At 67.3% G+C, this 115,343-nt stretch carries 94 protein-coding genes and 4 pseudogenes (1 of these 98 cut by a window edge); 46 read left to right on the forward strand and 52 right to left on the reverse strand.

Going from position 1 to position 115,343, the window contains the following annotated elements:
* Positions 1-432: 432 nt before the first annotated feature.
* Positions 433-2,202 carry a M14 family metallopeptidase gene (locus tag D9R12_RS06500; protein ID WP_425479063.1) on the reverse strand — a complete coding sequence of 590 codons (1,770 nt, stop codon included), beginning with the start codon at positions 2,200-2,202 and terminating at the stop codon, positions 433-435.
* A 449-nt stretch (positions 2,203-2,651) separates the two neighbouring features.
* On the opposite strand from D9R12_RS06500, the gene D9R12_RS06505 reads away from it, so the two are divergent.
* Entirely contained in the window at positions 2,652-3,257 is a 606-nt protein-coding gene (locus D9R12_RS06505; protein WP_014160310.1) for a rhomboid family intramembrane serine protease, read from the forward strand.
* A gap of 274 nt (positions 3,258-3,531) precedes the next feature.
* Here the strand turns inward: D9R12_RS06505 and D9R12_RS06510 are convergent, their stop codons facing one another.
* Positions 3,532-3,732: a hypothetical protein gene (locus tag D9R12_RS06510; protein WP_014160311.1), complete on the reverse strand. Its 201-nt coding sequence runs from the start codon at positions 3,730-3,732 to the stop codon at positions 3,532-3,534.
* 197 nt (positions 3,733-3,929) lie between these two features.
* Here D9R12_RS06510 and D9R12_RS06515 point away from each other — a divergent pair, with 197 nt between their 5' ends.
* Genes D9R12_RS06515 through cfa form a run of 3 tightly spaced genes read left to right on the forward strand, consistent with a single transcriptional unit; the run spans position 3,930 to position 6,248 of the window.
* Positions 3,930-4,205: a GNAT family N-acetyltransferase gene (locus D9R12_RS06515; protein WP_122229173.1), complete on the forward strand. Its 276-nt coding sequence runs from the start codon at positions 3,930-3,932 to the stop codon at positions 4,203-4,205.
* 50 nt (positions 4,206-4,255) lie between these two features.
* Positions 4,256-5,092 (forward strand): DUF3298 and DUF4163 domain-containing protein, encoded by an 837-nt coding sequence (locus D9R12_RS06520; RefSeq protein WP_122229175.1) that lies wholly within the window; start codon positions 4,256-4,258, stop codon positions 5,090-5,092.
* A gap of 1 nt (position 5,093) precedes the next feature.
* Positions 5,094-6,248 (forward strand): cyclopropane fatty acyl phospholipid synthase, encoded by a 1,155-nt coding sequence (gene cfa / locus D9R12_RS06525; RefSeq protein WP_122229177.1) that lies wholly within the window; start codon positions 5,094-5,096, stop codon positions 6,246-6,248.
* Between the two features lie 21 nt (positions 6,249-6,269).
* On the opposite strand, the gene D9R12_RS06530 is transcribed toward cfa, so the two are convergent.
* Positions 6,270-6,593, reverse strand: a complete 324-nt coding sequence (locus tag D9R12_RS06530) for a DUF3175 domain-containing protein (RefSeq protein WP_122229179.1) — start codon at positions 6,591-6,593, stop codon at positions 6,270-6,272.
* Between the two features lie 241 nt (positions 6,594-6,834).
* Between D9R12_RS06530 and D9R12_RS16240 the strand changes: the two are divergent.
* Together D9R12_RS16240 and D9R12_RS16245 are read left to right on the forward strand one after the other, a co-directional pair.
* A pseudogene (locus D9R12_RS16240) lies at positions 6,835-8,605 on the forward strand (DEAD/DEAH box helicase); the annotation flags it as partial.
* A 65-nt stretch (positions 8,606-8,670) separates the two neighbouring features.
* Positions 8,671-11,307 (forward strand): annotated as a pseudogene (locus tag D9R12_RS16245) (Lhr family helicase); the annotation flags it as partial.
* Between the two features lie 2,266 nt (positions 11,308-13,573).
* Here the strand turns inward: D9R12_RS16245 and mfd are convergent.
* From mfd to D9R12_RS06570, 3 genes are all read right to left on the reverse strand, one after another.
* On the reverse strand, positions 13,574-17,152 hold the full coding sequence (mfd, locus tag D9R12_RS16250) for a transcription-repair coupling factor (protein ID WP_122229183.1): 3,579 nt from the start codon (positions 17,150-17,152) through the stop codon (positions 13,574-13,576).
* 185 nt (positions 17,153-17,337) lie between these two features.
* Positions 17,338-17,922 (reverse strand): GNAT family N-acetyltransferase, encoded by a 585-nt coding sequence (locus D9R12_RS06565; RefSeq protein WP_170159172.1) that lies wholly within the window; start codon positions 17,920-17,922, stop codon positions 17,338-17,340.
* Positions 17,923-18,011: 89 nt separating this feature from the next.
* On the reverse strand, positions 18,012-18,869 hold the full coding sequence (locus D9R12_RS06570) for a 23S rRNA (adenine(2030)-N(6))-methyltransferase RlmJ (RefSeq protein WP_014160319.1): 858 nt from the start codon (positions 18,867-18,869) through the stop codon (positions 18,012-18,014).
* Positions 18,870-18,905: 36 nt separating this feature from the next.
* On the opposite strand from D9R12_RS06570, the gene creB reads away from it, so the two are divergent.
* Positions 18,906-19,589, forward strand: coding sequence for a two-component system response regulator CreB (gene creB, locus D9R12_RS06575; RefSeq protein WP_014160320.1), 684 nt, complete (start codon positions 18,906-18,908; stop codon positions 19,587-19,589).
* Between the two features lie 3 nt (positions 19,590-19,592).
* Positions 19,593-21,029, forward strand: a complete 1,437-nt coding sequence (gene creC, locus D9R12_RS06580; RefSeq protein WP_122229185.1) for a two-component system sensor histidine kinase CreC — start codon at positions 19,593-19,595, stop codon at positions 21,027-21,029.
* 576 nt (positions 21,030-21,605) lie between these two features.
* On the opposite strand, the gene aptA is transcribed toward creC, so the two are convergent.
* Complete coding sequence (gene aptA, locus D9R12_RS06585) at positions 21,606-22,982, reverse strand: omega-aminotransferase AptA (RefSeq protein WP_425479058.1); 1,377 nt, start codon at positions 22,980-22,982, stop codon at positions 21,606-21,608.
* A gap of 128 nt (positions 22,983-23,110) precedes the next feature.
* On the opposite strand from aptA, the gene D9R12_RS06590 reads away from it, so the two are divergent.
* Both D9R12_RS06590 and D9R12_RS06595 read left to right on the forward strand, forming a co-directional pair.
* Positions 23,111-23,659, forward strand: coding sequence for a cupin domain-containing protein (locus D9R12_RS06590; RefSeq protein ID WP_014160323.1), 549 nt, complete (start codon positions 23,111-23,113; stop codon positions 23,657-23,659).
* Positions 23,660-23,891: 232 nt separating this feature from the next.
* Positions 23,892-25,388, forward strand: coding sequence for an aldehyde dehydrogenase (locus D9R12_RS06595; RefSeq protein WP_122229187.1), 1,497 nt, complete (start codon positions 23,892-23,894; stop codon positions 25,386-25,388).
* 121 nt (positions 25,389-25,509) lie between these two features.
* Here the strand turns inward: D9R12_RS06595 and D9R12_RS06600 are convergent, their stop codons facing one another.
* Positions 25,510-25,923, reverse strand: coding sequence for a putative toxin-antitoxin system toxin component, PIN family (locus tag D9R12_RS06600; RefSeq protein ID WP_122229190.1), 414 nt, complete (start codon positions 25,921-25,923; stop codon positions 25,510-25,512).
* A complete protein-coding gene (locus D9R12_RS06605; RefSeq protein ID WP_014160326.1) occupies positions 25,923-26,141 on the reverse strand; it encodes an AbrB/MazE/SpoVT family DNA-binding domain-containing protein in 219 nt (72 codons plus the stop codon). Before D9R12_RS06605 ends, D9R12_RS06600 begins: the two co-directional genes overlap by 1 nt.
* A gap of 207 nt (positions 26,142-26,348) precedes the next feature.
* Here D9R12_RS06605 and dapA point away from each other — a divergent pair, with 207 nt between their 5' ends.
* On the forward strand, positions 26,349-27,248 hold the full coding sequence (dapA, locus tag D9R12_RS06610) for a 4-hydroxy-tetrahydrodipicolinate synthase (protein ID WP_122229192.1): 900 nt from the start codon (positions 26,349-26,351) through the stop codon (positions 27,246-27,248).
* A gap of 148 nt (positions 27,249-27,396) precedes the next feature.
* On the forward strand, positions 27,397-28,698 hold the full coding sequence (locus D9R12_RS06615) for an MFS transporter (RefSeq protein ID WP_244671786.1): 1,302 nt from the start codon (positions 27,397-27,399) through the stop codon (positions 28,696-28,698).
* Positions 28,699-28,848: 150 nt separating this feature from the next.
* On the opposite strand, the gene D9R12_RS06620 is transcribed toward D9R12_RS06615, so the two are convergent.
* Positions 28,849-29,214: a HepT-like ribonuclease domain-containing protein gene (locus tag D9R12_RS06620; protein WP_014160329.1), complete on the reverse strand. Its 366-nt coding sequence runs from the start codon at positions 29,212-29,214 to the stop codon at positions 28,849-28,851.
* Positions 29,211-29,501: a nucleotidyltransferase family protein gene (locus D9R12_RS06625; protein WP_014160330.1), complete on the reverse strand. Its 291-nt coding sequence runs from the start codon at positions 29,499-29,501 to the stop codon at positions 29,211-29,213. Before D9R12_RS06625 ends, D9R12_RS06620 begins: the two co-directional genes overlap by 4 nt.
* Before the next feature lie 44 nt (positions 29,502-29,545).
* On the opposite strand from D9R12_RS06625, the gene D9R12_RS16215 reads away from it, so the two are divergent.
* Positions 29,546-29,959 carry a DUF4158 domain-containing protein gene (locus D9R12_RS16215; RefSeq protein ID WP_343202885.1) on the forward strand — a complete coding sequence of 138 codons (414 nt, stop codon included), beginning with the start codon at positions 29,546-29,548 and terminating at the stop codon, positions 29,957-29,959.
* On the opposite strand, the gene galE is transcribed toward D9R12_RS16215, so the two are convergent.
* Positions 29,953-30,924: a UDP-glucose 4-epimerase GalE gene (gene galE, locus D9R12_RS06635; RefSeq protein WP_122229194.1), complete on the reverse strand. Its 972-nt coding sequence runs from the start codon at positions 30,922-30,924 to the stop codon at positions 29,953-29,955. The two genes, D9R12_RS16215 and galE, sit on opposite strands and share 7 nt — an antisense overlap.
* Before the next feature lie 265 nt (positions 30,925-31,189).
* On the opposite strand from galE, the gene fcl reads away from it, so the two are divergent.
* Together fcl and D9R12_RS06645 are read left to right on the forward strand one after the other, a co-directional pair.
* Entirely contained in the window at positions 31,190-32,134 is a 945-nt protein-coding gene (fcl, locus tag D9R12_RS06640; RefSeq protein ID WP_014160335.1) for a GDP-L-fucose synthase, read from the forward strand.
* 103 nt (positions 32,135-32,237) lie between these two features.
* The gene (locus tag D9R12_RS06645; protein WP_122229196.1) at positions 32,238-32,930 is read left to right on the forward strand and encodes a phosphatase PAP2 family protein; all 693 of its coding nucleotides are present in this window, start codon (positions 32,238-32,240) and stop codon (positions 32,928-32,930) included.
* Between the two features lie 52 nt (positions 32,931-32,982).
* Here D9R12_RS06645 and D9R12_RS06650 read toward each other — a convergent pair whose 3' ends face one another.
* The 22 genes from D9R12_RS06650 to D9R12_RS06750 all read right to left on the reverse strand — a co-directional run bounded on the left by D9R12_RS06650 (position 32,983) and on the right by D9R12_RS06750 (position 54,406).
* On the reverse strand, positions 32,983-33,279 hold the full coding sequence (locus D9R12_RS06650; protein WP_122229198.1) for a type II toxin-antitoxin system RelE/ParE family toxin: 297 nt from the start codon (positions 33,277-33,279) through the stop codon (positions 32,983-32,985).
* Between the two features lie 2 nt (positions 33,280-33,281).
* On the reverse strand, positions 33,282-33,566 hold the full coding sequence (locus tag D9R12_RS06655; RefSeq protein ID WP_014160338.1) for a type II toxin -antitoxin system TacA 1-like antitoxin: 285 nt from the start codon (positions 33,564-33,566) through the stop codon (positions 33,282-33,284).
* A 245-nt stretch (positions 33,567-33,811) separates the two neighbouring features.
* Positions 33,812-34,111 carry an FkbM family methyltransferase gene (locus D9R12_RS06660; protein WP_211327654.1) on the reverse strand — a complete coding sequence of 100 codons (300 nt, stop codon included), beginning with the start codon at positions 34,109-34,111 and terminating at the stop codon, positions 33,812-33,814.
* Positions 34,112-34,200: 89 nt separating this feature from the next.
* Positions 34,201-34,623: a type II toxin-antitoxin system VapC family toxin gene (locus D9R12_RS06665; protein WP_014160340.1), complete on the reverse strand. Its 423-nt coding sequence runs from the start codon at positions 34,621-34,623 to the stop codon at positions 34,201-34,203.
* Positions 34,623-34,871, reverse strand: coding sequence for a type II toxin-antitoxin system Phd/YefM family antitoxin (locus tag D9R12_RS06670; RefSeq protein WP_014160341.1), 249 nt, complete (start codon positions 34,869-34,871; stop codon positions 34,623-34,625). The genes D9R12_RS06665 and D9R12_RS06670 overlap by 1 nt, the downstream gene beginning before the upstream one ends.
* A gap of 468 nt (positions 34,872-35,339) precedes the next feature.
* On the reverse strand, positions 35,340-36,263 hold the full coding sequence (locus tag D9R12_RS06675) for a glycosyltransferase family 2 protein (RefSeq protein WP_122229200.1): 924 nt from the start codon (positions 36,261-36,263) through the stop codon (positions 35,340-35,342).
* Complete coding sequence (locus D9R12_RS06680; RefSeq protein WP_122229202.1) at positions 36,260-37,237, reverse strand: nitroreductase family protein; 978 nt, start codon at positions 37,235-37,237, stop codon at positions 36,260-36,262. Before D9R12_RS06680 ends, D9R12_RS06675 begins: the two co-directional genes overlap by 4 nt.
* Positions 37,234-37,578 carry a putative colanic acid biosynthesis acetyltransferase gene (locus D9R12_RS16255; protein WP_425479064.1) on the reverse strand — a complete coding sequence of 115 codons (345 nt, stop codon included), beginning with the start codon at positions 37,576-37,578 and terminating at the stop codon, positions 37,234-37,236. Before D9R12_RS16255 ends, D9R12_RS06680 begins: the two co-directional genes overlap by 4 nt.
* Positions 37,579-37,796: 218 nt before the next feature.
* Positions 37,797-38,942, reverse strand: a complete 1,146-nt coding sequence (locus tag D9R12_RS06690) for a polysaccharide pyruvyl transferase family protein (RefSeq protein WP_122229207.1) — start codon at positions 38,940-38,942, stop codon at positions 37,797-37,799.
* Entirely contained in the window at positions 38,939-40,117 is a 1,179-nt protein-coding gene (locus tag D9R12_RS06695) for a glycosyltransferase (RefSeq protein WP_122229209.1), read from the reverse strand. Before D9R12_RS06695 ends, D9R12_RS06690 begins: the two co-directional genes overlap by 4 nt.
* A complete protein-coding gene (locus D9R12_RS06700; protein WP_170159174.1) occupies positions 40,114-41,268 on the reverse strand; it encodes a glycosyltransferase in 1,155 nt (384 codons plus the stop codon). Before D9R12_RS06700 ends, D9R12_RS06695 begins: the two co-directional genes overlap by 4 nt.
* Positions 41,268-42,539, reverse strand: a complete 1,272-nt coding sequence (locus tag D9R12_RS06705) for an O-antigen ligase family protein (protein ID WP_147475055.1) — start codon at positions 42,537-42,539, stop codon at positions 41,268-41,270. The genes D9R12_RS06700 and D9R12_RS06705 overlap by 1 nt, the downstream gene beginning before the upstream one ends.
* 58 nt (positions 42,540-42,597) lie before the next feature.
* Positions 42,598-43,494 (reverse strand): polysaccharide pyruvyl transferase family protein, encoded by an 897-nt coding sequence (locus D9R12_RS06710; protein WP_170159175.1) that lies wholly within the window; start codon positions 43,492-43,494, stop codon positions 42,598-42,600.
* Complete coding sequence (locus tag D9R12_RS15745) at positions 43,494-44,846, reverse strand: lipopolysaccharide biosynthesis protein (RefSeq protein ID WP_170159176.1); 1,353 nt, start codon at positions 44,844-44,846, stop codon at positions 43,494-43,496. The genes D9R12_RS06710 and D9R12_RS15745 overlap by 1 nt, the downstream gene beginning before the upstream one ends.
* Complete coding sequence (gene gmd / locus D9R12_RS06715) at positions 44,847-45,971, reverse strand: GDP-mannose 4,6-dehydratase (protein ID WP_122229216.1); 1,125 nt, start codon at positions 45,969-45,971, stop codon at positions 44,847-44,849.
* The gene (locus tag D9R12_RS06720) at positions 45,968-47,233 is read right to left on the reverse strand and encodes a glycosyltransferase WbuB (protein WP_014160351.1); all 1,266 of its coding nucleotides are present in this window, start codon (positions 47,231-47,233) and stop codon (positions 45,968-45,970) included. Before D9R12_RS06720 ends, gmd begins: the two co-directional genes overlap by 4 nt.
* A gap of 119 nt (positions 47,234-47,352) precedes the next feature.
* Positions 47,353-48,705, reverse strand: coding sequence for an undecaprenyl-phosphate glucose phosphotransferase (locus tag D9R12_RS06725; protein WP_244671788.1), 1,353 nt, complete (start codon positions 48,703-48,705; stop codon positions 47,353-47,355).
* Between the two features lie 351 nt (positions 48,706-49,056).
* Positions 49,057-51,264 (reverse strand): YjbH domain-containing protein, encoded by a 2,208-nt coding sequence (locus tag D9R12_RS06730; RefSeq protein ID WP_014160353.1) that lies wholly within the window; start codon positions 51,262-51,264, stop codon positions 49,057-49,059.
* Positions 51,261-52,028 (reverse strand): capsule biosynthesis GfcC family protein, encoded by a 768-nt coding sequence (locus tag D9R12_RS06735; RefSeq protein ID WP_122229442.1) that lies wholly within the window; start codon positions 52,026-52,028, stop codon positions 51,261-51,263. The genes D9R12_RS06730 and D9R12_RS06735 overlap by 4 nt, the downstream gene beginning before the upstream one ends.
* A gap of 20 nt (positions 52,029-52,048) precedes the next feature.
* Complete coding sequence (locus tag D9R12_RS06740) at positions 52,049-52,735, reverse strand: YjbF family lipoprotein (RefSeq protein WP_122229222.1); 687 nt, start codon at positions 52,733-52,735, stop codon at positions 52,049-52,051.
* Positions 52,736-52,766: 31 nt separating this feature from the next.
* Complete coding sequence (locus tag D9R12_RS06745) at positions 52,767-53,864, reverse strand: polysaccharide biosynthesis/export family protein (protein ID WP_014160356.1); 1,098 nt, start codon at positions 53,862-53,864, stop codon at positions 52,767-52,769.
* Between the two features lie 107 nt (positions 53,865-53,971).
* Positions 53,972-54,406 carry a hypothetical protein gene (locus tag D9R12_RS06750; RefSeq protein ID WP_122229224.1) on the reverse strand — a complete coding sequence of 145 codons (435 nt, stop codon included), beginning with the start codon at positions 54,404-54,406 and terminating at the stop codon, positions 53,972-53,974.
* Between the two features lie 198 nt (positions 54,407-54,604).
* On the opposite strand from D9R12_RS06750, the gene D9R12_RS06755 reads away from it, so the two are divergent.
* On the forward strand, positions 54,605-55,042 hold the full coding sequence (locus D9R12_RS06755) for a low molecular weight protein-tyrosine-phosphatase (RefSeq protein ID WP_122229226.1): 438 nt from the start codon (positions 54,605-54,607) through the stop codon (positions 55,040-55,042).
* Positions 55,043-55,072: 30 nt separating this feature from the next.
* Entirely contained in the window at positions 55,073-57,316 is a 2,244-nt protein-coding gene (locus D9R12_RS06760; protein ID WP_122229228.1) for a polysaccharide biosynthesis tyrosine autokinase, read from the forward strand.
* A gap of 151 nt (positions 57,317-57,467) precedes the next feature.
* Here D9R12_RS06760 and D9R12_RS06765 read toward each other — a convergent pair whose 3' ends face one another.
* Together D9R12_RS06765 and D9R12_RS06775 are read right to left on the reverse strand one after the other, a co-directional pair.
* A complete protein-coding gene (locus D9R12_RS06765; RefSeq protein ID WP_122229230.1) occupies positions 57,468-58,745 on the reverse strand; it encodes an NAD(P)/FAD-dependent oxidoreductase in 1,278 nt (425 codons plus the stop codon).
* A 378-nt stretch (positions 58,746-59,123) separates the two neighbouring features.
* Positions 59,124-60,509: a glutamine synthetase family protein gene (locus tag D9R12_RS06775; RefSeq protein ID WP_122229232.1), complete on the reverse strand. Its 1,386-nt coding sequence runs from the start codon at positions 60,507-60,509 to the stop codon at positions 59,124-59,126.
* A gap of 192 nt (positions 60,510-60,701) precedes the next feature.
* Between D9R12_RS06775 and D9R12_RS06780 the strand changes: the two genes are divergently transcribed.
* From D9R12_RS06780 to D9R12_RS06830, 11 genes are all read left to right on the forward strand, one after another.
* Positions 60,702-61,466 carry a gamma-glutamyl-gamma-aminobutyrate hydrolase family protein gene (locus D9R12_RS06780; protein ID WP_122229234.1) on the forward strand — a complete coding sequence of 255 codons (765 nt, stop codon included), beginning with the start codon at positions 60,702-60,704 and terminating at the stop codon, positions 61,464-61,466.
* A complete protein-coding gene (locus D9R12_RS06785) occupies positions 61,463-62,848 on the forward strand; it encodes a glutamine synthetase family protein (protein WP_122229236.1) in 1,386 nt (461 codons plus the stop codon). Before D9R12_RS06780 ends, D9R12_RS06785 begins: the two co-directional genes overlap by 4 nt.
* 166 nt (positions 62,849-63,014) lie before the next feature.
* Positions 63,015-64,379: an aspartate aminotransferase family protein gene (locus D9R12_RS06790; protein WP_122229238.1), complete on the forward strand. Its 1,365-nt coding sequence runs from the start codon at positions 63,015-63,017 to the stop codon at positions 64,377-64,379.
* 96 nt (positions 64,380-64,475) lie between these two features.
* Positions 64,476-65,621 (forward strand): polyamine ABC transporter substrate-binding protein, encoded by a 1,146-nt coding sequence (locus D9R12_RS06795; RefSeq protein WP_122229240.1) that lies wholly within the window; start codon positions 64,476-64,478, stop codon positions 65,619-65,621.
* A gap of 137 nt (positions 65,622-65,758) precedes the next feature.
* On the forward strand, positions 65,759-66,904 hold the full coding sequence (locus D9R12_RS06800; RefSeq protein WP_244671789.1) for an ABC transporter ATP-binding protein: 1,146 nt from the start codon (positions 65,759-65,761) through the stop codon (positions 66,902-66,904).
* Complete coding sequence (locus tag D9R12_RS06805; protein ID WP_014160367.1) at positions 66,901-67,851, forward strand: ABC transporter permease subunit; 951 nt, start codon at positions 66,901-66,903, stop codon at positions 67,849-67,851. Before D9R12_RS06800 ends, D9R12_RS06805 begins: the two co-directional genes overlap by 4 nt.
* 2 nt (positions 67,852-67,853) lie before the next feature.
* Entirely contained in the window at positions 67,854-68,693 is an 840-nt protein-coding gene (locus tag D9R12_RS06810) for an ABC transporter permease subunit (RefSeq protein WP_122229244.1), read from the forward strand.
* A gap of 160 nt (positions 68,694-68,853) precedes the next feature.
* Positions 68,854-70,110 carry an HlyD family secretion protein gene (locus tag D9R12_RS06815; RefSeq protein ID WP_122229246.1) on the forward strand — a complete coding sequence of 419 codons (1,257 nt, stop codon included), beginning with the start codon at positions 68,854-68,856 and terminating at the stop codon, positions 70,108-70,110.
* Positions 70,107-71,690: an MDR family MFS transporter gene (locus D9R12_RS06820; RefSeq protein ID WP_122229248.1), complete on the forward strand. Its 1,584-nt coding sequence runs from the start codon at positions 70,107-70,109 to the stop codon at positions 71,688-71,690. Before D9R12_RS06815 ends, D9R12_RS06820 begins: the two co-directional genes overlap by 4 nt.
* Before the next feature lie 10 nt (positions 71,691-71,700).
* Positions 71,701-73,218, forward strand: a complete 1,518-nt coding sequence (locus tag D9R12_RS06825) for an efflux transporter outer membrane subunit (protein ID WP_122229250.1) — start codon at positions 71,701-71,703, stop codon at positions 73,216-73,218.
* A gap of 289 nt (positions 73,219-73,507) precedes the next feature.
* Positions 73,508-74,869 (forward strand): NAD-dependent succinate-semialdehyde dehydrogenase, encoded by a 1,362-nt coding sequence (locus tag D9R12_RS06830; RefSeq protein WP_122229252.1) that lies wholly within the window; start codon positions 73,508-73,510, stop codon positions 74,867-74,869.
* On the opposite strand, the gene D9R12_RS15565 is transcribed toward D9R12_RS06830, so the two are convergent.
* Both D9R12_RS15565 and D9R12_RS15570 read right to left on the reverse strand, forming a co-directional pair.
* The gene (locus D9R12_RS15565; protein WP_147475056.1) at positions 74,857-75,045 is read right to left on the reverse strand and encodes a hypothetical protein; all 189 of its coding nucleotides are present in this window, start codon (positions 75,043-75,045) and stop codon (positions 74,857-74,859) included. The two genes, D9R12_RS06830 and D9R12_RS15565, sit on opposite strands and share 13 nt — an antisense overlap.
* A gap of 219 nt (positions 75,046-75,264) precedes the next feature.
* Positions 75,265-75,444, reverse strand: a complete 180-nt coding sequence (locus D9R12_RS15570) for a hypothetical protein (protein ID WP_147475057.1) — start codon at positions 75,442-75,444, stop codon at positions 75,265-75,267.
* On the opposite strand from D9R12_RS15570, the gene D9R12_RS06835 reads away from it, so the two are divergent.
* Both D9R12_RS06835 and D9R12_RS06840 read left to right on the forward strand, forming a co-directional pair.
* Positions 75,443-77,086 (forward strand): acyl-CoA dehydrogenase family protein, encoded by a 1,644-nt coding sequence (locus D9R12_RS06835; protein ID WP_122229254.1) that lies wholly within the window; start codon positions 75,443-75,445, stop codon positions 77,084-77,086. The genes D9R12_RS15570 and D9R12_RS06835 overlap by 2 nt on opposite strands.
* 236 nt (positions 77,087-77,322) lie before the next feature.
* Complete coding sequence (locus D9R12_RS06840) at positions 77,323-78,066, forward strand: hypothetical protein (RefSeq protein ID WP_122229256.1); 744 nt, start codon at positions 77,323-77,325, stop codon at positions 78,064-78,066.
* 21 nt (positions 78,067-78,087) lie between these two features.
* Here D9R12_RS06840 and D9R12_RS06845 read toward each other — a convergent pair.
* The 3 genes and pseudogenes from D9R12_RS06845 to fabR form a co-directional block, all read right to left on the reverse strand.
* A pseudogene (locus D9R12_RS06845) lies at positions 78,088-78,393 on the reverse strand (TetR family transcriptional regulator); the annotation flags it as partial.
* 69 nt (positions 78,394-78,462) lie between these two features.
* Positions 78,463-79,527 carry a TraB/GumN family protein gene (locus tag D9R12_RS06850; RefSeq protein ID WP_122229258.1) on the reverse strand — a complete coding sequence of 355 codons (1,065 nt, stop codon included), beginning with the start codon at positions 79,525-79,527 and terminating at the stop codon, positions 78,463-78,465.
* Positions 79,528-79,652: 125 nt separating this feature from the next.
* Entirely contained in the window at positions 79,653-80,309 is a 657-nt protein-coding gene (fabR, locus tag D9R12_RS06855) for an HTH-type transcriptional repressor FabR (RefSeq protein ID WP_244671790.1), read from the reverse strand.
* Positions 80,310-80,413: 104 nt separating this feature from the next.
* Between fabR and D9R12_RS06860 the strand changes: the two genes are divergently transcribed.
* The 4 genes from D9R12_RS06860 to D9R12_RS06875 all read left to right on the forward strand — a co-directional run bounded on the left by D9R12_RS06860 (position 80,414) and on the right by D9R12_RS06875 (position 83,754).
* Positions 80,414-81,511: a ferredoxin reductase gene (locus D9R12_RS06860; protein ID WP_122229446.1), complete on the forward strand. Its 1,098-nt coding sequence runs from the start codon at positions 80,414-80,416 to the stop codon at positions 81,509-81,511.
* Entirely contained in the window at positions 81,511-82,668 is a 1,158-nt protein-coding gene (locus D9R12_RS06865; RefSeq protein ID WP_122229260.1) for a fatty acid desaturase family protein, read from the forward strand. The genes D9R12_RS06860 and D9R12_RS06865 overlap by 1 nt, the downstream gene beginning before the upstream one ends.
* Positions 82,669-82,877: 209 nt before the next feature.
* Positions 82,878-83,297 (forward strand): hypothetical protein, encoded by a 420-nt coding sequence (locus D9R12_RS06870; RefSeq protein ID WP_147475058.1) that lies wholly within the window; start codon positions 82,878-82,880, stop codon positions 83,295-83,297.
* 79 nt (positions 83,298-83,376) lie between these two features.
* Positions 83,377-83,754, forward strand: a complete 378-nt coding sequence (locus D9R12_RS06875) for a hypothetical protein (RefSeq protein ID WP_147475059.1) — start codon at positions 83,377-83,379, stop codon at positions 83,752-83,754.
* Between the two features lie 57 nt (positions 83,755-83,811).
* Here D9R12_RS06875 and D9R12_RS06880 read toward each other — a convergent pair whose 3' ends face one another.
* Positions 83,812-85,968 carry a M3 family metallopeptidase gene (locus D9R12_RS06880; protein ID WP_170159177.1) on the reverse strand — a complete coding sequence of 719 codons (2,157 nt, stop codon included), beginning with the start codon at positions 85,966-85,968 and terminating at the stop codon, positions 83,812-83,814.
* A gap of 210 nt (positions 85,969-86,178) precedes the next feature.
* Here D9R12_RS06880 and D9R12_RS06885 point away from each other — a divergent pair, with 210 nt between their 5' ends.
* Positions 86,179-86,661, forward strand: a complete 483-nt coding sequence (locus D9R12_RS06885; protein ID WP_122229264.1) for a glutathione peroxidase — start codon at positions 86,179-86,181, stop codon at positions 86,659-86,661.
* Between the two features lie 66 nt (positions 86,662-86,727).
* On the opposite strand, the gene D9R12_RS06890 is transcribed toward D9R12_RS06885, so the two are convergent.
* The 4 genes and pseudogenes from D9R12_RS06890 to D9R12_RS06905 all read right to left on the reverse strand — a co-directional run bounded on the left by D9R12_RS06890 (position 86,728) and on the right by D9R12_RS06905 (position 91,194).
* On the reverse strand, positions 86,728-87,507 hold the full coding sequence (locus D9R12_RS06890) for a ferredoxin--NADP reductase (protein WP_122229266.1): 780 nt from the start codon (positions 87,505-87,507) through the stop codon (positions 86,728-86,730).
* Positions 87,508-87,690: 183 nt separating this feature from the next.
* Positions 87,691-89,271 (reverse strand): pseudouridine synthase, encoded by a 1,581-nt coding sequence (locus tag D9R12_RS06895; RefSeq protein ID WP_122229268.1) that lies wholly within the window; start codon positions 89,269-89,271, stop codon positions 87,691-87,693.
* A pseudogene (gene scpB, locus D9R12_RS06900) lies at positions 89,271-90,170 on the reverse strand (SMC-Scp complex subunit ScpB); the annotation flags it as partial. The pseudogene scpB and the gene D9R12_RS06895, both read right to left, overlap by 1 nt.
* Positions 90,171-90,288: 118 nt before the next feature.
* Positions 90,289-91,194, reverse strand: coding sequence for a segregation and condensation protein A (locus tag D9R12_RS06905; RefSeq protein WP_122229272.1), 906 nt, complete (start codon positions 91,192-91,194; stop codon positions 90,289-90,291).
* Positions 91,195-91,593: 399 nt separating this feature from the next.
* Between D9R12_RS06905 and D9R12_RS06910 the strand changes: the two genes are divergently transcribed.
* The 9 genes from D9R12_RS06910 to D9R12_RS06950 all read left to right on the forward strand — a co-directional run bounded on the left by D9R12_RS06910 (position 91,594) and on the right by D9R12_RS06950 (position 104,847).
* Positions 91,594-91,893 carry a YciI family protein gene (locus tag D9R12_RS06910; protein WP_122229274.1) on the forward strand — a complete coding sequence of 100 codons (300 nt, stop codon included), beginning with the start codon at positions 91,594-91,596 and terminating at the stop codon, positions 91,891-91,893.
* Positions 91,890-92,174 carry a BolA family protein gene (locus tag D9R12_RS06915; protein ID WP_014160388.1) on the forward strand — a complete coding sequence of 95 codons (285 nt, stop codon included), beginning with the start codon at positions 91,890-91,892 and terminating at the stop codon, positions 92,172-92,174. Before D9R12_RS06910 ends, D9R12_RS06915 begins: the two co-directional genes overlap by 4 nt.
* Before the next feature lie 169 nt (positions 92,175-92,343).
* Positions 92,344-93,363 (forward strand): LacI family DNA-binding transcriptional regulator, encoded by a 1,020-nt coding sequence (locus tag D9R12_RS06920; RefSeq protein ID WP_122229275.1) that lies wholly within the window; start codon positions 92,344-92,346, stop codon positions 93,361-93,363.
* Between the two features lie 103 nt (positions 93,364-93,466).
* Entirely contained in the window at positions 93,467-96,478 is a 3,012-nt protein-coding gene (locus D9R12_RS06925) for a TonB-dependent receptor (protein ID WP_122229277.1), read from the forward strand.
* A gap of 162 nt (positions 96,479-96,640) precedes the next feature.
* Entirely contained in the window at positions 96,641-98,233 is a 1,593-nt protein-coding gene (locus D9R12_RS06930) for a glucoamylase family protein (RefSeq protein ID WP_043291054.1), read from the forward strand.
* 7 nt (positions 98,234-98,240) lie between these two features.
* The gene (locus D9R12_RS06935) at positions 98,241-99,599 is read left to right on the forward strand and encodes a sugar ABC transporter substrate-binding protein (protein ID WP_122229279.1); all 1,359 of its coding nucleotides are present in this window, start codon (positions 98,241-98,243) and stop codon (positions 99,597-99,599) included.
* A complete protein-coding gene (locus D9R12_RS06940; protein WP_122229281.1) occupies positions 99,596-100,477 on the forward strand; it encodes a carbohydrate ABC transporter permease in 882 nt (293 codons plus the stop codon). Before D9R12_RS06935 ends, D9R12_RS06940 begins: the two co-directional genes overlap by 4 nt.
* 46 nt (positions 100,478-100,523) lie before the next feature.
* On the forward strand, positions 100,524-101,360 hold the full coding sequence (locus D9R12_RS06945; protein WP_122229283.1) for a carbohydrate ABC transporter permease: 837 nt from the start codon (positions 100,524-100,526) through the stop codon (positions 101,358-101,360).
* Between the two features lie 307 nt (positions 101,361-101,667).
* On the forward strand, positions 101,668-104,847 hold the full coding sequence (locus D9R12_RS06950; protein WP_244671791.1) for a discoidin domain-containing protein: 3,180 nt from the start codon (positions 101,668-101,670) through the stop codon (positions 104,845-104,847).
* A gap of 125 nt (positions 104,848-104,972) precedes the next feature.
* Here D9R12_RS06950 and D9R12_RS06955 read toward each other — a convergent pair whose 3' ends face one another.
* The 6 genes from D9R12_RS06955 to glk all read right to left on the reverse strand — a co-directional run bounded on the left by D9R12_RS06955 (position 104,973) and on the right by glk (position 110,916).
* On the reverse strand, positions 104,973-106,283 hold the full coding sequence (locus D9R12_RS06955; RefSeq protein ID WP_122229285.1) for a PQQ-dependent sugar dehydrogenase: 1,311 nt from the start codon (positions 106,281-106,283) through the stop codon (positions 104,973-104,975).
* Entirely contained in the window at positions 106,276-106,713 is a 438-nt protein-coding gene (locus tag D9R12_RS06960; protein WP_210538806.1) for a DUF2231 domain-containing protein, read from the reverse strand. Before D9R12_RS06960 ends, D9R12_RS06955 begins: the two co-directional genes overlap by 8 nt.
* Before the next feature lie 222 nt (positions 106,714-106,935).
* Entirely contained in the window at positions 106,936-107,595 is a 660-nt protein-coding gene (gene eda / locus D9R12_RS06965; protein WP_122229287.1) for a bifunctional 4-hydroxy-2-oxoglutarate aldolase/2-dehydro-3-deoxy-phosphogluconate aldolase, read from the reverse strand.
* Between the two features lie 48 nt (positions 107,596-107,643).
* Positions 107,644-109,557, reverse strand: coding sequence for a phosphogluconate dehydratase (edd, locus tag D9R12_RS06970; RefSeq protein ID WP_122229289.1), 1,914 nt, complete (start codon positions 109,555-109,557; stop codon positions 107,644-107,646).
* Complete coding sequence (locus D9R12_RS15575) at positions 109,535-109,723, reverse strand: hypothetical protein (RefSeq protein ID WP_147475060.1); 189 nt, start codon at positions 109,721-109,723, stop codon at positions 109,535-109,537. The genes edd and D9R12_RS15575 overlap by 23 nt, the downstream gene beginning before the upstream one ends.
* 164 nt (positions 109,724-109,887) lie before the next feature.
* The gene (glk, locus tag D9R12_RS06975) at positions 109,888-110,916 is read right to left on the reverse strand and encodes a glucokinase (RefSeq protein WP_122229291.1); all 1,029 of its coding nucleotides are present in this window, start codon (positions 110,914-110,916) and stop codon (positions 109,888-109,890) included.
* Between the two features lie 311 nt (positions 110,917-111,227).
* On the opposite strand from glk, the gene D9R12_RS06980 reads away from it, so the two are divergent.
* Positions 111,228-112,307 carry an ABC transporter ATP-binding protein gene (locus D9R12_RS06980; protein WP_122229293.1) on the forward strand — a complete coding sequence of 360 codons (1,080 nt, stop codon included), beginning with the start codon at positions 111,228-111,230 and terminating at the stop codon, positions 112,305-112,307.
* Between the two features lie 197 nt (positions 112,308-112,504).
* Positions 112,505-115,343, forward strand: the 5' portion of a protein-coding gene (smc, locus tag D9R12_RS06985; protein WP_122229295.1) for a chromosome segregation protein SMC. It continues 665 nt past the right edge of the window; 2,839 of the gene's 3,504 nt are visible here — the first part of the coding sequence; the start codon lies at positions 112,505-112,507; its stop codon lies beyond the right edge, outside the window.

Consider the following 115,343-nt stretch of genomic DNA (forward strand, 5'->3'; position numbering starts at 1 on the left):
ACGCGCTGTTCCCCTGGGCGCCCCACGCGCCCAATCCCCCAAGCGACATGCGCTTTTCCCTGTTCAGGTTGAGAGACGAGAGTGTCGGCCGACGCGGCCCGCTTGTAAACGGTTCAATGGGTGAAGATCGGTCACCATACGCCGGTCTGTGACGGGGATTCCGCTGGCGCCACGGGCCTGCAGCGGGCGTCGTGCGCGTTACTGCACGGTCCGGGCAGGCGGGTCCCGGGCCAGTCCCTTCGGGTGGTGGGCCGCGTCGGTTCCAGGCCAGCGGCGGGCCGGCCACGACTCTCCCAGGCCTTGGCACTGGCCGGTCGCCGAACCGGACGGGCGCGGCCGGCCGGTGCCCTGCCGGGCCGCTTGCCGATCATCGAGCCGCCGTAACCGGCCTGGTTTGAGCATGTGTTCGCTCCCGGGAATGGGTTGATGACGTCAGGGCGGCGCGGTATCGGTGCCCAGCACCGGATACAGGCCGTAGCGGGTGTCCCACGAGGGATGGCGGCGGGCGAAGAACTCCAGCCGCGCGCGTGGATTGGCGGCAAAGTCCGGGTCGTCCTTCAGGCGCTGCTCGAACTGCGCCTTGACCTGCCGATCGCGCAGCATCTGCCGTGCGACTTCCTCGGCGACGTAGCCTTCCATGTACTCCTTGCGCTCGAAGGCCGCATTGAACAGGCCCCACTGCAGCAGCGAATCCGGCGCGGCCGGATCCAGCAGGGCCACCACCAGCCGCGCGCGCGGCTGGGCGATCGGCACGAACAGGCTGCCGGCGGGCAGCTGGGCCGGTTCGTCGGCCCAGGCGCCGCTGAGCTTCAGGCGCTGGCGGCCCTCGGTGGAGGTCTTGGCGAAGTCGATCTTCGTCGCGCGGAAGGCCTGCACCTGCTGCGCCGACTCAGCGTCCAGGCGCCGGTACTGCAGGCCATGCACGCGCAGCTTTGGCTCCACGATCGACGCCCAGCCGGCTGGCACCAGATAGCCGGCGCGCGGGGCGGTGGTGGTGACCGAGGGCGTCATCGTCTCGCGCAGCGGAATGTGCCAGACCTGCGGCCTGGTTTCGTCGTACTGCGTCATCAGCGCGCCGGAGACGTCCGAGGGCGTGCGCGTGTAGGCATAGCCGAGGAAGTCGATCATCCGCACCTGGTCGCTGGCCTTCCAGTCCAGCACCTGCGGCTGGCCACCGAGCGCGGTGGCGGCCTGGTCGGCGGCAGCGGCGTCGGCGCGCCATGCGGCGCCATGCGCGGCAACCTGCTGCAGCACCGCGACGATGGCATTGCCGGTGATCGCCACGCGCTGCGGGTAGCGCAGCCACGCGTGGGTCTCCACCAGCATGCCCAAGCGGTTGCGCAGCTGGAAATAGCCATGCGAGAAGCGCGGCGGATAGACCTCATCGGCAAAGCCGGCAGCCGGATTGTCGTTCTGCGCCAGTGCCGGATAGAACGGCAGCGCGTGCGAGCCCTGGCGGTCGAGCTGGGCAATCACCGCTGCACGCAGGGCCGCACCATCGCGCTGCAGGGTGGCATCGCCTGCATGCGAGGGCTCGACCTGCACCGACACGTCATGGCGGAACTTGGCCCCGTCGGTGACGTGCAGGTCCATGGCCAGCAGCGGATCCCACTGCTCGACCAGCGCCAGCATCGCCTGCATCTCCGGCGCATCGGCCTTCATGTAGTCGCGGTTGAGGTTGAGGTTCTGCGCGGTGGCGCGGAAGCCCATCTGTTCCGGGCCGCGCTGGTTGGGCCGGTTCCACGGGCCGAAGCGCTCATGCCCGTCGACGTTGAACACCGGCACGAACAGCCACACCAGCCTGTCCAGGGTGCCCCTGGCGCGGGTGCCCTGCAGCAGCTGGCGCGCGACCTGGAAGCCGGCGTCCTTGCCGTCGATCTCGCCGGCGTGGATGCCGCCCTGGATCAGCACCACCGGCAACTTGCGCGCCCTGGCCGCGGCCGGGTCCAGCGCGCCGCTGGTGGACAGGGCCATGGCATGCATCGGCCGGCCCTCGGGCGTGGTGCCGTAGTCGAAGCAGCGCACGGCAGCGGGCCAGCGGGCGGCGAAGGCCTGGCACAGCCGGCCGACCTCTTGGTAACGGCCGGTCCGGTGGAAGCCGGAGGCCTCCGATTCGGTGACCAGATCGGCATCACCGATGGTGGACGCCGCGCCGGCCAGGGGCGAAAGCAGCAGGCAGGCGAGGGTCGCGGCCCTCGCCAGGGGGCGCAGCCTGGAGACGGTCATCGTGGCGCGGCGCAAGGCACGCTGCGTTGCCCGCACTGGCAATGCGGGCAACGTCTGCGCGGCCGCGAGCTGGTGGGTGGGCACATTCGGCTCGACATTTTCCGGCTGTCGCGGTACCAGGGCGGGACGCAGGCGCATCGGGCAGCTTCACCGTGTTCAGTGCGGGCCGCCATGATGCCAGCGGCGGCGCGCCTTGCCAGCCGATCAACAGCACATGGGCAAGCCGCGGCATGACAGGAGGGTCAGCCGGGCGCGGAAGGGGAAGACGCCCGTCTGTCGTGTGGCTGCAAGGGTAACGAGGATGTCTGGCGCCGGATCGCCGCGCGCTCGGCGCAAGCACCTGCTCTGAGACATCAGGCGAGCGGATGCAGGACAATGCTCGGGTCGCCTGAGGCGGCGCTCCTCGTCCCGACCCCAGGATTTCGATGTTCACCCTGATCTTCATCGCCGTCACCGTCGTGGTGTCGCTGCTGGCCCTGAACAACCGCCGCATCGCCGACCGCCTGATCCTGTGGCCACCGGCCATCGCCAGGAACCATCAATACGATCGCCTGCTCACCCATGGCTTCATCCATGCCGACTTCATGCACCTGTTCTTCAACATGCTCACGCTGTTCTTCTTCGGCCGGCCGATCGAGGGCTTCATGGCCGAGCAGACCGGTGCGCTGTGGGTATTTCCGCTGTTCTACCTTTCGGCGCTGGTGGTGGCGATCCTGCCGACCTACCTCAAGCACCAGAAGGACCCCAACTACTTCAGCCTCGGTGCCTCCGGCGCGGTCTCGGCGGTGCTGTTCGCCTTCATCCTGCTGGCGCCGTGGTCGAGGATCGTGGTGTTCGTGTTCCCGATGCCGGCGATCGTCTTTGCCATCCTCTACGTCGCCTACAGCATCTGGATGGACCGCCGCGGCGGCGACCGGATCAACCACAGTGCGCACCTGTCCGGGGCGGCCTACGGAATCCTGTTCCTGATGATCATGCAGCCGCAGGTCCTGCAGCACTTCCTGTCCGAACTGAGCCGGCCGAGGTTCTAAACCGGTTGATGCAGCCGGGAACTGCTGAACTTGCAGGGCAGCGTCTGCTGGGTGTGAATGCCGTGCATGGGCCCGAAGGGCCGACCGAGCAAATCACAGGCAAAAAATCGCCTGGAGCGATTCTTGACGTTGCGCAGCAACGGCCCGAAGAGCCTGCCCCGGACTTGATCCGGGGGTGGCCGCCAGGGATGGTGGGCCACAAAAAAAGACGGGCGACCCCCGTCGCCCGTCGTGGCAATGTTGAAGCAGGTGTTGCTGCTGTATGCGCCTTCGGTCAGGAACCGGTGAACCGGCGCTTGCTTTTGTCAAACGAAGGAGGTTTGCCGGCGTAGGAGGACAGCAGGCGCTCGTACACGGCGTTGTTGAGGCGCTCGAACTCCCAATCCTTGGTATGGCCGGTGATGGCCAGCTGATACAGGCCTTCGAGCAAGGTAAAGTCGCTCGGCCCTTGCGACGGGTCTTCGATGTGGCTCATTGCACTGCCCCTGTCCAGATGATCTCGAGGTGTTTCACGCATCATCCGTGCCAATCGTCCAGGCGGCGTTGGCCACGGCTGCGAGCCCGCAATGCGCGGTTCCTGCCAAAAGGTGACGCGCTGGGTCCAACCCTGCCATCCACGCCGGACCGGCCAGGGCAGTGCCGGGATCGACACCCGCAACCGGAGAGATGCCCATGACCCAGCCTGTCCATCACCAGCCCCAGGCCAACCGCTTCGTCATCGACGCGGACGGACAGCAGGCCGTGCTCGATTACCAGCTGCAGGGCCACCGCATGGTCATCACCCACACCGGCGTGCCGACCGCCCTGCGCGGGCGCGGCCTGGCCGAAGCCCTGACCCGCGCCGCACTGGCCCATGCGCAGGACCAGGGGCTGAAAGTGACGCCGGCGTGTTCGTATGCAGCCAGTTTCCTGGAGCGCCATCCCGAATATGCGGCGCTGTCAAAATGAAACGCGCGGCGGCGGATGATGGGTACACTCGCGCCGTTCTCTGCCCGGAGATGTCCAGCGTGCGCTCTGCCAAGACCATCGCCAGTGTGACCGTGCTGACCATGTTGCTGGCTGCCTGCAACCGGGCACCGCCGCCCGCACCGGCCGCCAGCGCGCCGCCGGTTTCGGCGCCGGCCCAGGCGCCCGCGCCGGCACCGGCTTCCACCGTACTGACCGACGTGGCCGAGTCCGATCCGCGCTATGTGGTGGGCATCAGCTATCCGCCGCAGGCCAACCGGTACCCGGGCCTGGCCAAGGCGCTGGGCGACTACGCCGGCGCCGCCCGCGCCGGACTCATGCAGGCGGTCGATGGCCTGGGCAGCGAGAAACCCCCCGCGCCCTATGAACTGTCGCTGGCGTTCGAAATGGTGGCCGAAACGCCCGAGGTGGTGTCGGTGGCCGCCGATGGCGGGCGCTACACCGGCGGCGCCCACGGCGAGCCGCTGGTGGCGCGTTTCACCTGGCTGCCCAGGCACGAAGCGATGCTGACCACCCAGGCGATGCTGCCTTCGCCCGAAGGCCTGCAGGCGGTCAGCAGCTACGTGCGCGAGCAGCTGCACACCAGCCTGTCGCTGCGCGCCGACGGTGCGGACATGGCACCGGAGGAGCGCGCCCGGATGCTGCAGTCGGGCACCAGCATGATCGACGCCGGCACCGGCCCGGAAGCGGCCAACTTCAGCCAGTTCCAGCCGGTGATGAACGCCGACGGCAAGATCGCCGCGGTCCGGTTCGTGTTCCCGCCCTATCAGGTGGGGTCCTATGCCGACGGCACCCAGACCGTCGATGTTCCGGCCCAGGTCCTGGGCCCCTACCTGGCACCGGCGTACGCCGATCTTTTCCTGAGGTGAAATGAAACAGTTCCAGGCACCGGCCACCACCGCCACCACCCGCGCCCCGCGCTTCCAGGCCCGCGTTGCCCGCCTGCTGAGTCAGGCCGATGTGCGCATCGGCGGCGACCGGCCCTGGGACCTGCAGGTCCATGATCCGGCGCTCTACGCGCGGCTCTTGAGCCAGGGATCGCTGGGGCTGGGCGAGGGCTACATGGACGGTCAGTGGGATGCCGTTTCGCTGGACCGGTTCCTGACCCGGCTGCTGGCCGCGCGCCTGGACGAGCAGGTCCACGGCATCGGCGAGATCTGGGACGCGCTGCGGGCGCGTTTGTTCAACGCGCAAACCCTGCGTGGCAGCCGCAAGGTCGGCGAACAGCACTACGATCTGGGCAACGACCTGTACGCGGCGATGCTGGGCCAGCGCCTGGTCTACAGCTGTGGCTACTGGCGCAATGCCGATACGCTCGATGCCGCGCAGGAAGCCAAGCTGGACCTGGTCTGCCGCAAGCTGGGGCTCCGGCCCGGCATGCGCGTGCTGGACATCGGCTGCGGCTGGGGCGAGGCGCTCAAGTTTGCCGCGCAGCGCTATGGCGTCAGCGGGGTCGGGGTGACCATCTCCAGGGAGCAGGCCGAGTATGCGCGCCAGCTGTGCGCCGGCCTGCCGATCCAGATCGCGCTGCAGGATTACCGCACGGTGGAAGGTCCGTTCGACGCGGTGCTGTCGATCGGCATGTTCGAGCACGTGGGCGTGAAGAACTACCGCACCTATTTCGAGACGGTGCGGCGTGTGCTCAGCGAGCAGGGCCTGTTCCTGCTGCACAGCATCGGCACCAACGTCTCGCAGACCCGCACCGATCCGTGGATCGCGCGCTACATCTTTCCCAACTCGATGTTGCCTTCGCCGGTGCAGGTGACCCAGGCACTGGAAGGCCAGTTCGTGATCGAGGACTGGCACAATTTCGGCACCGACTACGACCGCACCCTGCAGGCCTGGCGCAGCAACATCGAAGCGGCATGGTCGCGGCTGTCGGCGCGCTACGATGAGCGCTTCCGCCGCATGTGGCGGTTTTACCTGGCCGCCTCGATGGCCACCTTCCGCAGCCGGCGCTCGCAGCTGTGGCAGCTGGTGCTGTCCCCGCGCGGTGTGGTTGGCGGCTACATCGCGCCGCGCTGAAGGCACGGCGCGATGTGGCGCTCAAGCCGCCTTGCGCGGCTTGCCGTAGAGCGCGCGCAGTTCGTCCTTGGCCTGTTCCAGGATCTCCCGCTGCTGTTGCGAGAGGTTCTTGCCGGCCCGGTTGATGTAGAACACCAGCATCGACATTGCCGAGCGGAACGGCGGCGCCTTGCGCCGGGTGCTGGATTCGGCCGAGTGCTTCAGCGAGCGGGCGATGGCGCGGGGGTCGTCCTGTTCGAATACGCCAGCGGCCAGATCCATGGCATCACTGGTCTCGGTGACCTGCTGCGACCAGCGGTGGTCTTGGTGCGCATCGTCATCATGTCCGTGCTTCAAGGCCATCATGGGTTTCGGTCCTCGTTCGCGCGCAATGCGGGGGAAAGTCTGCGCGGGCAATCAAGGACGCTATCGGTCCTGACGTAAAACAACTGCAAACCGGTTGTTGTGAAAACCTTCAGAGGCCGTGTACAGGTGCGGGCACCGTCCCACTTGGGGACCGGCCCGCGGTCACAACACCGCTGCATCGCGTATTGACCGCGCCCGGACGCGTCCCCATCTTGGGCACTTCATCCTCGCCGCGCTGTTCGTGCCGCCACCCGTGGCCCATTCGTTCCATCCTGCCGTCCAGCGCTGGTTCGCCAGTGCATTTGCTGCGCCCACCCCAGCGCAGGAACAGGCCTGGCCGGCGATCCAGTCCGGCCGCCACACCCTGGTCGCCGCGCCGACCGGCTCGGGCAAGACCCTGACCGCGTTCCTGGCCGCGCTGGATGCACTGGTGCGCGAAGGCCTGCAAGCCGGCGGCGTGCTGCCCGATGAAACCCGGGTGCTGTACGTCTCGCCGCTGAAGGCGCTGTCCAACGACATCCACCTGAACCTGGACGCACCGCTGGCCGGCATCCGCGCGCAACTGGCCCAGCTTGGCCTGCCCGATGTGGCCATCCGCACCGCCGTGCGCACCGGCGATACCCCGCAGCCCGAGCGCGCCGCCGCGCGCAAGCGGCCGCCGCACGTGCTGGTGACCACGCCCGAATCGCTGTATGTGTTGCTGGGCAGCGACTCCGGCCGCGCCGCGCTGCGTCAGGTGCGCACGGTGATCGTCGATGAGATCCATGCGCTGGCCGCCAACAAGCGCGGCAGCCACCTGGCGCTGACCTTGGAGCGCCTGGCCCACCTGTGCGAAAGGCCGCCCACCCGCATCGGCCTGTCGGCCACCCAGAAGCCGATCGAGCAGGTCGCCCGCTTCCTGGTCGGCACGCGCCACGTGCACCAGGACACAGCGGACTGCGCGATCGTGGACATCGGCTACACCCGCCAGCGCGACCTGGCCCTGGAGCTGCCGCCCACGCCGCTGTCGGCGGTGATCTCCGGCGACCAGCTGCAGCAGGTATTCGAACGGATCGCGCAGCTGGTGCGCGCGCACCGCACCACGCTGGTGTTCGTCAACACCCGGCGCATGGCCGAACGGGTGACCCGTCACCTGGGCGAATTGCTGGGCAAGCAGGCCGTGGCCGCGCACCACGGCAGCCTGGCGCGCGAGGCGCGGCTGCTGGCCGAACAGCGGCTCAAGGCCGGCCAGCTGCAGGTGCTGGTGGCCACCGCCTCGCTGGAGCTGGGCCTGGACATCGGCGAGGTCGACCTGGTCTGCCAGATCGGTTCGCCGCGTTCGATCGCCACCTTCCTGCAGCGCGCCGGGCGCTCGGGCCATGCGGTCGGCGGCACGCCCAAGGCGCGGCTGTTCCCGCAGTCGCGCGATGAGCTGGTCGAATGCGCGGCGCTGCTCGATGCCATTGCCCGCGGCGAGCTGGACGCGCTGCACCTGCTCCAGGCTCCGCGCGATGTGCTGGCCCAGCAGATCGTGGCCGAGGTCGCTACCGGCGAATGGGACGAGGACGCCTTGTTCAACCTGGTCCGCGGCGCCTGGCCGTATGCGCAACTGGCCCGCGCCGATTTCGATGCGGTGGTGCGGATGCTGGCCGAAGGCTTCAGCACCGGCCATGGCCAGCGCGCCAGCCACCTGCATCGCGATGCGGTCAATGGCCGCCTGCGCCAGCGCCGCGGCGCGCGCATGACCGCCCTGACCAGCGGCGGCACGATTCCCGAGACCGGCGACTACGCGGTGGTGCTGGAGCCGCAGGCGCAGACCATCGGCACGGTCAACGAGGATTTCGCGGTGGAAAGCCTGGCCGGCGACGTGTTCCAGCTGGGCAACGCCAGTTACCGGATCCTGCGGGTGGAAGCCGGCCGCGTGCGCGTGGAAGATGCCCGTGGCGCGGCGCCCAACATCCCGTTCTGGCTCGGCGAGGCGCCCGGGCGCAGCGACGAACTCTCCCAGGCAGTCTCGCGCCTGCGCACCCAGGTGGCACAGGCCATCGAGCGCGGCGGCCGCGAGGCGGTGCAGCCGATGCTGATGCACGCCCTTGCGCTGGAGGCCGAGCCCGCCCGGCAGATCGCCGATTACCTGGGCAGCGCAACGGCCGCGCTGGGTACCCTGCCGACCCAGCAGCAGCTGGTGATGGAGCGCTTCTTCGATGCCTCCGGCGGCACCCAGCTGGTGATCCACAGCCCGTATGGCAGCCGCCTCAACCGGGCCTGGGGCCTGGCCCTGCGCAAGCGCTTCTGCCGCACCTTCAATTTCGAATTGCAGGCCGCGGCCACCGAGGACGCCATCGTGCTGTCGCTGTCCACCAGCCACAGTTTCGCGCTGGAGGAGGTCTGGCATTACCTCAAGTCGGCCAGCGCGCTGGAGGTGCTGGTCCAGGCGCTGCTGGATGCGCCGCTGTTCGGTGTGCGCTGGCGCTGGAACGCGACCAATGCGCTGGCCCTGCCGCGCTTCAGCGGCGGCCGCAAGACCGCCCCGCAGCTGCAGCGGATGAAGTCCCAGGACCTGCTGGCCGCGGTGTTTCCCGACCAGCTCGCGTGCCTGGAGAACCTCGCCGGCCAGCGCCAGATCCCCGACCATCCGCTGGTCGCCCAGACCCTGGAAGACTGCCTGCACCAGGCCATGGACGCCGACGGCTGGCTGGTCCTGCTGCGACGCATGGAGGCAGGCGAGGTGAAGCTGCTGGCGCGCGATCTGGCCGCACCCTCACCGCTGGCGGCCGAGGCCTTGAACGCCAAGCCCTACGCCTTCCTCGACGACGCGCCGCTGGAAGAGCGCCGCACCCAGGCGGTCCAGACCCGCCGCTACAGCGATCCGGACAGTGCCGACGACCTGGGCCGGCTCGATCCGGAGGCGATCGCCGCGGTGCGCGCCGAAGCTTGGCCGCAGGTGCGCGATGCCGACGAGCTGCACGAGGCGCTGACCGGGCTGGGCCTGCTGACCCCGGCCGAAGTCGCCGCCAACCCGGGCTGGGCCGCATGGCTGGCCGAACTGGCCGCTGCCGGCCGCGCGGCGCAGCTGGTCGATGCCGACCGAACGCCCGGGCTGTGGGTCGGGGCCGAGCGCCTGGCCCAGTTCGGTCCGCTGTATCCGGGCGCCGGGCCCGAGCCGCAGATCACCGTGCCGCGCGGCTACGCCGTGGCCGACTGGCAGCCGGAAACCGCACTGCGCGAGCTGTTGCGCGCCCGGCTGTCCGGCTTCGGCCCAACACCGGCCGCGCTGCTGGCAGCCGACCTGCAGCTGCCGCTGGCCCAGGTGCAACTGGCCCTGCTGGCGCTGCAGGCCGAGGGCTTCGTCATCGCCGGCCGCTTCAGTCCGGGCGCGGCGCAGGATGAGTGGTGCGAGCGCCACCTGCTGGCGCGCATCCACCGCTACACGCTGGGCCGGCTGCGCCGCGAGATCGAACCGGTGCCGGTGCGCGACTACGCGCGCTTCCTGTTCCAGTGGCAGCACCTGGATGCCGACAGCCGGGTGGCCGGGCCCGAAGCGCTGGCCGGCGTGCTGGCCCAGCTGGAAGGCTTCGAGGCGCAGGCGGCGGTGTGGGAAAGCGAGATCCTGTCGGCGCGCGTGCGCGACTACGCGCCGTCCTGGCTGGACGAGCTGTGCAGCGCCGGGCGCCTGCTGTGGACGCGGCTGCGGCCGCCGCCGGCGACCGCTTCAGCCGCGATACCGTCATCCCCGCGCACGCGGCGGCCCAGCGCCTTGCGCTCGGCACCCAGCGATGCCGTCGCCGCGCTGCCGGCACAGCCACCTTCGCGCGGCACCGTGGGTAACTCCCTGCGTTCGACCCCGATCCTGCTGCTGCCCCGGCGCAGCGCCGCGCACTGGACCCGGCTGGCGCCAGCCGGCGAGGGCCAGGCGGCGCTGGGCTCGCGCGCGCAGCGCGTGGCCGATTACCTGGCCGCGCACGGGGCCTCGTTCTTCGACGAGATCGCCGAGGGCACGCGCCTGCTGTCCACCGAACTGGAGGACGCGCTGTCCGAACTGGTGGCCCGCGGCCGCGCGCACTGCGACAGCTTCGGCGGCCTGCGCGCGCTGCTGGTGCCGGCGTCCAGGCGGCCTTCGGCGCTGTCGCGCAAGCGCCGGCGCGTGCCCTTGTTCGGCATCCAGGACGCCGGCCGCTGGGCGCTGGTGCGTGCGCGCCAGGTGCCCGATGCCGATCAGGCCCAGGGCCGTGCGTTGATGGCCGAAGCGCGTGGCGAGTCGGTCGAACACATCGCCCGGATCCTGCTGCAGCGCTACGGCGTGATCGCCTGGCGCCTGCTGGAACGCGAGGCCGCCTGGCTGCCCCCCTGGCGCGAGCTGGTGCGGGTCTACCAGCGCCTGGAAGCGCGCGGCGAGATCCGCGGCGGCCGCTTCATCGACGGGCTGTCCGGCGAACAGTTCGCCCTGCCCGAGGCCATCGGCCTGCTGCGCCAGATACGCCATCGCCCGCACGACGGACGCCTGCTCAGCCTGTCGGCCTCGGACCCGGCCAACCTGCTGGGCAGCGTGCTGCCCGGCGAGCGGGTGGCGCGGGTGCCGGGCAACCGCGTGCTGTTCCGCGACGGCGTACCGATCGCAACCTGGGTGACCGAGCACTTCAACGCGCTGGTCAGCCTGGACCCGCAGACCCGCGCCGCCGCGCTGGCCGTCCTGAGCGGCCGCCAGGCCAGGCTACAGGCGTCGATGCCGGCCTGATCCCGGCGGCCACTTCTCCCCCGCAGGCGGGGGAGAAGGAGCTGCTTGTCCCTGTCAACGGCCAGGCGGGGCTGTTTTGCTCCCTCTCCCCCGCGAGCGGGGGAGAGCTCGAAGTCGCGGCGAGCGACTGAGGGGGGTGATGGAGCTGGCGCCGGCGACGATCACGATCAACGGTCAGGCGGGGCTGTTTTGCTCCCTCTCCCCCCGCGAGCGGGGGAGAGGGCCGGGGGTGAGGGGGGCGCGAGCAAAGCGAGCGCGCGCCTTTGCGTCGTTTCAACCCAAGGGGCAACAGCACACTCGCTGCGCTCGCCCCCTCATCGACCCTTCGGGCCACTTCTCCCCCGCAGGCGGGGGAGAAGGAGCTGCTTGTCCTGGTCAGCGGCCAGGCGGGGCTGCTTTGCTCCCTCTCCTCCGCCTGCGGGGAGAGCTCGAAGTCGCGGCGAGCGACTGAGGGGGGTGATGGAGCTGGCGCCGGCGACGATCACGATCAACGGTCAGGCGGGGCTGCTTTGCTCCCTCTCCCCCGCGAGCGGGGGAGAGGGCCGGGGGTGAGGGGGGGCGCGAGCGCAGCGAGCGCGCTCTTGCCTCGTTTCACCGCATGTGAGGCAACAGCACACTCGCTGCGCTCGCCCCCTCATCGACCCTTCGGGCCACTTCTGCTTCGCCCCCCGGCCCGCGCTAGCGGCGCGGGCGCTCCAAGGCACGCGCGCCAGTGGCGCGCAAGCCGTGCCTTCTCGCCCCGCAGGCGGGGGAGAAGGAGCTGCCAAACGCGATGTCCGCCGGCTGCGCTCGCCCCCTCATCGACCCTTCGGGCCACTTCTCCCCCGCAGGCGGGGGAGAAGAAGCTGCTTGTCCCTGTCAACGGTCAGGCGGGGCTGCTTTGCTCCCTCTCCCCCGCTCGCGAGGGAGAGCTCGAAGTCGCGGCGAGCGACTGAGGGGGGTGATGGAGCTGGCGCCGGCGACGATCACGATCAACGGCCAGGCGGGGCTGTTTTGCTCCCTCTCCCCCGCTCGCGGGGGAGAGCTCGAAGTCGCGGCGAGCGACTGAGGGGGTGAGGGGGGCGCGAGCAAAGCGAGCGCGCGCCTTTGCGTCGTTTCAACCCAAGGGGCAACAGCACACTCGCTGCGCTCGCCCCCTCATCGACCCTTCGGGCCACTTCTCCCCCGCAGGCGGGGGAGAAGGAGCTGCTTGTCCTGGTCAGCGGCCAGGCGGGGCTGCTTTGCTCCCTCTCCTCCGCCTGCGGGGAGAGCTCGAAGTCGCGGCGAGCGACTGAGGGGGGTGATGGAGCTGGCGCCGGCGACGATCACGATCAACGGTCAGGCGGGGCTGCTTTGCTCCCTCTCCCCCGCGAGCGGGGGAGAGCTCGAAGTCGCGGCGAGCGACTGAGGGGGGTGAGGGGGGGCGCGAGCGCAGCGAGCGCGCTCTTGCCTCGTTTCACCGCATGTGAGGCAACAGCACACTCGCTGCGCTCGCCCCCTCATCGGCTCTTCGAGCCACTTCTCCCCCGCAGGCGGGGGAGAAGAAGCTGCTTGTCCTGGTCAACGGCCAGGCGGGGCTGCTTTGCTCCTTCTCCTCCGCCTGCGGGGAGAGCTCGAAGTCGCGGCGAGCGACTGAGGGGGGTGATGGAGCTGGCGCCGGCGACGATCACGATCAACGGTCAGGCGGGGCTGCTTTGCTCCCTCTCCCCCGCGAGCGGGGGAGAGGGCCGGGGGTGAGGGGGGCGCGAGCAAAGCGAGCGCGCTCTTGCCTCGTTTCACCGCATGTGAGGCAACAGCACACTCGCTGCGCTCGCCCCCTCATCGGCTCTTCGGGCCACTTCTGCTTCGCACCCCGGCCCGCGCTAGCGGCGCGGGCGCTCCAAGGCACGCGCGCCAGTGGCGCGCAAGCCGTGCCTTCTCGCCCCGCAGGCGGGGGAGAAGAAGCTGCCAAACGCGATGTCCGCCGGCTGCGCTCGCCCCCTCATCGACCCTTCGGGCCACTTCTGCTTCGCACCCCGGCCCGCGCTAGCGGCGCGGGCGCTCCAAGGCACGCGCGCCAGTAGCGCGCAAGCCGTGCCTTCTCGCCCCGCAAGCGGGGGAGAAGAAGCTGCCAAACGCGATGTCCGCCGGCTGCGCTCGCCCCCTCATCGGCTCTTCGAGCCACTTCTGCTTCGCACCCCGGCCCGCGCTAGCGGCGCGGGCGCTCCAAGGCACGCGCGCCAGTGGCGCGCAAGCCGTGCCTTCTCGCCCCGCAGGCGGGGGAGAAGGAGCTGCCAGCGCTGCAGCTTCACGCCGCCGGCGCCAGGGCCGCGAGTAGTCCCTTGGCCGCGTTGAAGCGGTCGGCTGGCTCGGGCAGGGGCAGCTTGATCCTGAGCTTGTCCGGGCCGTCCATGACGTAGATCCGCGGCTGTTTCTGGATCATCTGGATCACGGTCATCGGGTCGACCTGGGGCTTGGCGTCGAACACGATGCGGCCGCCGTTCTCGCCCAGTTCCAGCTTGCGGATGCCCAGCGCGTCGGCGGTGAGCTTGAGCTCGGCGGTGGCGAACAGGGACTTGACCGGGTCGGGCAGCAGGCCGAAGCGGTCGATCATCTCCACCTGCAGTTCGCGCAGTTCGTGCACGTCCGGGGCGCTGGAGATGCGCTTGTACAGGGTCAGGCGGGTGTGCACGTCGGGCAGATAATCTTCCGGGATCAGCGCGGGCACGTGCAGGCTGATCTCGGCCCCGCGCGCCTGGCCGGCATCCAGGTCGGGCAGCTGGCCCCTGCGGATCGAGCGCACCGCACGCTCCAGCAGCTCGGTGTACAGGCTGAAGCCGATCTCGGCCATCTGCCCGCTCTGGTCCTCGCCCAGCAGCTCGCCGGCGCCGCGGATCTCCAGGTCATGGGTGGACAGCATGAAGCCGGCGCCGAGTTCGTCCATGGAGGAGATGGCTTCCAGCCGGCGGCGCGCGTCGTCGGTCAGCGAGCGCATTTCCGGCGTGACCAGATATGCATAGGAGCGATGGTGCGAGCGACCCACCCGCCCGCGCAGCTGGTGCAGCTGGGCCAGGCCGAAGCGGTCGGCGCGATTGATGATGATGGTGTTGGCGTTGGGGATGTCGATGCCCGACTCGATGATGGTCGAGCACAGCAGCACGTTGAAGCGCTGCTTCTGGAAGCTCAGCATCACCTGCTCCAGCTCGCGCTCGGGCATCTGGCCGTGGGCCACGCCGATCCGCGCCTCGGGCACCATGACCTGCAGGTCGCGCTGCATGCGGCCGATGCTTTCCACATCGTTGTGCAGGAAATACACCTGGCCGCCTCGGCTGAGCTCGCGCTGGAAAGCCTCGCGCAGCAGCGCCTCGTCCCACACGGTGACAAAGGTCTGCACCGCCATGCGGTTGGCCGGCGGGGTGGCGATGATCGACAGGTCGCGCAGGCCGGCCATGGCCATGTTGAGGGTGCGTGGGATCGGCGTGGCGGTGAGCGTGAGCAGGTGCACGTTGGCGCGCAGCGCCTTGAGCGCCTCCTTCTGGCGCACGCCGAAGCGCTGTTCCTCATCGACGATGACCAGGCCCAGGTCCTTGAACTTCACATCCGGCTGCAGCAGCCGATGGGTGCCGACGATGACATCCAGCTCGCCCTCGGCCAGCTTGGCCAGCTCGGCCTTGATCTCCTTGGCCGACTTGAAGCGCGAGAGCACTTCAACGCGCAGCGGCCAGTCGGCGAAGCGGTCGCTGAAATTGCGGTAGTGCTGCTCGGCCAGCAGCGTGGTCGGCACCAGCACGGCCACCTGCTTGCCGGCGCTGGCTGCGGCAAACGCGGCGCGTACGGCGACCTCGGTCTTGCCGAAGCCCACGTCGCCGCAGACCACCCGGTCCATCGGCTGGCTGCTGGCCAGGTCACGCAGGACCGCGTCGATGGCGTGCAGCTGGTCGGGGGTTTCCTCGAACGGGAAGGTCGCCGCGAACGGCTCGTACATCGCCCGGTCCACGTCCAGTGCCAGGCCGGCGCGCGCCTGACGGCGGGCCTGGATTTCCAGCAGTTCTGCGGCCACATCGCGCACCTTCTCCGCCGCCCGGCGCTTGGCCTTGGTCCAGGCCTCGCCACCGAGCGAATGCAGCGGCGCGGTTTCCACCGAGGCACCGGAATAGCGGCTGATCAGGTGCAGCTGGGCCACCGGCACGTACAGGCGGTCGCCCTTGGCGTATTCGATCTCCACGTATTCGGCCGGCATGCCGCCGGCTTCCAGCGTCACCAGGCCGCGGTAGCGACCCACGCCGTGGTCTTCGTGGACGATCGGCGCGCCTTCGGACAGCTCGCCCAGATCGCGGATGATCGCCTCGGGCTCCTTGCCGCTGCGGCGCCGGCGATGCGGCTGGTTGGCCCGCTCGGGGAACAGCTGGCGCTCGGTCAGCACCGCGATGGGCGGGGATTCCAGCGCAAAGCCGTCTTCCAGCGGCGCCACGGCGATGGCGAACCTGCCTTTGAGCCCCTCTCCCACCGGGAGCGGGGTGAGGGTGCGGGACGCGCGCGATGGTTCGGACGTTGCGGTCTTCGTCGTACCCTCATCCGACGCTTCGCGCCACCTTCTCCCGGAGGGAGAAGGGTTCAGAAAAGCATTGAAATCGGCCACCACCTCCGGCATCAGACCGGCCGACTGCATCACTTCCATCAGCGCTTCGCGGCGGCCGGCCGAGTCCGAGGCGATCAGCACCCCGCCCGGATAGTCCTGCAGGAAGGTCTTGAGCGCCTGTCCTGCCGGTGCATCGCGCGGGGCCAGCGGCAGCGGCGGCAGGGCGACATCGCCCAGCGGCGTGGCGTCCTCGAAACGCGGATGCGCCGGCCCGCACAGCTCGATGCGCGGCAGCCGGTTGAGCGCCTCGCGCAGCGGATTGGGCCCCAGGTACAGTTCCTCGGGTGGCAGCACCGGGTGTTCGACATCGTGGCGGCGCTGTTCGTAACGCGCCTGCGCCTGCAGCCAGAACGCATCGCCATTGCTCAGCGCCACCTCGGCCAGCAGCGGCAGCGCCGTCTGGCCCAGGTAATCGAACAAGGTGGCGGTCTGCGCGTAGAACAGCGGCAGGTAGTACTCCACCCCGGCCGGGGCGATGCCGGATTTGAGGTCCTGGTAGAGCGCGCTCTTGCGCGTGTCCACGTCGAACCGCTCGCGCAGGGTGTTCATCGCCTGCTCGACGCTGCGCGGATCCAGCGGCACTTCGCGCCCGGGCAGGATGCGCACTGCATCGGTCTTTTCCAGCGAGCGTTGGGTGTCCGGGTCGAAGGCGCGGATGGTGTCGATGGTCTCGTCGAACAACTCGATCCGCAGTGGCGCTTGCGCGCCCATCGGGAACACGTCCAGCAGCCCGCCGCGCACGGCGAAGTCGCCCGGGTCCTGCACCTGCGGCACGTTGCGGTAGCTGGCCGCTTCCAGGCGGCGCTTCTCCGCGTCCAAGTCCAGCCGCTGGCCGACCTTGTAGTCGAAGCTGCTGCCGACCATGCGCGCCACTGGCGGCAGCCGCTGCATCAGGGTCTGGATCGGCACCACCACGATCCCGCGGCCCAGCGTGGGCAGGCGGTTCAGTGCCGACAGGCGCTGGGAAATGATGTCCGGGTGCGGACTGAACCGGTCGTAGGGCAGGGTCTCCCAGTCCGGGAATGGCAGCACCGGCAGCTCCGGGTCCGGCCCCAGCAGGGTGTGCAGGTCCGATTCGAGCTGGCGCGCGGCCTGGTTGTCGGCGGCAATGGCCAACAGCGGACCGTCATGTGCGCGGGCGGCCTGGGCGATGTACCAAGCCAGCGCGGTCGGGGACGAAGGGGCGCGCCACCAGGCGCGCGATTGGCCGGCACGCGGCAGCGGCGGGGAGTGGGGGGACTTGCTCATCAGTCCGCCATTTTAGCGTGGCCAGCGCGCTGAACCGCGTCCGAGCGCGCCACCGGCGCGATGGGGCTTGAGCGCGATGGGGCTTTCCCGGTGAAGCCTCTCGCGGCCCTGCGGTCCGCTCCTACGGGGCGCAATCACAGGATAGGGGGGATGGAGGCTGCCCGGCCACGCAGGGCCGGAAACGGTCAGCGAGCCGGCACAAGATCCGGCTCGCCGGCCTTGCCGGCTGCGGTTCCAAGATCCAGCACCACCCGGGCCAGGCCGGGGGCGTCATGGGCTGGCAGCACGCGAAAGCCCAGCGACCTGACCAGCTGCAGCATCGGCTGGTTGTCGTCTAGGACTTCGCCGTGCAGCTGCTCCAGCTTGCGGCCGCGGGCCCACTTCACCAGCCGGCGCATCAGGTGCCGGCCGACACCTTGGCCGACGATGAAACGGCTGACCAGGATCGCGTATTCGGCATGGCGCGCGCCGTCCAGGACCCGGGCCCTGGCCACCGCACCGACCAACGCCTCGCCGGGCGGCAGCGGCTCGGCGGCGACCAGGGCGAATTCGCTGCGCGGGTCCGGGCTGCACAGGCGTGCGGCCTGTTCCGCCGGAAGTTCGGCCATGGTCGTGAGAAATCGCCGACGGATCTGCTCAGGCTCCAGCAGCGGAAAACCTCCGCAGATCGGGGCCGCATCCTCGTGCCGGATGGGGCGAATCAGCAGCTCCCGACCATCGCGCAGCCGGAACTTCTCATGCCATGGCGGCAGTCGCTTTTGCCCGCTCATGCAACCGATGCTGGCACGCATGAAGTGAAAGCCGGTTTGATATCCGCATTACAGGCGCGACAGCGCAACGTGGGGGCCGCGCGATGGCGTTATTCGGGTTGCTTGAGCCACTCCAGGCGGGTGGTGGCACCGGCCTGGCCCAGCAGGTTCTGCAGGATGGGCAGGGCCGGGGCGATGGCCTGCTCCAGCTGCCAGGGTGCGTTGATCATCAGCATGCCGCTGCCGGCCAAGCGCAGCGGTGAATCATCCGCGCGCACCTGCAGTTCGGCCAGCCAGATGGAGCGGGCCGGCAGCGCGGCGGCCTTGCGCAGGAACGGCAGCAGGGTGCGGCGCTGCTTGATCGGGTACCACACCGCCCAGGTGGCGTGGGGCCAGCGGCCCAGGCCTTCGCGCACGCTGGCGATGATCTGCCGGTACTCGGCGTCCTGCGTTTCGTAGGGCGGGTCGATCAGCACCAGGCCGCGGCCGAACCTGGTCTGGCCGATCCGCGGCGGCAGCAGCGCCTTGATCGCGCCGTAGCCATCGCGGGTATGCACGGCCACCCGGCTGTCGTGGTGGAACAGCTCGCGCAGGCGCTGGGCTTCCTCCGGCTGCAGCTCGCAGGCGGCCAGGCGGTCCTGCTGGCGCAGGTGCTGGGCGATCAGCAGCGGCGAGCCGGGGTAGGCCAGCAGCGCGCCGACCGGGTTGTGCGACTGCACCGCGCGCAGGTAGCGCTCGATGCTTTCGTGCAGGCGGGCCTGGCCGAACAGCTTGAAGACCCCTTCCTCGGCCTCGGCGGTTTTGCGGCTTTCGGCCGCGGCCAGCAGGTAATGGCCGCGGCCGGCGTGGGTGTCCAGCACGAAATACGGACTGTCCTTGCGCGCCAGCGCCTCCAGCAGGTTGACCAGCACCATGTGCTTGAGGACATCGGCGTGGTTGCCGGCGTGGAAGGCGTGGCGGTAATTCATCGCGTGCAGGATACAGAAAGGCCGCAGGGCGCCGTTATGCTGCGCGCCATGCCCAACGTGCTGGTTGTCGAAGACGAAGCCGCCATTGCCGACGCCGTGCTCTACGCGCTGCGCAGCGAAGGCCTGCAGGCCGAGCACGTGACGCTGGCGCGCCAGGTCGCCCCGCGGGTGCGTGCCGGCGGGGTGGACGTGGTGGTCCTGGATGTGGGCCTGCCTGACGGCAGTGGCCTGGATGTGTGCCGGCAGCTGCGCGCGTTTTCCGAGGTGCCGGTGCTGTTCCTGACCGCGCGCAACGAGGAGATCGATCGGGTGCTGGGGCTGGAACTGGGCGCGGACGACTACATCGCCAAGCCGTTCTCGCCACGCGAGCTGGTGGCGCGGGTGCGCGCGCGGCTGCGTCGCAGCATCGCGCAACCGGCACAAGGCCCGGCGCGCGGCGAGTTCAGCGTGGACCACGAGGGCCACCGGGTGCGCTTCCGCAACACCGTGCTGGACCTGACCCGCTATGAGTACGCGCTGCTGGCCGCGCTGCTGCAGCGCCCTGGCGCCATCCTCAGCCGCGCCCAGCTGATGGACCGCGGCTGGGACCGCGATGCCGACAGCGCCGACCGCACCGTCGATACCCACATCAAGACCCTGCGCGCCAAGCTGCGCGCGGCCGGCGCCGACCCCGACCCGGTGCGCACGCATCGCGGGATCGGCTATTCGCTGGAGCTGTAGGCCGTGCGGATCGGGGTGCGGCTGTTCCTCGGGTTCTTCCTCATCACCGGCCTGGCCGCGTTCTTTGTGATGCGGGTGTTCGTCAACGAGGTCAAGCCCGGCGTGCGCCAGGCGATGGAATCCACCCTGGTCGATACCGCCAACGTGCTGGCGGTGATGGCGGCCGATGACCTGGCCGAGGGCCACATCGCCGATGGCCAGTTCGCGCGCGACCTGCAGGCCGCCGCCGAGCGCGAGGTGGATGCGCATATCTGGCAGATCCCCAAGAAGCGGGTCGACTACCGGGTCAGCATCACCGATGCGCAGGGGGTGGTGGTGTTCGATTCGCGCGGGGGTGAGGTGGGCCGCGACAACTCGCGCTGGAACGATGTCTACCGCACCCTGCGCGGCCAGTACGGCGCGCGTTCCAGTCCCGAGTCGCCTGGCGATGAGGTGCACACGGTGATGCACGTGGCCGCGCCGATTCATGCGCCGGGCGTGACGCCGGCACGGCTGATCGGCGTGCTGACCCTGTCCCAGCCCAACCGCACCTTCGAGCCGTTCATCGCCGCCAGCCAGCAGAGCATCCTGCGCCGCGGCGGCTGGTTGATCGGGCTGTCGGCACTGATCGGCCTGGCGATGACCTGGTGGCTCTCGCGCGGCATCGGCCGCCTCAATCGCTACGCGCAGGCGGTCAGCGCCGGCCTGCCGGTGGCCCCGCCCAAGCCGCGCCGCGACGAGATCGGCGACCTGGGCCAGGCGCTGGAAACCATGCGCCGCAAGCTGGAAGGCAAGGACTACGTCGAGCAGTACGTGCAGTCGCTGACCCACGAGATGAAAAGCCCGCTGGCCGGCATCCGCGGCGCGGCCGAACTGCTGCAGGAGCCGCTGCCCGAGGCCGAGCGCCAGCGCTTTGCCCGCAACATCCTGGAGCAGCAGCAGCGCCTGACCGAGACCATCGACAAGCTGCTGGCGCTGGCCGAAGTGGAGCAGCACGGCTGGCTGCAGAGCCGCGAGCCGGTCGCGCTGCAGGACCTGTTTTCGCAGGCGACCGGGGCGGTGCGGACGCGACTGGATGCGGCCGATGTGCGCCTCGAGGTCCAGCTCGCCGATGGGCTGGCGGTGCACGGCGATGGCTTCCTGCTGCGCCAGGCGCTGTCCAACCTGCTGGACAACGCGATCGCGTTTTCGCCGCGCGGCGGACGGATCGTGCTGTCGGCCGTCGCCCAAGGCGATCAGGTGGAGATCAGCGTGCGCGATGACGGGCCGGGCGTACCGGATTACGCGCTGGAGCGGGTCTTCGAACGGTTCTATTCCCTGGCCGCGCCGGCAACCGGACAGCGGGGCACGGGCCTGGGATTGCCGTTCGTGCGCGAGGTCGCACGGCTGCATGGCGGCAGCGTGACGCTTGTGAATGCCGAGGGTGGGGCGTTGGCGGTGGTCGTGCTGCCGGTCGCGTGATTCTTCGGCTTGATCAAAATTTCTGAAGCAAGGGCTTTCGCACCGCTTCGTGGCCCGCCCGCCCGCTTCGCGGGTCCGCGACGGGTCGAGGGATTGTTGGATGGAACATCACTGTCAGTGCGAACATGCCGCACATGCTTGTGCGGCGAGCCGCGGGTCTGATCCTCGCCCTTGGCCGCGGCTCACCGAGGATTTCAGCGCGTAAGCAAAAAGCAGCCGCGCACGCCCGGCTGCTTCGGCTTCGGCTTCGGCTCTGGCTTTGGCTCTGGCTCTGGCTTTGGCTGTTGCCTGCTCTTGATCTTCAGCGCCTTCAAAGCGAGCCGAGCACCGCAGGCTGATCGGGTCGTAGAGGCGCCCTGTTTGAGCGTAGCGAGTTTGGGCGCCGTGCCCGATCAGACGAGGAGCACAGGGCACCGCCGCCAGAGCGGCGGCGAGTGTCAGGCGCAGGCGGTTTTGGCTACTTTTGCCAAGACAAAAGTAGCTCGCGCCGTCAGGCGCGAAAGCCTTTGATCTTGCCGTGCAAAAAAGAACAGGCCGTGATCGATTTTGATCCGTTGCAGGATTGGAAGAGCGGACTCAAGCCGTCGCCCGGATCACATCCCCCAGCACATTGAAGATCCGGTCAATGTGTTCCTTCTCGATGATCAGCGGCGGCGACAGGGCGATCACATCGCCGGTCACGCGGGTCAGCATCTGGCCCTCGTGGAAGGCGCGGTTGAACACCTCGAACCCGCGCGCGCCCGGCGCATCCGGGCGGGCCGCGAACTCGATCGCACCGATCAGGCCGAAGTTGCGGATGTCGATCACGTTGGGCAGGCCCTTGAGCGAATGCAGGCCCTGCTGCCAGTAATGGCCCAGTTCGATCGCCTTCTCGAACAGGTTCTCCTCGGCGTAGGTGTCCAGGGTGGCCAGCGCAGCGGCGCAGGCCAGCGGATGGCCGGAGTAGGTGTAGCCGTGGAACAGGTCGATGGCGCTGTCCGGGCCCTGGGTGAACGCCTCGAAGATGTCCTCGGACACGAACACCGCGCCCATCGGTACGCAGCCGTTGGTGATGCCCTTGGCCGCGGTGATGATGTCCGGGGTGACGCCGAAACGCTGCGAGGCGAAGGCCTTGCCGACGCGGCCGAAACCGGTGATCACCTCGTCGAAGATCAGCACGATGCCGTGCTTGCTGCAGATCTCGCGGATGCGCCTGAGGTACCCGTCCGGCGGCAGGATCACCCCGGCGCTGCCGGAGATCGGCTCGATGATCACCGCGGCGATGGTCGACGGATCGTGCAGGGTGATGACCCGTTCCAGCTCCTCGGCCCATTCCAGGCCGTGCGCCGGCAGGCCCTGCGAAAAGCCGTTGCGTTCGATGTCCAGGGTATGGCGCAGGTGGTCCACGCCGGGCAGGCCGGGGCCGAACCACTTGCGGTTGTTGGGCAGCCCGCCCACGGAAATGCCGCCAAAACCCACGCCGTGGTAGGCCTTCTCGCGGCCGATCAGGCGGAAGCGCTGGCCCTCGCCGCGGGCGCGGTGGTAGGCCAGGGCGATCTTCAGTGCCGAATCCACCGACTCCGACCCGGAGTTGGTATAGAAGACGTGGTTGAGATTGCCCGGGGTCAGTTCGGCCAGGCGCTGGGCCAGCACGAACGGCAGCGGCGAGGACATCGAGAAGTTGGGCGCGAAATCCAGCGTGCCGATCTGCTGTCTGACCGCCTCGACGATGCGCGGCCGCGCATGGCCGGCGTTGACGCACCACAGGCCGGCGCAGGCGTCGAGGATCTGCCGGCCCTCGATGTCGGTGTAGTACATGCCCGCGGCGCTGGCCAGCAGGCGCGGGCTGGCCTTGAAGGCCTTGTTGGCGGTGAACGGCATCCAGAACGCCTCCATCGAGGCCGGCATCTGCATGCCCAGCTCGGCGTAATGGGCGGCGTAGCCGGCAGCGGGAGACAGGGAATCGGCGCTCATGCGGATCTCGGGGGATGGCGGACGCGGCTAGCCTAGCGCGTTGAAAAAACTTTACAACCAAGCCGGAAAAAGGGCTCAATGCGGGCGGTAGTGTCAAGAATTTCGCAACGCGGCGGACGAGGAAGTCGATGGACATCGGGGCGCGACTGCAGCAGGTGCGCACTTCCAAACAGCTCAGCCAGCGCGAGCTGGCCAAGCGCGTGGGGGTCACCAACAGCACCATCTCGCTGATCGAGCAGAACAAGGTCAGCCCGTCGGTGAGTTCACTGAAGAAGGTGCTGGACGGGATCCCGATCTCGCTGGCCGATTTCTTCACCCTGGACCTGGAAGCCGGCTCGCCGGACAACCCGTTCTACGCGCTGGCCGACACCCCGGATGTGGGCAGCGACGGCGTCCATTATTTCCTGGTCGGCCAGCGCGTGGCCAAACGCCAGATGTGCATCCTGCGCGAGGTCATGCCGCCGGGCACCGACACCGGCCAGACCATGCTGGCCCATGCCGGCGAGGAAGGCGGCGTGGTGGTGTCCGGCGAGGTGGAAGTCACCGTGGGCGATCAGGTGCGGGTGCTGCGCGCCGGCGAGGGCTATTACTTCGAAAGCCGGCTGCCGCACCGGTTCCGCAACCTGGGCGATGCCGAGGCCGTCATCGTCAGTGCCAACACGCCTGCCACCTTTTAGTACTTGGCTTTGAGCCCCTCTCCCGCCGGGACGGCAGCCCCCTTCTTGGGGGAGGGGTTGGGTGAGGGTTCGGAACGAGCGATAGACCGCCCATGCCACGGTGAAGTCCGCGAGCACGGTGCGAGTCGCCCGTCCCGCACCCTCATCCGCCCCTTCGGGGCACCTTCTCCCGATGGGAGAAGGGGAAAAGCAGTGTGCTGGCTTTCCTTAATTCTCTGCCCCTGGAATCCCCATGACCGCCACCTTCGAATCCCGCAAATCCCAGGCCGCCGCGCTGTCCATCGCCACCCAGGCCTTCATCGACGGTCAGTACGTGGACGCGGCCAGCGGCGCGACCTTCGACTGCATCAGCCCGATCGACGGGCGGGTGCTGGGGCAGGTGGCCGACTGCGGCCAGGCCGACATCGACAAGGCGGTGCGGGCGGCCCGGCGCAGCTTCGAGGCCGGCCACTGGGCGCAAACGGCACCGACCCATCGCAAGAAGGTCCTGCAGCGCTTTGCCGAGCTGGTGAACGCGCATGTCGATGAGCTGGCGCTGCTGGAATCGCTGGACATGGGCAAGCCGGTCGATGACGCGCTGGGCTACGACGTGCCGGCCACCGCCCGCTGCCTGGCCTGGACCGGCGAGGCGATCGACAAGGTCTACGGCGAAGTCGCCGCCACCGGGCCGGGCGAGCTGGGCCTGATCACCCGCGAGCCGCTGGGCGTGGTCGCGGCAATCGTGCCGTGGAACTTCCCGCTGGTGATGGCCGCGTGGAAGATCGCCCCGGCGCTGGCGATGGGCAATTCGGTGGTGCTCAAGCCGTCGGAAAAATCGCCGCTGAGCGCACTGCGCCTGGCCGCACTGGCGATGGAAGCGGGCATCCCGCCCGGCGTGTTCAACGTGGTGCCGGGCTTCGGCAAGACCGCCGGCGAGCCGCTGGCCCTGCACATGGATGTCGACGGGCTGGTGTTCACCGGCTCGACCGCGGTGGGCAAGCGCCTGCTGCAGTGCGCGGGCCTGTCCAACATGAAACGCGCCTACATGGAATGCGGCGGCAAGAGCCCGAACATCGTTTTTGCCGATGCGCCGGACCTGGACAGGGCCGCGCAGGTCGCGGCTTCGGCGATCTTCTACAACCAGGGCCAGGTGTGCACCGCCGCCTCGCGGCTGCTGGTGGAGGAATCGATCCACGCGCAGTTCGTCGAGCGGGTGGTCGCGGCCGGCCGCAAGCTGCAGCCGCAGCATCCGTTCACCCCCGGCGCGGCGATGGGGGCGATGGTCGATGCCGGCCAGGTCGAGCGGGTCATGGGCTACATCGCCAAGGGTCAGCAAGAAGGCGCGCGCCTGGTGCTGGGCGGCCGCCAGGCCAGCGTGGTGGAAGGCGGCTGCTATATCGAACCGACCATCTTCGACGGCGTCCAGCACGGCCAGACGATCAGCCGCGAGGAGATCTTCGGGCCGGTGCTGTCGGTGATCGGCTTCAGCGACGAGGCCCAGGCGATCCGGTTCGCCAACGACAGCGAGTACGGCCTGGCCGCGGCGGTATGGACCGGCGACATCGCCCGCGCCCATCGGGTGACCCGCAAGCTGCGTGCCGGCAGCGTGTGGGTGAATTACTGGGATGGCGGCGACATGACCGCCCCGTTCGGCGGCTACAAGCAGTCCGGCAACGGCCGCGACAAGTCGCTGCACGCCTTCGACAAGTACACCGAGCTCAAGGCCACCTGGATCAACCTGGAAGGCTGAAAGCCAGGCGCGCAGGCCGCTTTCCGCGCGCGCCGCACCAGGTTTGGACTGGTGCCTGCTGCGCACGGCCGTTGCGGTCGGTGTCGTTGCATTGCCCCGGACACGGCGGTGTCGATCCACATCATGCCTGCCGCGCCGCGAACGCTTCTGCGGTCATGATCAAGTCGGGAAAGACCTCTCGCAAGGCAAGAATGTCCGCATCGCCCGTGATCAACGCATCGGCCTTGCCGACGTGCGCGAGCACCAGGAACACCTGGTCCTTCTCGTCGCGGCAGGCTGGCAGGTCTGGCCATGGTGCCGGCAGTTCCACCACCTCGGCGTAGGGCAGAAAGTCCGCCAGCAACTCCTGCTGCTCCAATGCCGAGAGCTTGAACTTGGGATAGGCCAGGACGCGCAGGAGTTCACCGGCCGTCGCCCGGCAGACCAGCGGCTGCAACTGCTGGCGCTGCCAGGCCTGTCGAATCCAGGCCACACGTCCGGCACTGAAGATCAGCGCCGAGAGCACGATGTTGGTGTCCAGGACGACCCTGCGCATCAGCGCCGCGCCCAGGCCACCGCATCCTCGACGTCCTGCTCGGTGATCCCCAGTTGCTCCAGCTTCTCACGCACGGCCTGGGCATTCTGGACCCGCACCGGCGTCAGCACGATCCGGCCGCCCTCGACCGTCACCTCGAAGTACTCGGCAGCATCCACGCTGGAGACAGCCGCCTTGGGCAGCGTGATCTGATTTTTCGACGTGAGCTTGGCAAGCATGGGAGCCTCCTGTAGGTTTCAAAGGAAATCTTACTTCCTTACTTCATTCCCAGCAAACACGCCTTGGGCGCCAAAAGGTCAGCCCCGGCGTCCATCAGCGATCCAGCCGCAGTGGCCCGGCATTGACCGGGCAAGGCAGGCGCGCGAGGCCGCGTCGCGGCGTTTAGAATTGGCGTTCTTTCTTTTCCAGCACCCCTGATCGCCTTCATGACCACTTCCCACGCCCCCCTGCGCGGTAGCATCGTCGCGCTCGTCACCCCCATGCACCAGGACGGCAGCGTCGACTACGCCGCCCTGCGCAAATTGGTGGACTGGCACGTGGCCGAAGGCACCGACTGCATCGGCGTGGTCGGCACCACCGGCGAGTCGCCCACGGTCAACGTGGACGAACACTGCCAGATCATCCGGGTCGCGGTCGAACAGGCCGCCGGCCGGGTGCCGGTGATGGCCGGCTGCGGCGGCAATTCCACCGCCGAGGCGATCGCACTGGCCCGGTTTGCGCGCGAAGTCGGCGCCGACAGCCAGCTGCAGGTGGTGCCCTACTACAACAAGCCCGGCCAGGAAGGGCAGTACCGCCACTTCGCCGCCATTGCCGAGGCCACCGGCGATCTGCCGATCGTGCTCTACAACGTGCCCGGCCGGACCGTGGCCGACCTGCAGCACGACACCGTGCTGCGCCTGGCCCAGGTGCCGGGCATCGTCGGCATCAAGGAAGCCACCGGCAACATCGAACGGGCGCAGTGGCTGATCCGCGAGGCGCCGCCGGGGTTTTCGATCTATTCCGGCGACGATGCCACCGCCGTGGCGCTGATGCTGTGCGGCGGCCACGGCAACGTCAGCGTGACCGCCAACGTCGCCCCGCGCCTGATGCACGATCTGTGCATGGCCGCCCTGGCCGGCGATGTCGCCACCGCGATGTCGATCCAGCTGCGCCTGCTGCCGCTGCACAGGCAGCTGTTCGTCGAATCCAACCCGATCCCGGTCAAGTGGGCGGTCTCGCGCCTGGGCCGGTGCGGCGGCACCCTGCGCCTGCCGCTGACCGAGCTGGAGCCGGGCAACCAGGCCCGGGTGGAAGCGGCCCTGCGCGGAGCGGGCCTGCTGGCATAAGCCAGCGAGCCGGCCCATCAGCGCCCGGCCTGCGCCGCGGTGTCCGGGCGCAGCCCCATGACGCGCGGTCGCGGGGACCGGCGCGCCGGCGCGCGGGCACCGCATGCTGCCGAAGCGTCAGACGTGACAGAATTCGCCGGATTGGTTCATGGAACAGACCCTGAAGATGGCCGCCGTCCCCACCACCGCCCCCGCCAATTCGCCTGCCCGCGTGCTGCTGGCCAGCCTGATGGGCACCACCATCGAGTTCTTCGACTTCTACATCTACGCCACCGCCGCGGTGCTGGTGTTCCCGAAGCTGTTCTTCCCGCAGGGCGATCCGGTCGCCGCGCAGCTGGCTTCGCTTGCCACCTTCGCAGTGGCCTTTGTGGCGCGGCCGTTCGGCTCGGCGCTGTTTGGCCACTTCGGTGACCGCATCGGCCGCAAGGCCACGCTGGTGGCCGCGCTGCTGACCATGGGCATCTCCACCGTGGTGATCGGCCTGCTGCCCACCTACGGCACCATCGGCGTGATCGCGCCGGCGCTGCTGACCCTGTGCCGCTTTGGCCAGGGCATCGGCCTGGGCGGGGAATGGGGCGGGGCGGTGCTGCTGGCCACCGAAAACGCACCGCCAGGCAAGCGCGGCTGGTATGGCATGTTCCCGCAGCTGGGCGCGCCGCTGGGCTTTCTGCTGTCGGCGGCAACCTTCCTGATCATGGGCGCCACGCTGAGCCCGGAGCAGTTCATCGGCTGGGGCTGGCGGGTGCCGTTCATCGCCTCGGCGCTGCTGGTGATCATCGGCCTGTGGGTGCGCCTGAGCATCAACGAGACCCCGGCCTTCCAGCAGGCGATCGAACGCAACGTGCGCCTGCGGGTGCCGTTTCGCGCGGTGTTCTCCCAGCACCTGGGGCCGCTGGTGCTGGGCACCCTGGGCGCGCTGGCGACCTTCGTCCTGTTCTACATCATGACCGTGTTCGCGCTGGGCTACGGCACCGGCATCCTCGGCTACAGCCGTCAGCAATTCCTGCTGCTGCAGATGGTGGCCATGCTGTTCTTCGCCGCGGGCATCCCGCTCTCGGCGCTGTACGGTGACCGCACCACCGCACGCGGGGCGATGCTGGTGGCCAGCGTCGGCATCCTGGTGTTTGGCCAGCTGTTCGGCCCGCTGTTCCAGGCCGGGCACGTGGTCCAGGTGGCGATCTTCCTGTGCATCGGTTTGTTCATCATGGGCTGGACCTACGGCCCGGTCGGCACCCTGCTGGCCGAGGTCTACCCGACCGAAGTGCGCTACACCGGCTCGTCCCTGTCGTTCAACCTGGCCAGCGTGCTGGGCGCGGCGCCGGCGCCGTACGTGGCCACCTGGCTTGCGAGCAACTACGGCGTGCAGATGGTGGGTTACTACCTTAGCGCCGCGGCCCTGGTCACGATCCTGGCGCTGCTGGCGGTGCAGCGCCACCCCAGCGTCAAGTAGGAGTCAGCTCACGAAATTCGTTCAAACGCATGCCGAAACCGCCCGTGCTCTTCAATCAACCCCAGTGCAACGCGCGGGCCGGGTGCGTCGACGAATTTGCAGATCCAACGCCGTGAAGGGTCAGCACGAGCAAAGCAGGCATGGGACGACTCATGGGTGAGAAGCGTCGTCGTTGTTGCGCACGGTGCCCAGTAACTGCAACAAGTTGGGGAGCGCGGTTTGCACCGTCTCCCACACCACGTCGAGGTTGATGTCGAAGTAGCCGTGGGCGATGCGGTTGCGCATGCCACGCATACTCCGCCACGGCACGTCGGGATGGGCCTGGGTGAACTCGGCGTAGCCATCCATCACCTTGGTGGCGGCCTCACCGATGACGATGAGGCTCATGACGACCGCCTGCTGGGTGCGCTTGTCGGCAAGGAAGTCGCCCTTGCTCAAACCGTCCACAAATCCGCACGCGTCGGCCGCCGCCTGCCGCATATGGTTCAGGTAGTCGGCCAGGCGGCGATCGCTCATACGGGCTGCGCTTCGGCGAGCACCTGCGCACGGAACGACGCTGGAAGATCACTCGGCGTCAGCAGATCGACGGAGATGCCGAGCAAGGCTTCCAGCTCGACCTGCAAACCGCCGAGGTCGAACAGCGTTGCGCCGGGCAGCGCGTCGACCAGCAGATCCAGGTCGCTGCCCTCCTGATCCGTGCCACGCAGCACGGAACCGAAGATGCGCGGGTTCGCCGTACGAAAACGGCTTGCTGCTTCGCGGACGGCACTTCGCTTGAGATCGAGCACGATCGACGGGCGCATCCGGCATTCTCCTTTATCGAAACTCATGGTTACGGTATTCGTGCATGAATAGGGTTTCAAGAACTGTTGTGCTACCTGCGCCGTCCCGGTTTCGCGTTGCCGCCCGATGGCGAGCCGCCCGCGGCCTTGCTGATGCACGTCGTCGACAGTTGCGCATCGAGCCGGCGGTGTGGCCGCAGTATGCACAGCGGCCGGAAACTCGGCGCGAGCATCTCGCCGAATTGCAGACGTGGCTCAACCTGAAACCGTTCTCGGCCGCCGACTATCGCCGCGTGGTCCACCAGCTCAGCGAGCTCGCCCAGCAGACCGACCGTGGCATGGTGCTGCCGCACGCGCATCGCTCTTGGCGGCCGGCCGCGCGCGGGGCAGGGCCGTCGCCGCCCTTGCAGTCTCGTCCAGCCCCCGGCGCGCGGGTTCGCGACCGGCCCGGGCCTCGGCCTGACCCGGCAGGTCAATAAGCCGGCGCCTGGTGCCAGCGCCAGGCGCTGTCGATGATCTCCTCCAGCCCGGGGTGGCGCGGCTGCCAGCCCAGCACGCGGCGGGCCTTGTCGCTGGCGGCGACCAGCACGGCTGGATCGCCCGCCCGGCGCCCGGCCTGCTGGTAGGCAATGTCGCGGCCGGTGACCGCGCGCGCCGCCTGCAGCACCTGCAGCACGCTGAAGCCTTGCCCGTTGCCCAGGTTGAAGGCGTGCGCGCCCGGCTGGCGCTGCATCAGTTCCAGCGCACGCAGGTGTGCATCGGCCAGGTCCAGCACATGCACGTAGTCGCGCACGCAGGTGCCGTCGATAGTGTCGTAGTCATCGCCGAACAGCTTCAGGCCCGGGCCGGTGCCCAGTGCCGCGCGCAGCACATTGGGGATCAGGTGGGTTTCGGGCTGGTGCGATTCGCCGATGTTCTCGTCCGGCGCCGCGCCGGCGGCGTTGAAATAGCGCAGGCACACCGAACGCAGCCCGTAAGCCTGGGCCGCATCGGCCAGGATGCGCTCGACCATCAGCTTGCTGGCTCCGTACGGATTGATCGGCGCCTGCCGATGGTCCTCATCGATCAGCGCGCTGAGCGGGTTCCCAAAGATCGCCGCGGTGGAGGAAAACACCAGCCTGTCCACCCCACGCCGGGCCATCGCCTGCAGCAGATGCAGCGTGCCCACCACGTTGTTCTCGTAATAGGCGTAAGGCGCGCGCACCGATTCGCCCACCAGCGAGCGCGCGCAGAAATGCATCACCGCATCGACCGGGCGCTGAAACGCGGCATCCAGGGTGTCCGGCTGGAGGAGGTCGGCCTGCACCAGCGGCCCCCAGCGCACCGCGGCGCGATGGCCGGTGGCCAGGTTGTCCAGGACCGTCACCGCGTGCCCGGCCCGCGACAGGGCCAGCGCCGCATGCGCACCGACGTAGCCGGCGCCGCCGCAAACCAGGATGTGCATGCTCGCTCGTGGTTGTCCCCGTGGGGCGCAGATTGTAGCCAGCCAGGGCGCCGCCGACGGCGCGCAGGCGTGCGCCGGACCAGCGGCCGGTGCAGATTTACCCGCGCCGGCGCCCATGGCAGACTGCAATGGCTCGCGCCAGCTTGCGGCGGCGGCACACGGGGCAACGCGAAGGCCATGGGGTGTGCCGGCGCAGCACCGCGCCCCGCCCATCCTCGGCACGCCCCCCCTGCGCGCAACCTTCCCTCACGTGCCCGGTCCCCACATGAACCCTGACTCCCGCATTTTCGTCGCCGGCCACCGTGGCCTGGTCGGCAGCGCCATCGTCCGTCGCCTGCAGGCGCTGGGCTACAGCAACCTGCTGCTGGCCGGCCGCGAGGTGCTGGACCTGCGCGAGCGCACCGCGGTTGATGCCTTCTTCGCCCGGGAACAGCCGCAGGTGGTGTTCCTGGCCGCGGCCAAGGTGGGCGGCATCCACGCCAACGACACCTATCCGGCCGAGTTCCTGCTGGAAAACCTGCAGATCCAGAACAACGTCATCGACGCGGCCTACCGCAACGGCGCGCACAAGCTGACCTTCCTGGGCTCCTCGTGCATCTACCCCAAGTTTGCCGAACAACCCATCCGCGAGGATTCGCTGCTGACCGGCCCGCTGGAACCCACCAACGAGTGGTACGCCATCGCCAAGATCGCCGGCATCAAGCTGTGCCAGGCCTACCGCCGCCAGTACGGATTCAACGCCATCAGCCTGATGCCCACCAACCTGTACGGCCCCGGCGACAACTTCGACCTGGACAACTCGCACGTGCTGCCCGCGCTGATCCGCAAGTTCCACCAGGCCAAACTGGCCGGCGCGCCGGAGGTGGTGATGTGGGGCACCGGCACGCCGCGGCGCGAGTTTCTGCACGTGGACGACATGGCCGCCGCCACCGTCTACCTGACCCAGACCTACAACGGCGCGGACATCGTCAACGTGGGCGTGGGCGATGACATCAGCATCCGCGAGCTGGCCGAACTGGTGAAGGACATCACCGGCTACACCGGCAGGATCGTCAACGACACCAGCAAGCCCGACGGCACCCCGCGCAAGCTGCTGGACGTCAGCCGCCTGCACAGCCTGGGCTGGAAGGCACAGGTGGAGCTGCGCGAGGGCATCGCCGCCACTTACCAGTGGTTCCTGGACAACCAGCAGTCCCTGCGCGCGGCCTGAATGTGCGGACGCGCTGCCAGCCGCCCCCAAACCGCTGAAGGGACAGCAAGGCCAGCTCAACTGACAAATCCTCGCCCAGCCCGCATGCCGCCGCGTTTGCCCCATGGCCGTGCTGCCCGCGATGGGTGACGGGCTGCCCCTTGGCAGCTGGCGCTGGTTCACGCCGTGGGGCGATGCCCTGCTGGTGCTGCCGCTGGTGGCCTGCGCGGCGGCGCTGCTGGCCTGGCACCACCGCGATGCGCGCCGGCCCGCACTGCGCTGGCTGCTGATCGTGGCGATGGCCGGTGCGGTGACCGCCGCCAGCAAGATCGCCTTCTACGGCTGGGGCACCGGCGTGCCCGCCTGGGACCTGACCTGCTTCAGTGGACATGCGGTGGTGGCGATGGTGTCCTGGCCGGTGCTTGGGGCGCTGCTGGCACCACGCCGGTGGCCGGGCGCGCGCCAGGCCATGTGCCTGGGCGGCATCGTGCTGGCACTGTTGACCGGCTACTCGCGCGTGCACGTGGGCGGGCACTCGCTGGCAGAAGTGATCGCCGGGGCCGGCCTGGGCGGCCTGGGCGCCTGGCTGGCGCTGCGCGCCCTGCGCACGCACACGCTGGACCTGGCCCGCCGCGTGGTGCTGGTCCCGCTGGCCCTGGTGCTGGTGGCCATCACCGTCGCGCCCCCGGTCCGCATCCCCACCGAGGGCCTGCTGGCCCGCATCGGCACGCTGCTTTCAGACGCACCCACCCCGGTCTCCCGGAAAAGCTGGCGCCAGGCGCATGGCTACGGCGACATTGGGACAGAGAAGGAATAGATGCGCCGACCGAGGCCAGGTCTGGCAGCCGGGTGGGGCCCGTCCTCGGCTGCTACAGCCGTGCATGACCGGCCTCCCGTTGACTTCGCACGGCCAGGACGAAAACCGTATCAATCGCCGCGGCATAGCGATACAGCGCCACATACCCGCGCGCACCCCGACCGATCACCAATTCGCGATTGCCCGCGGTGTCCGGACGGCCGATCAGGGGATTGCGTTCCAGCACGTCGATTGCCGCGATGATGTCCTGCAACCGCGACGGGGCGTCCGCTACGTCGTACTCGGCAAGATGGGCCAGGATCCGGTCAAAGTCATCCGCAAGCTCCGGAGCCAGCTCGATACGGGACACCTTCAGGGCGCCAGCTTGCGCGCCGCCGGCCGCGCGGGACGCTTGCCCTCCATGCTTTGCTCAAGGTAGCGCCGCATTTCCTGCCACGGGATGGTCTCACCGGACGCCACGATGTCCGCATACCGCTGGTTTGCGGTCTCGTTGAAATCCTGCCGCAAGGCTTCCTGTTCGGTTTTCTCCACAATGGCTTGCAGGATGAAGCCGTGGGTTGTGGTGCCTGATCGTTCCGCCGCCAGACGGATACGCTGTTTGAGTTCATCCGACAGGCGAATGGTCGTGGTGGACATGGGCCGCTCCAGAAGCAAAATGATGTAGCACTTTAGTGTCACATGCTCGCAGGTTTCCGCGCCGCAAGTCCAGCCCGTAGGAGCGGCGCCCCGCCGCGACCAACGCCGGCGGCCACCCCCGTAGAAGCGGCGCCCCCGCCGCGATCGGTCCCCGATGCCGTTCGCAATCCATCGGCCCGGGGGCGGGCTTCCTACAACCGATGTCCTGTAGGAGCGGCGCCCTCGCCGCGATCGCCCCCGCGCAATCAACGGCCCGCGGCCACACCGCACCGCCCAAACAGAAAATCCGCCTGCACCGCGCGGCCTTGGCCGTCATCGGCCATGTTGTAGGCGCCCGCAAGCCCCAGCCCGCGCTCGCGCTCGCGCAGCCAGGCGATCACCGCATCGGCCAACGCCTGTCCCGCATACAGCTCCATGAACCAGCACTCCACATATATCCAGGCGAAGCGGTCCAGCATGCCCTCGCAACCGGCCAACGCCGGCAGCTCGAAGCCCTGGACATCCATCTTGAGCGGTGCCGGTTCGGCGAGATCCGCCGCTGGCACTTCACCCGCCGCATCACACGAATGCTGGCCGTGCCCGCCTGCAAGAATGATTTGATTGCAAGACCAGAGGATCGTCCACCAGAGGACACCTACACCAGTGCAACGCTCACGCCCAAGGCCTCTGCCGCAGCGGCAAGACCACGATCCAGCGTGCGCACCCGGGCTCCGCGCCGGCTGGCAACCGCCAGGTGCAGGGCATCACCCGCGCGCAGGCCGGTGGCGTGCTGATCGGCGAGGCGCGCGGCGACCCGGAAATCCTGCCCCGAGACCGGCAACACCTGAAAGGAGGCGTCCACCAAAGCCGTGAAAACCGCCAGGGCTTCCGCCCGATCGGGCGCGGCCAACTGCCCGGTCCGCACCTTGACCGACATCGCCGCCGAAAACTCCGTCAACACCCACTCACTGATTGCGAGCACCCCCGCGGCCTGATCCGCCAGCCACGCCTGCATCCGGCCGGTAGCCGGTTCGCGGGTCAATGCCGCCACCAGAATGCTGGTGTCGACGTACAGCATCAATACCGGCTCTGATCGCGCACCTGGCGCATGAACTCGCCCGCGCTCTGCGGCTGCTCGGCCATGCGTGCGGTCAGCTCCCGCAGCGCATCGGCATCCACCGGCCGCAGCAGCCGCTCGGCACGAATCAGTCGGCCCACCGGACGGCCCCGCTTGGTAATCACCACCTCGTCACCTGAAGCCAATTGCTCCGTCAATTCGCTCAAGTGAGCCTTGGCGTGCGCAAAGCTCACGATTTTCTCGCCCATACTCACCTCGTGACCACATTACTGGTCACATAGTAGCCGCCGCCATGCATCGGGACAATATCCGCCACGCCCGTCGCCCACACCCAACCCATCGGCCCGGGGGCGGGCCTGCTACAACTGATGCCGCGTAGCCGATGCCGCTGTGGCGGTGCTGGACGTTGTACCAATGCACGAAGGCCGCCGCTCACTGGCGTGCGCCGTGCAGGTCGGCAAAGCCCTTGGCCGGAAATTCGGGCCGGTACTTGGCGGTGCGGAACAGGGACAGGGGCCAGATCTGCCAGCCGGAGGGTGCAGGCGCCTGCAGATACTCCCTCCGGGCGCAGCAGAAGCCGCGCGCGGGTGGGGGCGGTGCGGTGGCCACTCAGCAGCCAGCCGCCCGCATCACGCAGCAGCAGGGCGACCGGAGACCTGCGGGGCGCTACGCACCACCTGAAAGAGCGTGGATGGGTCGAAGACAGTCCATCGCGTTCAGTCCGTGCCCGCCACCAGCTTGAGCCCGGTCAATCGGCTCAGTTCCGCGCAGATCTCATGTTTGTCACTCAGGTGGGCGATGGCACGCTGCAGCTCCATCTTCCTGGCGCCCACCAGAAAGCGGTACCAGTAACCCTGCAGGAAGTGGTAGACCAGCCCCTCGCGCCCATCCAGAAAACCAAGCTGGAAGATGTAGCGCCACAGAAAATACAGCGGGGCACTGACCGTGAATGGGATCCGGTTGTAGACCCGCTCCTTGCCCCAGCGCTTGAACGCGGCCTGCCAGGACGCGCTCTCGCTGCTCAGCGCCTCATCGCGGCCGAACAGGCCGAGCTCCTGGTTGAGTGCTTCAATCGCCTCGCGCGTGGCGTACTTGTTGTGCTTGTCAACGAAGTACGTCAGGTCGTTGAGGTTGTGGTCTATGAAACCGCCGTTGAAGGTGACGGTGCGACCTTCGGTGACGACAATATGCTCGTCCATCCAGCGATCTTCGATATGGCCTTTGCCGCGCCGGAAGATGCGGAGCATCAACAATGGGTAACGCCCACCGCGGCGGACCCATCGACCCATGAAGATGTGTTTGCGCTTGAGGACGATACCGGTAACGTCAGCGGCAAGGACGGGCAGTCTTCGTCTTATCTCGTCGGCCAGGTCCGGCTCAATGATCTCGTCCGCGTCGAGTCGAAATATCCAGTCGGCAGAAATAGGGGCGTTGTCCAGGGCCCATTGGAACTGCTTGGCTTGGTTGACAAAAGGGTGATAGAGCACCGTGGCCCCGTGGGATTCAGCGACGCGCACGGTATCGTCGGTGGAGCCGGAATCAACGACCAAGACTTGAGAAGCAATTTCCGCCACCGAAGCCATTGCACGGGTGACGTGCCTCGACTCGTTGTAGGTGAGAATGATGACGACAAGGTTCATTGAGCGGAGATTCCGAAGTGCATGTGTAGAATCTCGTCTACATGCCTCCGTGGCGACATAGCTGCCCGGAGCGGCTCGGAGAGCGTGCTGCCAAAAGCGATCATCATCGCCAACCGTTCGCCGGCTGGGATGTCGGCCGCGGTCTTTATTTTGCGCTCAATTTTGTTGGTAATGGCCAAGTTTAGTGGGCAGGCCGCGACGCCCCGCGAATGGAAAGCGAGGAGCAGGCACATTGCGAAGAGAGCGCTGTCAACATAGGGTTGGTTTCTTTGGCCGGGACCGCCCCATGCGGCAATCTCCGAGGTCACTACGAACAGGTTCCCGACGTGCTTTGAGAACCCTCGCGAACCTCCCTGAAGCGCAAGTAGTTCGTCTATCCGGCTGCGATCCTGGTAAAGATGAACCTGTGAAGACTGACGATTGCACTGAGAGGGCGCGCTTTGGGCGATTCGGACCACCTCCTGAACAACATCTAGCGGTAGGGCTTTGCCATCAAACATGCGCAAGCTGACACGGGATTGCAGCAATACGGGGCGGGCGTCGCCGGTGTCTCCATGCAGTTGCACAGACTTGACGCCACCGCGCGTAGTCAGCCGATACTTGTCATGCCAACGCGATAGGAAAACGGCAATCTCGTCGAGAATTGGATCATCGATCGATCCATCACGGTGGAATCGGAGGTACGATTCCAGCGCACCCAACGCCATTTCCGCTGGCAGTGGGGAGAATGATGGATCATACCCATCCAGTGAGGACATGACAAAGCGAATCTTGTCGCGACCGAACAGCGGACGTCGAAACGGAAGGGAAAGCCCCTTTTCAATTGTATGGGTTTCTATGATGATCTTATAGAATAGTCGCTTCTGCCGATCAACCAGCGGCGAGTAGCCATTATAGCGCAGGCATAGCCACAGGTCTTGCATGTATTCGGACAGAAACTGAAGGATTTTTCCAATCTTGGAAAACATGCTCATGTGGCCTGGGGATTAGTGGAGAGGACTCGTGGCCTGACGGGTTTGCACGGGCTGCCGATGCATATCGACCATGCTGGTAGGTCTCGCGTTACAACGGACCGAGCACCGACTACGGCGCCTTCCCCGATGCTGGTCCCCGGATGGATGAAGCACTCCGCTGCGATCCACGCATGGTCGTGGATTGTGATCGGAGCGGTGATGAGCGGACGAAGCAGGCTGCCTATCTCATGCGAGCCAGTGCACAAAAATGCGCGCTGGCTTACGGCGACCTTTGAGCCGATGCGGATTTTATCCATCGTGTAGCAATCGACGCCTTCTCCGAGCACAGAGTAACTTCCCATCTGCAGATTCCATGGCGCCCAAACTCTGCAGCTGGGTGAAATACGGCAGCCCGGACCGATTGTCGCGCCGAAGACTCTTAGCAATCCCCGGCGCCAGCCGTGCAGCGCCCATCGCGGAGTTGGTCGGAAGGCGAGCAGCCAGACGGCTTCCCATACAAAGCGCTTAAGCTTGCTTGAAGCTGGAAGCGTGTTGACATACTTGTATTGTTGAAATTGGTTCAATGTGACTCCGCTCGCGTGAGCTCGTCTTCCAGAAAAGATGTACCGCTTTGACGCAGCGTTTTCTGTTTGGTTGCGACCTCGGCCCAGTCTATTGGTGAGTTGACAAGTTCGCGTACTTGCGAAATCTGATCCTTGCTGACAAAGCGGTCCATTAGTCCGAGCTGCGCCAAAAGATTGCGCGAGCGGGCATTCATTACCGCTCGGCTACCCGGCAATTCTGCCACCAGGAAAGGTTTGCGGAACAAGATCGAGAAAACAGTCCCATGGAACGAGTTGGTGACGACGAAGCTGGCGTTGGCGAGTTGGCTCACCCATTCGGCAGGGCCGGGATGTACGGTCTGGCCGATCTCCCGCCAGCGACGGTGTACGTTGTAAGGCGAAATGATGCTAACAGATAGCGCGCTGGCGGCACTCTCCGCCACCTCGCGGATTCCGTCGGCTGTGCGCAACGCGTAGCAGAAGACATGCCCTTTCCGGCAGTCGCCTGAACACCGCAGCAACTCGTCGTATTGATCGTGAAGCAGCGTTGGATCCGGCACGCAGACTGCGTCACGCCCAGATGCCGTTTTAATGATATCGAGGCCGCTCTGTTCCCGCACAGAGATGCTCGACAGAGACTGCAGCAGCGGCGCAAGCGCTTCCACCTCCAGCGGAGCTAGCCTGTCCCTACCGAAACTTGCCGCATAGGAGATGCGTCGCGCGCTGGAATCCTTGGCAAATGTAAGAAAGTAGGCTGGGTCGAAACCGTACTGGACGGACGGGCTCCATATCTGGTCACTGCCCGCCACGATCAAGTCGTAACTTGACGCAATCGCTTGCAGCTCGGCGATGGTCTGCAACGGGCTACCTGAAATGCCGAGATGACTCCTGCGGAAATCCGCAAATTGCGCGGCCTGTTCCTTGTTTCCCAGGTGTCTGTGCAGAAACCCGGATGACTTGAGGTACAGGATCTTCGCGTTGGCCTTAATAGCGGAATTGCTTAGAGAAAGCCGAATCGGTCCGCCTTTTTCGACGTGCGCGGGATGATAAGGGATGAACTCGGCGATGTGCCCGCGATCGCAGAACCACTTGCGCAATGCATAGGCTTGAAGCAGAGCCCCGAAGTTCTCGCTGAAATGGAAGGTTAGTATGCCTACTCTCACAGCTTCTCCGCGGGCATCGTTTTACTAATGTGCAAGATTTCTATCAGTCGTTTGGCTACCTGTTCGATACGGTATCGGGTATCGAAGCAGTTGCGGGCTGCGCTACTCATAGACACAAGGCCGGCCTCCGACATGGATAGCCAGGTGCGCATAGCATCTTCTGTCCCCTCCAGCGTATCGTCACGGACGATGCCGGCGCCGTCCGCTTCGACCTCGCGCCAGATGTTGACCTTGTTGCTGATCAGCACCGGTTTGCCGCAGCCCAGCGCTTCTGCCACCACGATACCGAAGTTCTCCTGATGCGAGGGCAGGCAGAACACCTCCGCCGCGTGGAATGCGCCCCACTTTTCGTCGCCCTGCAACATGCCCGGCCAGGTGATGCGCCCGGCAATACCCAGCGCCTGTGCCTGCCGCTTCAATTCCGCGGCCCAGCCGGTCTGGTCCGGGCCGGCCATGACCAGGTGCAGGTCCGGATGATCCCTGGCCACGCGAGCAAAGGCCTCGACCAGCAGGTCGCAGCCCTTCTTCTCGTGGATGCGGCTGAGGAACAGCACGATGCGCTTGCCGTGCAGCTCCGGGTGGCGGGCACGGAAGCTGGCGGCCAACATGCCATCAGCATCCGCTGGAGGCGAGACCGTCCCCAGACTGATGACCTCTTCGTTGGCCCGGTAGAGCCAGAACGATTTCCGCGCAAGGAGCTTCTCCTCCTCGCAGGTGAAAAGCACGGCCCTGGCACCGCGCAGCACGCGGTATTCTGCCCACGGCCAGTACAGCCACTTCTTCAAGTGCTTGAGCGGGTAGGTATGCTTGAACCAAGGATCCAGCATGCCGTGGGGAAACACGAAGTAGGGCGTGTCCGTCCCGGCGAGTGCTCGCCATGCGGCAAGTCCATGGTACTGCCAGAGGCCGTCGACGATGACCGCATCAAACCGCGCGCGATTTTCTTTCAGCCATGGCACCAGGCGCGGTTGATAACGATAACCCCTAGTGGAAGGCCCCAGGGGATGGACCGGGACCGGATAATCCAGAAGAAAATCGCCTTCATTCGGCGAGTCCAGGCAAACGACTTCGACATGTACTCCCCGCGCAGCCAGCGCGCCGTCCGTGCGCCGGGCCACCTCCATCGGCCCACCGCCGCGTGGGTCGATGCTGGGGATGATGCGCAGCAGATTCACGCAGAAGGGCCTGCGGCGGAAAGGATAGTTTTGCAGCCATACAGTATCTTCATGGCCGCGGCTTCTGGGGTGTATCGACCGATGTGCTTCAAGCAACGATCCGCCACGAGCGCCTGGTCCGAGAACGTGGCAGCCAGCTTCAGAAGCTTGTCGGAAAGATCATTTGGGTTCCCTGTTTCAAAGACGTAGCCGGTAATGCCGTTTACTACAAGTTCGGGCGCGCACCCACAACGATCACTAACAATGACTGGACAGCCGTAGTGCAAGGCCTCATTGACGACAAGGCCCCAGGGTTCGCTGCGGCTTGGAAGGACAAGGCACGTGGCACGAGCGTAATACTGGGCTAACGCCAGTTGATCCATGCTTCCTACGAATTCGATCGATGCACCCAGGCCAAGATCGATCGCAAGCTCTTTCAGGTCCTTGGCTTGCGGCCCGCTCCCTACAAGCAATAATCTTGCGGCAGGCAATGTATCCAATACTTGTCTGAACGACTTGAATAGCACATCCAGGGATTTTTCGGGGGCCAGTCGACCGACGAATAAAAAAATCGGCGCTTCGGCGCGCGGTGGCTGGCGCAAACGCATCCGGCGTGCGTTGTCCTCGGAATATCCATCCGGCAGGGCGGCTGCCTGGCAGGGCTGGAAGACGCGATTCTTCGGCGCGCCATAGTGAACCAGCAGATCTTCCGAACGCCGGCCATATCCGAAGTAGCCGTTGCAAGCGGAAAAAAATACCCTTTTAAGGACGCCTTTCCACGCCGACTGCGGCCTATCGAGAAGCGTGGAGTCGCAGAACACGCCGCGTTGCTTGCCGGTGAAGACTGCAGCCAGCAGCATGGCCCAATGCTCCAGTTTGTCGTAGCCGGGGATCAGCACCAACTTTGCGTCGGAGGCTACAACTCTGCGGACTAGGGTGCTCGCGAGGCGGATCTGGCCTATCTCTTCATAATTTCCAGGAAACAGCAGCTCATGCGGATACTGGTGATAGTCGATATCCACGCCGGAAAGTGCGACCCGCGAACCGCTGGTATCGGAGATATGAGTGAAGCGGATATCCACGCCCTCGCTAGCCGCCAACGGATGCAGGGCCGAAAAAATCCTCGCTTTATAGCGAGACCAGCGGATGTTGTGGTAAAGGTCGACTTTCATCATTTCATGATGGGCGTGTGGCGGGCCAACTGGTCAGCTCGTTGCACAATGGCCCGAGTATCAACAGCACTGTATGCTGACTTGCGGACGGGCAGCGCTGTAATTGTCAGGAGAATGAAAACGAGTTTTGGAAGACTCCACGAGTCCGTTAGATAGCCCTCCAGCATGCTCCCTGCCAAAAGTGCCAGCAGCAATGCGAATTGTAGATGTTCGGGGCTCTTGAGATCATGCCGCGAGCTCCACGCTAAGCGCAGATGTCGGTAAACGCAGAAGAACGCCAAGGCGAGGAGCATCAGGCCATAGGGTATACCGAAGGCAGCCATGGCCCGAAGGTACGAGTTTTCGGAATCTCCGGTGAAGTAGCCCTGCCCGAGCCATGGTCGATCGGAGATCAGCTGCAACATTCGAAACCATGCGGCCGTTCGTGTATCCCCGCTCTCCCCGCGTGAATAAGCCTCGCCGGTGCCATAAAGCGTAAAAAAAACATAGCTGCAGATCAGCGCGAACAGAACCAAGGAAATCAAGGAACCGACGCTCGGCTTGTATTTTCTGCGCGCAAGCCATAGCGTACCCAAGCCTATGAAGAGCGCGATTAATGCCGTCCGCGACCCAGTAGCGAATTGAGCAGTGAGCCCTGCAACCAGGAGCAATATCGCCGTGGCAGAACCACGCTCTCGAAGGAGGTTCGGACCGAGCAGGCGGGATGCAACGACAATGTTGCAGAGAGCGAGTTGCACTCCGATGAAGTTTGGATGACTGGATGTTCCAAAAAAACGCGGGTTTCCAGGAACGAATCCGTAGCCCAACGCGAAATTCAGTGTGTTCATGACAACGAACGCTGCCGAAAACAAGTAAAGGGCATTGCGGGCCTGCTGCCTAAAAGGCACGATTCCGCGCGAGGCAATGAAGTTCCCGCTCGACGCTAGAATAAACATAATCATCAAGGAAGCTTGCAATAACTTTACTGCGGAGTCGGTTCCAAAAAAAGCAGCGCGTAAGGAGGCGGCTCCAGAAAGGAGAAGCAATGCAAAGGCGGCACCGCTGACTTGTACGAAGGCCAGTCTGGCGCGGCCGAATGAAAGGACGCCAGCAACAGCCGCCAACGCCAAAAAGAGCTGGGAATTGGCTTTCAAAGCAGCGACTGCAGGATGTACCGCCAGCTCCGACCAGAATGCGCTAGTCGCGATGGCGCCACTGTCATCTTTCAATGAGGCGGCGAGCAATAAAAAAAACCACAGCATGGCCGTCAAATTTGGCTTTTTGAGTTTCAAGGAGCACCTACTTCTGGATCGACGTTAGATGTCCACATCGCTCGGGTGCGCATTTACCTTACCGCCGCGGCATGGAGAGGAGGATCTCGGCAGCTTTCGCGATCCGTCCTTGCAGGAGTTCCAGCTGCTTTGTAGGAGCCACGGTGAGTCGTCCAAGGTCGATCGCTCTCATCGCATGACTTTCGATCGCGTCGATGCTGGATTCAGAAAGCGGAGAATAGAGATATTTGAACGTCGACTGCGGAACTTTATTTCTGCTTATCAAGCCCAAGAGAAGCCTGCGCGATGGACGTCTGCCAGGTGTCGGCAGCGCGAGAGGAATAGGAAGCGAGTCGATTTTCAACGAGAGATAGAAATCAAGCCATTTTGTTTCATCAACGATACCCAGCAATTTGACACGTATGAACGGGATGCCATATGCCGCAGCCAGGATGGCAGCGTGCAAAGATTCAGCGAGGACCAAGTCTGCCTGCTTGATGGTTTCTATATATGAATTCAGAGGCTTCAATGCAGGATCCAGATAGTAAAAGCTCCCGCCCCCAGCGTTGCGGAAATCCCAGAATTCAGCCGTCCGGTGATGCAGGGCGATTACATATTTTTTGTTTGTCGCTGCGATCCCATTGTTGAAACCAGGCAGCTTCGGGAGAAGTAGCGCGGGGTCGCCCATCACTATCGAGCCGGCTGGGTCATGCCCGATACTCATTGCTGTAAGTGGGCCTCTGACGCCCAGAATCTTGATCTGAGCACCGACGTTGGCAGGATTTCCTTGTCCGTAGCCGGAGCCAAACACGATGGAGTCATTCAGGGAGTTGATGGACCCGTTTAGAAGCGTGCCAATTCCTATCAGCTTGTTCCCTTTGATTTTTTTGTAATCTGGACAAACTGCTTCAAAAAATTGTGGATTGAGATCATCGCCGAAGTTGCCGCGTTCGCTCCGATAATAATGAAGTTCCATTAATGATCCCCCTTTGTGGGCCGGGTGCTCCCCACGTAAACCCATGTGATGAATTCGGGTATGGCCAGTGCAATCGAAGCAACGTACAGCGGGGGTAGAATTTTTACGAGGACGGGCCATGCACAAAGGCTTAGGATGCATCCGGCCAAGTAGATGGCGGAAGTTTTTGCATGCAGATTGACGGCCACCTTGTAGGTCAGGGGCAGATACCACATAACGTTAAAAAGTGCATGCAGCCCAATGGCAGCCAATACCATGTGGTTCGTCGTGAGGCGATGTTGGCTCCAGATTTCCATGACCCACGGTCCGATGCCAGTCAATAAAAGGTAAGAGGCAACAGAGACCAAGATTACAACGAGGGAAATTCTCGTATGGAGGGACTTGGCCGCGGAAACTTCTCCTTGGCCTACGAGGCGCGACAATTCCGGGCGCACGGCATGGCTGGCAGTGACACCCAATTGCAGGACAAGACGCATTAGGGTACGGCCCATACTGTAGATCACGACCACAGAGGGTGGAGCAATCTGGTTGAGCAGCTGCAACCCGCCCTGCAGGGTTACGACTTGGCCTACAGTGATTCCAACATGTCCCAGTGCTGGTTTGAAGATGCTGCGAAACTCAGTCCACGAGGCGTGCCGGAGGCCGAGGAGGGGCCATGGTGACAATCTGTGAAGCAGGAGAAGATAGAGAAACGTTAGGGTCATTTGACCAAGAAGCAGGGCTGCCGCAAGTGCGACTGGCCCGTACCCATAGGACAGGATGGCAATGGTGACGATGACGTCGAGGGCGCGCCGATTGGCAAGCAGGAAAATTCCCGTGCTGGTTCGGTCGATTACTCTAAACCACCCACTCATGGGCCCGTTGCCGACAAGCGTGAAACACAAGTGCCCACAAAGAAGCAGTAGGACGGTATTTGCCTGAGAGCGATTCAAAAAAGAAAGCTTGAGCAAGTCTGCCCAGTCGATAACGTGGCCAAGAAACCACGCGATCACAAGTAATGTTGCTGCCACTATCGACGTGAAGAACAAAGACGTTTGCAGGGTGCACCTTACGCCGTCGATCTGGTTCCGGGCGGCCAGCATGATGGCCTTACTGCCAGAGGCTTGGCCAACACCTAGGTCAAGGAGTCCCAGTAACGTCGGGACGCCCGAGAGCACCAGCCATTCGGCATAGCCTTTGTTTCCCCAATGATGCAAGAAGAATGGGACCGTGATGAACTGGACTGCCAATGTGACGACTTGCGTATAACCGTAGCCGAGAAGGTTGGCGGAAAAGCGGCGCCACAAGTTGCCTGTGCTTCGCGGGGAGAGGCTGTCAGTCGTCATGGGCGTGGCGGCGTGTTGCGGCTGCACCTACCCTTCCTTGCCTATCGCCACGTGATAGCCGTGCGTACTGAGCAACGCATGCTGCCTTGCCACGTGTAAGTCGCTCGCCACCATCTCCTTCACCATCTCCTGCAACGTGACCTGCGGCACCCAGCCCAGGTCTGCCTTGGCTTTGGCCGGGTCACCCAGCAGCGTCTCCACTTCCGCCGGGCGGAAGTAGCGCGGGTCCACCTGCACGATCACATCGCCTGGCTTGACCGCAGGGGCCCTGTCGCCTGCCACCGCCTGGACCACGGCGCGCTCGTGGGCGCCTTGGCCCTCGAAGGCCAGGGTGATGCCAAGTTCGCTGGCGGCCATCTCGATGAACTGGCGCACGCTGTACTGCACGCCGGTGGCGATCACGTAGTCCCTGGCCAGCTCCTGCTGCAGCATCATCCACTGCATGCGCACGTAGTCGCGGGCGTGGCCCCAGTCGCGCAGGGCGTCCAGGTTGCCCATGAACAGGCAATGCTCCAGGCCCTGGGCGATGTTGGCCAGGCCGCGGGTGATCTTGCGGGTGACGAAGGTTTCGCCGCGGCGCGGGCTTTCGTGGTTGAACAGGATGCCGTTGCAGGCGTACATGCCGTAGGACTCGCGGTAGTTGACCGTGATCCAGTAGGCGTACAGCTTGGCCACCCCGTAGGGGCTGCGCGGGTAGAACGGGGTGGTTTCGGTCTGCGGGGTCTGCTGGACCAGGCCGTACAGCTCGCTGGTGGAGGCCTGGTAGAAGCGGGTCTTGTCGGTGCGCTTGAGGAAGCGGATCGCCTCCAGCAGGCGCAGGGTGCCCATGCCGTCCACGTCGGCGGTGTATTCGGGGGCCTCGAAGCTCACCGCCACGTGGCTCTGCGCGCCCAGGTTGTAGACCTCGTCCGGCTCGACCTCGGCGATGATCCGGGTCAGGTTGCTGCTGTCGGTCAGGTCGCCGTAGTGCAGGTGCAGGCGCGCGCCGGGCTGATGCGGATCCTGGTAGAGGTGGTCCACGCGCTGGGTGTTGAACGAGGAGGCGCGGCGCTTGATGCCGTGGACCTCGTAGCCTTTTTCCAGCAGCAGCTCGGCCAGGTAGGAGCCGTCCTGGCCGGTGATGCCGGTGATGAGTGCGCGCTTGCTGGTCATGCAGGGTCCGTGTCGGTCAAGGGTTCGCTGGGCGCGCCGCGCGCCAGCAGCGATTGGATGTCGATGTTCAGGCGCGTGAGGATGGACTCGCGCGCCAGCGTGCTTTCGGCCTGGGCGCGGGCGGCAGCGCCCAGCTTGCCACGCATGGCTGCATCGCAGGCCAGCTCGCGCAGCGCATTGACCAGTGCCTGGGCATCGCCGGGCGGCACGCTCACCCCGGAGCCCAGCAGCGCGTTGGCCACGCCGGTGCCGGGCAGGGCGGTGGCCAGCACCGGGCGTCCGCTGGCCAGCATGCCGGTCATCTTGGATGGCATGACCAGGTCGGCCACGTCGGCGCGTTGCGGCAGCAGGTGGATGTCGGCCAGGCCCAGCCAGTCGTTGAGGCGCTCGGTGGGTTGCAGGCCCAGGAAGTGCACGTTGGACAGGCCCTGGCAGTTCTGTTCCAGCAGTTCGCGCCCCGGGCCCTGGCCGCCGAACACGAAGTGCAGCTGTGGCAGGTCGCTGGTGGCGCGGGCCACTTCAGCCAGCAGCTCCAGGCCCTGCTTGAGGCCCATGTTGCCCGAGTACAGCGCCACCAGTGCGTCTTGCGGGATGCCCAGCTCGGCCCGGTACGGGCTGGGCGCATCCAGCGGACGGATGCCGTCGATGTCGGCCCAGTTGGGGAAACAGGTGCAGGCATCGGCCTGGACCCCCTTGGCGTGCAGCCGCTCCAGCATCTTGTCCGAAATCGTCGACACCCGGTCGAACGCGCGCATCACCAGGCGCTCGATGCCCATGGCGATCTTCCTGGCCGGGCCGGCGTTGACGATGCCCATGTCCAGGGCGGCATCCAGCTCGAAATCCTGCACGTGCAGCCAGGTCTGCGAGCCGGACAGCCTGGCCGCCAGCAGGGCGCCCGGGGCGCTGGCCAGGGTCGGGGCGATGTTGATCACCACGTTGGGGTGGAAGAACAGCGAGCCGACCAGCGGCGGCAGGCACGACAGGCCAAAGCTGGCCAGGTGGATCATCCGGGTCAGGCCGCCCGGCCTGGCCGGCACCCAGACCGGGCAGCGGATCACGTCAACGCCCGCGATGGTCTCGCGCGACCACCACCAGCGCCTGTAGCCGGCGGCGACTTTCCACGCCGGGTAATAGGGCGGGGCGGTGACCACCCGCACCCGGTGCCCCTGCGCGGCCAGCCAGGTGGCCATCTCGCTGGTGTACTTGCCGGTGCCGATGTTCTCCGGGGCGTAGTTGATGCCGGTGATCAGGATATTGGCCACGGTGGACTCTCCTTGCAGGCGACGCACCGCGGCGCGCCAGGCGCCACGGACCGAAAAAAATGGGCGGGGGAGTGGACCGCGGCTGCGGGGCTGCCGGACGTGGGATCGGGGTGCGCGCATCAGTACGCGTTCCTTCCCGCAAATCCGGTCAGCACGGTCTGCACGATGATGCGCAGGTCCAGCAGCAGCGACCAGTGCTGCAGGTAATGCAGGTCCAGTTCGATCCGCCGCGACATCTTGTCCACCGTGTCGGTCTCCCCGCGCAGGCCGTTGACCTGGGCCCAGCCGGTGATGCCCGGCTTGATGCGGTGGCGCTGCATGTAGTCGACGACCTGTTCCATGTACTGCTGGTTGTGGGCCACCGCATGCGGGCGCGGGCCGACGATGGACATCCGCCCCTGCAGCACGTTGATGAACTGTGGCAGTTCATCCAGGCTGGTGCGGCGCAGGAACGCGCCGAAGCGGGTGAGCCGGGCGTCATCGCGGGTGGCCTGGGTCACGCTGCCGGCGTGCTCGTCATGCACGTGCATGCTGCGGAACTTCCAGACCTCGATTTCCTGGCCGTTGCGTCCGTGGCGCGACTGGCGGAACAGCACCGGGCCGGGCGAGGACAGCTTCACCCCGATGGCGATGGCCAGCATCAGCGGCCAGATCAGCAGCAGGATGAGACAGGCCAGCAGGCGGTCTTCCACCGCCTTCAGCAGGTAGGCATTGCCGTTCATCGGGGTGCTGCGCAGGTTGATCACCGGCATGCCGGCCACCTGCTCCACCGAATGGTTCAGCAGCTGCAGGCCGAACAGGTCGGGCACCATCTTGATGTCGGCGGTGGAATGGCGCAGCGCGTCCAGCACGTGGGCGATCTGGTCCTGCGCGCGCATCGGCAGGACGATCCAGACCTGGTCCACGCGGTGGGTTTCGACGAATGCCGGCAGCGCGTCCAGTTCGCCCAGGCATGGCGACTCATCCAGGTATCTGTGGCTGTTGGGCGCGGCAAACCAGCCCAGCACGTGGATGCCGGCCCAGGGCTGGGCCTTGAAGGCGCCGACGATGCGCCGGGCATTGGCGCCACCGCCGACAACCACGGCGGTGCGCTGGTCCACGCCGCGCGCGCGCAGCCGTTCGGCGGTGTGGCGCACCGCCACCCGCACCGAGATCACCGCAGCCAGGCCCAGGCCGTACCAGGTCAGCCACCACGCCCGGGACATCCCGCCAAACTGCTGGACCAGGGTGCTGTACATCACCATGCACCCAAACAGCATCGTCCACAGCGACACCACCCGGGTCAGCTCCGCGGGCAGGCCGCGGCCGCGCCAGCTGCGATAGAGCGAAGAACTGGTCAGGATGATCAGCGCGAACAGCACCGAACACAGCAGGGTCTGGCGGTAGGCCAGTTCCAGGGCGAAGCTGCCAAAGCGCAGTCGATACGCGAGCACGCCGCCGCCCACCAGCGCCATGATGTCCGTCAGCCGCAAGGTCAGGCCAAACAGTGCCGTGAACTTGCTTGCGGAGCGCGCAGCCGTTTCAGCTTCCCGCCAAATCGGTACCAGCAACATGCTCTTTCGCCCCCAGTTGGGCCGCTTTCCTGATGCAGCCGCGTCTTCCATTGGCGCCATCCCCAGGTCTCGGCAACGCTAGTCCCACAAGATCAACAACATCGGTCCCCGCAAGCAGCGCGGACGGTTGTTCTCGTGTGCAGGCAGAAAAAGGCATCTTCACTCATGGTTCGCGAAGTTGACGCGCCCATGAATGCAGCGCCCCACCTTAATGAAAAGGTGACGGACGTGCAACTTCGGTTGGCGCTAGCGGCCATGGCTGGCAGCGGGTCACTTGTCGATCTGGTCGAAGTTGTCACGGAACAGGTCGGTGTCGCGCTCGCTGGTCAGCTGGTACAGCGAATAGCGTCGCGCCAGCCGTGCGCCGCCGTCGCGGGTCAGTGGACTCCACACCACCGTGGCCCGGCCGCGGGTGGAGCGCGGCAGCAGGAAATCCATCGGCACCGAGAAATAGATGCCCTTGTCGAAGCTGCCTTCGCCAAACTCGGCTGCCGAGACGTTGGTCTTGGTCGCATAGGCGCCCATGGTGACGCCGTTGTCGAACACCCGGCCCACGTTGAGCGTCGCGCCCCAGTCGCCGGCCAGGTAGCGGCCCGCTGCCACCGACACCACCGTGCGCTGCGCGCGGCCCAGCTCGTAGTAGCCGCTGACGTGGCCGGTGGTGATCCGGTAGTCGCGGAAATCGAAGTGCTGTTCAAAGCCGCGCTGCTTGACCCAGTTCAGGTCGATGCCCAGTGCCCAGCGCTCGCCGAAGGGGCGGTACAGCAGCTCGCCGCCGGCGCCGGCGTACATCGATTCCAGCAGGCCCGCGTAGCCCATGCCGTAGAGCGCGCCGCCCAGGCTGCGGGCCGTGGTCAGCTGCAGGCTGGGCACGGTGATATCCGAGCTGGTCAGGTACTGCCGCATGTAGGTGCGCACGCGCGGCAGGTTGCTCGGCGCGTCGTAGCGGAACTTGTCGAAGTTGTTGAGCAGGTTGACGCTGACCACGCCGCTGAGCCAGGTGCGGCGGCTGAAGAAATAGCTGGCCCCATAGTCGGCCGACAACTGGTACAGGATGAAGCCATCGGGCCCGCCCAGCACCTGCCGATAGCCGGGCGCAAATCCGCCGCGGTAGCGCTGCAGCGGGGCCTGGTACAGCACCTCGCGCTGCTGCTGGGTGGGCGCGGTCAGTTCGGTCGCCCGCGCCAGGGCCTGCAGGTCGCGGTCGTGGCCCAGGTATTGCCGGAATGCGCTGCGGTTGATGCTGCTTTCGGCCACCGGCATGCCCAGGCGGGTATGGGCCAGGGTGAACCACTCGATCGGCGGGCCGACGCTGTTGTCCAGCACGCGCGCCGCGCGGCCCAGTCCCTGCGCCGGATAGAAATAGCGCACCTGTTCGCCACTGACCACCAGCTCGCTGCCGCGCACCGAGATCTGGTCGACCCGCAGGCCGGCGTTGTCGCGCAGGCGGGCGGCGACATCGGCCCAGTCGGTGCCGGCCAGCGCGGCCACGGTCTGCTCGCGTTCGGCATGGGCCTTTTCGGCGGCATCGCGGTAGGCGCGCGCCGGTGCCGGGCTGGCTTGCGCGGCGGTCGATGACGACGGGCGTGGGCGCACGGGCTCGGGCGGCGGATCGAGCAGCTTGGGCATGCCTCGCGCGCGCTTGAGGTTGTTGTGCAGCGCGATGCTGGCCATCATCGTGGTGCCGCGCTCCCAGCCCAGGCTGACATCGACGTTGCGGTTCAGTGCGTACACCACGCCGACGTTCACCGGCGTGCGCTGGCGCTGGTTGTTGTTCTGGGGTTCGTGCCGGTAATCGTTGCCGTCGTATTCCAGCTTCAGCTGCAGTGGCGCCCACGGGGTCTGGTAATGGATGCCGCCGAAGATGCCGACCCGGCCGCGGAACATGGCGCTGGTGCTGAAGTCACCGGCGGCCACCGAGCCCCCGGGCCGGGTCTTGAACCGGTCATCCAGCACGCCCAGTGGATTTCCGAAATCGCCGCGGTTGCCCAGATAGCCCGTTGCCAGGCCCAGGCTGGCATCGAAGGCACCAAAACGCTTGCTGGCCACCAGGTATTCGCCGGCAAACAGGCCGGTGCCACCGATGTCGCGGATGCCCAGGGCCACGTCGGGCAGCCAGCGGCTTTCCTTCCACAGGCGGACCTTCACATCGATCGACTTGTCCTTGTAGTTCTGGTCGCCGGCGATGGCCGGGCCATACCGGCGGTTGGCCACCGAGGTGTAGCGGAAGCTGCCTTCCAGCCAGGAGAAGGGCTGCAGGGCGATGTTGTAGCGGCTGTAGGGCGAGACATGGCTGGCGCTGAAGGCCAGCTCGCCCTCCTCGGCCATGCGCGCGCTGGGAGTCTGCAGCAGGCCCACGCCGCCCCAGTCGCTCTGCGAGGACAGGGCCTGGGCGTGCGCGCCGCCGGCCAGGCCAAGGCCCAGCGCGGCCAGGATCTGGCGGCTGAGCCTGCAGCTGAGGGGGCGGCCGGAGTTCATGGCGACCCGGCCGGCGCGGGCAGTGGCTGGGTGGCGATGAAGGCCGCAAATTCGCGGTTGAAGTCCGGGTCGACCTTGCCCACGGCGCGCTCGGCCAGCGGCACATACACCGTGGCCCCCGGCGCCAGGGCCTGGGGCGGGCTGCGATTCCAGGCCGCGATGCCGACCGTTTGCACGTGCCCGTCCGGCTGCACGACATAGACCTGGTCGCGGTCCGCGGCCCGGCTGCGGGCACAGGCGGGCAGGTAGACGGCCACGTCCTGCAGTGGGACATGCGGCAAGGTGCAGTCCTGGACCACCGCGCCGACCACGGCAATGGTGCTGGGACGAAGCGGATAGACAAAGTGGTCGCCGTCGGCGAGCAGGCCGTTGGCGGCCAGGTCCAGTTCCAGCCGGCGGGGCTCCAGCTGCACCACCACGCGCCCGGTGGCCGCTCGCCCGGCCAGCCACGCGCGCAGGCGCGAGGCGTCCTGGGACAGCGGCGCATCGGCCGAGGCCGGATCGGCCAGCAGATCCAGGTCGTACAGCAGGCCGGCCTTCAGCCGGACCTGGGCCTCGATCTGGCTGCGGCGCATGAGCGCGGCGCCCAGCGGATAGGCCAGTTCGGTCGGCCGCGCGTCCAGGACCGCATCGGCCAGGCGGGCGCCGGCGCCGAAGGTGCGGGTGCCGGGGACTGCGACCGCGCCCTGCACGCTGGCCTGGACGGTCTGCGCCCGCGCATCGGCCAGGGCTAGCGCAAGCACAAGCACAAGCACAAGCAACATGACCAGGCCAGGTCCGCGCCTCATCGCTGCGGCCTGTAGGGTTTGAGCTGGGTGATCTCCACGCTCAGGCCGGGGGCGACCAGCTGGCGGCTCTTCCAGATCTCGCCGCTGGCCGGATCGACCCAGTACTGGTTGAGCGCGCGCAGGCCCGGGCCTTCCAGCGCTTCTTCGAAATGATCCAGCTGCCTGTCCGTGCCCAGGATCCGGACCGTCTCGCGGCCGCGGCGGACCAGGCGGCCGCGCACCACCGCGCCGTAGCGGTAGCCCGGCATCCAGTCATAGCGGCGGATCACGGTCGTGGCCTGCGCAGCGCGGGTCAGCTCGTCGAACGGGTTGTCGCCTTCGATCCGGATCTGCATGGCGTCCTGGGCAAAGCCGGTGCTTCCAACCAGCAGGCCATCGCGCAGATACACCATGTGCCGGTCGTTGCTGTACCAGGAGGTCTGCCCGGCGTCGTCATTGCCCAGCACCATCAGCGCGCTGCCATCGGGCCAGTTGAGCAGGATCTGCGCGTAGGGCAGGGCCGCCACCTGGGCCGGGGTCGGGGCAAGCTCGCGATGGCTGGCCACGATCGTGCGCAGCGCGTCGTAGCTTGCGCGGCTGGTGGTGCTGCAGCCAGCCAGCGCCGCCAGCGCCACGGCGCAGGCGAGCAACCGGCGTCGACCGGCCGCAAGCCGTCGGGGGCGATGAATCGGGGGGGCACTCATGCGCGCGCTTACGACCGGGCCGACGGCGGCGTCAGTTGGACAGGTCGTTCTTGCTGCTCGCTGCGCTGCTGATGATCCCCGAGAAGGGCAGCAACTGGCTCACGAAGCGGCTCCAGCGCGTGATTCCCGCCGCCCCCACAAACACCACATCGCCCGGAAGCAGTTTGAACTGGCTGGCCACGGCAAAGGCCGCCGGTGACCTGGCTTCCAGCTGGTAGACCGCCGAAGGGGTCTGCTGCAGGTCGGCCGAACCCCGGATGACATAGACCGCGTTGCCGTTGGCAGTCGGTTGCGCCAGCCCACGGGCACGGCCCAGCGCCTGGCTCAGGCTGATGTTGCCGGTCTTGAAGTTGAGCGCGCCGGGTGCAATGACCTCGCCGACCACGAAGACTTCCTTGGCATCGAGGAAGGGCACGTACACCTGGTCGTCCTTCTTCAGGTAGATCGTGCTGCCGGCCTGGCTGTCCAGGTCGATGGTGTAGGTCACGCCGTCGCGGATCAGGCGCACGCCGGACAGATCGGCAGATTCGGGATTGAGCCCGGCCTGGCTGACCGCATCGCTCAGGGTCAGCGGCACCACGGTGAGCGGGATCGCGGAGGACTGGTTGACCGCGCCGGTGATCCACACGCGCTGGCTGGCGTAGGAAAGCACCGTGACGTCCACCTGCGGGGACTCCACATAGCGGGCCAGTTTGGACATGAGCTGGTCACGCAGGGCCTGCGGGGTCATGCCGGCGGCCTGGATCATGCCGACGTAGGGGTAAAACAACGTACCGTCGGACTGGACCGGGCGCCCGGCCGCGTTGAGCTGTTGCTGTGGGCCGGCCGGGACCGTCAACTCCGGATGGTCCCACACCGTGATGTACAGCACATCACCGGGGCCGATGGTGTAACTGGGTGGCCGGTAGCTGGTGAGCGCCTCGGGCAGCTGCGGCACCTCGCGCGCGGCGCGGTCCATGGCCACCAGCTTCGGGGTGATGCCGATGACCTCCACCTGGTCATCGCCGACGGTCTGCATCTGGTTGGGTCCACCGGCCTGCCGACGCATGTGCTGGCCAGGTGCCCAGGCGCAGCCGCTGATCAAGAGGGCCGCCGCTGCGGCCGCGACAACAACGCGCGGGAACTTCATTGCAGACTCCATTTCACACATTTATAACAGCGGAATGCTGCCCATAAAAAACCCGCCGAGCCAGCCCAGCGGGTTATTTGGCCCCCGGTCCAGGGGCCTGATGCGGTTCAGTTCGTGGTACCGGTGGTTCCAGTCGTGCCGGTCGTACCGGTCGTGCCGGTCGTGCCGCCGGTACCGCCGGTGCCGTCACCGCCGCCATTGTCATTGCCGTCATCACCGCCGCCGCCACCGCCACCCGAGGCGGCCGCCGCGCCCACTGCGGCAACACCTGCCACGATGCCGATGGTCGCTGCGGTGCTGAGGCCGGCGCCGACCGCCACGCCGGTCCCGGCCGCGCCGCCAGCGACTGCACCGCTGCCAGCCGCACTGCTGCCAGCTGCACTGCTGGCGGAAGAACCTTCAGCGCCCGAGGCCGGCGTGGTCGCGGGCTGCTGGGCAGGCTGCGGCTGCGGGGTTGGCTGCGGAGCCTGCTGCTGGGCGAGGCTGGTGGAGGACAGGGCCAGAAGTGCCGCCATGCCGACTGCATTCACGAGCTGCTTCATGATGTACCCCTTGCGCCGTCGATGGGTTTAACAAAGATTAAAGCTAGGCGCCTGGGTCCGCCCTGTCAAGCTTGGCCCGGCGCGGGCTCATCGGGGCGGGCTGCGGCAGGCATCTCGGTCGCAGTGGTGCAGCATGCGCTACCCTGTGGCGGCTGCAGCCTGGGGCCGCCAGGCATCGAGCAGGGGAATCGGGGACGCGTGTTTCGCAAGATCTTGTTTGTCTGCGTAGGCAACATCTGCCGCAGTCCGACCGCCGAAATCATGATGCGGCATGCGCTCGGGCGCGATGACATGGACATCGGCTCGGCCGGCCTGCAGGCAATGGTTGGCCATCCCATCGAAGCCACCGCCGGCCTGTTGCTGCGCGAGCGCGGCCTGGACGGCAGTGCGCATGTCGCCCGCCAGGCCACGCCGGCCCTGCTGACTGCGGCCGACCTGATCCTGGTGATGCAGCGCAGGCACCTGGCCGACATCAGTCGCGACCTCCCGCAGGTCAGCGGCAAGGTCTTCCTGCTGGGAAAGTGGCGCGAAAACTGCGAAATTCCTGATCCCTACCGGCAGCAGCGTGTCGCCTTCGAACACGTCTATGACCTGATCGCCGACAGCGTGGCGAGCTGGGTTCCCTACCTGCGGTAGTTTTTTTTTATCCAAGAGAGAACAGCCTGAATGAGCAACGACCTGAGTGCCAACTCCGCACAGGATGAAGATGAGATCGACCTGCGCGAACTGGTGGGCGTGCTGCTGGACCACAAATGGCTGATTGCGGGCATTACCGGGCTGTTCTTCGTGGTCAGTGTCGCCTACGCGCTGCTCGCAGCGCCGGTGTACCAGGCCCAGGCCATGGTCCAGGTCGAATCCAAGATGCCCTCGATTCCCGGCCTGGCCGACCTGTCCTCGCTGGGGATGGACGGGTCCAGTTCGGCGGCGACCACCGAAGTGGCGCTGATCACCTCGCGCGCGGTGGTGGGCAAGGCGGTGGATCAACTGAAGCTGGACACGCAGGTCGCGCCCAAGCGGTTGCCGCTGCTGGGGGATTTCCTTGCGCGGCGGTTCAAGCCGGAGACCGAAGGCGCGGTCGCCCCGCCCCTGCTCGGCCTGAACCGCTACGGCTGGGGTGGAGAGCGTCTTGCGATCGCCAGGCTGGCGGTGCCCGAGGCCATGCTTGGTTCGCCGATGACCCTTGAAGTGGGCGATGCGGCGGGCCGGTACACCTTGTTTGACGAAGAAGGCGAGGTGCTGCTCGAGGGCCAGGTTGGCGAGGAGGCCCGCGGGCACCAGGTGACCCTGCTGGTCGAGTCGCTGGCCGCCAACCCCGGCACCCATTTCAGTGTCACCCGGCAGCGTCGGTTGAACGTGGTCACCTCGCTGCAGGAGCAGGTCAAGGCGTCCGAGCAGGGCAAGGAGTCCGGCATCCTGCAGCTGAGCTATCAGGATGAGGACCCCGACCTGGCTGGCAGGTTCCTGCAGGAAGTGGCCGAGGCCTATGTGCGCCAGAACGTGGACCGCAATTCGGCCGAAGCCTCCTCGCAGCTGAGTTTCGTCAGGGAGCAACTGCCGGTCGTGCGCCGCCAGGTCGAGGCGGCGCAGGCGGCGATGAACGCCTACCAGACCCAGGCCAAGTCGGTCGACATCACCATGCAGACCCAGGGCCTGCTGGAGCAGCAGGTCGCGGTCGAGACCAGCATCCAGCAGCTGCACATGCAGCAGGCCGAAATGGATCGCAGCTTCACCCGTGAACACCCGGCCTACCGCGCGCTGCTCAAGCAGATCGCCGAGCTGGAAAGCCGCAAGGCTGGCTTCAATCGGCAGGTCGGCGAACTGCCAGACACCCAGCAGGAACTGCTGCGGCTGAGCCGCGACCTGCAGGTCAGCAACGAGTTGTACACCGCGCTGCTCAACCAGGCCCAGCAGCTGGACGTGGCCCGCGCCGGCACTGTCGGCAACGTCCGCATCATCGACGCTGCCGCGGTGGATGTGACCCATCCGGTGAAGCCGCGCCGGTCGCTGGTGGTGCTGGTCGGCACCCTGCTGGGCGCCTTCCTGGCGGTGGGTCTGGTGTTCCTGCGCCGGATCATGAACCCTGGCATGGAAGATCCCTCGCAGATCGAGGAGCTGGGCCTGCCGGTGTACGCGGTCATTCCGCTGAGCCCGGCCGAGGACCTGCTGGAGCGCGGCAAGCGCCGTCGGCGCGGTCGGCGCAGCAGCCGCAGCACGCAAGGCCGCCTGCACCTGCTGGCGGTCAATGCGCCGGCCGACCCGGCGGTGGAAGCGATCCGCAGCCTGCGCACCAGCCTGCATTTCGCCATGCTGGAAGCCAAGAACAACGTCCTGATGATCTCCGGTCCGCGCCCCAGCGTGGGCAAGACCTTCGTCTCGGCCAACCTGGCCGCGGTGATCGCCCAGACGGGACAGAAGGTGCTGGTGATCGATGCGGACATGCGCAAGGGCACGCTGCACAAGGTGCTGGACGTGGTGCCCGGCGCCGGGCTGTCCGACCTGCTGGTGGGCAAGGCCGACCAGGCCGCGACCATCCACCCGCTGGAGCAGGTGCCGAACATGTACTACATGACGCGCGGCGAGATCCCGCCCAACCCGTCCGAGCTGCTGATGCACCCGCGCTTCACCGCGCTGCTGGAATCGATCTGCTCGCAGTTCGACCTGGTCATCATCGATACCCCGCCGATCCTGGCGGTGACCGATGCGGCCATCGTCGGCCAGCACGCCGGCTCGTCGCTGCTGGTCACCCGGTTCGGCGTGAACCAGCCCAAGGAAGTGCTGTTGACCAAGAAACGCTTCGAGCAGAACGGCGTGCAGATCAAGGGCGCGATCTTCAACGCGGTCGAAAAGCGGGTCACCGGCTACTACAGCTACGGTTACTACGAGTACAAGTCCGGCGGCGCCAGCGCCTGATCGCGCCGGTCGGACGGGAGCGGGAAACGGCGCCGAGGTGGCGCCGTTTCACTGTCCGCAGGGTCGAACCGGAACGGGCTGTCGATCAGGGGCGATGCCGGCGCGCGCTTGCATGCCGGCTGGCGGGCGCGCCTTCAGCGCATCGTCGGGCTCACCACAGGGCATCGCGCAGCTTGTACCAGCCCATCGCCGCCACCAGCAGCGGCGTGCGCAGCGCCTGGCCACCGGGGAACGGCGCGTGGCCGATCTTCGCAAACAGGTCCAGCCGCTGCGCCTGGCCGGCAATGGCCTGGGCAATCAGCTTGCCGGCCAGTCCGGTGGCGACCACGCCGTGGCCGGAGAAGCCTTGCGCGAAGTACAGGTTCGGTTGCAGCCGGCCCCAGTGCGGCGCTCGGTTGAGCGAGATGTCGACCAGGCCGCCCCACACGTACTCCAGCGGCACCTCCTTCAACTGCGGGAAGACGCCGGCGATGCGCCGGCGCATGATCCCCTGCAGGTCGCCCGGGTCGCGCCCGGAATAGCTGGCGCGCCCGCCGAACAGCAGCCGGTGGTCATGGCCGAGCCGGTAGTAATCCAGCGCCCAGGCGGTATCGGCCACGGCCATGTCGTTGCCGATCAGGGCGCGCGCGCCATCCTCGCCCAGCGGCGCGGTGGCGGCGATGTAGGTGCCGACCGGCATGATCCGCGACTCCAGCTCCGGGGCGATGCCGTGCAGCAGCGCGTTGCCGGCCAGCACGGCGAAATCGCAATGCACCTCGCCCTGGGTGGTCCTGAACAGCGGACGTGCGCCGCGCACCAGCGTGGTCACTTCGGACTGCTCGAAGACCTGCACGCCAGCCTCGATGGCGGCGCGGCCCAGGCCCAGCGCATAGGCCAGCGGATGCAGGTGCCCGCTGACCGGGTCATACAGCGCGCCCAGGTAGCGGTCGCTGGCCAGCGTCTGGCGCAGGCGTTGCCGGTCCCACCATTGGACCGGATGGTCGTAGCGCGTATTGAAGTGCTCGACCATGGCCTGCAGCTCGCGCTGCTGGCGGGGTTTCAGCGGGACGGTGGCGTGGCCGGGGCGCCAGTGCGCCTGGATGTCGTGCTGGGCCAGACGGCCATGCAGCCAGTCCAGGCCTTCGCGCGAGAGGTCGAACATGCGCCGCGCATCGTCCGCGCCGACCAGGGCTTCCAGCTTGCGCTCGCCACAGCCGAAGCCGACGATCGCCTGGCCGCCGTTGCGGCCCGACGCGCCCCAGCCGATCTGCCGGGCTTCCAGCACCACGACGCGATAACCGGCTTCGGCCAGTTCCAGTGCGCAGGCCAGGCCGGTGTAGCCGGCACCGAGCACGCACACATCGCAGTCGATGCGGCCGGCCAGCGCGGGCTGGACGGGCAGGGGCGTGGTGCTGGCGGCGTACCAGCTGGGCGGGTAAGCCGAGGTCATGTCACGTGCCGAGGCGGGTGGACGGGGCCAGCGCAGCGCAGTGTCTGGACCCCTTCTCCCCCACGTGCGGGGGAGAAGATGCCCGCAGGGCAGATGAGGGGGGCTGTTGCTTGGGGATCCGGCGCTTGGCTGTGGGCTTCGGTGCGGGCTCTGGAGGCTGTCAGGGCCCGGTCTTCGGCGGCCCCCTCACCCCGGCCCTCTGCTTCGCACCCCGGCCCGCGCCAGCGGCGCGAGCGCTCCAAGGCACGCGCGCCAGTGGCGCGCAAGCCGTGCCTTCTCGCCCCGCGGGCGGGGGAGAGGGGGCAAAGCGGGACTGCGTGCTCGTTCCGGCAGGCGGGGGAGCGGACCACCCGCGAGCCGACGTGCTGCGGGAGCTGCTCAGACTGCACGCAGGTACCAGGCGTATTCCAGGTCGGTGACCTGGGTCTCGAAGCTGCGCAGTTCCTTGAGTTTCTGCTGGCCGTAGATGTGGCGGAAGCGCTCGCCGAACTGGCGGGCGATGAACTGGCTGGTCAGAAAATCGTCGATCGACTGGCGCCAGTGCGGGCTGCGGTTCTCGGTCTGCTGGTAGGCGTTGCCGACGATCGGTGGGCCCGGGTCGAAGCGATGTTCCAGTCCGTGCAGCATGCCGGCCAGTACCGCCGCGCAGGCCAGGTAGACATTGGCGTCGGCGCCGGCGATGCGGTGTTCGATGCGGGTGTTGCTGGCATCGCTGTGCGGGATGCGCATGGCCACGGTGCGGTTGTTGAAGCCCCAGGTCTCACCCAGCGGGACGAAGGCGTTCAGCACGTAGCGGCGGTAGCTGTTGGCATGCGGGGCGAACAGCAGCATGGTGTCGCGGGCGCTGGCCTGCAGGCCGCCGATGGCGTGCCTGAGGGCGTCGGCGGGCGCGGCCTGGCTGCCGGCGAAGAGGTTGTGGCCGTCGCGGTCCAGCACGCTCACGTGCACGTGCAGGCCATTGCCGGCCTGGTCTACCAGCGGCTTGGCCATGAAGCTGGCTTGCAGGCCTTGGCGCTGGGCCACCGCCTTGATGGTGCGCTTGAGCATCAGCGCCTCGTCGCAGGCGCGCAGTGCATCGGCGCGATGCTTGAGGTTGATCTCGAACTGGCCCGGCGCATATTCGGCCACGGCCGTGTCGGCCGGAATCTCCTGCACCGCGCAGGCGCTGGACACCGCGTCGATGAAGTCGCGGTTGTCGTCCAGGTCCTCCATGTAATAGACCTGGGTCGACGCGTTGCGCGCGCCGGTGCTGGGGTTGATCGCGGTCTGTGGGCGGCCATCGGCACCGGGCAGGCGGTCGAACAGGTAGAACTCCAGTTCGATCGCCACCACCGGGGTCAGGCCGCGCTCGGCGAAGCGCTGCACCACCCGGCGCAGGACCTCGCGCGGGTTGGCCTCGAATGCGCCACCGGCGCCGTCCTCCATCGCCAGCAGCAGTTGCGCCATCGGTCGTGGCGACCACGGCACCGGGCGCAGCGAGCCGGGCACCGGCCGGCAGATCCGGTCCTCGTCGCCGATGTCGTAGCCCAGCCCGGTTTCCTCGACGGTGTTGCCGGTGATGTCGGTGGCGATCAGTGACATCGGCAGGCACACCCCGTCGCTGTAGACCTTGTCCAGCGCGTCGGCGGTGATGCGCTTGCCGCGCAGCAGGCCGTTCATGTCCGGCAGCAGCAGGTCGACCGCTTGCAGGTCGGGGAGCGCGGCCAGGGTGGCGGCATCGCGGGCGCGCAGGGCGTGGTCTGAGGCGTCGGAAAAGGCGGTCATGGCGGCCTCGGGAATGGTGCAGGCCAGCTTATCAGGGTGCGGCGCTGTCAAGAATACTCAACAGTCGGCGGTTTCCAGGCAGCAAAATGGCCCTTGATGTCGGCGAAACCCCGGTCACAGGCGCTGGGCGTGTTGTAAAAATAAAACGCCCACGCTACTTTGCGGCAACGCCCCACGCCCGCCGAGTCACGCATGGCCAAGCCGCCGCTGATCGGAATTCCCACCGACCGCACCCAGATCGGGCTGCACCCGTTTGTGGCGGTCGGCGAGAAATATGTGCGCGCGGTGGTCGATGGCGCCGGCGGGATTCCGCTGCTGTGGCCGGCGCTGAGTCCGCCGCTGGATCCGGCCGTGCTGCTGGAGACGGTCGATGGCCTGTTGTTGACCGGCGCGGTCAGCAACATCGAGCCGCATCACTATTCCGACGAGCCCAGCTGGGAGGGCAACCTGCACGACCCGGCGCGCGATGCCACCACGCTGCCGCTGGTGAGCGCAGCGCTGGCGGTCGGCGTGCCGATGCTGGCGGTCTGCCGTGGCTTCCAGGAGGTCAATGTGGCCCTGGGCGGCACCCTGCACCAGAAGGTCCACGCGGTGCCCGGCCTGATGGACCACCGCGAGGACCAGCAAGCGTCTCTGGACGTGCAATATGGTGCAGCCCACGTCGTGAGCCTGGCCCCCGGCGGCCTGCTGGCCGCAGTTGGCGGCGCGCAGCAACAGGTCAACTCGCTGCACGGGCAGGGCATCAAGCGGCTGGCCGAGGATCTGGTTGTTGAAGCCACCGCCCCGGACGGGCTGGTCGAAGCCTTCCGCCATGGCGGCGCCACCTTCCTGCTGGGCGTGCAGTGGCATCCGGAGTGGAAGCTCACCCAGAACCCCTTTTATGCCGGCATCTTCCGTGCGTTTGGCGATGCCTGTCGCGCCCGTGCCCGTCTTCGCCGCGAGCTTGCCTTCGCATGAGTCGCCGCCTGGTCCAACGCGCCACCCCGATCGAGCAGCCGGAGAATTCGCTGCGCCGCTGGCTCAAGGAGCGACGCATCACCGAGGTCGAATGCCTGGTGCCGGACATCACCGGCATCGCCCGCGGCAAGATCATCCCGGCCGACAAGTTCAGCCACGACTACGGCACCCGCCTGCCCGAAGGCATCTTCGCCACCACCGTCACCGGCGACTATCCGGACGACTATTACGAACTGACCAGTCCGTCGGATTCGGACATGTTCCTGCGCCCGGATCCGTCCACCGTGCGCATGGTGCCGTGGGCCGCCGATCCGACCGCGCAGGTGATCCACGACTGCTGGACCAAGGACAACGTCCCGCACGAGCTGGCCCCGCGCAACGTGCTGCGACGCGTGCTCAAGGCCTACGAGGATGCCGGGCTGCAGCCGGTGGTGGCGCCGGAGCTGGAGTTCTTCCTGGTGCAGAAGAATACCGACCCGGATTTCCCGCTGCTGCCGCCGGCCGGCCGCTCCGGCCGTCCGGAGACCGCGCGCCAGTCGTATTCGATCGACGCGGTCAACGAGTTCGACCCGATCCTGGACCTGATGTACGACTACTGCGATGCGATGGAACTGGACGTGGACACGCTGATCCATGAATCCGGCGCCGCCCAGCTGGAGGTCAACTTCACCCATTCCGATGCCTTGAGCCGCGCTGACCAGGTGTTCCTGTTCAAGCGCACCATGCGCGAGGCGGCGCTGCGCCACGGCATCTACGCCACCTTCCTGGCCAAGCCGATGGAGAACGAACCGGGCAGCGCCATGCACATCCACCAGAGCGTGCTGGACCGCAAGACCGGCAAGAACGTGTTCGCCGGCAAGGTGGAAGGCAAGGAGAGCAAGACCTTCCATCACTACATCGGTGGCCTGCAGAAGTACGCGCCGCTGACCATGGCCTTCTTCGCCCCCAACGTGAATTCCTACCGGCGCCTGGCGATCGGCCAGGTCGCGCCGATCAACGTGCAGTGGGGTTACGACAACCGCACCTGCGGCCTGCGCGTGCCCAAGGACACCCTGGAGAACACCCGCGTGGAAAGCCGCTTCGCCGGCTCGGACGCCAACCCGTACCTGGCCATGGCCGCGACCCTGGCCTGCGGTCTGATGGGCATCCAGGAAAAGCTCAAGCCCACCACGCCGCTGGCGACCAGCGCCCAGGACCTGGGTTTCGAACTGCCGCGCTCGCTGGGCGAGGCGCTGGACGAACTGGAAGCGGCGACGATGCTGCACGAGCTGCTGGGCCCGCGCTTCGTGCGCGCCTACATCTCGGTCAAGCGCAAGGAGTACGAGACCTTCTTCCGGGTGATCAGCTCGTGGGAACGGGAGTTCCTGTTGTTGAACGTGTGAGGGGTGGTGCTGAGTCGGTGTTCGGGAACGGCGCAGAGCAACAGCTTTTCGCGTCAGGCGCCGACGCGAGCCGCCATGGCTGCGCCGTAAAGCAACGGCAACGGCAACGGCAGATTGCATTGAATCTTTCCAACGCCTGTTCTGACCAATCAAAGAAGAAGGACTGATGGACATCCAACAAACCCGCATCCTCCAGGGCCTCGATGCCGCCCACCACCTGCATCCGTTCAACGACAACGGCGCGCTGGCGGCCAAGGGCACCCGGATCCTGACCAGGGGCCTGGGCTGCTACGTCTGGGATGCCGAGGGCAACAAGCTGCTCGATGCCTTCGCCGGGCTTTGGTGCGTCAACATCGGCTACGGGCGCAGCGAGCTGGGCGAGGCGGCGTCCAGGCAGATGACCCAGCTGGCCTACTACAACAGCTTTTTCCAGTGCACCACCGAGCCGACGATCCGGCTGGCGGCCAAGCTGGCCGAACTGACCCCCGGCGATCTCAACCATGCCTTCTTCGTCAATTCCGGCTCGGAAGCCAACGACACCATCCTGCGGCTGGTGCGCCATTTCTGGGCGGTGCAGGACCAGCCGCGCAAGAACATCTTCATCGGCCGCCACAACGGCTACCACGGCACCACCATGGCCGGCGCCAGCCTGGGCGGGATGAAGGGCATGCACGGCCAGGGCGGCCTGCCGATCCCCGACATCCACCACATCGAGCCGCCGTTCTGGTTCTATGACGGCGGTGACCTGTCCGAGGACGAATATGGCCTGGTCGCCGCACGCCGGCTGGAAGACAAGATCCTGCAGCTTGGCCCCGAGCGGGTGGCCGCCTTCATCGGCGAGCCGATCATGGGCGCGATTGGCGTGTACATCCCGCCACGCACCTACTGGCCCGAAGTGGAGCGCATCTGCCGCAAGTACGACGTGCTGCTGGTGGCCGACGAGGTGATCTGCGGGTTCGGCCGCACCGGGCAATGGTTCGGCTCGCAGTATTTCGGCTTCCAGCCGGACGTCATGCCGATCGCCAAGGGCATCACCTCCGGCTACATCCCGCTGGGCGCGGCGATGTTCAACGATCGGGTGGCCGGCGTGCTCAAGGACCAGGGCGGCGAGCTGGCCCACGGCGCCACCTATTCCGGCCATCCGGTGTGCGCGGCGGTGGCGCTGGAGAACATCCGCATCCTGCAGGAGGAGAAGATCGTCGAGACCGCGCGCGACCACATCGCCCCGTACCTGGCCCAGCGCTGGGCCGAGCTGGGCGAGCATCGGCTGGTCGGCCAGGCGCGCATCGCAGGGCTCATGGGCGCGCTGGAACTGGTCCCGCACAAGGGCCAGCGCACAACCTTTGCCGAGCGCGGTACAGTGGGCACGCTGTGCCGCGACAACGCGTTGCGTCACGGCCTGATCCTGCGCGCCACCTATGATTCGATGCTGCTCTCGCCGCCGCTGGTGATCACCCGCGCGCAGGTGGACGAGCTGTTCGACAAGGCCTGGAAGGCGCTGGACGAGACGGCCGAGGCGATTGCAATCTGAAGTTCCCTGGGGAGGGATCAACGCGCGAGCCGCACCGGTGTGTGGACCGCACTTCCTGTCCAACGCCCCGCATGGGGCCGCAAGTGGAGAGACGCGATGAAGTTGCGATTGCTGTATGTGATGGTGGCGGCGGCGACACTGGCCGCCTGCAGTGGCGGCGACAAGGCACCAGAGACATCGGCCGCAGGTGACCAGGAGCCGGCCGCCGGCGGCGGCTCCAAGACGGTCAACGTCTACAACTGGTCCGACTACATCGCCGAGGACACCAATGCCAACTTCGAGAAGGCCACCGGGATCACCGTCACCTACGACGTGTTCGACAGCAACGAGGTGCTGGAGGCCAAGCTGCTGGCTGGCTCCAGCGGCTACGACGTGGTGGTGCCCTCGCTGAACTTCCTGGGCCGCCAGATCCAGGCCGGCGTGTTCATGCCGCTGGACAAGAGCAAGATCCCCAACAGCGCCAATCTCGACCCGGAGATGATGAAGCGGATCGAGAAGCAGGACCCGGGCAACAGGTACGCCGTGCCCTACATGTGGGGGACCACCGGCATCGGCTACAACGTGGACAAGGTCAAGGCCGCCTTCGGCAACACCGATGTCGCCAACAGCTGGGACCTGGTGTTCAAGCCGGAGAACCTGGCCAAGCTCAAGGACTGCGGGGTGACCTTCCTGGATACCCCCAGCGAGATCGTGCCGATCGCGCTGAACTACTTGGGCGAGGATCCCAACAGCACCGATCCGAAGGTGATCGACAAGGCCGCCGCGCTGCTCAAGACCATCCGGCCGTCGATCAGCCAGTTCCATTCGTCCTCCTACATCGATGCGATGGCCAACGGCGATACCTGTCTTGTGGTGGGCTGGTCCGGTGACGTGATCCAGGCGCGCGACCGCGCCGAGGAAGCGGGCAACGGGGTCAAGATCGCTTATGCGATCCCGAAGGAAGGCGCGCCGCTGTGGTTCGACATGCTGGCCATCCCCAAGGACGCCAGGAACGTGGACAACGCCTACGCCTATATCAACTACCTGCTTGATCCGCAGGTGATGGCCAACAACTCCAACTTCATCAGCTATCCCAACGCGGTTCCCAAGGCCAAGGAGTTGATGGACGAGCAGATCACCTCCGATCCGACCATCTATCCGCCACCGGAAGTGGCCGCCAAGCTGTTCACCTTCGCAATCATTCCGCCGGAAGTGGACAAGCAGTACACCCGGCTCTGGACCGACCTGAAGACCAACAGGTAAGCCGTCGCGGGGCAGGCCACCGGGCCTGCCCCGCGCGCCGTGCGGCAGAGGCAAGGTCTGCGCACGCACCAGGAGACGCACGCCACGCACCGCCGGCCGCACGCGCCGCGCGGCACCAGACAGCGACGGGGACCGACATGGCAGCAGTGGAACAGCACGCGGTTTCGGGCCACGGGCCCTTGCACCTGCCCGGCGCGGAAGGCTATCTGCGCATCGAGAACGTGCGCAAGGAGTTCGACGGCTTCGTGGCGCTGGACGACATCACCCTGTCGATCCGCAAGGGCGAGATCTTCGCGCTGCTGGGCGGCTCGGGCTGCGGCAAGTCCACGCTGCTGCGCTGCCTGGGCGGGTTCGAACATCCCACCGCCGGGCATATCTTCCTGGACGGCCAGGCGCTCAACGGCCTGCCGCCGTACGAGCGGCCGATCAACATGATGTTCCAGTCCTACGCGCTGTTTCCGCACATGACGGTCGAACAGAACATCGCCTTCGGGCTCAAGCAGGACCGCATGTCCAGGGCCGACATCGCCAGGCGCGTGGAGGAAATGCTGGCGCTGGTGCAGTTGAACAAGCTGGCCAGGCGCAAGCCGCACCAGCTCTCCGGCGGCCAGCAGCAGCGCGTGGCACTGGCGCGCTCGCTGGCCAAGGGGCCCAAGCTGCTGCTGCTGGACGAGCCGATGGGCGCGCTGGACAAGAAGCTGCGCACCCTGATGCAGCTGGAGCTGGTTTCGATCATCGAAAAGACCGGGGTGACCTGCGTGATGGTCACCCACGACCAGGAAGAGGCCATGACCATGGCCACCCGCATCGCGCTGATGGATGCCGGACGCATCCGCCAGGTCGGCCCGCCCGATGAAATCTACGAGCAGCCGGCCACCCGCTTCGCCGCCAGCTTCATCGGCTCGGTCAACATGATTGACGCGGTGATCGACCAGGATGAGCCGGAATTTGTGACCCTGCGTTCGCCACAGCTGGAGACGGCCATCTACATCGGCCACGGCATTTCCGGTTTCGAAGGGCAGCAAGTGTCCTTCGCGGTGCGCCCGGAAAAACTCGGCATCGGCAAGGACGAACCGGCGCAGGCGCACAACAAGGCCCGCGGCGTGATCGAGGACATCGCCTATTTCGGCAGCCACTCGGTCTATCACGTCAAGCTGGCCACAGGCTTCACGATCATGGCCAACTTCGCCAACGTCCAGCGCTGGGCCAGCGAAGGCATGACCTGGGGCGACACGGTGTGGGTGTGGTGGGGCGACAACGACGGCGTGGTGCTGACCCAATGAGCGCGGCCAGCGTCTTCCACGCGCTGCGCAAGCTGACCCCCGGACCGCGCTGGGGGGTGATCGGCATTCCCTACCTGTGGATGCTGGTGTTCTTCGCCATCCCGTTCCTGATCGTGCTGAAGATTTCCTTCGCCCGGCTGGCCATTGCGATGCCGCCGTACACGCCGATCCTGGAAATCGACGGCGCCGAGGTCGCGCTCACGCTCAACCTGTCCAACTTCCTGCAGCTGGGCGCGCTGCAGAACGGCTACATCGCCGCCTACTGGAGTTCGATCGAGATCGCGGCCATTGCGACCTTGCTGACCCTGCTGGTCGGCTATCCGATGGCCTACGTCATCGCCAGGCTGCCGACCTCGAGCCGCAACACCGCGATGATGCTGGTGGTGTTGCCGTCGTGGACCTCGTTCCTGATCCGGGTCTATGCGTGGATCGGCATCCTCAAGAGCAGCGGGCCGGTCGGGCGCCTGCTGGAAAGGATCGGGGTGATCGACGCGCTGCAGTCGCTGGGCTGGATCGAGGGCCGGCAGATCCTGTACACGCCGCTGGCCACTTACATCGGCATCGTCTATTGCTACCTGCCGTTCATGGTGCTGCCGCTGTACACCAACCTGGTCAAGCATGACGGGCACCTGCTTGAAGCGGCCTACGACCTGGGCGCGCGGCCCTGGAAGGCGTTCCTCAGGATCACCTTGCCGCTCTCGCGCGCCGGCATCATTGCCGGCTGCATGCTGGTGATGATCCCGGCCGTGGGCGAGTTCGTGATCCCTGAACTCCTGGGCGGCCCGGACACGCTGATGATCGGCCGGGTGCTGTGGAACGAGTTCTTCGCCAACCGCGACTGGCCGCTGGCCTCGGCAGTGGCCATCGCCATGCTGCTGCTGTTGATGATCCCGATCGTGATCTTCAACCGCGTCCAGCAGCGCCAGATCGAAGGCAGGCTGACGTGAGCATGGTCGGACGTGCGCGCTGGCCGAGCTGGATCATCCTGGGTCTGGGATTTGCCTTCCTGTACCTGCCGGTGCTGCTGTTGATGCTGTGGAGCGTCAACAGCTCGCGCCTGGCCACGGTGTGGGCGGGGTTTTCGTTCAAGTGGTACGGCGAGCTGCTGCGCGATGCGTCGATGCTGGAGGCGGCCTGGGTCAGCCTGCGCATCGCGTTCTGGACGGCCTGCGCTTCGGTGGTGCTGGGGACCCTGGCGGCGCTGGTGATGACGCGCATGCGCCGCTTCCCCGGCAAGACCCTGTTTGGCGGGTTGATCACCGCGCCGCTGGTCATGCCCGATGTGATCATTGGCCTGTCGATGCTGCTGATGTTCGTCTCGCTGGGTGATCTGTTCCATTTCCAGCCCAAGGGCATGCTCTCGATCTGGATCGCCCATACCACCTTCGCGCTGGCGTTCGTCACCGTGGTGGTGTCCTCGCGCATGGCCGAGCTGGACAAGTCGCTGGAAGAGGCCGCGATGGACCTGGGCGCCAACCGGATCAAGGTGTTCTTTCTGATCACCCTGCCGATCATCGCCCCGGCCCTGGTGTCCGGCTGGCTGCTGGCCTTCACCCTGTCGCTGGACGACGTGGTGATCGCCAGCTTCGTCTCCGGTCCCAGCTCGACCACGCTGCCGGTGAAAGTGTTTTCCTCGGTGCGCCTGGGGCTGAGCCCCAAGATCAACGCGCTGGCCACGTTGATGATTGCCATCGTCTCGGTCTGCGCCTTCATCGGCTGGTGGCTGATGTCGCGCAGCGAAAAGCGCCGCCGGCGGGACATTCAGCTGGCACTGCAGGAACATGATTGACAAGAAGTGGGACTTCGAGTTTCACTTTCACAACGTCATGCGGTTGTCGTGATCTAGCATCCGGCGGCGTATTTGCACGGCATTGAGGCCGGCATCTCGGCCGCCCGGTGCCTGGTGCAGGTCGGGCCCATACCCATCCCACCCAGCAGGACCTGCCGCCTTGAGCCAACACGAAGACGACGACCACAACGACCAGGCACGCGCCCGGGACAAGGATCGAGGCAAGGATCAAGGCAGGGATCAAGGCAGGGATAACGGGCAGGGCGGGGCTGACGGCCAGGCGGGTGGCGCGGACAAGGACGGTCCTGGAAAGCCTTCGCCGCTGAAGAATCCGAAAGTGAAATGGACCCTGATCGTGGCCGGCATCGTGGCCCTGGTGCTGCTGATTGCCTGGCTGGTCTACCACCTGCTGGTCGGCCGCTACCTGCAGGAAACCAACGATGCCTACCTGCAGGCCGATTCGGTCGCCGTGGCGCCGCGGGTCAATGGCTACGTCACTGCGATCTACGTGCAGGACCACGCCTGGGTGAAGGCCGGCCAGCCACTGCTGCAGATCGACGACCGCACCTATCGCGCGCAGCTGGAACAGGCCCAGGCCGCCGTGGCCCTGCGCCAGGCCGACATCGAGGCCGCCCAGGCCGGCCTGGACGGTTACCGTGCCCAGCTGGCGCAGTCGCGTACCCAGGTCACCTCGGCCGCGGTCCAGCTGAAGTTCGCCAATGCCGAGGTCGCCCGCTTCGCGCCGCTGGCCGCCTCCGGCGCCGACACCCACGAGCACCAGGAGCAGCTGCAGCAGCAGCGCGACCAGGCCAAGGCCCAGTACGAGGCGGCCATGGCCCAGGTCACCAGCGCGCAGAGCCAGATCGCCGCGGGCGAGGCGCAGCTGGAGCAGGCCCGGGCCGGTCTGAAGCAGGCCCAGGCCAACGTCGACCAGGCCCAGGTGGCGGTGGAGGACACCCACCTGAAGGCTGCCATCGACGGTCGGGTGGGCGACAAGACCGTGCAGGTCGGCCAGTTCCTTGGTGCCGGCACGCGCACCATGACCATCGTGCCCATCCATGCGCTGTACCTGACCGCCAACTACAAGGAAACCCAGGTCGGACTGATGCGCGAAGGCCAGCCGGTGGAGATCGAAGTGGACGCGCTGCCCGGGGTCAGCCTGCAGGGCCATGTGCAGAGCCTCTCGCCCGGCACCGGCGCGCAGTTCGCACTGCTGCCGCCGGAAAACGCCACCGGCAACTTCACCAAGGTCGTGCAGCGGGTGCCGGTGCGCATCCGCGTCGAAGCCGGTCCAGAGGCGCGCAAGGTGCTGGTGCCGGGCATGTCGGTGATCGCCACGGTCGATACGCGCTCGGCCAGGGACGCCAGGGAGCGCACCGAGGACGAAGCCGAACGTCAGGACGCCGCACGCCCGTGAGCGCGACCGGCGCCAGCGCAGGCGGCAGGGCGCAGTCCGGCGGCGCACAAAAAGCCGACACAGGCGCCTGGCTGGCCGTGGCCGCCGGCACCATCGGCTCGTTCATGGCGACCCTGGATATTTCCATCGTCAATGCCGCCCTGCCCACCATCCAGGGTGAAGTCGGCGCCAGTGGCACCGAGGGCACCTGGATTTCCACCGCCTACCTGGTCAGTGAGATCGTGATGATCCCGCTGACCGGCTGGTTCGTGCGCACCCTGGGGCTGCGCAACTTCCTGCTGATCTGCGCGGTGATGTTCACCGCGTTCTCGGTGATGTGCGGGCTGGCCACCTCGTTGCCGATGATGATCATCGGCCGGGTCGGCCAGGGCTTTGCCGGCGGCGCGCTGATCCCCACGGCGCTGACCATCGTGGCCACCCGCCTGCCGCCGTCGCAGCAGACCCTGGGCACGGCGCTGTTCGGCATGACCGTGATCATGGGGCCGGTGATCGGTCCGCTGCTGGGCGGCTGGCTGACCGAGAACGTCAGCTGGCACTACGCGTTCTTCATCAACGTGCCGGTGTGCCTGGGCCTGCTGGCGCTGCTGCTGCTGGGCCTGGAACACGAGCAGGCCAACTGGGCCGGGCTGCTGGAGGCGGACTGGCTGGGCATCTTCGGCCTGACCGCCGGGCTGGGCGCGTTGACCGTGGTGCTGGAGGACGGCCAGCGCGAGCGCTGGTTCGAGTCGACGTTCATCGTGTGGCTGTCGGCGCTGGCGGCGGTGGGTTTGGCCGCGCTGCTGCTGTCGCAGTTCATCAGCCGCGAACCGGTGATCCAGCTCAAGGTGCTGCTCAACCGCAGCTTCGGCGCGGTGTTCCTGATGATACTTGCGGTTGGCATGATCCTGTTCGGCGTGATGTACATGATCCCGCAGTTCCTGGCGATGGTCTCCGGCTACAACACCGAGCAATCCGGCTACGTGCTGCTGCTGGCCGGCCTGCCCACGGTGTTGCTGATGCCATTCATGCCACGCCTGCTGCAGACGGTGGACGTGCGCGTGCTGGTGATCAGCGGGCTGCTGTGCTTCGGCGCGGCATGCTTCATCAATATCGATCTGACCGACGAAAGCGTCGGTACCGACTTTGTCGCCGGCCAGTTGCTGCAGGGCTGCGGCCTGGCGCTGGCGATGCTCTCGCTCAACCAGGCCGCCATCAGTGCGGTGCCGACCGAATTGGCCGGCGATGCCTCGGGCCTGTTCAACGCCGCGCGCAACCTGGGCGGCTCGATCGGCCTGGCCCTGATCTCCACGTTCCAGGACCGGCGCCTGACCTATCACACCCAGGTCCTGGGCAGTGCCACCACGGCCAATTCGCCGCTGGGCCAGGACTACATGCAGCAGCTCAGCGGCGCGCTGCAGGGCAGCGGCGCCGATGCGCCGATGCAGGCGATCGGCGCGTTTGCGCAGACCGTCCAGCTGCAGGCGCTGGTGATGACCTACAACGACCTGTTCTGGATCTTCGGGGTGATCGTGGCCTGTTCGATCCCGCTGGCCTTCCTGCTCAAGCCTTTGCCGAAAGGGGCACACCTTGCAATGCACTGATCTGTCCGGTGTGCGCAGCGCACTGCTGGCGCTGACGGCGCTGCTGCTGGCCGGCTGCGTACTGGGCCCCAACTACGTGCGTCCGGAGGTCGCGCCCGCGGCGGTCAACGCGCCGCAGCTGCATCGCGCCGCCAATGCCGGGGTGGTCAGCGCGTTGCCGCCCAGCCGCTGGTGGCTGCAGCTGAACGATCCGCAGCTGACCTGGCTGATCGACACCGCGCTGGCGCACAGTCCCAACCTGCGCGCCGCCGATGCGCGGGTGCGTGCCGCGCGCGGACTGGCTGCGCAGCGTCGCGCCGAGCGCCTGCCGCAGGTCGGCGCGCTGGGCGCCTACGCGCGGGTGGAGGCGCCGGACTCGGCCGAGGACGCCAGCCGTGATGCCGCCGAGGGCCTTGCCCAGGCGACCGATCCGGCGACTGGCACGGCCATCCGCCAGGCCAGCGAGAACCTGGAGCTGGACGAGGACCTGTATGTGGCCGGGTTCGACGCCAGCTGGGAGCTGGATTTTTTCGGGCGCCGGCGCCGCGCATTGGAAGGTGCCGCTGCCCAGGCCGAGGCCGCGCAGGCGCAGCTCGCCGACGCCCAGGTGCGCCTGGCCGCCGAGATCGGCCAGGTCTACGTGAACTACCGCGGCCTGCAGCAGCGCATCGACCTTGGCCAGGGCAACGTGGTCAGCGCGCAGCGCTCGCTGGAGCTGACCCAGCAGCGGCGCGGTCGCGGTGCCGCCTCGGACCTGCAGGTCGAGCGCATGCGCGGCCAGCTGCAGCAACAGCAAGCGATGCTGCTGCCGCTGCAGGCCCAGCGCGAAGCGGCGCTGGACCAGCTGGCGCTGATGATCGGCCAGGTGCCCGGTGCGCTGGATGCGCGCCTGGCTGCGCAGCAGCCGATTCCGCAGCTGCCGGCGCAGGTCAGGGTCGATGATCCGGCCGCGCTGATCCGCCGTCGCCCCGACGTGCGCCAGGCTGAACGTGAGCTGGCCGCTTCAAACGCCCAGATCGGCCAGGCGCTGTCGGGCTATTTCCCGCAGGTCACGCTGGTGGGCAATTACGTGGCGGTGGGGACCTCGCCGGGTGATCTGGGCGGCGATTCGACGGCGACGTTGCTTGCACCGATGCTGCGCTGGTCGATCTTCGATTTCGGCCGGATCAAGGCGCAGGTCGCCCAGGCGCGCGCCGGCACCGAAGCTCGCCTGGCCGCATACGAAAACACGGTGCTGGCCGCGCTGCAGGACGCCAACACCGCGCTGTCCAACCTGGGTTCGGCGCGCAGGCAGGCGCTGGTGGCGCAGCAGGCGCAGACCTCGGCCGATCGTGCTTCGGAACTCATGCAACAGCGCAACCACGCCGGCGCCTCGTCCTTGGTTGACCTGCTGGACGTGCAGCGCCAGCAGCTGTCGGCCACCGACCGCGCCGTGCAGGCGCAGGTCCAGCTGGTGGTGGATTTCATTGCCCTGCAGAAGAGCCTGGGCCTGGGCTGGCAGGACGCGCCGGTGCCGGGTGCCGCCCAGCCCGATACTGCCTCCCGCTGACCTCGACTCAAGTTGTGGGAGCCGCGGCGAAGCGGTCTTCCCGGTCTGTCCCGATCGCCGCCGTGGCGGCTCCCACCGGCAGATCGCGCACGCGGCAAGTGCGCCGGTCCGCCTGGCTGGACCCTGCCCAAACTCGGCAGTTCCCAGGGCAGAGCGGATCCTGCCCAACGGGACACTTCAGCTGGCTGAAGCGGCCTGTCGGGGGGGGGGGGCGGCCACGGCAGGCACGACCCTCTAACGGCGCCGCGAGGATCATGGCCGCCTATATTTTTGACTTACGGAGACGCACATGATCACCGAAACCCCCAATCCCGCCACCGGCCAGGTCGAGCATCGCCAGGAGCTGATGGGTGCCAACACCGTCGAGGCCATCCTGCACGCGGCGCAGACCGCGTTTCCCGAATGGGCCCAGCGTTCGCTCGAGCAGCGCGCGGGCGTGCTGCATCGCGTGGGCGAGGTGTTGCGCGAGCGGCGCGAGGCGATCGCGCAACTGATGACCGCCGAGATGGGCAAGCTCAAGGGCGAAGCGCTGGCCGAAGTGGACAAGTGCGCCGGCGCCTGCGATTACTACGCCGACCATGCCGCGGGGTATCTGCAGCCCGAGCCAATCAAGACCGAGGCGCGCGCCAGCTATGTGCGCTACGAGCCGATTGGCTGCGTGTTTGCGGTGATGCCGTGGAACTTCCCGATCTGGCAGGTGTTCCGGTTCCTGGCCCCGACCCTGATGGTCGGCAACACCGCACTGCTCAAGCACGCCACCAATGTGCCGCGCTGCGCTGATGCGATCGCCGATGCGCTGCGCGCCGCTGGCGTGCCCGAAGGCGTGTTCGGCGTGCTGCACATCGACAACGACCAGGCGGCCGAAGTCATTCGCGACCCGCGCATCGCTGCGGTCACGCTGACCGGCTCCGAGCGCGCCGGCAAGTCGATCGCCGCCACCGCCGGCAGCGTGCTGAAGAAGTGCGTGATGGAACTGGGTGGCAGCGATGCCTTCGTGGTGCTGGACGATGCCGACCTGGACAAGACCGTGGCCGCGGCGGTGAAGGGCCGGTTCGACAACGCCGGCCAGACCTGTATCGCGGCCAAGCGCTTCATCGTGGTCGATGCCATCGCCGATGCCTTCGTGCAGCGCTTCGTCGAAGCGGCCGGCAAGCTGCAGACCGGCGACCCCAACGATGCGGCCACCACGCTGGCGCCGATGGCGCGCCAGGACCTGCGCGATGCGCTGCACCGCCAGGTCGCCAGCAGCGTGGCCGACGGCGCCAGGGTGCTGCTGGGCGGCAAGCCCGGCCCGGGCCATGCCGACTATCCGGCGACCATCCTGGATGGCGTGCGGCCCGGCATGGCCGCCTACACAGAAGAACTGTTCGGCCCGGTCGCCAGCATCGTGCGGGTCAAGGACCAGGCCGAAGCCGTGCGCGTGGCCAACGACACCAGCTTCGGTCTGGGCGGCAGCGTCTGGACAAGCGACGTCGAACGCGGCGAACGCGTGGCCCAGCAGCTGCAGTGCGGCTCGGCCTTCGTCAACGCGCTGGTCAAGAGCGATGTGCGGTTGCCGTTCGGCGGGACCAAGCGCTCGGGCCATGGCCGCGAGCTCGCCCGCCACGGCATCCACGAGTTCACCAACATCAAGACGGTTTACGTGGCCTGACCGCATCTGCCCGGGCGTGCGAAACGCAACGCCCTGGGGACATCCGATGAAGGGATGGGCAGTTGCGCGGCTACCTTCCAGCTGCCGGCCTGCATCTGTTGCGAAATCACGATGCGAGGATCGTCGTGCGCATCCAGCAATGCGGCAAGCAGGGCGCGGCCGTAGGCGATCAGCACCGCGCGCTTGTCCAGGGTGGCGGTGCGTTCGTCCAGCGCCTTGTAGAGTCGGCGAAGCGCTTCATGGAGACGCCTCGTAGCAGAAACAGCAGACGTCGTTCCCGCGAAGGCGGGAACCCAGAGGCCTTCCTCGCAAATCCGTCATCGTGCGCAGTGCCACTGGATCCCCGCCTTCGCGGGGATGACGGCAAAAATGCAACAACCGAGAGCGAGGCACCTTCACTCCTCGCCACCGTCATCGGTGCGAAAGGTTTTGGCGGCGATCCCGGCTTCGTTCATCGCGCGGATGATCGCCTCGGTGTTGTCGTGGGCGCCGACCTGGCCGTCGGCCAGACCACAGGGAGGGTCAACGCCCGTCAGCAGCTTGCGGCACAATCGCAGGCCGGGAGGAGGACCCATGGACACACCCAGCACGCGCTCGTTCGCCACGCACGTGGTGGACAACCAGCCGCCGGAGTTTGCACCACGCGATCTGCATGCCGATGACGCGGTGTTGCGTGAGGGCCTGGCGCGCGCAGGCGCCGCGGCCTTCGATGCGGCGCTGGCCGGCTATGGCGCGCTGGCCGGCAGCACGCTGTACGCGCTGGGCTTCGAGGCCAATGGCGACAAGCCGCGGCTGAAGACCCACGACCGCTTCGGCCATCGCATCGACCTGGTCGAATTCCACCCCGCCTATCACCAGCTGATGCAGGCGGCCAAGGAACACGGCGTGGCCGGGCTGTCCTGGCACGCCCCGCAGCCCGGGGCCCACGTCGCCCGCGCCGCGCTCAGTTACCTGCATCACCAGGCCGAGGCCGGCACCAGCTGTCCGCTGACCATGACCCATGCCGCCGTGCCCGTGTTGCGCCGCGAGCCTGCCCTGCAGGCGTGGGCCGACAAGGCCGCCGCGCCGCACTACGACCCGCGCGATGTGCCCATCGCCGACAAGGCCGGCATCACCGTCGGCATGGGCATGACCGAGAAGCAGGGCGGCTCGGACGTGCGCGGCAACACCACCTGCGCCACCGCGACCTCGGTCGAGGGGGAATACACGCTGGTCGGGCACAAGTGGTTCTTCTCCGCGCCGATGTCCGATGGCTGGCTGGTGCTGGCCCAGGCGCCGGGTGGCCTGACCTGCTTCCTGCTGCCGCGGCGGCTGCCCGATGGTCAGAAGAACGCCTTCCAGCTGATGCGCCTGAAGGACAAGCTCGGCGACTGGGCCAACGCCTCCGGCGAAGTCGAGTTCACCGGCGCCTGGGCACGCAGGGTCGGCGCCGAAGGCCGTGGCGTGGCGACCATCCTGCAGATGGTCATGCTGACCCGCCTGGATTGCATGCTGGCGGCCACCGCCGAGATGCGCATGGCCCTGGCCCAGGCCGTGCATCACACGCGCCATCGCAGCACCTTCGGCAAGGCCCTGGTCGAACACGCGCTGATGCGCAACGTGCTGGCTGACCTGTCGCTGGAATGGGAAGCGGCCCTGGCCCTGTGCCTGCGCGTGGCCGCCGCGGTGGATCGCGCGCCCACCGCGCCGGCCGAGGCGGCCTTGGCCCGGGTGGCCACCGCGATCGGCAAATACTGGATCTGCCGGCGCGCCCCGGCCTTCGTCAACGAGGCACAGGAGTGCCTGGGCGGGGCGGGCTACGTGGAGGAATCGATCCTGCCACGGCTGTTCCGCCAGTCACCGCTCAACGGCATCTGGGAAGGCAGCGGCAACATCCAGTGCCTGGACGTGCTGCGCGCGCTGGCCAAAGAGCCCGAATGCGGGCAGGTGCTGCTGGCCGAACTGGCCGCCGCGCGCGGCCTGGACCACGCCTACGACCGCCAGTTCGAGGTTGTCGCCGCGCAGCTGGCCGCAGGCCACACCGTCGAGGCCGGCGCCCGCCTGCTGGTGGAACATCTTGCCCTGCTGCTGCAGGCCAGCGTGCTGCTGCGCGCCGGCAGCCCGGCCGCCGAGCTGTTCTGTCGCTCGCGCCTGGGTGGACAGCACGGACTGGCACTGGGCACGCTGCCGGCCGGTGCCGATTTCAGGATGTTGATCGGGCGGGCGTTGCCGGCGTGAGGTGCATCATGGGCTTGCTGAAGTAAATGTGTGCCATGACCACGATAAACGAGCCTCAGATGAAGGACCTCACCCCACTTCGAGACCGACTCGATCACGTGGCTCGATTCCTGCTAATGTTGGTGCTCACTCTCAGTGTGGCATGCGGCGGGATGCCTGCAAGTGCAGCTGGGCGGGAAGTTAGGCGGCTCGATCAGCTTGGCATGCGCGGAAACGTAGGCGAGGCACCAATCGCGATGATCGCGACCCTGGACGAGCAGCACACGTTGGTGGATATCCATTACTCGTATGCGTCACGGGGGGAAAAAATTCCACTCACCGCGGCCGTCGATGGCTCAGTGCTGACCCTGACTGAGCCTGGCGGCGGAAAGTTCGACCTGCACTTCGTGTCGCATGGAACCGCCAGACAGGATGGACCATTGGGCTTCTACACGGCGACGGGGCTCGAAGGGCGCTGGAAGCACGCGACGCGCGAATTGCCGGTCAGGATCCAGTTCGTCCAGACGCGCGATGTGCTGGAGGACTGCATTTTCTATCCTGATCCGGTCTTTGAGACGCAGCAGCCGCATTTCCCGGCCCCGGGTTGCGAACACACACCGGACAAGGCGGCACTGGATGCCTGCATTGCCAGTCCGTTTGTCTCGGATCAAGCCACCATTGAATGCGCCAAAGCGACCCTTCGTCCCTGCCGGTTCGACCAGTTCAACCAGAACTTCTGTACCAGCAACCTGTCGAGCTATCTGGATCAGGTGATCGAGTCACGCCTGCGTCAGCCGGCGACTTCATCGATGACCGAAGAGCGCTATCCCGCGTGGAGCAAGGCGGCCAGGACAAGCTGCGAGCACAGCTCAGAGTTTGGAAGCGATGGCAGCGGCCATGGCGCTGATGTCGTGATGTGCATCGCTTACGAACAGCTGCGCCTGCTGCAGCGACATCTTGAACCGGCTTCGCAACCGATCCGTCGTACTGCCCGGCATTGAAGCGCGCTTCGGTGGCCCGCGTCAGCTGCCGTGCGCCATCGCCCGCGAGCCGGTCAGGATCATCCGCAGCATGGTCGACAGCTGCTCCACCAGCTCCGGGTCGCGTTCGGGCGGCAGGTCCATGGCGGTGGCACCGGCGGCGAAGACCAGGCGGGTGATTGCCTTGGAGACCAGCGCCGGCGCGTGCAGGGTCGCGCCGTCGGCGGCGGCCAGGCGGATCAGGTCCACCTTCAGCTCGTCCTCGAAATAGCTCAGCTCGCGCTCGACCGCGGCCTTGAACGCATCGGAGCCGACCATGCCTTCGCACAGCAGCACGTGCAGCAGCTCACCGTGGGTTTTCCGGCATATTGGGTGAAGTGAGCGGGTCCTGCCTCAGGAAGGGTGGGGCGTCGCGGGTTAATCCGATGACGCATCATCAGGTGCACTCACCTGATAGCCCTTGGCGCTCAGTTGGGCCAGCTGTCCATCAGCGCCCACCAGGTCAGCGATCGGTAGCACCGCCAGGGTGACCTGGTTTCGGTCCAGCGCTGACTGGGCAGCCGCCAGCCACTTCGCACGCGCCTGCGCGGCCAACTCCGGCCGCTCCTGGAACCCCATCAGTCGATCGTATTCGGCCTTGCAGGCAGGCTGTCTTTCGACGTTGCCTGGCGCGCCCAGTACAGCAGGATCGCCGGTGGCCCAGGCGTTTGCCGTCTGCTTCATCGCCTCCAAGTCTGACTCCAGCGTATCGAGAGTTTCGGTAAAGCAGCTCACCTCGTCCGCGCGCGCGTTGGACAGCGCCTGGATACCGGCCTTGTACTTGTCCCGGTCGATCACGAGGGGAAAGTTGACGTCGGTTTCAGTGATCGCCACGCCCTTGGCCTTTGCAAGCGCTGATACGCGATCCCAGACCAGCGCTGAGCCCGTCATCCCCGAGGCAGAAATCGCACTGGAATAAAGTTCCTGGGAGGCAAAGATCGGCCGGACGCGCTCCACAGCGGTGTCATTGGGCAAGTATTTCGCCTTCAGCGCGCGCCACTGGCTGAAAACCGGGGCGGGTAGCAAATCCTGGAGCGTTTGCCTATCCGGGATACGGGTGGCCTTCATGGCTGAGCGGGCCAGCGAGGCGATCTTGAACGCTGCGCCGATGCCGACCTTGTTCTGTGCGCGTCCGGGGGCGATGACTTCCTGCGCCTGTGCAAGGACTGACTCGACTTGCGCCGCGTTCCAGTCCATGCCGCTGGGCAGTGGGCTGATGGTGCCAAGGATGTAGAGGGTGTGTTGTCCCCTGGTCACTCGCCATAGGCCTGGCCCGGGGAGCGAACCGGTCACGACCACGGTGCCCATGGTGCTCGGTTCGGCCTGCGCAGCGGGAGGCTGGGGCGCTTCGGTCTGCGGCGTCTGCTGTGCCGATGCCGGCAGCATCGCAGCAAGACTGCCACCGGCGAGAATCACTGCAAAAACTGCTGTGGTGTGGCGCATGAGTTCGCTCTGTTTAGTGATCCAATGAACTGCATGAAGTCAATTGCATGCGTGATCTACGCGGCGCGCTGTTCAAAGCGCCATTGCCGGCCAGAAACCTTCTGGCGATGCCTCACTTGGAGAGCTCAGGCGCTGGAGGCCATCGCCCGCGAGCCGGTCAGGATCATCCGCAGCATGGTCGAGAGCTGCTCCACCAGCTCCGGGTCGCGTTCGGGCGGCAGGTCCATGGCGGTGGCACCGGCGGCGAAGACCAGGCGGGTGATCGCCTTGGAGACCAGCGCCGGCTCGTGCAGGGTCGCGCCGTCGGCGGCGGCCAGGCGGATCAGGTCCACCTTCAGCTCGTCCTCGAAATAGCTCAGCTCGCGCTCGACCGCGGCCTTGAACGCATCCGAGCCGACCATGCCTTCGCGCAGCAGCACGTGCAGCAGCTTGTCGTCGGCGCGCAGCTGTTCCATGAAGGTTTCCACCGAGGTGCGGATCACGCTGCGCTCGGCGCGCAGCGCGCGCCGGCGGGCCTGGCCGATGATCTGGCGCAGCGAGCTGCCGGCCAGGTCGATCAGGGCCACGGCCAGTTCGTCCATGTCGCGGAACTGGCGGTAAAAGGAATTGGGCGCGATCCCGGCCTCGCGGGCCACCTCGCGCAGGCTCAGCGAGGACAGGCTGCGATGCGGGCCGACCAGGCGCAGGGCCGCCGCCAGCAGGTCCTGGCGCGAAATGCCGGCCCGGCGGACGGGAGCGGCGTCTTCTGCGGTGCTGTCGATGGCAGATTCCGGAACGGACATGGCGGGCAATCCTTTTCCCGGGGCAGCCGGGTCAATGGATCATAGTCGCATCATGAATGCACAAGTGTATAGACAGATGTTCTGACATCTGTATAGTGGCCTCCATGACTGCCGTCCTGCCCCGCCGTACCTCTGCCCCGTTTTCCCGCGTTCTGCGTGTCGCCAGTGCGCTGGTCGAACCGGCGGTATTCGATTTCTGGGCCACCCGGGTCAATCCCCTGTGGACCTGGGAGCGCCCGCTGGCGCGCCTGCGCGAGCGCCGCCAAGCTTCGGCCGATGCGATGACCCTGGTGCTGCAGACCAACCGGCACTTCGCCGGTGTGCGTCCGGGCCAGCACGTCAACCTTGGGGTGGAGGTCGATGGCGCCCGCCTGAGCCGCAGCTACAGCCCCAGCGCGGTGGCTGGCGACCGGATCGAGATCACCGTGCGCGAAGTGGCCGGCGGCCGTGTCAGCCGCCATCTGTGCCGCGATGCGCGGGTGGGCGAGGTGTTCGACCTGGGCGCGGCCTTCGGTGAGATGACCCTGCCGCCGGCGGTGCAGGGCCGCTGGCTGTTCCTGGCCGCCGGCAGCGGCATCACCCCGCTGATGGCGATGCTGCGTCAGCTCGACGCCGCGGGCATGGCGGTGCAGATGGACCTGGTGTACTGGGCCCGCACCCGCGCCCAGGTCTGCTTCGCCGATGAATTGCAGGCGCTGGCCGCCCGGCACGCCGGTTTCAGGCTGCACCTGGCGCTGACCGGGCAGGACGATGGCCGGGGCGGCTTCGCGCCGCGGATCGGCCAGACCGACCTGGCCACGCTGGTGCCGCAGCTGGCGCAGTGCCAGGTCTATGCCTGCGGCCCGCACGGCTTTGTCGAAGCCGCCCGCCAGGCGCTGCAGGCCCGCGTGGCCCGCTTCGAGGCCGAAGCCTTCACCCCGCCCCAGGCCCAGCCCGGCGAAGCCGGCACGGTCCAGGTCACGCTGTCACGCAGCGGGCGCACCCTGACCGTGCCGCGAGACCGCCCGCTGCTGCAGGCGCTGGAAGAGCAGGGCCTGCGCCCGGCCTCCGGCTGCCGCATGGGCATCTGCAACACCTGCGCCTGCGGCAAGCGCGAAGGCATCACCCGCGATACCCAGACCAATGCACGTTCGGCCGAGCCGGACGCCACCGTGCGCATCTGCATCAACGCCGCCGCCTCCGACCTCACCCTGGATCTGTAATGGCCCACAAGAACCGCCCGCTTTCCCAGGACGAACTGCAGCACTTCGGCGCCGAGCTGGACGCGTTGCGCGCACGCACGCTGGCCCAGCTCGGCGCGCCCGACGCGCGCTACATCCGCCGTGCGGTTTCGGCCGTGCGCTGGACCGGCGCGCTGGGCCGGATCCTGTTGTTCGTCGGTGCATTCGTGCCGATGCTGCTGTGGCCGGCCTGCATCGCCGGCACCCTGCTGCTGGCGCTGTCCAAGATCCTGGAGAACATGACCGTCGGCCACAACGTGATCCACGGCCAGTACGACTGGATGGGCGACCGGCAGCTGCACAGCCGCAGCTACGAATGGGACATCGTGGCCACCAGCGAAAACTGGCGCAGGACCCATAATTTCCGCCACCACACCTACACCAACGTGCGCGGGCTGGATGACGACATCGGCTACGGCCTGCTGCGGATCTTCCCCGAGCAGAAGTGGAGGCCGTTCTACCTGCTGCAGCCGCCGATCGCGGTGGTCTTCTGCCTGCTGTTCGAGTGGGGCGTGGCGATCCAGGACCTGCGCCTGGGCCGGTTCTTCGCCGGCAAGATGAGCTTCAGGCAGCTGCGCGCGCAGCTCAGCCCGCTGGGCCGCAAGATCGGCCGCCAGATGCTCAAGGACTACGTGATCTTCCCCGCGCTGGCCGGCCCGTTCTTCCTGCCGGTGCTGCTGGGCAACATCACTGCCAACGTGCTGCGCAGCATCTGGACCTACGTGGTGATCTTCTGCGGCCACTTCACCGCCGAAGCGGAGACCTTCCCCAAGGACGTGGTGCGCAACGAGAGCCGTGGTCACTGGTACCTGCGCCAGCTGCGCGGTTCCTCCAACATCAGCGGCGGGCGCGTGATCGACGTGCTGACCGGCGACCTGAGCCATCAGATCGAGCATCATTTTTTCCCGGACATTCCGGCCAACCGCTATGCCGACATGGCCGTGGAAGTGCGCGAGATCTGCAAGCGCTACGGCCAGCATTACAACACCGGCTCGCTGTTCAGGCAGTTCGGTCAGGTGGCATGGCGCATCGTGCGGCATGCGTTCCCCAGCAAGCCGCGTCGCCAGGCGGCGTTGACCCGCAAGCCGGCGGCCGCGCTGGAGATGGGCGCAAACCAGGCCGCCCAGCAGGCTGGCTGAACGATCCGCCTGGCGGCAACGCGCCTGCGGTGCATGAACAGCCGAAAACGGCGGGTCAAGACCCGCCCTACCGATGCCGGCCCCGTCAGGCGGCCTTGGCCGGATACCGCGAAACGCCGCCCTGCACGCGCAAGCGGCGATTTTTTTCACCGGCGATGCAGCCGTGCCGGCGTACCGTCAAGGCATTCCTTCGCAAGCAGGACATCGCCATGAAAGCCTCCGTCATTTCCCTGTCCGCGGCACTGCCGCTTCTGGCCGTGTTTGCCGCCGGCGCGCAGCAGCTCAGGCAGCCAACCATCGCCCCGGCACAAAGTGGCGCCCGCACGCTGCCGCAGCCGGCCAGCCCGCAGAGCCGCTCGGTCGCCAGCGACCCCGGCCAGCGCAGCCAGGCGCCACTGATCAGTCCGAAGGGCCCGGCCACCGATGCCAATCGTCCGGTCCAGCCGAGCACCGCAGCACCGGCCACGCCGGCAGCGTCAGCGCGCGTGGTCGATCCGCAAGGCAGGCCGATCAGCGGTGCGGTGCCGATGGGGACCAACCAGGTCATGGACCCCAAGACCGGAAAGGTCTACACCACCATGCCCCACGGTGATGGCCAGCGGATCATCCAGCCGACGCCCAAGCCCTGAGCGGATGCACCTTGCCCGCGCTGCAGGCACCGGTGTCGACGCGTTACGTGCTGGACCTCTGCACGCCGGATGTGGCGGCATGAAGACCCTGCTGATTTGCGCCTTCTCCGCACTGCTGCTCCTGCCAACGGCCAGCGGCGCGCAACAGCTGGGTCAGCCCCACCCGACTGCCTCGGTGCGCCAGGACCTCTCCGAGCGCGCCGACGCGACGCCCAAGGTCGCTTCCGACACCGGCATCACCCCTGTCCGCGTGGAACAGCCGCTCTCCATCCAGCCCGACCCGCCGACCCGGCCGGTCCGGGTGCTCGATGCGCGCGGCCGGGAAATCCCGGGCGCGGTGCAGCTGGGCCCCTATCGCGTGCTCGATCCCAGGGACGGCAGGATCCATATGACGATGCCGGTCGGCGACGGCCAGCGGATCATCGACTTGCCCAAAAAGAGCGACCCTCCCGGATAGGCGAGAGCCCGGCCATCGGCCGGGTTTGTTCTTGCGCCCAATACACCGGCCCCTGGATCAGTCCAGTTTGGTCTGCAGGCCGCGTTTTTCCAGCAGCGGTTCGATCTGCGGCGCGTGGCCGGCAAAATCCTGGAACAGCTTCATCGCGTCCTGGCTGCCGCCCTGCGAGAGCAGCAGCTTGCGGAAGCGATCGCCGTTGGCCCGGCTCAGGCCGCCGTGCTGCTCGAACCACTGCTGGGTGTTGGCATCCAGGACCTCGGACCAGATGTAGGCGTAATAGCCGGCCGAATAGCCGCCCATGATGTGGCTGAAGTACGGGGTGCGATAACGCGGCGGGACCGGCGGATAGGCGATGCCGTCGGCGGCCAGGGCCCGGGCTTCGAACGCCATCACGCCTGCCGCATCGGGGATCTGGTCGACGCTGATCTGGTGCCAGCGCTGGTCCAGCATCGCCGCGCCCAGATATTCGGTGGTGGCAAAGCCCTGGTTGAACTTGGCCGCGGCCAGGACCTTGTCCAGCAGCTCCTGCGGCATGGCCTCACCGCTCTGGTGGTGCCTGGCGTAGTGCTTGAGCACCGACGGATAGTCGGCCCACATCTCGTTGACCTGCGAGGGGAACTCGACGAAATCGCGTGGCACGCTGGTCCCGGAGAAATACGGGTACTGCACGTTGGAGAACATCCCGTGCAGCGCATGGCCGAACTCGTGGAACGCGGTGGTGACCTCATCCCAGGTCAGCAGGGTCGGCTGGCCGGCCGGTGGCTTGGGGATGTTGAGGTGGTTGGCCACCACCGGCTTGTCGCCGGTCAGGCCGGACTGGGAGACATAGGCATTCATCCAGGCACCGCCGCGCTTGGAGGCGCGCGCGTACGGATCGAAGATGAAGATCGCCAGCTGCGAGCCATCGGCATCGAACACGTCGTAGACGTAGGTATCCGGGTGGTACTTGGGCAGGTCCGTGCGCTCCTTGAAGGTCAGCCCGTATTCCTGGCCGGCGGCGTAGAAGACGCCGTTTTCCAGCACGTTCTTCATTTCGAAGTACGGCTTGAGCTGGGACTGGTCAAAGTTGTACTTGGCCTGGCGCACCTTCTCGCTGTAGAAGGCCCAGTCCCAGGCGGCCAGCGTGAAGCTCGGCTTGCCGGCCGCCTTCTGCTCGGCATCGATCATCGCCTGCAGGTCGGCCGCCTCGCGTTTGGCGTTGGCCACCGCCGCCGGCGCCAGCTTGCCCAGCATGTCGTTGACCGCCTGCGGGGTCTTGGCGGTCTGGTCTTCCAGCGAATAGGCCGCGTAGGTGGGATAGCCCAGCATCTTCGCCTTCTGCGCGCGCAGGGTCATGATCCGCGACACCAGGGCGGTGTTGTCGTAGGCATTGCCGCGGCTGCCGCGATTGATCGAGGCCTTGAAGATCTTCTCGCGCAGGTCGCGGTTGCTGAGGTTGGTCAGCGGCGGCTGTCCGGTGGTATTGAGCAGGGTGATGACGTATTTGCCGGGCAGGTTGCGCGAGTTGGCTTCGTCGGCTGCGGTGGAGATCTGCGACTGGCTCAGGCCGGCCAGTTGTGTGACGTCATCGACCACCACGGCCGAGTCGTTGACCTCCTTGAGCACGTTCTGGCTGAACTGCGTGGCCAGCGCGGCCAGCTCGGCATTGATCTGCTTGAGCTTGGTCTTGTCCGCATCGGAAAGTTTGGCACCGTCGCGGACGAAATCGGTGTGGTACTTCTCGATCAGGCGCACGCCCTGCGGGTCCAGGCCCAGCTCGGTGCGCGTGTCGTACAGCGCCTGGATGCGCGCAAACAGCTTGCCGTTGAGCGAGATCGCATCGCGATGGGCGGCAAACCTGGCCGAGTAGTCGCTGCGCAGTTTCTCGCGCACCGGGTTGGTATCGGTGCCGACCAGGTTGAAGAACACCGTGCTCGCCCGCTCCAGCAGCTGGCCGCTCTTTTCCATCGCCACGATGGTGTTGTCGAAGGTCGGCTTGGCCGGGTTGTCGGCGATGGCTTGGATTTCCTCAAGCTGCGCAGCCATGCCGGCATCGAAGGCCGGCGCGAAATCGGCATCGGTGATCCTGTCGAACTGCGGGTAGTGCAGCGGCAGCGGGCTTTGCGCAAAAAATGGATTGGCCGGCTGGCTGGCTGCGCTGGCAGGCGTCTGGGCATGGGCGGACATGGGCATTCCAAGGGCAAGGGCGAGCGCCAGGGCGAGGCGGGTGGTCATGCGTTGCAGCTTCCGGTTGCGAAGGATGACCGTGAAGGCTACCGCAGTCGCGCATTTGCAGCACGCACGGGCGCGCGATGCATGACGCGGCTGTCATCTGCCAGCTGCCCGCTCGCACCGGGTCCAGGCCCAGGACCCAGGCGGCACGCTGCTGGCAGGGCACTCCTGCAGCGCCTATGATCGCGGCGGGACTGGTCGGGGAATCGATGCATGCGGGGCGTCTTCGCGTTTTCTGCGATTGATATCAACGGGCACGAGCAGCCATTGTCCGACTGGGCCGGTTCGGTCCTGTTGATCGTCAACGTCGCCTCGCGCTGCAGCTTCACCCCGCAGTACGGCGGGCTGGAAGTGCTGTGGCAGCAGTACCGCGATCGCGGACTGGTGGTGCTGGGATTTCCGTGTGACCAGTTCGGCCACCAGGAGCCCGGTGACCAGGACCAGATCCGCGCGTTCTGCAGCCTCAACTACGCGGTCAGCTTCCCGATGTTCGCCAAGGTGGAGGTCAACGGCGAGCGCGCACATCCGCTGTGGCAGCGACTCAAGCGCGAGCGGCCCGGCCTGCTGGGCACGCAGCGGATCAAGTGGAACTTCACCAAGTTCCTGGTCGGCCGCAACGGCCAGGTGCTCAGGCGTTACGGACCGCGGCGCGCGCCGGCCTCGCTGGCGGCTGACATCGGGCGCGCGCTGGGTTGAAGCCGGCCGCAGTGCGCACGGCATTGGTGCCTGCGAGCCGGGCCGGTGGCGCCGGCACGGGCGCTTTCACTTCTCCACGAAGGCCCGTTCGAACACGTAGTGCCCGGGGCTGCCAATGCGCGGCGAGGCCTGGAAGCCGCGGCTGTCCAGCAGCGCACGCAGGTCGGCCAGCATCTGCGGGCTGCCGCAGATCATGAAGCGATCGCGCGCCGGATCGATCGGTTCCAGCCCCAGGCTGCGCGCCATCTGGCCGCTGTCCAGCAGCTCGGTCAGGCGCCCGTGGTTGCGGAACGGCTCGCGCGTGACCGCCGGGTAGTACAGCAGCTTGTCGCGCAGCATCGGGCCCAGGAACTCGTGCCGGGGCAGCACCTTCTCGAACTCGTCGCGGTAGGCCAGGTCCTTTTCGAAGCGCACGCCGTGGGCCACGATGACCTTGTCGAAGCGCTCGTAGGTCTGCGGATCCTTGGACACGCTCAGCCACGGCGCCAGGCCGGTGCCGGTGCCCAGCAGGTACAGGTTCTTGCCCGGCTGCAGGTCGGAGATCAGCAGGGTGCCGGTGGGCTTCTTGCCGACCAGCACGCTGTCGCCGGGCTGGAGATGCTGCAGGCGCGAGGTCAACGGACCGCCCGGCACCTTGATGCTGAAGAACTCCAGCTGCTCTTCCCAGTTGGCACTGGCGATGGAATAGGCACGCAGCAGCGGCCGCGGCTGCGCGTCCAGGCCGATCATCACGAACTGGCCATTCTCGAAGCGGAAGCCGTCGTTGCGGGTGGTGGTGAAGCTGAAGTAGTCGTCGGTCCAGTGGTGGACCTCAAGCACCGTCTCGGTGCCGTAAGCGGAAGACATGGGCGAATCGTCGTCACGGAGGGGATCATGCAAGACGCAGTGTAAGTGGCGCCATGGAACCGGTGCTCACCTCTTGCGAGGTGGCGCGCACTTGGCTGCAAGCGTGGTCGGGCGCGGGCGCGCCCTGGAACAGACACCTCGAGGCGAGCGCGGCACGCGCGCCCCCCCCAAAGTTGGTGGCGCCTAGCCGTTGCCGCCGCCGCGCGGACCGCGGCTGCCGCCGCGTGGGCCGCCAGGCTTGCCACCGGGACCGCGATTGGCGCCCGGACGTGGGCCGGCGCCGCCGGGACGCGGGCCGCCAGGCGGACGGTTGCCGCCGCCGGGCCGGCCCTGGCGCTGGCCGTACGGGTTGTAGGCGCCGGGCGTGGCATGGTCGGACGGGAAGCTCGGGGCGTTGCCCGGATGTCCATACGGCCTGGCCTTGCGCTGCTGGCCCTGGCCGGCGCCCTGGCCGACGCCCTGACCGCGCGCGCCCTCGCCGAAACCGCCGTAGGGACCGCTGCCACCGAGGCCTGCGCCGGGACCGCCGCGACGCGGGCCGCCGGGCTTGCCGCCATAGGGCTTCTTCGGGCCGCCGGGACCGGCGTTGCGGTGGCCGGTCGGGCCGGTGTCCACGCCCTCGGGCACGTACCAGCTGCGGAACGCGGCCGGGTTGCCATCGGGCAGGGGCTTGGGACCCTTGGCCGCGCGCGTCTTGAAGGGCTTCTGCGACTGGTTGGCCGCCGCTTCACCGGTGACCGTCAGGCCGCCCTTGAAGCTGGGCTTGCCGCGGCCGCCGCGGCCACGGTCCTCGCGCACGTGGTCGAAGCGACGCAGCTCACGCGCCTCGTCGGCCGCGGTGGTGTGGCCGTTGACGTAGGCATTGCCGGCGCCGCGGGCGTTGACCACGGTCCTGGACGCCCTGCGCTGGCCGATGACCGGCTGCAGGGTCAATGCGGCCGGCGCGCCATCCTCGAGCTTGAGTGACTTGCGCAGCGCCTGGACCTGGCCATCGGACAGTTCCTGCGACTGGCCGCGCAGCAGCGGCTGCGGCAGTTCGATGGCCCCGTAGCGGGTGCGCTTGAGCCGACTGACCTGGCAGCCCTGCGACTCCCACAGGCGGCGCACTTCGCGATTGCGGCCTTCCTTGAGGGCGACCCGGTACCAGTCGTGCGAATCGGTCCCGCCGATGCGCTCGATCTCGTCGAACTTGGCCGGGCCGTCTTCCAGCTCCACGCCATTGCGCAGGCGCTCGACCAGCGCGTCGGACACCGTGTCCTGGCCTTCCGGGGCGCGCACGCGCACCACGTACTCGCGGCTGACCTCGTGGGACGGATGCATCATCGCGTTGGCCAGCTCGCCGTCGGTGGTGAGCAGCAGCAGGCCGGTGGTGTTGATGTCCAGGCGGCCGATGGCGATCCAGCGTGCGCCCTTGATGGCCGGCAGCGACTCGAACACGGTCGGGCGGCCTTCGGGATCCTCGCGGGTGGTCACCTCGCCTTCGGGCTTGTTGTAGATCAACACCCGCGCCGGCTCGGTCAGTGCGCTGGCGACGAAGGTGCGGCCATCCAGCTCGACCCGGTCGCCGCTGCCGATGGACATGCCGGTCTGTGCGACCTCGCCGTTGACCTTGATCAGGCCGTCGGCGATGCGCTGCTCCAGCGCACGGCGCGAGCCGAGTCCGGCCTGGGCCAGCACCTTGTGCAGGCGCTCCTGCAGGCGGACTTCGGGGATTGCGGCGGCGTCGCGCTTCAGCGACAGCTTGCTGCGGGGGGTGTCACTCATGGTTTCTGCTCCGACGAGACCGGTGCGGCGTCGTCTTCTTGGGGTTGTCGGGAAGTGGAGGGGTCGTGCGCGTGGCGGCCGTCATCGGCGGTGGGCGCGGCGTCTTCGACGGCGTCGGCCGGGGCCGGGACGTCATCGGGGTGTGGGCCTGCGTCGTCGAGCGCGGCCTGCTGCAGGTCCTGGGCCGGCCACTCGGACCCAGCTTCGGGATCGGCGCCCGCTGCATCCTGCGGTGCTGCCCCCACCGCGGCGTCGCGCGCATCAGCCCGGTCGGCCTGTGCGGTCCCTGCGCCGTGCTCGGGCGGCTGGCCCTGGGCATCGGCCCTGGCCGCGATCGGCGCCCTGGCGAACGGCAGCTGCGGGTCCAGCTCGCCGATCTCCTTGAGCTCGGACAGTGGTGGCAATTCGTCCAGGCGCTTGAGGCCGAAGTAGTCCAGGAACGTGCGGGTGGTGCCGAACAGGGCCGGCCGACCGGGCACGTCGCGGTGGCCGACCACACGGATCCATTCGCGCTCTTCCAGGGCCTGGATGATGTTGCTGCTGACCGCCACCCCGCGGACCTGTTCGATCTCGCCGCGGGTGATGGGCTGGCGGTAGGCGATCAGGGCCAGGGTCTCCAGGGTGGCGCGGGTGTAGCGGGTCTTGCGTTCGGTCCACATGCGCGAGACCCAGCCATGGACCTCGGCCTTGACCTGGTAGCGCCAGCCGCTGGCCACCTCGACCAGCTCCACCCCGCGGCCGGCGCAGGCGGCCGACAGCTGCTCCAGCGCGGCCCTGACGCTGGCCTCGGCGTCGGGATGGTCCTCGGGCAGCAGGCTGGCCAGCTGCGGCACGGCCATCGGCTGGGCCGAGGCCAGCAGTGCCGCTTCGATGATGCGGCCGACCAGCGCCGGCTCCAGCTGGGCTGGCATGGCGGTGTCGGTCCGGGGTTGGTGGTCGAAGGCGTCGTCTTGCATGCAGTGTCGTTTCAGGCCGGGCATCGGCCCAGGCGTGACAGGTCAGTCGTGGCGGCCGGGTTCAGGCGTCATTGGCCGCATCGGAATCATCGAACGTGCTGGAGAACTGCAGCGGCTCGTTGGTGTTGCCAAGCGCCAGGGACTTGACGTAGATCGGCGCCAGCGCGGCTTCCTGGACGATGTCCAGCAGCTGTTCCTTGGCCAGTTCCAGCACCGCCAGGAAGGTCACCAGCACGCCCAGGCGTCCTTCCTCGACGGTGAACATCGTCTCGAACCGGTGGAACCTGCCGTCCTCCAGGCGCGAGAGCACCTCGCCCATGCGCTGGCGCACGCTCAGGGCCTCGCGCTTGATCGCGTGGCCGGTGAACAGCTCGGCGCGCCTGAGCACTTCGTGCAACGCCAGCAGCATTTCCTTCAGTTCGACATCCGGCAGGACCTTGATCGCCGCCCGATCCGGTACGTGGGCACGGGCCGGCGCGGTGTCGCGGTCCTGGCGGGGCAGGGCGTCGATGTCCTCGGCGGCCTGCTTGAAGCGCTCGTACTCCTGCAGGCGGCGCACCAGCTCGGCGCGTGGATCGCCTTCCTCGGCTTCCACCGCTGGCGGCCGCGGCAGCAGCATGCGCGACTTGATCTCGGCCAGGATCGCGGCCATGACCAGGTATTCGGCTGCCAGTTCGAAGCGCAGCTCCTGCATGACGTTGATGTAATCCACGTACTGGCGGGTGATCTCCAGTACCGGGATGTCCAGGATGTCCAGGTTCTGCCTGCGGATCAGGTACAGCAGCAGGTCCAGCGGGCCCTCGAACGCATCCAGGATCACTTCCAGCGCATCCGGCGGGATGTACAGGTCCTGCGGGATCTGCAGCACCGGCTGGCCATGCACCAGCGCCAGCGGCATCTGGTGCTGCTGCCGATTGTGCGTGGTCTCGGTGGAAGCGGTCGCGCCGGGCGCGGGTTGCGATGTCATCAGGGGCCGTGTCGCGTCAACACTACGGTTGGGGCCGTCCACCGCGTGCTGGCGCCGGTGGAGCATGCAATTGCGAAAAACACGCGGGCCTGGCGGGCTGCGCGCGGGTGACTGCAGCGATGAAACCTTGCGTGGCCAAGGCGCTTGGCACGTAAGCCCAATGCGGCGCACGCCCACGGGGGATGGCGGCGGGGAACGTTGGGAGAAGGTGATCTGGCTGCGAAACGCGCGTGGCAGCGGTAAAAGGGTCGTCCACGGACCCCACTGGGATCTGGACGAGCGCCGCTGCAGGTCGTGCCGTGCCGAATTGTGCCAAAGAGTACGGGCTGGCAAGGCCCGTGTCCAGCGGACAGGGCCAGTACAATGCGCCGGTGTTCAAGCTGCGGACCTGATATTGCCATGTGGTATGCCATCGAAGGCCATGACGTGGCCGACTCCCAGCCCCTGCGCCAGCAGGCGCGTGCGGCCCACCTGGCCCGGCTGCAGGCCCTGCAGGACGCTGGCCGACTGCTTGTGGCCGGGCCGTGCCCGCGGATCGATTCGCCCGACCCGGGACCGGCCGGCTTCAGCGGCAGCATCGTGATCGCCGAGTTCGAATCGCTCCAGGCCGCGCGCGCCTGGGCCGAGGCCGATCCCTACGCGCTGGCCGGTGTCTACGCGCGGGTGGAGGTGCGCCCGTTCCTGAAGGTGCTGCCGTGAGTCAACCGCGCCTGGCCCGGATCCGCGCCGCGCTGGAGTCGGGGCTGCAGCCCTGTGCGCTGGAACTTGAGGATGAAAGCCACCGCCATGCGGGCCACGCCGGCGCGCGCGATGGGCGCGGTCACTTCCGGGTGCGGGTGGTCAGCGAGGCCTTCGCCGGCAAGCTGCCGCTGGCCCGGCACCGGATCGTGTATGCCGCGCTGGGCGAGCTGATGCAGACCGATATCCATGCCCTGAGTATCCAGGCCCTGACTCCGGCCGAGTCCGAACAGGCCGGTTGAGCGGCCCACCCGGGCCAGCTGCGCCGACTCGGGCGTGGAACCGCGGCCGGTTTTCGCAAGGCCTTGATCACACGCCTGTAACCTCCTGCGAACGTCGGGTTTACGCGACTGCGTGGAAGCGTTTACAGTGCGCGCCGACCAACGACAGTCATGACCGCGGAGGGCGGACGTGCGGCGAAGCGGCACCATCACCATCAGGGACGTGGCACGTGAGGCTTCGGTCTCGGTGGCTACCGTGTCGCGCGCGTTGAACGGCCAGGCCAATGTTGCCGCCGGGGTCCGCAAGCTGGTGCTGGAAACTGCCCAGCGCCTGCGTTACCAGCCCCATGCCGCTGCCCGCAGCCTGAGCAGCCGCACCACCCAGACCATTGGCGTGGTCCTGCCGGACCTGTACGGCGAATTCTTTTCCGAACTGATCCGCGGCATCGACGGGGTTGCGCGCGCGCGCGGCAAGCACCTGCTGGTGTCCAGTTACCACGGTGCCCAGGAGGCACAGGGCGCGGCGCTGCGGGCGATGCGCGGGCGCGTGGATGGATTGGTGGTGCTGTCGCCGTACGCCGACCAACCCGGATTTTTGACCGACAACCTGCCGGCAGGCCTGCCGGTGGTGATGATCAACACGCGCGTGCCCGACGGCGCTTATCCGGTGCTCAACATCGACAACCACGGCGGGGCGGTGACGATGATGCGGCACCTGGTCGCGGCCGGACACCGGCGCATCGCCTTCATCGCCGGGCCACAAGGCAACTTCGATGCGGCCGAGCGCCTGCGCGGCTACCGCGACGCGCTGGCCGAGCTGCTGCCCGGCAGCCAGGCCTGGGTGGTGCCGGGCAACTTCGACGAGGCCTCCGGCATGGAGGCCGGCACCGCGCTGCTGGCGGCGGCGCAGCGGCCCGATGCTGTGTTCGCCGCCAACGACATGATGGCCCTGGGGTGCCTGTTCGCCTTCAACCAGGCCGGCGTGCAGGTGCCCGGCGACATTGCCCTGGCGGGTTTTGACGACGTGCCGGTGGCGCGCTTCGTCCACCCCACGCTCACCACCATGCGGATCAGTATTGCCGAGCTGGGCGCCAATGCCCTGCAGCGCCTGCTGCAGGACATCGACGCCAAGGACCAGCTGATGCCCGCGCCGGAACCGCTGATCCCGGAACTGGTCGTACGCCATTCGGCGCCGGCAGTGAAGCAATGAACGCCCGTGCCTGACCGGCGCGGTTTTCCCCCCTTGCAGCACGCCTGCTGCACTGACGATCCCCCGAGTCATTGATTGGGCAAGCCCTGGGAGGGGCCAACGCATGAAGCACTGCACGCACATTTCCGCCCGGCCTGCGCGCCGCCTGCTGAGCTGCGCCCTGGCCAGCTGGCTGTTGATCGGCGCCGCGCCGCTGGCCCATGCCCAGTCGACCTCGGCCACCCTGCGCGGCCAGGTCAGCGGTGCCGGCCAGGGCGCCACGGTGACGGCAACCAACACGGCCACCGGTCTGTCCCGCACCGCGCGCGTTGGCGCAGACGGCAGCTACATCGTCGGCGGATTGCCGCCCGGGCCCTACAGGGTCGAGGTCGTTGCCGATGGCCAGGCCAGCAGCCAGGCCTTGACCCTGCAGGTGGGCCAGACCGCGACGCTCAACGTGGACGCCGCGCCATCGGCGGCGGTTACCCCGGACCGCGGGGCGACCGACCTGAGCACGGTCAAGGTCACTGCGCCGCCGGTCATTGCAGAAACCAGGACGTCCGAGGTGGCGAGCTACGTCAGCCAGCAGCAGATCCAGTCGCTGCCGCAGAGCTCGCGCAACTTCCTGGCCTTTGCCGATATCGTGCCGGGCATGATCTTCGAACAGTCCGCCGATGGCTCGGCCAGGCTGCGTAGCGGTGCCCAGAACGGCAATGGCATCAACGTCTTCATCGATGGGGTCGGGCAGAAGAACTACGTGCTTCAGGGCGGCGTCAGTGGCCAGGACTCTTCCAGCGGCAACCCGTTCCCGCAGCTGGCAATTGGCGAATACAAGGTCATCACGTCCAATTACAAGGCCGAATACGACCAGATTTCCGGGGCAGCGGTGACCGCCCTGACCAAGTCGGGGACCAACGCGTTCAAGGGCCAGTTCTTCTGGGACTACACCACCGAAAAGTGGCGCGATCGCACCTACGCCGAGGAGCAGCCCGGCGGGGTCAAGGTGCCTTCCAGTGAGGAGCAGTTCGGCGCGTCCTTCGGCGGTCCGATCATCCAGGACCGCCTGTTCTTCTTTGCAACCTACGAGGCCAAGCGCATCGACCGGCCCCGCACGGTGCGTGTGGGGGATACCGCGTTCGATCCGGCCGACCTGACGCCCGAGCTGGCCAACTACCTCGGCCCGGTGACGGTGCCGTTCGAGCAGGACAGCTACTTCGGCAAGCTGACCTTGCAGGCCAACGAGAACAACCTGATCGAGCTGTCGGCCAAGATTCGTGATGAGACAGAGCTGACCAACGTGGGGGATGGTCCCAACGTTCCTTCCTACGGCAGCGACAAGTCCAACGACTCCCAGCGCTTCGACCTGCGTTGGCAGTTCAGCAACGAGAACTGGCTCAACGACCTGCACCTGACCCACGAGGATGACGCGTGGAGTCCTCGCCCGATCAGTTTTGGTCCCGGCTATCAGATCCGCAACAACCTGGTCAATACCGAGGACGGCAACGCCATCCTCAACGTCGGTGGCGGCGCGGACTACCAGGACAAGGCGCAGAAGGGCGACGGTCTTCAGAACGACCTCACGTTCTACGGGCTGCAGGGACATACCATCAAGGTGGGCGTCAAGTACAAGGACGTTGAAGTCAGTTCCCTGCAGCGCAATCCGGCCAGTCCGCAGTATTCGGTGGATTACTACGAGAACCTGGACGCCGGCAACACCACCCTGGACAGCTTCATTCCGTATCGCGTGCGTTTCCAGTCGGTGCTGCCAGGGGCTGAAGAAGGCGCGGTGAAATCCAAGAACAAGCAGTTCGGCCTCTATGTGCAGGATGACTGGCAGGTCAACGACAGGCTGGAGCTGAATCTCGGGGTGCGCTATGACTATGAAAAGACGCCGGCCTACGAGGACTTCGTGACGCCGCAAGGCCTGGTCACGGCCCTGCAAGGCTGGAGCAATATCCAGAACACCGACTACAACATCAACGACTACATTTCCACCGGTTCAAACCGCGAGGCCGACAAGGACAACTGGGCGCCGCGCCTTGGCTTTTCCTATGACCTGGCCGGCGACCAGCGTCACGTGATCTTTGGTGGCGCAGGTCGCTCATACGATCGCAACCTGTTCGACTACCTGGCGCTGGAGCAGATTTCCACCAGCTTTGCGCCCTATACCTATAACTTCGACAGCGCCAATCATCCCTGCGACGTCGGCACGACAACCTGCCTTGCATGGGACACGAGCTATTTCGATCCAGCCAATCTCGATGCGCTGGCGGCGGCCAACCCGAACCTGGGTTCGGAAGTCCAGTTGCTCAACAACGACCTCAAGACCCCGTACTCGGACCAGTTCAGCGTGGGCATGCGCAACATCGTCGAGCTGGCCGGCGCGCAGTGGAACACCTCGGCCGCCATCGCACACGTGCGCAGTTACGATGGCTTGCTGTTCACGCTGGGCAACCGCAATCCGGATGGCTCCTTCCACGGCTGCGACAACGGCGCGCAGTGGAGCTGCGCACCATTCGATCAGCCGATCCCCGGCTACGGCAATCTGCTTCTGGTGGACAACGCCATCGACACCAAGCTCAACCAGCTGCTGCTGTCGGCGGACAAGGCCTATACCGAGCAATCACCCTGGGGCGTGACCATCGCCTACACCTTCAGCGATGCCAAGGAAAACAGGCTCAGCACGGCCGCTACAAACGAGCATTACCTCTTTGATTTGCCCAGTCTGGACGGACAGTCATTCCTGCGTTCGGCGGGCGTCCCGCGCCAACGCCTGGTGATGACCGCAATGGCCGGGGTTTGGGGTTTCACGCTCTCCAGCAAGCTGACCCTGGCCACGCCCGAACCGATTGCGGCGGTCGATTGCCGCGCCGGGGATGGCAACTGCAAGTTCGCCTCGTATACCCCCGATCACACGATCGGATACAAGCAGTTGGACATGGCCCTGGAAAAGGTGTTCGACACCGGCACCAGCGTGAAGATGCGAGTCCGTGGCGACGTGTTCAACGTCTTCAACTGGAACAACTTCACCCAGTACAACACCGACTACGCCAGCGCGCTGCTCGGTACCCGCAGTGGTCCCGATACCCGCTGGCCGCCGCGCATGTTCAAGCTGTCCTTCGGCCTGGACTGGTAACCTTCAGGCACCGCTGCCGGGCCGGTCCCGGCAGCGGTTGCAGTCCGCGCCGCTTCGGCTGTCCAGGTGCGGACGTGCATCTGCCTTTGTAAACGTTTACATGGAATTCCGGACTTGAAGATTCGCCATTTCCTTCCTCCGCTGGTGCCGGTCGCGACGGGCATGCTGGTGGTCCTGCTGGCCGCCTGCGACAGCAGGCCCGCGCCTACCCCGATCAAACCGATCAAGGTCACTGGTCGTCCGCCCGTGGAGTTGCCCGTGGAAGACAAGAAGCCCGATCTGTCGCCGCTGTTCCGCGACATCGAGCGCCGCACCTTCCAGTTCTTCTGGGACACCACCAACGAAGTCAATGGCCTGACGCCCGACCGTTATCCGTCGCGCCCGTTCGCCTCGGTGGCATCGGTGGGCTTTGCCCTGACCGCCTATCCGATCGGCATCGAGAACGGCTGGGTCAGTCGCAACCAGGCGGTGGACCGCACCCTGACCACGCTGAAGTTCCTGCAAGGGCTCAAGCAGGGCAAGCAGCCGACCGGCACGGCCGGCTACAAGGGGTTCTACTACCACTTCCTGGACATGCAGACCGGCGAGCGCTTCAGCAGCTGGGTCGAGCTGTCCACGGTGGATACCTCGCTGCTGTTGATGGGCGTGCTGTTTGCCCAGTCCTACTACGACAAGGACGATCCGCGCGAGAAGCAGATCCGCGAGCTGGCCGAGCAGATCTACCGGCGCGTGGACTGGACCTGGATCCAGCCACGCTCGCCGTTGATCTCGATGGGCTGGTTCCCCGAAAGCGAGTTCATCAACCATGACTGGACCGGTTACAGCGAAGGCATGATGGTCTACATCCTGGCGCTGGGCTCGCCCACGCATGCGGTCGAACCCGATGCCTGGCAGGTGTGGACGCGCACCTACAACGAGATCTGGGGCGTCTACCAGGGCCAGGAATACCTGTCCTACGGTCCGTTGTTCACCCATCAGTACACCCATGTGTGGGTGGACTTCCGCGGCATCCAGGACGATTTCATGCGCGAACACGGCATGGACTACTTCGAAAACAGCCGCCGCGCCGCCTATGCCCATCGCCAGTACGCCATCGCCAATCCGATGAAGTGGAAGGACTACGGCGAGAACGTGTGGGGCCTGACCGCCGGCGATGGCCCGCAGCAGACCCTGCAGGAATACCGCGGCGAACAGCGCGAGTTCCGCCACTATTCTGCACGCGGCGCCGGCCTGCGCGACAACTTCGATGACGGCACCATCGCCCCGACCGCAGCGATCGCCTCGCTGCCGTTCGCGCCGGAGATCGTGATCCCGGCCACCGAGGAAATGCACAGGCGCTTTGGCGACTACCTGTATTCCAGCTACGGCTTCCTGGACTCGTTCAACCGCAGCTTCACCTACGACATCCCGCTCAAGACCGGACGCATCGTGCCGGGCAACGGCTGGGTGGCCAGTGACTACATCGGCATCGACCAGGGCCCGATCCTGGCCATGATCGCCAACTACCGCAACGACTTCGTCTGGGAGGTGATGAAGAAGAACCCGCACATCCGCAGGGGACTGGAGCGGGCCGGTTTCAAGGGCGGTTGGCTGGCGGCCGAGGAGGGCGAAAAGCCCAAACCCGCCGCGAAGGCGCCGGCCGCCGAAGGCCCGGGCCAGATGGACGCGGCCACCGCGCGCGCGCTGGGCACGGCCGAATCGCGCGCCAACCGGCAGCCGACCCAGACGCCGCAGCGTCCGCAGCAGCCCGAGTAAGGCCGGCATGCCGTTCGCGCGATTTCCCTTTGCCGGCCGGGTGACGGCGCGTCGCCTCCGCGCCCGCGTCGGCACAGTGCTTGCGCTCGGCCTGGCTGCGGCCGTCTCGGTGCTGGGCAGCGGTTGCAGCCGCACGCCGGCGGACACGACCACGGTGAGCTTCTGGGCGATCGGGCGCGAGGGCGAGGTCATCAGCACCTTGCTGCCGGAGTTCGAAAAGGCCCATCCCGGCATCCGCGTGGACATGCAGCAGATCCCCCTCACCGCTGCCCATGAAAAGCTGCTCACTGCCTTCGCCGCCGACACGCTGCCGGACCTCTGCCAGCTGGGCAACACCTGGATTGCCGAGTTCGCCGCGCTCGATGCGCTGACCCCGCTGGAGCCCTACGTGCAGGGCTCGGAGGTGGTGAAGCAGGACGATTACTTCCCCGGGATCTGGGAGACCAACGTCATCGACGGCCAGCTGGTCGGGATCCCCTGGTATGTCGACACGCGCCTGCTGTTCTATCGCAAGGACATCCTGCGCCAGGCCGGGGTCAAGTTGCCCATCGACACCTGGGAACAGTGGAACACGGCCATGGCCCAGGTCAAGGCGTACGTGGGCCCGGACCGCTATGCGATCCTGATGCCATTGAACGAGTTCGAGCAGCAGCTCTCGCTGGGCCTGCAGCAGGACGATCCGCTGCTGCGCGATCACAACAACCGCGGCAACTTCCAGAGCCCGGGCTTCCGCAAGGCGCTGGCCTTCTATGCCAACATCTTTGCCCGGCAGTGGGCGCCGCTGGCCTCGGAAACCCAGGTCTCCAATGTCTGGGACGAGTTCTTCAACGGCTACTTCGCCTTCTATTTCTCCGGCCCCTGGAACATCCGTGAATTCCGCAACCGTGCGCCCGAAAACCTCAAGGACCAGTGGGGCACCATGCCGCTGCCCGGTCCGCACGGACCGGGCGCCGGGATTGCCGGTGGCTCGAGTCTGGTGCTGTTTCAAGGCTCCCGGCACAAGGATGCGGCGTGGAAGCTGGTCGAGTTCCTTTCGCGCCCGGATATCCAGCAGCGCTTCCACGCGATGATCGGCGATCTGCCGCCGCGCCGTTCGACCTGGCGCACGCCGGAGCTGGAAAGCGATCCGCTGGCACGGGCCTTCGCCGACCAGCTCGAGCGGGTCAAGCCCACCCCCAAGGTGCTGGAGTGGGAACGCATCGTGCAGGAGATGCGCCTGGCCACCGAGCGGGTGGTGCGCGGCGGGCAGCCGCAGGACGCTGCACTGGCCGAACTGGACAGGCGCGTGGACCAGATCCTGGCCAAGCGCCGCTGGATGTACCAGCGCGACCACACTGACGCCGGCACCGCAGGGGCGTCGCCATGAAACACAACACGCTTGCCGGCTGGGTGTTCGCCGGGCCTTCGCTGGTGGTGCTGGGCGTGTTCTTCGGCCTGCCGGTGCTCTCGGCGCTGGCCCTGAGCCTGACCGACTTCGACCTGTATGCGCTGGCCAACCTGCACAACCTGCGGTTTGTCGCGCTGGGCAACTACATCGACCTGCTGGGCACGCCAATGTTCTGGAAGTCGCTGTGGAACACGACCTATTTCGTGATCCTGGGCGTGCCGATGTCCATCGCCGCCTCGCTGGGCGCGGCCTTGCTGCTCAACGCGCCGGCGGCGCGCTTCAAGGCGCTGTTCCGCACCGCCCTGTTCGCCCCGGTGGTGACCACGCTGGTGGCGGTGGCGGTGATCTGGCGCTACCTGTTCCACACCCGCTACGGCCTGGTGAACTACGCGCTGGCGCACCTGGGCATCGACCCGATCGACTGGCTGGGCGACCCGCACTGGGCGATGCCCACCATCATGCTGTTCGCGGTGTGGAAGAACTTCGGCTACAACATGGTGATCTTCCTGGCCGGCCTGCAGGCGATCCCGCAGGACCTGTACGAGGCTGCGCGCATCGACGGTGCCAATCGCTGGCAGCAGTTCCTGCACATCACCCTGCCGATGCTGGGGCCGGTGCTGCTGGTGGTCGGGGTGATCACCATCTCCGGCTATTTCCAGCTGTTTGCCGAGCCCTACGTCATGACCCGCGGCGACCCGCTGCAGAGCACGGTCAGCGTGCTGTATTTCATGTTCGAGGAGGGCTTCAAGTGGTGGAATCTGGGCCGTGCCTCGGCGGTGGCGTTCATGCTGTTCCTGATCATCCTGGCGGTGACCACCCTGATGCTGCGCCTGGGGCGCAGAAAGGACCTGGTATGAATCCCTCACAAGCGCAGCGCGCGCTTCCAAGCGCGGGTGATTGTGTATGAGCCGCGAAGTCGGTCAGTCGCGCTGGAACGCGATCCTGGTCAATGGCGCGCTGTTGGCGGTGGCCATCATCAGCCTGGCGCCGCTGGCGTGGATGGTGTCGGTTTCGTTCATGCCGGCCGGCGAAGCCAGCCGGTTCCCGCCGCCGATGTTGCCCAGCGTCGCGACCCTGGCCAACTACCACGCCCTGTTCGAGCGCACCGGCATGGCCCGCAACTTCATCAACAGCCTGATCGTGTCGATCGCGATCACGCTGGGCGCGCTGCTGTTCAACACCATGGCCGGCTATGCATTCGCCAAGCTGCGCTTTGCCGGGCGTGATCGGATCTTCCAGGTCCTGCTGGCCGCGCTGGTGATCCCGGCGCAGGTCGCGATGCTGCCGCTGTTCCTGCTGATGAAGCAGCTGCACCTGATCAACAGTTTCGGCGGGGTGATCGTGCCGGCCCTGGCCACGGTGTTCGGCATCTTCCTGGTCCGCCAGTACGCGCGCAGCATTCCCGACGAGCTGCTGGAGGCCGCGCGCATCGATGGCGCCGGCGAGATGCGGATCTTCTTCCAGATCGTGTTGCCGATGCTCAAGCCGGTGCTGGTGACGCTGTCCATCTTCACCTTCATGGCGGCATGGAATGACTTCATGTGGCCGCTGATCGTGCTGACCGACCAGGACCGCTACACCTTGCCGGTCGCCCTGGCGTCGCTGTCGCGCGAGCACGTCATGGACGTGGAAATGATGATGGCCGGGGCGGTGGTCACCGTGGTCCCGGTGCTGGTGTTGTTCCTGCTGCTGCAGCGCTACTACATCCAGGGCCTGCTCCTCGGAAGCGTGAAGGGGTGAGCGGCCGCGCTTGCGCGCCACTGGCGCGCGCGGCCGCGAACGCCCGGCCATGGATGGCCGGGCCGGACGCCCCGGAGCCGAGGTGCCGCGCCACGGATGGCAGCATGAAACCAGGTGTGGCCGGACCCGCGCCACTGGCGCGCAAGGCGCCGAACGCCCGGCCATGGATGGCCGGGCCGGACGCCCCGGAGCCGGGGTGCGCCGGACCCTCACCCCAACCCCTCTCCCGGTGGGAGAGGGGCTTTTTGCCGCCCTTGCAGTTCTTTTTGCCGCCCTTGCAGTTCCTGATGTCCTGCGGAAACTTTCCATGACCTCCACCCATCTTCCGCCGTCGCATTCGACTTTTCTCGCCCTGTCCCTGCTGGCCGGCGCGGCCACCTCCGCGCCCGCGCAGGAGCGGGTCATCGACAGCTTCGATGACCCGGCCAGCTGGAAGGTGGTGACCTCCAACCAGGTCACCGCCGCCCTGCGCGTGGTGCCTGGCGCCGACGGCGGCAAGGCGCTGTGCCTGGACTACGACTACCACGGCGTGTCCGGCTATGCCGGCCTGCAGAAGGTGGTCGACATCGATTACCCGGACAACTACCGCTTCGACTTTCAGATCCGCGGCCATTCGCCGGCCAACGACCTGCAGTTCAAGCTGATCGATGCATCCGGCGACAACGTGTGGTGGGTCAACCGGCCCGGCTACGATTTCCCGGAAAGCTGGACGCCGGTGAGCTATCGCAAGCGCCACATCGACAAGGCCTGGGGACCGGACCCGGACAAGACCCTGCGCCACAGCGCCAGGCTGGAATTGACCGTCTACAACAACGCCGGCGGCAAGGGTTCGGTGTGCCTGGATGCACTGACCTTCGCACCGCTGCCGGCGCAGGACGACAGCCCGCTCACCGGCTCGGCCAGCGCCTCGGTGGCCAACATCGGCAGCAATGCGAACCAGGCGGTGGACGGCAACGCGGACACGGCCTGGTATGCGGATTTCGATGCGCCAACGCCGCCACAGCTGATCCTGGACCTGCACAGGCTGCGCGAATTCGGCGGGCTCAAGCTGGTCTGGAAGCCGGGCGAACACGCCGCCGACTACCTGCTGCAACTGTCCGATGAGGGCCAGCAGTGGCGCGATGCGCGTGCGGTGGTGGGCGGCAACGGCGGCACCGACTGGATCGCGCTGCCCGAAACCCAGGCGCGCTATGTGCGCCTGCTGCCGGTGCAAGGGCCGCATGGCTCGTTCGGCCTGTCTGAACTGCAGGTGCTGCCGCTGGCGTTCTCGGCCACGCCCAACGAGGTGGTCAGGACCATTGCCGCGCAATCGCCCCGGGGCTGGTTCCCGCGTGGCTTCAGCGGCCAGCAGCCGTACTGGACCATCATCGGCCTGGATGGCGGCACCGAGCAGGGGCTGATCGGCGAGGACGGCGCGGTGGAAGTGGCCCGTGGCGGTTTCACGATCGAGCCATTCGTGGTCACCGACGGGCAACTGGTGGGCTGGGCCGACGTCACCCAAGCGCAGTCCCTGCAGGACGGCTACCTGCCGATCCCCAGCGTCCAGTGGCGCCATCGCGCGCTGCAGCTGACCACCACCGCCTTCGCCGATGGCACGCCGGCCGATGCCCAGCTGGTGGTGCGCTACCGCCTGCACAATCCGGGCGAGGTGCCGCGTGGTTATCGGCTGGCGCTGGCGCTGCGGCCGTTCCAGGTCAATCCGCCGACCCAGTTCCTGAGCGTGCAGGGCGGCATCAGCCGGATCGAGACGCTGTCCTTTTCCGGCACGAGCGCCAGCGTCAACGGCGCGCCGCGGGTGTTTGCCTCGCAGGCGCCCGATGCGGTGTTTGCCAGCAGCTTCGATGGCGGCATGGCGGTCTCGCACCTGACCGAGGACGTGCTGCCCGAATCCACCAGCGTGGTCGATCAGACCGGCCTGGCTTCCGGCGCGTTCGTGTACGAGCTCACCCTGGCCGCCGGTGAGTCGCGCGAGTTCGACCTGCGCATCCCGATGACCGGTACGCCCAGGTGTGCGCAGAAGGCGACCGCGCCCGAGTGCAGCGCGCAGGCGCGGCAAGATGCGGTGGCGGCGATGTGGCGCGACAAGCTGGACCGGGTGCGCTTCAGCGTGCCGGCCGCCGGCCAACCGCTGGTCGATACCTTGCGCACTTCCACCGCGCACATGCTGATCTCGCGCGTGGGCCCGCGCCTGCAGCCGGGCACCCGCTCCTACAACCGCAGCTGGATCCGCGACGGGGCGATGATCTCCGAAGGCCTGCTGCGCATGGGCCGGCCCGAGGTGGTGCGCGAGTACATCCAGTGGTATGCGCCGTACCAGTTCAAGGACGGCATGGTGCCGTGCTGCGTGGACCGCCGCGGCAGCGATCCGGTGCCGGAAAACGACAGCCATGGCGAGCTGATCTTCGCCATCGCCGACTACTGGCGCTATAGCGGCGATGCCGCTTTCGTGCAGCGCATGTGGCCACACGTGGAAGGCGCCTACCGCTACATGGAGAAGCTGCGCCTGTCCGAGCGCACCGAGGCCAATCGCCTGAAGAACCCGGCGTTCTACGGGATGATGCCGGTGTCGATCAGCCACGAAGGCTATTCGGCCAAGCCGGTGCATTCGTACTGGGACAACTTCTGGGCGCTGCGTGGCTACAAGGACGCGGTGGTGCTGGCCAGGCTGCTGGGCAAGACCGAGCAAGCCAAGCGCATGGCGGCCTCGCGCGATCAGTTCCACGCCGACCTGATGGCCTCGCTGGAGCTGGCGGCGCGCCAGCACCACGTGGATTTCATCCCGGGCTCGGCCGAGCTGGGCGATTTCGATCCAACCTCGACCACCATCGCGCTGGCGCCGGCCGGCGAGCAGGCCAGCCTGCCGCAGCCACTGCTCAACAACACCTTCGAGCGCTACTGGGTCGACTTCCAGACGCGTGCCAATGGCCAGCGCCCATGGAAGGACTACACCCCCTACGAATGGCGCAACGTGGCGGCCTTCGTGCGCCTGGGCTGGCGCGAACGGGCCAACGCGGCGGCGGCGTTCTTCTTTGGCCATCGCACCCCGCTGGCCTGGAACCAGTGGGCCGAGGTGGTCTCCCACACGCCGCGCACGCCGTTCTTCCTTGGCGACCTGCCGCATGCGTGGGTGGGCTCGGATTTCGTGCGCACCGCGCTGGACATGTTCGCCTACACGCGCGAGGACGATGACAGCATCGTGCTGGCGGCGGGCATTCCCACGGCATGGCTGGACGGGCCGGGCATCGCGATCAGCGGCCTGCGCACCCCGCACGGGCAGCTGGCGTATTCGCTGCGGCGCCAGGCCGGCATGCTGCAGCTGGAGCTGCCGGCTTCGGGCCTCACGCTGCCCAAGGGCGGCCTGGTGCTGCCCTGGCCCTACGCCGGGGCACCGGGCAAGGCCACCATCGATGGCAAGCCGGCCAGATGGGATGGCAACGCGCTGCGCATCAGGCAGCTGCCGGCCACCGTGCAGGTGGCCGCGCCCTGAGCGCGGCGCGACCGGTCGCCTTCACCGGCCCATCTATCGCGGCGCGTCCACCTCGATGCCGATGAAAAGCCACCCTTGCAGGTGGCCTTTCGGTGCTCGGCCGGGGCGCCGGCGGCCCGATTGGATCAGGGCGAGGCCGTCACCCGCCAGACCGTGTCGCCGACATCGTCGGCAATCAGCAGCGCGCCGTCCCGATCCTGGGCCAGGCCGACCGGCGCACCGTAGAGCCGCTTCTCGTCCTCGGAGTGGAAGCCGCTGACGACCGTCTGCGGCAGGCCAGTGGGCTTGCCCTGCTGGAACGGCACGAACACCACCTGGTAGCCGCTCAGCGGCGAGCGGTCCCAGCTGCCGTGTTCGGCCACGAACGCGCCGCCGTGGTACCTGGCCGGCAAGGCGTTGTCCTGCGAGAACCACAGCCCCAGCGCGGCCACGTGCGACCCCAGCGCGTAATCGGGCTTGAGCGCCCTGGCCACCAGGTCCGGACGCTGCTGCTTGACCCGCGGGTCCAGGTGCTGGCCGTAGTAGCTGTAGGGCCAGCCGTAGAAGCCGCCCTCCCGGACCGAAGTCAGGTAGTCCGGCACCAGGTCGGCACCGATCTCGTCGCGCTCGTTGGCAATGGCCCACAGCGTGCCGGTCTGCGGTTCCCACTGCAGCCCGGTCGGGTTGCGGATACCCGAGGCGAAGATCCGGCTGCCGGCACTGGCCACGTTCACTTCAAGCACCGCGGCGCGGCGGTATTCCACATCCAGGCCGTTCTCGCCGATGTTGCTGTTGGAGCCCACGCCCACGTACAGCTTGCTGCCGTCCGGGCTTGCCAGCAACGCCTTGGTCCAGTGGTGCTCGATGGTGCCGGGCAGGTCGGTGAACAGCGTGCCGGGCGCGCTGATGCTGGTCTGGCCCGGGCTGTAGGGGAACTTCATGATGTTGTCGGTGTTGGCCACGTACAGCCAATCACCGATCAGCTGCACGCCGAAGGGCGAGTGCAGGCCCTCGATGAAGACGTGTTTTTCCCAGCTGCCATCGGCGCTGCTGCGCAGCAGGGTGATGCGGTTGCCGCCCTTGCCGCTCTTGCCGGACAGGGCCTTGATCTTGTTGGCGATCAGCTGCTTGGGTGTGGTCACCGGTTCCAGGCCCGGGCCATTGGCCTCGACCACCAGCACATCGCCGTTGGGCAGCACGTAGAGCTGGCGCGGATGCATCAGCCCGCCGGCGATCTTCTCGATCTTCAGGCCAGGGGCGACCGTGGGCGTCTGCCCGTCCTTCCAGCCCACGCCTTTGGGAACCTGCATCGGCGGGACCAGGAAGTGCTTGGGCGGCGGCAGCGGCGGCGCGCTGCCTGACTGCTGGACCGGCTGCAGTTCGGCCTTGCCACTGCAGGCGCCCAGCAGGGCCAGGCAGGCCAGGGCCAGGGTACGGCCAAAGATGGACTTAGCCATGGACATAGCCTCCCGCAGCCGTATTGCGCACCGCGATCACCACATGGCCGACGGCCAGCAGCAGCACGGTCACCGCCGAGAGCCATACCCCGGCCGGGATGACGCCATAGGCGTCGCGGCTGTGGACGAAGGCGTTGAAGATGGCGGCCACGATGGCCAGCAGGTTGAGCCAGAAATCCAGCCTGTCCGCGCCCAGCGCAGTGCGCCGCGCCGTGATCCAGACCTGGGCCAGGTTGATCAGGCGCGGGATGATGGCAATCACCAGGCCAATGACGATCAGCCACGCGGCGGCCTTCATCCACAGGATGACGCCGGTGTTGGCATAGGTGATGTCGAAGATCAGGGCAGCGACGAAGAACCCGAATGGGATCGGGTTGAGCAGGCCATAGATGGCGTTGGCCACCACGGAGCGGTGCGGTTGTGGCTTCATGGACAGGTCTCGATGCGGGTGATGAAAAAGGACATTGCTGGGGCGCGCCCGATGTGGGCGCACGCCTGGGCCGGTCAGGACACTCTCACCGCCGCGGTGTCGAGGGCGCGTGGCGATGGCCGGCCCCTGGCCGGGCGTCAGCTGACCGGCCTGGCCAGGCGCGATGAAAAAAACCGCCTCGGAAGACGGTTTTGCGGGGCACGAGAGCAGGCGACCAGCGCTTCAGCCGGCGCGCACCTGGCGGACGATCTGCGCCGCGCGCGCGGCGCTGTCGCGGATCGAGGTCCAGTCGCCGGCCTGGATCCACTGCCGGGGCACCATCCACGAGCCGCCGACGCAGACCACGTTGGGCTGGGCCAGGTATTCGGCCGCGCTCGCCTCGGTGATCCCGCCGGTGGGGCACAGCTTGAGCTGCGGCACCGGGCTGTGCAGGGCCCTGATCATCGCCAGGCCGCCCACGGCGCTGGCCGGGAACAGCTTGCACACATGGAATCCCAGGTGCAGCAGGGTCAGCAGTTCGGTCGGCGAGGCCGCACCCGGGATCACCGGAACCGGCGCACTGGCCAGCGCTTCGGCCATGTGGGTCGGGGTGCCGGGGGTCACCAGGAAGTCGGCGCCGGCCCCCACGCACTGGCCGATCTGGTCGATGGTCAGCACCGTGCCGGCGCCGATCGCGAAATCGGGCAGTTCCTTTTTCAGGGTGGCCAGGGCATCCATCGCCACCGGCGTGCGCAGGGTCAGTTCGATCACCGGCAAGCCGCCTTCCAGCAGCGCGTTGGCCACGCCGCGGGCCTGGTCCAGGGTATCCACGGCCACCACCGGCAGGATGCCGGCGCGTGACAGGAGGTCTTCGGTCTGCTGCTGGCGCTTGGAGATGATCATCGGTCGGTCCTGTGCGAAATGAAAAGGCGGCGGCGCCCCAGGCGCCGGTCAGGCGTCCTTGGCTTCGTGCGGCGCGGCGGCAGCTTGGGCGTCGTGGCCCAGTTCGTATTCGGCATCCACCTCTTCCCAGCCGTGCTCGGGCGAGGGCGGGCCGCAGGAGATCGACAGCGCGCCCTCGTCGGCCGGGCTGACGAAGGCGCGGCTGAAGGCGAACAGGTTGCGGCCCAGGTTGTGCGAAGGCCTGGTCGTGTTGGGGGCCAGGGTACGCAGCTTCCATTCCTGCGCATCGACCTGTGCCTCCAGGATCCCGGCCTGGGCATCGAGCAGGATCATGTCGCCTTCGCGCAGCCGTGCCAGCGGGCCGCCTGCAGCCGCCTCGGGGGTGAGGTGGATGGCGGCGGGGATCTTGCCCGAGGCGCCGGACAGGCGCCCGTCGGTGACCAGCGCCACCCGCCGGCCCTGGTTCTGCAGCAGGCCCAGCAATGGGGCCAGCGAATGCAGTTCCGGCATGCCGTTGGCCTTGGGTCCCTGGTAGCGCACCACCGCGACGAAATCGTGCGGCAGCGCGCCGGCGGCATGCAGCGCGTTGAGGCTGCGCGGGTCGTCCACCACCACGGCCGGAGCGTGGATGCGGCGGTATTCGGGCTTGACCGCAGAGACCTTGATCAGCGCACGGCCCAGGTTGCCGCGCAGCAGGCGCAGCCCGCCCTGGGACTCGAACGCGTTGGACACCGGGCGCAGGACCGTGTCGTCGGCACTGCTGGCAACGCCGGGCGCGTAGCCCAGGCGGCCATCGGCCACGCGCGGCTGGTCGCAGTACGCACGCATGCCGCCGGCGACGATGGTCGGGATGTCGTGCATCAGGCCGGCATCGAGCAGTTCGCGGAACACGAACTGGGTGCCGCCGGCGGCGGCGAAACGGTTCACGTCGGCCTCGCCATTGGGATACACGTGCGCCAGCAGTGGCACGGTCTGCGAGATCTCGTCGATGTCGTCCCAGCTCAGCACGATGCCGGCCGCGCGCGCCACCGCCACCCAGTGGATGGTGTGGTTGGTCGAACCGCCGGTGGCCATCAGCGCGGCGATCGCGTTGACGATGGCGCGCTCGTCGACCAGCTGGCCGATCGGGCGGTAGTCCTGGCCCAGCGCGGTGATGTGCAGGGCGCGCTCGGCCGCGGCCCGGGTCAGCACCTGGCGCAGCGGCGTGTCCGGATTGACGAACGAGCTGCCCGGCAGCTGCAGGCCCATGGCCTCCAGCAAGGTCTGGTTGGAATTGGCGGTGCCGTAGAAGGTGCAGGTGCCGGCACTGTGGTAGCTGGCCGATTCGGCTTCCAGCAGTTCCTCGACGGTGGCCTCACCGGCGGCGTAGCGCTCGCGCACCGCGGCTTTTTCCCTGTTCGGGATGCCCGGGGTCATCGGCCCGGCCGGCACGAACACCGCCGGCAGGTGGCCGAAGGCCAGCGCGCCGATCAGCAGGCCCGGCACGATCTTGTCGCACACGCCCAGATAGAGCGCGGCGTCGAACATGTCATGGCTGAGCGCGATGGCGGTGGCCTGGGCGATCACATCGCGCGAAAACAGCGACAGCTCCATGCCCGGCCGGCCCTGGGTCACCCCGTCGCACATGGCCGGCACGCCGCCGGCGACCTGTGCGGTGGCGCCCAGCTCGCGCGCCACCTGGCGGACGATGTCCGGATAGGTCTGGAACGGCTGGTGGGCCGAGAGCATGTCGTTGTAGGCGGTGATGATGCCCAGGTTCGGGGCCACGTCCGCACGCAGCCGGCCCTTGTCGGTCGGGCCGCTGGCGGCAAAGGCATGGGCCAGGTTGCCGCAGCTCAGGCGGGTGCGTCGCGGGCCGGCGCTGAGGCTGGCGTCGATGACTTCCAGGTAGGCCTGGCGCGGATAGGTGCTGCGGCGGCGGATGCGGTCGGTGACGGCTTCAATGCGCGGGTGCAGGCTCATGGGCGGCGCCTTGTAACGGATCGAAGAGGGGATGCGCGCCTTCCGGCGTGTAGACCACTGGCAATACCAGTTTCAGGTCCATCACCGACGACGCGACATCGGGCAGGATTCTAGCAGCCTGTCGGACTTTGGTCGGCCGGGCTGCGAATCCGCCTGTGCGGTCCATCTTTCCGCCGCTTCTTGGCCCATAGCACCACTATGGGCCGGCGAACCGTCGAAAATCTGACCTCGCACAGCCGAATTCTCGCCTCGACCACCAAAGCCCGACAGGCTGCTAGCGCTTCCTCACACACCTGATGGACTGACGAGAAGATACCAATGCAAGCCCAGTCAGGCGTGGGCTGGCGTAGGCAGGGTTCCGCCGGCATTGCCAAACGCTTCGGCCGCCGCCGCCGCCGCACCCAGCAGGCCCGATTGCGGATGCAGGTTGGCCAGCACCGGGATCGTGCCCATCGTCGGCGAGAACCGGCCCTTGTTTTCAAAGCGCTGGCGGAAGCCGGAGCGCTGCAGTTGCGGCAACAGGCGTGGGACCAGGCCGCCGCACAGGAACACCCCGTCCCATGCGCCCAGGGTCAGGACCAGATCGCCGGCGATGGCGCCGAATACGGCAAAGAACACATCCAGCGTATGCAGGCACAGGGCGTCGCCTTCTGCCGCCCGCGCGGTCACGTCGGCCGGCTGCAGCGGGCCGGGATCCTGGCCGGCCATCTCGCTCAGCGCGCGGTGGATGTTGACCAGCCCCGGGCCGCAGATCAGGCGTTCGTTGGACACCCGGCCGAACTGGCGCGACAGCCGTTGCAGGATCTCGATTTCCTCCGGATTGCCCGGCGGAAAGCTGACGTGGCCGCCCTCGGCGTCCAGCGCGATGCGCTTGCCGTCACGGACCAGCAGGCCGCCGGCGCCCAGGCCGGTGCCCGGGCCGATCACCGCGTAGGTGCTCTTCCTGGCCAGGTCGAACGGCATCCAGCGGGCCGAACCGACCTGGGCCACGTCGGCCGGGGTCAGCAGCGACACGGCCAGGGCCTGGGCAGTGAAATCGTTGATCAGCCTGACCCCCTCCAGCCCCAGCATGCTGCGCAGGCGCGGCACCTGGATCACCCACGGATGGTTGGTGATGCGGGCCTCGTCGCCATCCACCCGTCCGGCCACCGCGAACACCCCGTTGCGGACCTTGGCACCGGTTTGCTCCAGGTAATGCCTGGCCGTATCGGCGAGCGAGGGGAACTCGGCCACGCGGTACTCGCGCGTGCTCTCGGCCAGGAACGGATGGTCGGCGCCGGTGTCGGCCAGCGCAAAGCGCGCATTGGTGCCGCCGATGTCGGCCAGCAGGACGCACTGCGCGGGATCGGGTGGGGTCATGTGGAGTCCTGGGGCATGAAGTTGGGTCGCCGCGCGCCCCGCATTGACGGCGACCGGGCGTGGGGCGCGGCCGATGGTAGCGCGTGGCCGGTGCCGGAGATGTCCCCGCATACGAATGCGCGGATGATTGCGACATGGATTCTCCGGCGGCGTCGGCAATGGCAGGGTTGCGTGGTGAAAACGCTTACATGGCACAATGCCGCGCCGCGCCGGCACCCGTCACGAGGGCTGGCGTAGCCTTTTCGCAGCGTCGCAGTCCGGGCAGGCTCCGCTGCGCCGTGGCCACCTTTTGACCGCCCACGGGAGTGACGATGGCGAGTGTGCAACTGGACCAGGTCCGCAAGGTCTACGACAACGGCCAGGTGGCCGTGCAGGGCGCCACCTTCGAGGTCGCCGATGGCGAGCTGATGGTGCTGGTGGGCCCCTCTGGCTGCGGCAAGTCCACCTTGCTGCGCATGATCGCCGGCCTGGAGCAGATCAGCGGCGGCACCCTGAAGATCGGCGAGCGGGTGGTCAACGAGGTGGCGCCCAAGGATCGGGACATCGCCATGGTGTTCCAGTCCTATGCGCTGTATCCGCACATGACCGTGGCCGAGAACCTGGCCTTCGGCCTGAAGCTGCGCAAGCACGACAAGGCCACCATCCAGGCGCGGGTCAAGGCCGCGGCCGAAACGCTGGGCCTGACCTCGATGCTGGACAAGCTGCCCAAGGCGATGTCCGGCGGCCAGCGCCAGCGGGTGGCCCTGGGTCGTGCGCTGGTGCGCGAGCCGGCGGTGTTCCTGCTCGATGAGCCGCTGTCCAACCTGGACGCCAAGCTGCGCACCTCGGTGCGCACCGAGATCGCCCGGCTGCACCGCCAGCTCGGCACGACCATGATCTATGTGACCCACGACCAGGTCGAAGCGATGACCCTGGGCCAGCGCATCGTGGTGCTCAAGGATGGCCAGATCCAGCAGATCGATACGCCAATGGCGCTGTACGACCGGCCGGCCAACCTGTTCGTGGCCGGCTTCCTGGGCAGCCCGGCAATGAACGTGCTGCGCGGCACCGCCGCCGCGCAAGGCCTGCAGCTGGAGACCGGCGTGCTGGTTCCCTGGAATGGCGCCGCGCCGGCCGCGGCCGGTACCGGCCGCAGCCTGATCGTGGGCGTGCGTCCGGAAGACCTGCACCTGGCCGAACCCGGCGCACCCGGCAGCTTCGCCGCCACCATCGAAACCGTCGAACCGGTCGGCAACGAGATCTTCGTCCACCTGCGGGTCGGGACGCTGGCGCTGATCGCCCGGGTGGCCCCGCGCACCCTGCCCGCGGTGGGCGAGCCGATCGGCCTGCAGCTGGCCGCCGGCCGCCTGCATTGCTTCGATCCGGTCGACGAGCGCCGCCTGGACACCTGACCCGCCGGCCTGTTCAGGCGCCGGTGGCAGGCCAGCGCCGCCGCTATACTCCGCTGTCCGCCGATGGCCTCGCCGCGCCGGGCCGGCCTGTCGCAGACGCCGGCCTTCCAGGGGCGCAGCGCCGCCGGCACCTGTTCAATGGCTGCCTGGCGACTCGATCGAAAGAGCCCGCCGCGCGCCCCAACGCGATGCCACGCATGCGCCTGTCCACGATCAAGCTGTCCGGTTTCAAATCCTTCGTCGATCCCACCACGCTGCACCTGCCGACCAACATGACCGGCGTGGTCGGGCCCAACGGTTGCGGCAAGTCCAACATCATCGACGCGGTGCGCTGGGTCATGGGCGAAAGTTCGGCCAGCCGCCTGCGCGGCGATTCGCTGACCGACGTGATCTTTTCCGGCTCCTCGGCGCGCAAGCCGGTGTCGCAGGCCACCGTCGAGCTGATCTTCGACAACACCGACCACACCATCTCCGGCGAACTGGCCGCCTTCAACGAGATCTCGGTCAAGCGCACCGTCAGCCGCGACGGCCAGAGCAACTACTCCCTCAACGGCACCAGGTGCCGGCGCCGCGACATCACCGACCTGTTCCTGGGCACCGGCCTGGGCCCGCGCAGCTACTCGATCATCGAGCAGGGCATGATCAGCCAGATCATCGAGGCGCGCCCGGAAGACCTGCGCGTGTACCTGGAGGAAGCCGCCGGCATCTCCAAGTACAAGGAGCGGCGCAAGGAAACCGAGACCCGCATCCGCCACACCCGCGAGAACCTGGAGCGCCTGACCGACCTGCGCGAGGAAGTGGACAAGCAGCTCGAGCACCTCAGGCGCCAGGCGCGCCAGGCCGAGCAGTACCAGGCCCTGCAGGAAGAACGCCGGATCAAGCACGCGCAGTGGAAGGCGCTGGAATACCGCGGCCTGGACCACGCGCTGGGCGGCCTGCGCGAAGGGCTCGCGGTCGAGGAGACCCGCCTGCAGCAACTGATCGCCGAGCAGCGCCAGGCCGAGGCCCGGATCGAAGCCGAGCGTGTGCGCCGCGACCAGGCGGCCCAGGCGCTGGCCATTGCCCAGGCCGATGTCTACCAGGTCGGCAGCACCCTGGCCCGGATCGAACAGCAGATCCAGCACCAGCGCGATCTTGCCAGTCGTCTGGCCAAGGCCCAGGCCGAAGCGCAGGCGCAACTGGCCGAGCTGGGCAGCCACATCGAGGGCGACAGCGCCCGCCTGACGGTGTTGCGCCAGGCCGTGGACCAGGCCGAGCCGCAGCTGGAGCAGCTGCGCGAGGAGGACCTCATGCGCCAGGACGCGCTGCGCGAGGCCGAAGCCAGGCTGGCCCACTGGCAGTCGCGCTGGGACGCGCACAACCGCGCCACCGCCGAGTCCTCGCGTGCCGGCGAAGTCGAACGCACCCGCGTGGATTACCTGGATCGCCAGGCGCTGGAAGCGGACCGCCGCCGGCAAGCGCTCAAGGCCGAGCGCGCCACGCTCGACCTGGACGCGCTGGCCGCCGCCTACCAGGCGCTGTTCGAAGAACACCAAACCAAGCTGGCCGCCCTGGAAGAGCTCAACCAGATCGTGGCCCAGCGCAAGCAGGCCGTCGACGGTTTCAGCGAGCAGCAGCGCACCCTGCAGACCGAGCTGGCCGAGGTGCGCAAGACCGCCCAGGCCGCGCGCGGCCGGCTGTCCTCGCTGGAAACCCTGCAACAGGCCGCGCTGGGCCAGGAGCAGGGCGCCGCGGTGGCCTGGCTCAAGGCGCGCGGGCTGGATTCGGCCAGGCGCGTGGGCGAGGCCCTGAGCGTGGAAGCCGGCTGGGAAAATGCGGTCGAAGGCGCGCTCGGTCGCCTGATCGAAGGCGTGCTGGTGCAGTCGCCCGAGACGCTGGTCGAGGCCCTGGCCGAGCTGGGCGAAGGCCGGATCGCGCTGGTCTCGGCCGAAGCCGGTGCCGAGACCTTCGCCCCGACCTCGCTGGCGGCCAAGGTCCAGGGGCCGCTGGCCGTGCGCCGGCTGCTGGCCCGCCTGCACGCGGCCGAGGATCTGGCCGCCGCGCGCGCCCTGCAGCCGCAGCTGCCGGCGGGCGATGCGGTCATCACCCGTGCCGGCGAACGCCTGGGCCAGGGCTGGGTCCACGTGCAGCGCTCCGGCGCAGCCAGGCAGGGCGCGCTGCTGCGCGAGCGCCAGATCCAGGCGCTGCGCGAACAGATCGACACCCTGCAGGCGCGCGAAGCGCAGGTCGAGCAGGCGCTGGCCGGCCTGCGTGCGCAGGCCCTGGCCGGCGAGCAGGCGCGCGAGGAAGCCCAGCGCAGCCTGTACGCCGCACACCGTCTGGTCTCCGAACTCGGCGGCCAGCTGCAGGCCCAGCAGGGCAGGCTCGAGGCCGCGCGCACCCGCATCGAGCGCATCGACGGTGAGCTGGCGCAGCTGGTCCAGACCCTGGAAGAGGCGCACGACCAGGCCGCCGAAGCACGGCTGCGCCTGGAAGAGGCCATCACCCGCATGGCCGACCAGGAAGACGCGCGCCTGCAGCTGGAGGCCGAGCGCCGCGAACTGACCGCCGCCCGTGATGCCGCGCGCGAAGCCGCACGTGCCACCGGCGAGGCCAGCCATGCCCTGGCGTTGACCCTGGAATCCCAGCGCGCCCAGATTGCCTCGTTGACCCAGGCGCTGGAGCGCATGGGCGGCCAGCGCGGCCAGCTGGATGCGCGCCTGGGCCAGATCACCGCGCAGCTGAGCCAAGGCGATGATCCGATCATCGCGCTGGAATCCGAGCGCGAGAACGCCCTGCACGAGCGGGTGCGCACCGAGCGCGTGCTGGCGCAGGCGCGCTCGACGCTGGACGGCATCGACCATCGCCTGCGCCAGGACGAGCAGACCCGCCAGCAGCGCGACCAGCAGGCCCTGGCCCAGCGCGAGGCAATCGCCCAGCGTCGCCTGGACCAGCAGGCGCTGGTGCTCAAGGCCGAGCAGTTGTCCGGCGCGGTGGAGCAGGCCGGCTTGGTCCTGCAGGCGGTGCTTGAGACCTTGCCCGAGGCCGCCGACGCAG

The organism is Pseudoxanthomonas spadix (assembly GCF_003703395.1).
Classification (GTDB): domain Bacteria; phylum Pseudomonadota; class Gammaproteobacteria; order Xanthomonadales; family Xanthomonadaceae; genus Pseudoxanthomonas_A; species Pseudoxanthomonas_A spadix.

What these genes read in the sequence shown, in the direction of transcription:
- D9R12_RS06505 (WP_014160310.1), top strand. Translation starts at nt 2,652, where the DNA reads ATGTTCACCCTGATCTTCATCGCCGTCACCGTCGTGGTGTCGCTGCTG.
- D9R12_RS06510 (WP_014160311.1), bottom strand. Translation starts at nt 3,732, where the DNA reads ATGAGCCACATCGAAGACCCGTCGCAAGGGCCGAGCGACTTTACCTTG.
- D9R12_RS06515 (WP_122229173.1), top strand. Translation starts at nt 3,930, where the DNA reads ATGACCCAGCCTGTCCATCACCAGCCCCAGGCCAACCGCTTCGTCATC.
- D9R12_RS06520 (WP_122229175.1), top strand. Translation starts at nt 4,256, where the DNA reads ATGTCCAGCGTGCGCTCTGCCAAGACCATCGCCAGTGTGACCGTGCTG.
- cfa (WP_122229177.1), top strand. Translation starts at nt 5,094, where the DNA reads ATGAAACAGTTCCAGGCACCGGCCACCACCGCCACCACCCGCGCCCCG.
- D9R12_RS06530 (WP_122229179.1), bottom strand. Translation starts at nt 6,593, where the DNA reads ATGATGGCCTTGAAGCACGGACATGATGACGATGCGCACCAAGACCAC.
- mfd (WP_122229183.1), bottom strand. Translation starts at nt 17,152, where the DNA reads ATGAGCAAGTCCCCCCACTCCCCGCCGCTGCCGCGTGCCGGCCAATCG.
- D9R12_RS06565 (WP_170159172.1), bottom strand. Translation starts at nt 17,922, where the DNA reads ATGAGCGGGCAAAAGCGACTGCCGCCATGGCATGAGAAGTTCCGGCTG.
- D9R12_RS06570 (WP_014160319.1), bottom strand. Translation starts at nt 18,869, where the DNA reads ATGAATTACCGCCACGCCTTCCACGCCGGCAACCACGCCGATGTCCTC.
- creB (WP_014160320.1), top strand. Translation starts at nt 18,906, where the DNA reads ATGCTGCGCGCCATGCCCAACGTGCTGGTTGTCGAAGACGAAGCCGCC.
- aptA (WP_425479058.1), bottom strand. Translation starts at nt 22,982, where the DNA reads ATGAGCGCCGATTCCCTGTCTCCCGCTGCCGGCTACGCCGCCCATTAC.
- D9R12_RS06590 (WP_014160323.1), top strand. Translation starts at nt 23,111, where the DNA reads ATGGACATCGGGGCGCGACTGCAGCAGGTGCGCACTTCCAAACAGCTC.
- D9R12_RS06595 (WP_122229187.1), top strand. Translation starts at nt 23,892, where the DNA reads ATGACCGCCACCTTCGAATCCCGCAAATCCCAGGCCGCCGCGCTGTCC.
- D9R12_RS06600 (WP_122229190.1), bottom strand. Translation starts at nt 25,923, where the DNA reads ATGCGCAGGGTCGTCCTGGACACCAACATCGTGCTCTCGGCGCTGATC.
- D9R12_RS06605 (WP_014160326.1), bottom strand. Translation starts at nt 26,141, where the DNA reads ATGCTTGCCAAGCTCACGTCGAAAAATCAGATCACGCTGCCCAAGGCG.
- dapA (WP_122229192.1), top strand. Translation starts at nt 26,349, where the DNA reads ATGACCACTTCCCACGCCCCCCTGCGCGGTAGCATCGTCGCGCTCGTC.
- D9R12_RS06615 (WP_244671786.1), top strand. Translation starts at nt 27,397, where the DNA reads ATGGAACAGACCCTGAAGATGGCCGCCGTCCCCACCACCGCCCCCGCC.
- D9R12_RS06620 (WP_014160329.1), bottom strand. Translation starts at nt 29,214, where the DNA reads ATGAGCGATCGCCGCCTGGCCGACTACCTGAACCATATGCGGCAGGCG.
- D9R12_RS06625 (WP_014160330.1), bottom strand. Translation starts at nt 29,501, where the DNA reads ATGCGCCCGTCGATCGTGCTCGATCTCAAGCGAAGTGCCGTCCGCGAA.
- D9R12_RS16215 (WP_343202885.1), top strand. Translation starts at nt 29,546, where the DNA reads ATGAATAGGGTTTCAAGAACTGTTGTGCTACCTGCGCCGTCCCGGTTT.
- galE (WP_122229194.1), bottom strand. Translation starts at nt 30,924, where the DNA reads ATGCACATCCTGGTTTGCGGCGGCGCCGGCTACGTCGGTGCGCATGCG.
- fcl (WP_014160335.1), top strand. Translation starts at nt 31,190, where the DNA reads ATGAACCCTGACTCCCGCATTTTCGTCGCCGGCCACCGTGGCCTGGTC.
- D9R12_RS06645 (WP_122229196.1), top strand. Translation starts at nt 32,238, where the DNA reads ATGGCCGTGCTGCCCGCGATGGGTGACGGGCTGCCCCTTGGCAGCTGG.
- D9R12_RS06655 (WP_014160338.1), bottom strand. Translation starts at nt 33,566, where the DNA reads ATGTCCACCACGACCATTCGCCTGTCGGATGAACTCAAACAGCGTATC.
- D9R12_RS06665 (WP_014160340.1), bottom strand. Translation starts at nt 34,623, where the DNA reads ATGCTGTACGTCGACACCAGCATTCTGGTGGCGGCATTGACCCGCGAA.
- D9R12_RS06670 (WP_014160341.1), bottom strand. Translation starts at nt 34,871, where the DNA reads ATGGGCGAGAAAATCGTGAGCTTTGCGCACGCCAAGGCTCACTTGAGC.
- D9R12_RS06675 (WP_122229200.1), bottom strand. Translation starts at nt 36,263, where the DNA reads ATGAACCTTGTCGTCATCATTCTCACCTACAACGAGTCGAGGCACGTC.
- D9R12_RS06680 (WP_122229202.1), bottom strand. Translation starts at nt 37,237, where the DNA reads ATGAGCATGTTTTCCAAGATTGGAAAAATCCTTCAGTTTCTGTCCGAA.
- D9R12_RS16255 (WP_425479064.1), bottom strand. Translation starts at nt 37,578, where the DNA reads ATGGGAAGTTACTCTGTGCTCGGAGAAGGCGTCGATTGCTACACGATG.
- D9R12_RS06700 (WP_170159174.1), bottom strand. Translation starts at nt 41,268, where the DNA reads ATGAAAGTCGACCTTTACCACAACATCCGCTGGTCTCGCTATAAAGCG.
- D9R12_RS06710 (WP_170159175.1), bottom strand. Translation starts at nt 43,494, where the DNA reads ATGGAACTTCATTATTATCGGAGCGAACGCGGCAACTTCGGCGATGAT.
- gmd (WP_122229216.1), bottom strand. Translation starts at nt 45,971, where the DNA reads ATGACCAGCAAGCGCGCACTCATCACCGGCATCACCGGCCAGGACGGC.
- D9R12_RS06730 (WP_014160353.1), bottom strand. Translation starts at nt 51,264, where the DNA reads ATGAACTCCGGCCGCCCCCTCAGCTGCAGGCTCAGCCGCCAGATCCTG.
- D9R12_RS06735 (WP_122229442.1), bottom strand. Translation starts at nt 52,028, where the DNA reads ATGTTGCTTGTGCTTGTGCTTGTGCTTGCGCTAGCCCTGGCCGATGCG.
- D9R12_RS06740 (WP_122229222.1), bottom strand. Translation starts at nt 52,735, where the DNA reads ATGAGTGCCCCCCCGATTCATCGCCCCCGACGGCTTGCGGCCGGTCGA.
- D9R12_RS06745 (WP_014160356.1), bottom strand. Translation starts at nt 53,864, where the DNA reads ATGAAGTTCCCGCGCGTTGTTGTCGCGGCCGCAGCGGCGGCCCTCTTG.
- D9R12_RS06750 (WP_122229224.1), bottom strand. Translation starts at nt 54,406, where the DNA reads ATGAAGCAGCTCGTGAATGCAGTCGGCATGGCGGCACTTCTGGCCCTG.
- D9R12_RS06760 (WP_122229228.1), top strand. Translation starts at nt 55,073, where the DNA reads ATGAGCAACGACCTGAGTGCCAACTCCGCACAGGATGAAGATGAGATC.
- D9R12_RS06765 (WP_122229230.1), bottom strand. Translation starts at nt 58,745, where the DNA reads ATGACCTCGGCTTACCCGCCCAGCTGGTACGCCGCCAGCACCACGCCC.
- D9R12_RS06775 (WP_122229232.1), bottom strand. Translation starts at nt 60,509, where the DNA reads ATGACCGCCTTTTCCGACGCCTCAGACCACGCCCTGCGCGCCCGCGAT.
- D9R12_RS06780 (WP_122229234.1), top strand. Translation starts at nt 60,702, where the DNA reads ATGGCCAAGCCGCCGCTGATCGGAATTCCCACCGACCGCACCCAGATC.
- D9R12_RS06785 (WP_122229236.1), top strand. Translation starts at nt 61,463, where the DNA reads ATGAGTCGCCGCCTGGTCCAACGCGCCACCCCGATCGAGCAGCCGGAG.
- D9R12_RS06790 (WP_122229238.1), top strand. Translation starts at nt 63,015, where the DNA reads ATGGACATCCAACAAACCCGCATCCTCCAGGGCCTCGATGCCGCCCAC.
- D9R12_RS06795 (WP_122229240.1), top strand. Translation starts at nt 64,476, where the DNA reads ATGAAGTTGCGATTGCTGTATGTGATGGTGGCGGCGGCGACACTGGCC.
- D9R12_RS06800 (WP_244671789.1), top strand. Translation starts at nt 65,759, where the DNA reads ATGGCAGCAGTGGAACAGCACGCGGTTTCGGGCCACGGGCCCTTGCAC.
- D9R12_RS06805 (WP_014160367.1), top strand. Translation starts at nt 66,901, where the DNA reads ATGAGCGCGGCCAGCGTCTTCCACGCGCTGCGCAAGCTGACCCCCGGA.
- D9R12_RS06810 (WP_122229244.1), top strand. Translation starts at nt 67,854, where the DNA reads ATGGTCGGACGTGCGCGCTGGCCGAGCTGGATCATCCTGGGTCTGGGA.
- D9R12_RS06830 (WP_122229252.1), top strand. Translation starts at nt 73,508, where the DNA reads ATGATCACCGAAACCCCCAATCCCGCCACCGGCCAGGTCGAGCATCGC.
- D9R12_RS06835 (WP_122229254.1), top strand. Translation starts at nt 75,443, where the DNA reads ATGGACACACCCAGCACGCGCTCGTTCGCCACGCACGTGGTGGACAAC.
- D9R12_RS15570 (WP_147475057.1), bottom strand. Translation starts at nt 75,444, where the DNA reads ATGGGTCCTCCTCCCGGCCTGCGATTGTGCCGCAAGCTGCTGACGGGC.
- D9R12_RS06840 (WP_122229256.1), top strand. Translation starts at nt 77,323, where the DNA reads ATGATCGCGACCCTGGACGAGCAGCACACGTTGGTGGATATCCATTAC.
- D9R12_RS06850 (WP_122229258.1), bottom strand. Translation starts at nt 79,527, where the DNA reads ATGCGCCACACCACAGCAGTTTTTGCAGTGATTCTCGCCGGTGGCAGT.
- fabR (WP_244671790.1), bottom strand. Translation starts at nt 80,309, where the DNA reads ATGTCCGTTCCGGAATCTGCCATCGACAGCACCGCAGAAGACGCCGCT.
- D9R12_RS06860 (WP_122229446.1), top strand. Translation starts at nt 80,414, where the DNA reads ATGACTGCCGTCCTGCCCCGCCGTACCTCTGCCCCGTTTTCCCGCGTT.
- D9R12_RS06865 (WP_122229260.1), top strand. Translation starts at nt 81,511, where the DNA reads ATGGCCCACAAGAACCGCCCGCTTTCCCAGGACGAACTGCAGCACTTC.
- D9R12_RS06870 (WP_147475058.1), top strand. Translation starts at nt 82,878, where the DNA reads ATGAAAGCCTCCGTCATTTCCCTGTCCGCGGCACTGCCGCTTCTGGCC.
- D9R12_RS06875 (WP_147475059.1), top strand. Translation starts at nt 83,377, where the DNA reads ATGAAGACCCTGCTGATTTGCGCCTTCTCCGCACTGCTGCTCCTGCCA.
- D9R12_RS06880 (WP_170159177.1), bottom strand. Translation starts at nt 85,968, where the DNA reads ATGACCACCCGCCTCGCCCTGGCGCTCGCCCTTGCCCTTGGAATGCCC.
- D9R12_RS06885 (WP_122229264.1), top strand. Translation starts at nt 86,179, where the DNA reads ATGCGGGGCGTCTTCGCGTTTTCTGCGATTGATATCAACGGGCACGAG.
- D9R12_RS06890 (WP_122229266.1), bottom strand. Translation starts at nt 87,507, where the DNA reads ATGTCTTCCGCTTACGGCACCGAGACGGTGCTTGAGGTCCACCACTGG.
- D9R12_RS06895 (WP_122229268.1), bottom strand. Translation starts at nt 89,271, where the DNA reads ATGAGTGACACCCCCCGCAGCAAGCTGTCGCTGAAGCGCGACGCCGCC.
- D9R12_RS06905 (WP_122229272.1), bottom strand. Translation starts at nt 91,194, where the DNA reads ATGACATCGCAACCCGCGCCCGGCGCGACCGCTTCCACCGAGACCACG.
- D9R12_RS06910 (WP_122229274.1), top strand. Translation starts at nt 91,594, where the DNA reads ATGTGGTATGCCATCGAAGGCCATGACGTGGCCGACTCCCAGCCCCTG.
- D9R12_RS06925 (WP_122229277.1), top strand. Translation starts at nt 93,467, where the DNA reads ATGAAGCACTGCACGCACATTTCCGCCCGGCCTGCGCGCCGCCTGCTG.
- D9R12_RS06930 (WP_043291054.1), top strand. Translation starts at nt 96,641, where the DNA reads ATGCTGGTGGTCCTGCTGGCCGCCTGCGACAGCAGGCCCGCGCCTACC.
- D9R12_RS06935 (WP_122229279.1), top strand. Translation starts at nt 98,241, where the DNA reads ATGCCGTTCGCGCGATTTCCCTTTGCCGGCCGGGTGACGGCGCGTCGC.
- D9R12_RS06940 (WP_122229281.1), top strand. Translation starts at nt 99,596, where the DNA reads ATGAAACACAACACGCTTGCCGGCTGGGTGTTCGCCGGGCCTTCGCTG.
- D9R12_RS06945 (WP_122229283.1), top strand. Translation starts at nt 100,524, where the DNA reads ATGAGCCGCGAAGTCGGTCAGTCGCGCTGGAACGCGATCCTGGTCAAT.
- D9R12_RS06950 (WP_244671791.1), top strand. Translation starts at nt 101,668, where the DNA reads ATGACCTCCACCCATCTTCCGCCGTCGCATTCGACTTTTCTCGCCCTG.
- D9R12_RS06955 (WP_122229285.1), bottom strand. Translation starts at nt 106,283, where the DNA reads ATGGCTAAGTCCATCTTTGGCCGTACCCTGGCCCTGGCCTGCCTGGCC.
- D9R12_RS06960 (WP_210538806.1), bottom strand. Translation starts at nt 106,713, where the DNA reads ATGAAGCCACAACCGCACCGCTCCGTGGTGGCCAACGCCATCTATGGC.
- eda (WP_122229287.1), bottom strand. Translation starts at nt 107,595, where the DNA reads ATGATCATCTCCAAGCGCCAGCAGCAGACCGAAGACCTCCTGTCACGC.
- edd (WP_122229289.1), bottom strand. Translation starts at nt 109,557, where the DNA reads ATGAGCCTGCACCCGCGCATTGAAGCCGTCACCGACCGCATCCGCCGC.
- D9R12_RS15575 (WP_147475060.1), bottom strand. Translation starts at nt 109,723, where the DNA reads ATGGACCGCACAGGCGGATTCGCAGCCCGGCCGACCAAAGTCCGACAG.
- glk (WP_122229291.1), bottom strand. Translation starts at nt 110,916, where the DNA reads ATGACCCCACCCGATCCCGCGCAGTGCGTCCTGCTGGCCGACATCGGC.
- D9R12_RS06980 (WP_122229293.1), top strand. Translation starts at nt 111,228, where the DNA reads ATGGCGAGTGTGCAACTGGACCAGGTCCGCAAGGTCTACGACAACGGC.